This window comes from Streptomyces capparidis (assembly GCF_054782095.1).
Genome location: NZ_BAAGTD010000014.1, coordinates 1 through 112,869 on the forward strand (window position 1 = coordinate 1; position 112,869 = coordinate 112,869).

At 74.7% G+C, this 112,869-nt stretch carries 102 protein-coding genes, 3 tRNA genes and 1 pseudogene; 59 read left to right on the forward strand and 47 right to left on the reverse strand.

Translation table 11 applies throughout. The annotated features are described in order from the left end of the window. Positions 1-736 (forward strand): RDD family protein (locus ACYVO2_RS13640; RefSeq protein ID WP_461008014.1); only part of this gene is annotated, 736 nt, incomplete at its 5' end. Between the two features lie 67 nt (positions 737-803). Then, positions 804-1,472, forward strand: a complete 669-nt coding sequence (locus ACYVO2_RS13645; protein ID WP_461008015.1) for an RDD family protein — start codon at positions 804-806, stop codon at positions 1,470-1,472. A 40-nt stretch (positions 1,473-1,512) separates the two neighbouring features. On the opposite strand, the gene ACYVO2_RS13650 is transcribed toward ACYVO2_RS13645, so the two are convergent. Next, the gene (locus ACYVO2_RS13650) at positions 1,513-1,773 is read right to left on the reverse strand and encodes a hypothetical protein (RefSeq protein ID WP_461008016.1); all 261 of its coding nucleotides are present in this window, start codon (positions 1,771-1,773) and stop codon (positions 1,513-1,515) included. A 449-nt stretch (positions 1,774-2,222) separates the two neighbouring features. Between ACYVO2_RS13650 and ACYVO2_RS13655 the strand changes: the two genes are divergently transcribed. Beyond that, the gene (locus ACYVO2_RS13655) at positions 2,223-4,628 is read left to right on the forward strand and encodes an immune inhibitor A domain-containing protein (RefSeq protein ID WP_461008017.1); all 2,406 of its coding nucleotides are present in this window, start codon (positions 2,223-2,225) and stop codon (positions 4,626-4,628) included. A 194-nt stretch (positions 4,629-4,822) separates the two neighbouring features. After that, positions 4,823-5,203, forward strand: a complete 381-nt coding sequence (locus ACYVO2_RS13660; RefSeq protein WP_461008018.1) for a hypothetical protein — start codon at positions 4,823-4,825, stop codon at positions 5,201-5,203. Here ACYVO2_RS13660 and ACYVO2_RS13665 read toward each other — a convergent pair. Both ACYVO2_RS13665 and ACYVO2_RS13670 read right to left on the reverse strand, forming a co-directional pair. Then, positions 5,200-5,796: an isochorismatase family protein gene (locus ACYVO2_RS13665; RefSeq protein ID WP_461008019.1), complete on the reverse strand. Its 597-nt coding sequence runs from the start codon at positions 5,794-5,796 to the stop codon at positions 5,200-5,202. The two genes, ACYVO2_RS13660 and ACYVO2_RS13665, sit on opposite strands and share 4 nt — an antisense overlap. Before the next feature lie 238 nt (positions 5,797-6,034). Then, positions 6,035-7,405 carry a nicotinate phosphoribosyltransferase gene (locus tag ACYVO2_RS13670; RefSeq protein WP_461008020.1) on the reverse strand — a complete coding sequence of 457 codons (1,371 nt, stop codon included), beginning with the start codon at positions 7,403-7,405 and terminating at the stop codon, positions 6,035-6,037. A gap of 425 nt (positions 7,406-7,830) precedes the next feature. Here ACYVO2_RS13670 and clpS point away from each other — a divergent pair, with 425 nt between their 5' ends. The 8 genes from clpS (at position 7,831) to ACYVO2_RS13710 (ending at position 13,696) form a co-directional block, all read left to right on the forward strand. Further along, the gene (clpS, locus tag ACYVO2_RS13675; protein ID WP_461008021.1) at positions 7,831-8,142 is read left to right on the forward strand and encodes an ATP-dependent Clp protease adapter ClpS; all 312 of its coding nucleotides are present in this window, start codon (positions 7,831-7,833) and stop codon (positions 8,140-8,142) included. Position 8,143: 1 nt separating this feature from the next. Further along, a complete protein-coding gene (locus ACYVO2_RS13680; RefSeq protein ID WP_461008022.1) occupies positions 8,144-8,740 on the forward strand; it encodes a DUF2017 domain-containing protein in 597 nt (198 codons plus the stop codon). A gap of 291 nt (positions 8,741-9,031) precedes the next feature. Further along, on the forward strand, positions 9,032-10,492 hold the full coding sequence (locus ACYVO2_RS13685) for an amino acid permease (RefSeq protein ID WP_461008023.1): 1,461 nt from the start codon (positions 9,032-9,034) through the stop codon (positions 10,490-10,492). 97 nt (positions 10,493-10,589) lie between these two features. Continuing rightward, on the forward strand, positions 10,590-11,033 hold the full coding sequence (locus ACYVO2_RS13690; RefSeq protein WP_461008024.1) for a M67 family metallopeptidase: 444 nt from the start codon (positions 10,590-10,592) through the stop codon (positions 11,031-11,033). Between the two features lie 56 nt (positions 11,034-11,089). Continuing rightward, positions 11,090-11,191: a putative leader peptide gene (locus tag ACYVO2_RS13695; protein WP_461008025.1), complete on the forward strand. Its 102-nt coding sequence runs from the start codon at positions 11,090-11,092 to the stop codon at positions 11,189-11,191. 80 nt (positions 11,192-11,271) lie between these two features. Beyond that, positions 11,272-11,544 (forward strand): MoaD/ThiS family protein, encoded by a 273-nt coding sequence (locus tag ACYVO2_RS13700; protein WP_461008026.1) that lies wholly within the window; start codon positions 11,272-11,274, stop codon positions 11,542-11,544. A gap of 3 nt (positions 11,545-11,547) precedes the next feature. After that, on the forward strand, positions 11,548-12,498 hold the full coding sequence (locus ACYVO2_RS13705) for a PLP-dependent cysteine synthase family protein (protein WP_461008027.1): 951 nt from the start codon (positions 11,548-11,550) through the stop codon (positions 12,496-12,498). Positions 12,499-12,907: 409 nt separating this feature from the next. Then, positions 12,908-13,696 (forward strand): MBL fold metallo-hydrolase, encoded by a 789-nt coding sequence (locus tag ACYVO2_RS13710; protein WP_461008028.1) that lies wholly within the window; start codon positions 12,908-12,910, stop codon positions 13,694-13,696. On the opposite strand, the gene ACYVO2_RS13715 is transcribed toward ACYVO2_RS13710, so the two are convergent. After that, on the reverse strand, positions 13,683-14,912 hold the full coding sequence (locus ACYVO2_RS13715) for a PTS transporter subunit EIIC (RefSeq protein WP_461008029.1): 1,230 nt from the start codon (positions 14,910-14,912) through the stop codon (positions 13,683-13,685). The genes ACYVO2_RS13710 and ACYVO2_RS13715 overlap by 14 nt on opposite strands. Before the next feature lie 313 nt (positions 14,913-15,225). Between ACYVO2_RS13715 and ACYVO2_RS13720 the strand changes: the two genes are divergently transcribed. From ACYVO2_RS13720 to ACYVO2_RS13740, 5 genes are all read left to right on the forward strand, one after another. Beyond that, positions 15,226-15,459: a glucose PTS transporter subunit EIIB gene (locus ACYVO2_RS13720; RefSeq protein ID WP_461008030.1), complete on the forward strand. Its 234-nt coding sequence runs from the start codon at positions 15,226-15,228 to the stop codon at positions 15,457-15,459. 141 nt (positions 15,460-15,600) lie between these two features. Then, positions 15,601-16,359: a ribonuclease PH gene (rph, locus tag ACYVO2_RS13725; protein ID WP_461008031.1), complete on the forward strand. Its 759-nt coding sequence runs from the start codon at positions 15,601-15,603 to the stop codon at positions 16,357-16,359. 64 nt (positions 16,360-16,423) lie between these two features. After that, a complete protein-coding gene (locus tag ACYVO2_RS13730) occupies positions 16,424-16,831 on the forward strand; it encodes a hypothetical protein (protein WP_461008032.1) in 408 nt (135 codons plus the stop codon). Positions 16,832-16,913: 82 nt separating this feature from the next. Then, positions 16,914-17,513, forward strand: a complete 600-nt coding sequence (gene rdgB / locus ACYVO2_RS13735; RefSeq protein ID WP_461008033.1) for an RdgB/HAM1 family non-canonical purine NTP pyrophosphatase — start codon at positions 16,914-16,916, stop codon at positions 17,511-17,513. A 44-nt stretch (positions 17,514-17,557) separates the two neighbouring features. Further along, a tRNA-Leu gene (locus ACYVO2_RS13740) sits at positions 17,558-17,632 on the forward strand. 181 nt (positions 17,633-17,813) lie between these two features. On the opposite strand, the gene ACYVO2_RS13745 is transcribed toward ACYVO2_RS13740, so the two are convergent. The 3 genes from ACYVO2_RS13745 to ACYVO2_RS13755 are packed head-to-tail and all read right to left on the reverse strand — an operon-like array spanning position 17,814 to position 20,390. After that, entirely contained in the window at positions 17,814-18,779 is a 966-nt protein-coding gene (locus tag ACYVO2_RS13745) for an ABC transporter ATP-binding protein (protein WP_461008034.1), read from the reverse strand. Between the two features lie 5 nt (positions 18,780-18,784). Then, positions 18,785-19,597: an ABC transporter permease gene (locus ACYVO2_RS13750; protein ID WP_461008035.1), complete on the reverse strand. Its 813-nt coding sequence runs from the start codon at positions 19,595-19,597 to the stop codon at positions 18,785-18,787. Then, positions 19,590-20,390 (reverse strand): ABC transporter permease, encoded by an 801-nt coding sequence (locus tag ACYVO2_RS13755; protein ID WP_461008036.1) that lies wholly within the window; start codon positions 20,388-20,390, stop codon positions 19,590-19,592. The genes ACYVO2_RS13750 and ACYVO2_RS13755 overlap by 8 nt, the downstream gene beginning before the upstream one ends. Positions 20,391-20,798: 408 nt before the next feature. Between ACYVO2_RS13755 and ACYVO2_RS13760 the strand changes: the two genes are divergently transcribed. Then, positions 20,799-23,225, forward strand: coding sequence for a transglycosylase domain-containing protein (locus ACYVO2_RS13760; RefSeq protein ID WP_461008037.1), 2,427 nt, complete (start codon positions 20,799-20,801; stop codon positions 23,223-23,225). Positions 23,226-23,340: 115 nt separating this feature from the next. On the opposite strand, the gene ACYVO2_RS13765 is transcribed toward ACYVO2_RS13760, so the two are convergent. Both ACYVO2_RS13765 and ACYVO2_RS13770 read right to left on the reverse strand, forming a co-directional pair. Then, complete coding sequence (locus ACYVO2_RS13765) at positions 23,341-23,643, reverse strand: GroES family chaperonin (protein ID WP_461008140.1); 303 nt, start codon at positions 23,641-23,643, stop codon at positions 23,341-23,343. A 154-nt stretch (positions 23,644-23,797) separates the two neighbouring features. Further along, positions 23,798-24,127 carry a DUF3618 domain-containing protein gene (locus tag ACYVO2_RS13770; protein ID WP_461008038.1) on the reverse strand — a complete coding sequence of 110 codons (330 nt, stop codon included), beginning with the start codon at positions 24,125-24,127 and terminating at the stop codon, positions 23,798-23,800. A 112-nt stretch (positions 24,128-24,239) separates the two neighbouring features. Between ACYVO2_RS13770 and bcp the strand changes: the two genes are divergently transcribed. Beyond that, positions 24,240-24,707: a thioredoxin-dependent thiol peroxidase gene (bcp, locus tag ACYVO2_RS13775; RefSeq protein ID WP_461008039.1), complete on the forward strand. Its 468-nt coding sequence runs from the start codon at positions 24,240-24,242 to the stop codon at positions 24,705-24,707. 42 nt (positions 24,708-24,749) lie between these two features. Here bcp and ACYVO2_RS13780 read toward each other — a convergent pair whose 3' ends face one another. Beyond that, on the reverse strand, positions 24,750-26,024 hold the full coding sequence (locus ACYVO2_RS13780) for an SGNH/GDSL hydrolase family protein (protein WP_461008141.1): 1,275 nt from the start codon (positions 26,022-26,024) through the stop codon (positions 24,750-24,752). 368 nt (positions 26,025-26,392) lie between these two features. On the opposite strand from ACYVO2_RS13780, the gene ACYVO2_RS13785 reads away from it, so the two are divergent. Beyond that, positions 26,393-27,772, forward strand: coding sequence for a DUF445 domain-containing protein (locus ACYVO2_RS13785; RefSeq protein ID WP_461008040.1), 1,380 nt, complete (start codon positions 26,393-26,395; stop codon positions 27,770-27,772). Between the two features lie 190 nt (positions 27,773-27,962). On the opposite strand, the gene ACYVO2_RS13790 is transcribed toward ACYVO2_RS13785, so the two are convergent. The 3 genes from ACYVO2_RS13790 to ACYVO2_RS13800 form a co-directional block, all read right to left on the reverse strand. Continuing rightward, complete coding sequence (locus tag ACYVO2_RS13790; RefSeq protein WP_461008041.1) at positions 27,963-29,477, reverse strand: MFS transporter; 1,515 nt, start codon at positions 29,475-29,477, stop codon at positions 27,963-27,965. Positions 29,478-29,490: 13 nt separating this feature from the next. After that, positions 29,491-30,138, reverse strand: coding sequence for a TetR/AcrR family transcriptional regulator (locus ACYVO2_RS13795; RefSeq protein ID WP_461008042.1), 648 nt, complete (start codon positions 30,136-30,138; stop codon positions 29,491-29,493). A 125-nt stretch (positions 30,139-30,263) separates the two neighbouring features. Further along, a complete protein-coding gene (locus ACYVO2_RS13800) occupies positions 30,264-31,721 on the reverse strand; it encodes a S28 family serine protease (protein ID WP_461008043.1) in 1,458 nt (485 codons plus the stop codon). Between the two features lie 254 nt (positions 31,722-31,975). Here ACYVO2_RS13800 and ACYVO2_RS13805 point away from each other — a divergent pair, with 254 nt between their 5' ends. Then, entirely contained in the window at positions 31,976-32,971 is a 996-nt protein-coding gene (locus ACYVO2_RS13805; protein ID WP_461008044.1) for a winged helix-turn-helix domain-containing protein, read from the forward strand. 275 nt (positions 32,972-33,246) lie between these two features. Here the strand turns inward: ACYVO2_RS13805 and ACYVO2_RS13810 are convergent, their stop codons facing one another. After that, positions 33,247-34,146 carry a hypothetical protein gene (locus ACYVO2_RS13810; RefSeq protein ID WP_461008045.1) on the reverse strand — a complete coding sequence of 300 codons (900 nt, stop codon included), beginning with the start codon at positions 34,144-34,146 and terminating at the stop codon, positions 33,247-33,249. Between the two features lie 300 nt (positions 34,147-34,446). On the opposite strand from ACYVO2_RS13810, the gene ACYVO2_RS13815 reads away from it, so the two are divergent. Then, entirely contained in the window at positions 34,447-35,496 is a 1,050-nt protein-coding gene (locus tag ACYVO2_RS13815) for an ArsR family transcriptional regulator (RefSeq protein ID WP_461008046.1), read from the forward strand. Positions 35,497-35,632: 136 nt separating this feature from the next. Next, positions 35,633-36,487 (forward strand): fumarylacetoacetate hydrolase family protein, encoded by an 855-nt coding sequence (locus ACYVO2_RS13820; RefSeq protein WP_461008047.1) that lies wholly within the window; start codon positions 35,633-35,635, stop codon positions 36,485-36,487. A gap of 46 nt (positions 36,488-36,533) precedes the next feature. On the opposite strand, the gene ACYVO2_RS13825 is transcribed toward ACYVO2_RS13820, so the two are convergent. Further along, positions 36,534-37,598 carry a Gfo/Idh/MocA family oxidoreductase gene (locus ACYVO2_RS13825; protein ID WP_461008048.1) on the reverse strand — a complete coding sequence of 355 codons (1,065 nt, stop codon included), beginning with the start codon at positions 37,596-37,598 and terminating at the stop codon, positions 36,534-36,536. A 56-nt stretch (positions 37,599-37,654) separates the two neighbouring features. Here ACYVO2_RS13825 and ACYVO2_RS13830 point away from each other — a divergent pair, with 56 nt between their 5' ends. Further along, complete coding sequence (locus tag ACYVO2_RS13830; protein ID WP_461008049.1) at positions 37,655-38,818, forward strand: ROK family transcriptional regulator; 1,164 nt, start codon at positions 37,655-37,657, stop codon at positions 38,816-38,818. 36 nt (positions 38,819-38,854) lie between these two features. Next, positions 38,855-39,634 (forward strand): HAD-IIA family hydrolase, encoded by a 780-nt coding sequence (locus ACYVO2_RS13835; RefSeq protein ID WP_461008050.1) that lies wholly within the window; start codon positions 38,855-38,857, stop codon positions 39,632-39,634. Positions 39,635-39,688: 54 nt separating this feature from the next. Here ACYVO2_RS13835 and ACYVO2_RS13840 read toward each other — a convergent pair whose 3' ends face one another. Then, on the reverse strand, positions 39,689-40,033 hold the full coding sequence (locus tag ACYVO2_RS13840) for an STAS domain-containing protein (RefSeq protein WP_461008051.1): 345 nt from the start codon (positions 40,031-40,033) through the stop codon (positions 39,689-39,691). Positions 40,034-40,462: 429 nt separating this feature from the next. Here ACYVO2_RS13840 and ACYVO2_RS13845 point away from each other — a divergent pair, with 429 nt between their 5' ends. After that, positions 40,463-41,491 (forward strand): small ribosomal subunit Rsm22 family protein, encoded by a 1,029-nt coding sequence (locus ACYVO2_RS13845; RefSeq protein WP_461008052.1) that lies wholly within the window; start codon positions 40,463-40,465, stop codon positions 41,489-41,491. After that, on the forward strand, positions 41,488-42,282 hold the full coding sequence (locus tag ACYVO2_RS13850) for a helix-turn-helix domain-containing protein (protein ID WP_461008053.1): 795 nt from the start codon (positions 41,488-41,490) through the stop codon (positions 42,280-42,282). The genes ACYVO2_RS13845 and ACYVO2_RS13850 overlap by 4 nt, the downstream gene beginning before the upstream one ends. A 280-nt stretch (positions 42,283-42,562) precedes the next feature. Here the strand turns inward: ACYVO2_RS13850 and ACYVO2_RS13855 are convergent, their stop codons facing one another. The 3 genes from ACYVO2_RS13855 to ACYVO2_RS13865 form a co-directional block, all read right to left on the reverse strand. Next, the gene (locus tag ACYVO2_RS13855) at positions 42,563-42,799 is read right to left on the reverse strand and encodes a hypothetical protein (RefSeq protein ID WP_461008054.1); all 237 of its coding nucleotides are present in this window, start codon (positions 42,797-42,799) and stop codon (positions 42,563-42,565) included. 37 nt (positions 42,800-42,836) lie between these two features. Then, positions 42,837-43,412 carry a TerD family protein gene (locus ACYVO2_RS13860; RefSeq protein ID WP_461008055.1) on the reverse strand — a complete coding sequence of 192 codons (576 nt, stop codon included), beginning with the start codon at positions 43,410-43,412 and terminating at the stop codon, positions 42,837-42,839. A gap of 82 nt (positions 43,413-43,494) precedes the next feature. Next, positions 43,495-44,415: a LysR family transcriptional regulator gene (locus ACYVO2_RS13865; protein ID WP_461008056.1), complete on the reverse strand. Its 921-nt coding sequence runs from the start codon at positions 44,413-44,415 to the stop codon at positions 43,495-43,497. Positions 44,416-44,535: 120 nt separating this feature from the next. On the opposite strand from ACYVO2_RS13865, the gene ACYVO2_RS13870 reads away from it, so the two are divergent. After that, entirely contained in the window at positions 44,536-45,396 is an 861-nt protein-coding gene (locus ACYVO2_RS13870; protein ID WP_461008057.1) for a PhzF family phenazine biosynthesis isomerase, read from the forward strand. 25 nt (positions 45,397-45,421) lie between these two features. Here ACYVO2_RS13870 and ACYVO2_RS13875 read toward each other — a convergent pair whose 3' ends face one another. Then, entirely contained in the window at positions 45,422-45,820 is a 399-nt protein-coding gene (locus ACYVO2_RS13875) for an Imm7 family immunity protein (protein ID WP_461008058.1), read from the reverse strand. 30 nt (positions 45,821-45,850) lie between these two features. Then, complete coding sequence (locus tag ACYVO2_RS13880) at positions 45,851-47,149, reverse strand: Bcr/CflA family multidrug efflux MFS transporter (RefSeq protein ID WP_461008059.1); 1,299 nt, start codon at positions 47,147-47,149, stop codon at positions 45,851-45,853. A 421-nt stretch (positions 47,150-47,570) separates the two neighbouring features. On the opposite strand from ACYVO2_RS13880, the gene ACYVO2_RS13885 reads away from it, so the two are divergent. The 9 genes from ACYVO2_RS13885 to ACYVO2_RS13925 all read left to right on the forward strand — a co-directional run bounded on the left by ACYVO2_RS13885 (position 47,571) and on the right by ACYVO2_RS13925 (position 55,257). After that, positions 47,571-47,807 carry a zf-HC2 domain-containing protein gene (locus tag ACYVO2_RS13885; protein ID WP_461008060.1) on the forward strand — a complete coding sequence of 79 codons (237 nt, stop codon included), beginning with the start codon at positions 47,571-47,573 and terminating at the stop codon, positions 47,805-47,807. A gap of 343 nt (positions 47,808-48,150) precedes the next feature. Continuing rightward, positions 48,151-48,939, forward strand: a complete 789-nt coding sequence (locus tag ACYVO2_RS13890; protein WP_461008061.1) for a LytR/AlgR family response regulator transcription factor — start codon at positions 48,151-48,153, stop codon at positions 48,937-48,939. A 117-nt stretch (positions 48,940-49,056) separates the two neighbouring features. Continuing rightward, positions 49,057-49,365 (forward strand): hypothetical protein, encoded by a 309-nt coding sequence (locus ACYVO2_RS13895; RefSeq protein WP_461008062.1) that lies wholly within the window; start codon positions 49,057-49,059, stop codon positions 49,363-49,365. Positions 49,366-49,404: 39 nt separating this feature from the next. Next, complete coding sequence (locus ACYVO2_RS13900) at positions 49,405-49,794, forward strand: hypothetical protein (RefSeq protein WP_461008063.1); 390 nt, start codon at positions 49,405-49,407, stop codon at positions 49,792-49,794. 16 nt (positions 49,795-49,810) lie between these two features. Then, complete coding sequence (locus ACYVO2_RS13905) at positions 49,811-51,535, forward strand: sodium/solute symporter (protein ID WP_461008064.1); 1,725 nt, start codon at positions 49,811-49,813, stop codon at positions 51,533-51,535. Continuing rightward, positions 51,532-52,767 (forward strand): sensor histidine kinase, encoded by a 1,236-nt coding sequence (locus tag ACYVO2_RS13910; RefSeq protein WP_461008065.1) that lies wholly within the window; start codon positions 51,532-51,534, stop codon positions 52,765-52,767. Before ACYVO2_RS13905 ends, ACYVO2_RS13910 begins: the two co-directional genes overlap by 4 nt. A 276-nt stretch (positions 52,768-53,043) precedes the next feature. Further along, a complete protein-coding gene (locus ACYVO2_RS13915; protein ID WP_461008066.1) occupies positions 53,044-53,268 on the forward strand; it encodes a hypothetical protein in 225 nt (74 codons plus the stop codon). Between the two features lie 101 nt (positions 53,269-53,369). Next, the gene (locus tag ACYVO2_RS13920; RefSeq protein WP_461008067.1) at positions 53,370-54,059 is read left to right on the forward strand and encodes an alpha/beta fold hydrolase; all 690 of its coding nucleotides are present in this window, start codon (positions 53,370-53,372) and stop codon (positions 54,057-54,059) included. Between the two features lie 166 nt (positions 54,060-54,225). Further along, positions 54,226-55,257 (forward strand): lantibiotic dehydratase C-terminal domain-containing protein, encoded by a 1,032-nt coding sequence (locus ACYVO2_RS13925; protein WP_461008068.1) that lies wholly within the window; start codon positions 54,226-54,228, stop codon positions 55,255-55,257. Between the two features lie 28 nt (positions 55,258-55,285). Here the strand turns inward: ACYVO2_RS13925 and ACYVO2_RS13930 are convergent, their stop codons facing one another. From ACYVO2_RS13930 to ACYVO2_RS13940, 3 genes are all read right to left on the reverse strand, one after another. Then, on the reverse strand, positions 55,286-56,053 hold the full coding sequence (locus ACYVO2_RS13930) for an arylamine N-acetyltransferase family protein (RefSeq protein WP_461008069.1): 768 nt from the start codon (positions 56,051-56,053) through the stop codon (positions 55,286-55,288). 104 nt (positions 56,054-56,157) lie between these two features. Then, positions 56,158-56,844, reverse strand: a complete 687-nt coding sequence (locus tag ACYVO2_RS13935) for an antibiotic biosynthesis monooxygenase (RefSeq protein ID WP_461008142.1) — start codon at positions 56,842-56,844, stop codon at positions 56,158-56,160. A gap of 204 nt (positions 56,845-57,048) precedes the next feature. Then, positions 57,049-57,321, reverse strand: a complete 273-nt coding sequence (locus ACYVO2_RS13940) for a YciI family protein (protein ID WP_461008070.1) — start codon at positions 57,319-57,321, stop codon at positions 57,049-57,051. A gap of 151 nt (positions 57,322-57,472) precedes the next feature. Between ACYVO2_RS13940 and ACYVO2_RS13945 the strand changes: the two genes are divergently transcribed. Further along, a complete protein-coding gene (locus tag ACYVO2_RS13945) occupies positions 57,473-58,255 on the forward strand; it encodes a Crp/Fnr family transcriptional regulator (RefSeq protein ID WP_461008071.1) in 783 nt (260 codons plus the stop codon). A 43-nt stretch (positions 58,256-58,298) separates the two neighbouring features. Here the strand turns inward: ACYVO2_RS13945 and ACYVO2_RS13950 are convergent. Continuing rightward, positions 58,299-58,994: pseudogene (locus tag ACYVO2_RS13950) on the reverse strand (LysR family transcriptional regulator); the annotation flags it as partial. Positions 58,995-59,185: 191 nt separating this feature from the next. Here ACYVO2_RS13950 and ACYVO2_RS13955 point away from each other — a divergent pair. The 7 genes from ACYVO2_RS13955 (at position 59,186) to ACYVO2_RS13985 (ending at position 68,128) form a co-directional block, all read left to right on the forward strand. Next, a complete protein-coding gene (locus tag ACYVO2_RS13955; protein ID WP_461008072.1) occupies positions 59,186-60,652 on the forward strand; it encodes a sulfatase-like hydrolase/transferase in 1,467 nt (488 codons plus the stop codon). A 235-nt stretch (positions 60,653-60,887) separates the two neighbouring features. Further along, the gene (locus ACYVO2_RS13960; protein WP_461008143.1) at positions 60,888-62,432 is read left to right on the forward strand and encodes an acyl-CoA carboxylase subunit beta; all 1,545 of its coding nucleotides are present in this window, start codon (positions 60,888-60,890) and stop codon (positions 62,430-62,432) included. A gap of 8 nt (positions 62,433-62,440) precedes the next feature. Next, on the forward strand, positions 62,441-62,662 hold the full coding sequence (locus tag ACYVO2_RS13965; protein ID WP_461008073.1) for an acyl-CoA carboxylase epsilon subunit: 222 nt from the start codon (positions 62,441-62,443) through the stop codon (positions 62,660-62,662). 518 nt (positions 62,663-63,180) lie between these two features. Further along, positions 63,181-64,986 carry a fatty acyl-AMP ligase gene (locus ACYVO2_RS13970; RefSeq protein ID WP_461008074.1) on the forward strand — a complete coding sequence of 602 codons (1,806 nt, stop codon included), beginning with the start codon at positions 63,181-63,183 and terminating at the stop codon, positions 64,984-64,986. After that, complete coding sequence (locus tag ACYVO2_RS13975) at positions 64,983-66,827, forward strand: acyl-CoA dehydrogenase family protein (RefSeq protein WP_461008075.1); 1,845 nt, start codon at positions 64,983-64,985, stop codon at positions 66,825-66,827. The genes ACYVO2_RS13970 and ACYVO2_RS13975 overlap by 4 nt, the downstream gene beginning before the upstream one ends. A gap of 101 nt (positions 66,828-66,928) precedes the next feature. Then, positions 66,929-67,279: an acyl carrier protein gene (locus ACYVO2_RS13980; RefSeq protein ID WP_461008076.1), complete on the forward strand. Its 351-nt coding sequence runs from the start codon at positions 66,929-66,931 to the stop codon at positions 67,277-67,279. A 243-nt stretch (positions 67,280-67,522) separates the two neighbouring features. Continuing rightward, the gene (locus tag ACYVO2_RS13985) at positions 67,523-68,128 is read left to right on the forward strand and encodes a response regulator transcription factor (protein WP_461008077.1); all 606 of its coding nucleotides are present in this window, start codon (positions 67,523-67,525) and stop codon (positions 68,126-68,128) included. 30 nt (positions 68,129-68,158) lie between these two features. Here ACYVO2_RS13985 and ACYVO2_RS13990 read toward each other — a convergent pair whose 3' ends face one another. The 4 genes from ACYVO2_RS13990 to ACYVO2_RS14005 form a co-directional block, all read right to left on the reverse strand. Next, the gene (locus ACYVO2_RS13990; RefSeq protein WP_461008078.1) at positions 68,159-69,598 is read right to left on the reverse strand and encodes a sensor histidine kinase; all 1,440 of its coding nucleotides are present in this window, start codon (positions 69,596-69,598) and stop codon (positions 68,159-68,161) included. A 96-nt stretch (positions 69,599-69,694) separates the two neighbouring features. After that, on the reverse strand, positions 69,695-71,353 hold the full coding sequence (locus ACYVO2_RS13995) for a SagB/ThcOx family dehydrogenase (RefSeq protein WP_461008079.1): 1,659 nt from the start codon (positions 71,351-71,353) through the stop codon (positions 69,695-69,697). A gap of 77 nt (positions 71,354-71,430) precedes the next feature. Continuing rightward, a complete protein-coding gene (locus tag ACYVO2_RS14000) occupies positions 71,431-73,770 on the reverse strand; it encodes a TOMM precursor leader peptide-binding protein (protein WP_461008080.1) in 2,340 nt (779 codons plus the stop codon). Further along, on the reverse strand, positions 73,767-74,078 hold the full coding sequence (locus ACYVO2_RS14005; RefSeq protein WP_461008081.1) for a hypothetical protein: 312 nt from the start codon (positions 74,076-74,078) through the stop codon (positions 73,767-73,769). The genes ACYVO2_RS14000 and ACYVO2_RS14005 overlap by 4 nt, the downstream gene beginning before the upstream one ends. 302 nt (positions 74,079-74,380) lie before the next feature. Between ACYVO2_RS14005 and ACYVO2_RS14010 the strand changes: the two genes are divergently transcribed. Both ACYVO2_RS14010 and ACYVO2_RS14015 read left to right on the forward strand, forming a co-directional pair. Continuing rightward, entirely contained in the window at positions 74,381-75,208 is an 828-nt protein-coding gene (locus tag ACYVO2_RS14010) for an AfsR/SARP family transcriptional regulator (RefSeq protein ID WP_461008082.1), read from the forward strand. A 151-nt stretch (positions 75,209-75,359) separates the two neighbouring features. Then, positions 75,360-75,638: an acyl carrier protein gene (locus ACYVO2_RS14015; protein WP_461008083.1), complete on the forward strand. Its 279-nt coding sequence runs from the start codon at positions 75,360-75,362 to the stop codon at positions 75,636-75,638. Between the two features lie 684 nt (positions 75,639-76,322). On the opposite strand, the gene ACYVO2_RS14020 is transcribed toward ACYVO2_RS14015, so the two are convergent. Continuing rightward, positions 76,323-76,395 (reverse strand) — tRNA-Lys (locus tag ACYVO2_RS14020). 80 nt (positions 76,396-76,475) lie between these two features. Beyond that, a complete protein-coding gene (locus ACYVO2_RS14025; RefSeq protein ID WP_461008144.1) occupies positions 76,476-77,231 on the reverse strand; it encodes an IclR family transcriptional regulator in 756 nt (251 codons plus the stop codon). A 399-nt stretch (positions 77,232-77,630) separates the two neighbouring features. Between ACYVO2_RS14025 and ACYVO2_RS14030 the strand changes: the two genes are divergently transcribed. From ACYVO2_RS14030 to ACYVO2_RS14040, 3 genes are all read left to right on the forward strand, one after another. After that, positions 77,631-79,100 carry an NAD-dependent succinate-semialdehyde dehydrogenase gene (locus ACYVO2_RS14030; RefSeq protein ID WP_461008084.1) on the forward strand — a complete coding sequence of 490 codons (1,470 nt, stop codon included), beginning with the start codon at positions 77,631-77,633 and terminating at the stop codon, positions 79,098-79,100. A gap of 102 nt (positions 79,101-79,202) precedes the next feature. Beyond that, complete coding sequence (locus ACYVO2_RS14035; protein WP_461008085.1) at positions 79,203-79,808, forward strand: hypothetical protein; 606 nt, start codon at positions 79,203-79,205, stop codon at positions 79,806-79,808. Between the two features lie 203 nt (positions 79,809-80,011). Next, the gene (locus ACYVO2_RS14040) at positions 80,012-81,109 is read left to right on the forward strand and encodes an LLM class flavin-dependent oxidoreductase (RefSeq protein WP_461008086.1); all 1,098 of its coding nucleotides are present in this window, start codon (positions 80,012-80,014) and stop codon (positions 81,107-81,109) included. Between the two features lie 120 nt (positions 81,110-81,229). Here the strand turns inward: ACYVO2_RS14040 and ACYVO2_RS14045 are convergent, their stop codons facing one another. Together ACYVO2_RS14045 and ACYVO2_RS14050 are read right to left on the reverse strand one after the other, a co-directional pair. Then, the gene (locus ACYVO2_RS14045; RefSeq protein WP_461008087.1) at positions 81,230-82,486 is read right to left on the reverse strand and encodes a M6 family metalloprotease domain-containing protein; all 1,257 of its coding nucleotides are present in this window, start codon (positions 82,484-82,486) and stop codon (positions 81,230-81,232) included. A 67-nt stretch (positions 82,487-82,553) separates the two neighbouring features. Continuing rightward, on the reverse strand, positions 82,554-83,747 hold the full coding sequence (locus tag ACYVO2_RS14050) for a M6 family metalloprotease domain-containing protein (protein ID WP_461008088.1): 1,194 nt from the start codon (positions 83,745-83,747) through the stop codon (positions 82,554-82,556). Between the two features lie 454 nt (positions 83,748-84,201). Here ACYVO2_RS14050 and ACYVO2_RS14055 point away from each other — a divergent pair, with 454 nt between their 5' ends. Beyond that, positions 84,202-85,989 (forward strand): putative bifunctional diguanylate cyclase/phosphodiesterase, encoded by a 1,788-nt coding sequence (locus tag ACYVO2_RS14055; protein ID WP_461008089.1) that lies wholly within the window; start codon positions 84,202-84,204, stop codon positions 85,987-85,989. A 101-nt stretch (positions 85,990-86,090) separates the two neighbouring features. Here ACYVO2_RS14055 and ACYVO2_RS14060 read toward each other — a convergent pair whose 3' ends face one another. Then, complete coding sequence (locus ACYVO2_RS14060; RefSeq protein WP_461008090.1) at positions 86,091-87,104, reverse strand: acyltransferase domain-containing protein; 1,014 nt, start codon at positions 87,102-87,104, stop codon at positions 86,091-86,093. A 946-nt stretch (positions 87,105-88,050) separates the two neighbouring features. Between ACYVO2_RS14060 and ACYVO2_RS14065 the strand changes: the two genes are divergently transcribed. The 3 genes from ACYVO2_RS14065 to ACYVO2_RS14075 all read left to right on the forward strand — a co-directional run bounded on the left by ACYVO2_RS14065 (position 88,051) and on the right by ACYVO2_RS14075 (position 90,824). Next, a complete protein-coding gene (locus ACYVO2_RS14065) occupies positions 88,051-88,638 on the forward strand; it encodes a sigma-70 family RNA polymerase sigma factor (protein WP_461008091.1) in 588 nt (195 codons plus the stop codon). After that, a complete protein-coding gene (locus tag ACYVO2_RS14070) occupies positions 88,635-89,423 on the forward strand; it encodes a zf-HC2 domain-containing protein (protein WP_461008092.1) in 789 nt (262 codons plus the stop codon). The genes ACYVO2_RS14065 and ACYVO2_RS14070 overlap by 4 nt, the downstream gene beginning before the upstream one ends. Positions 89,424-89,669: 246 nt before the next feature. Then, a complete protein-coding gene (locus ACYVO2_RS14075) occupies positions 89,670-90,824 on the forward strand; it encodes a Gfo/Idh/MocA family protein (RefSeq protein ID WP_461008093.1) in 1,155 nt (384 codons plus the stop codon). 259 nt (positions 90,825-91,083) lie between these two features. Here ACYVO2_RS14075 and ACYVO2_RS14080 read toward each other — a convergent pair whose 3' ends face one another. After that, positions 91,084-92,610: an MFS transporter gene (locus tag ACYVO2_RS14080; RefSeq protein WP_461008094.1), complete on the reverse strand. Its 1,527-nt coding sequence runs from the start codon at positions 92,608-92,610 to the stop codon at positions 91,084-91,086. A gap of 892 nt (positions 92,611-93,502) precedes the next feature. Between ACYVO2_RS14080 and ACYVO2_RS14085 the strand changes: the two genes are divergently transcribed. Continuing rightward, positions 93,503-94,036: a hypothetical protein gene (locus ACYVO2_RS14085; protein WP_461008095.1), complete on the forward strand. Its 534-nt coding sequence runs from the start codon at positions 93,503-93,505 to the stop codon at positions 94,034-94,036. A gap of 102 nt (positions 94,037-94,138) precedes the next feature. On the opposite strand, the gene ACYVO2_RS14090 is transcribed toward ACYVO2_RS14085, so the two are convergent. The 6 genes from ACYVO2_RS14090 to ACYVO2_RS14115 form a co-directional block, all read right to left on the reverse strand. Beyond that, a tRNA-Lys gene (locus ACYVO2_RS14090) sits at positions 94,139-94,211 on the reverse strand. 74 nt (positions 94,212-94,285) lie between these two features. Next, on the reverse strand, positions 94,286-94,654 hold the full coding sequence (locus ACYVO2_RS14095; protein WP_461008096.1) for a hypothetical protein: 369 nt from the start codon (positions 94,652-94,654) through the stop codon (positions 94,286-94,288). A gap of 102 nt (positions 94,655-94,756) precedes the next feature. Then, positions 94,757-96,094: an AAA family ATPase gene (locus ACYVO2_RS14100; RefSeq protein ID WP_461008097.1), complete on the reverse strand. Its 1,338-nt coding sequence runs from the start codon at positions 96,092-96,094 to the stop codon at positions 94,757-94,759. Continuing rightward, the gene (locus ACYVO2_RS14105) at positions 96,091-97,620 is read right to left on the reverse strand and encodes a hypothetical protein (RefSeq protein WP_461008098.1); all 1,530 of its coding nucleotides are present in this window, start codon (positions 97,618-97,620) and stop codon (positions 96,091-96,093) included. The genes ACYVO2_RS14100 and ACYVO2_RS14105 overlap by 4 nt, the downstream gene beginning before the upstream one ends. Further along, positions 97,617-98,774, reverse strand: a complete 1,158-nt coding sequence (locus ACYVO2_RS14110) for a hypothetical protein (protein ID WP_461008099.1) — start codon at positions 98,772-98,774, stop codon at positions 97,617-97,619. Before ACYVO2_RS14110 ends, ACYVO2_RS14105 begins: the two co-directional genes overlap by 4 nt. A 130-nt stretch (positions 98,775-98,904) precedes the next feature. After that, positions 98,905-99,984: a phosphatase PAP2 family protein gene (locus ACYVO2_RS14115; protein WP_461008100.1), complete on the reverse strand. Its 1,080-nt coding sequence runs from the start codon at positions 99,982-99,984 to the stop codon at positions 98,905-98,907. A gap of 216 nt (positions 99,985-100,200) precedes the next feature. Here ACYVO2_RS14115 and ACYVO2_RS14120 point away from each other — a divergent pair, with 216 nt between their 5' ends. Next, positions 100,201-101,346: a TetR/AcrR family transcriptional regulator gene (locus ACYVO2_RS14120; protein WP_461008101.1), complete on the forward strand. Its 1,146-nt coding sequence runs from the start codon at positions 100,201-100,203 to the stop codon at positions 101,344-101,346. 3 nt (positions 101,347-101,349) lie between these two features. Beyond that, entirely contained in the window at positions 101,350-101,946 is a 597-nt protein-coding gene (locus ACYVO2_RS14125; protein ID WP_461008102.1) for a histidine phosphatase family protein, read from the forward strand. Here ACYVO2_RS14125 and ACYVO2_RS14130 read toward each other — a convergent pair. Next, a complete protein-coding gene (locus ACYVO2_RS14130) occupies positions 101,943-102,830 on the reverse strand; it encodes a spermidine synthase (protein WP_461008103.1) in 888 nt (295 codons plus the stop codon). The genes ACYVO2_RS14125 and ACYVO2_RS14130 overlap by 4 nt on opposite strands. A gap of 42 nt (positions 102,831-102,872) precedes the next feature. Further along, positions 102,873-103,184, reverse strand: a complete 312-nt coding sequence (locus tag ACYVO2_RS14135) for a hypothetical protein (protein WP_461008104.1) — start codon at positions 103,182-103,184, stop codon at positions 102,873-102,875. A gap of 355 nt (positions 103,185-103,539) precedes the next feature. Between ACYVO2_RS14135 and ACYVO2_RS14140 the strand changes: the two genes are divergently transcribed. Continuing rightward, positions 103,540-105,111 carry a tetratricopeptide repeat protein gene (locus ACYVO2_RS14140; RefSeq protein WP_461008105.1) on the forward strand — a complete coding sequence of 524 codons (1,572 nt, stop codon included), beginning with the start codon at positions 103,540-103,542 and terminating at the stop codon, positions 105,109-105,111. Between the two features lie 31 nt (positions 105,112-105,142). Here ACYVO2_RS14140 and ACYVO2_RS14145 read toward each other — a convergent pair whose 3' ends face one another. The 4 genes from ACYVO2_RS14145 to ACYVO2_RS14160 all read right to left on the reverse strand — a co-directional run bounded on the left by ACYVO2_RS14145 (position 105,143) and on the right by ACYVO2_RS14160 (position 110,014). Then, on the reverse strand, positions 105,143-106,579 hold the full coding sequence (locus ACYVO2_RS14145; RefSeq protein WP_461008106.1) for a GH1 family beta-glucosidase: 1,437 nt from the start codon (positions 106,577-106,579) through the stop codon (positions 105,143-105,145). A gap of 82 nt (positions 106,580-106,661) precedes the next feature. Beyond that, a complete protein-coding gene (locus tag ACYVO2_RS14150; protein WP_461008107.1) occupies positions 106,662-107,576 on the reverse strand; it encodes a carbohydrate ABC transporter permease in 915 nt (304 codons plus the stop codon). A gap of 19 nt (positions 107,577-107,595) precedes the next feature. After that, positions 107,596-108,558 carry a carbohydrate ABC transporter permease gene (locus tag ACYVO2_RS14155; protein WP_461008108.1) on the reverse strand — a complete coding sequence of 321 codons (963 nt, stop codon included), beginning with the start codon at positions 108,556-108,558 and terminating at the stop codon, positions 107,596-107,598. A 151-nt stretch (positions 108,559-108,709) separates the two neighbouring features. Further along, positions 108,710-110,014: an ABC transporter substrate-binding protein gene (locus ACYVO2_RS14160; protein WP_461008109.1), complete on the reverse strand. Its 1,305-nt coding sequence runs from the start codon at positions 110,012-110,014 to the stop codon at positions 108,710-108,712. 488 nt (positions 110,015-110,502) lie between these two features. On the opposite strand from ACYVO2_RS14160, the gene ACYVO2_RS14165 reads away from it, so the two are divergent. Beyond that, the gene (locus ACYVO2_RS14165) at positions 110,503-111,531 is read left to right on the forward strand and encodes a LacI family DNA-binding transcriptional regulator (RefSeq protein WP_461008110.1); all 1,029 of its coding nucleotides are present in this window, start codon (positions 110,503-110,505) and stop codon (positions 111,529-111,531) included. Positions 111,532-112,869 lie beyond the last annotated feature (1,338 nt).

A 112,869-nucleotide genomic window follows, 5' to 3' on the forward strand; every position in this document is an offset into this window, starting at 1 on the left:
CTCCCCGCCCGCCCCCGCGTCGCCCGCCCCCGCCGGGCCCGCCCCCGCCCCCGGCCCCGCCCCCGCCCCCGCCCCCGCCGCCGTGCCGTGGCCGCAGCGGGTGCAGCGCCTGGCGGAGCCGGCCGCCCCGTCCCTGCCGGTCCCGCCGGGGGAGACGGGCCATGTCGTCGGCACCACGTTCGGCGACAACGCCCTGGCCTGGCGCCCGCCGCCGAGCAACCCGTTCCTCGCCTCCGCCCAGGAGTCCCGCCCGTCCTCGCTGGGCCGCCGTCTGCTGGCCAGGATCGTGGACTCGGTGCTGCTCGGCGCGGTCATGGCCGGGGCGGCGGTGCCGCTGGTGCTGCCCGCAGTCGAGCACGTGCAGGACAAGATCGACGAGGCCAGGATGACCGGCGAGACCGTCCGGGTCTGGCTGATCGACGGCACCACCGGCGCCTACCTCGGCGCCTTCCTCGCCGCGGTGCTGCTCGCCGGGTTCCTGCTGGAGGCGCTGCCCACCGCCCGGTGGGGCCGCACGCTCGGCAAGAAGCTGGTGGGGGTGCGGGTGCTGGACATCGAGGGCCACGACACCCCCACGTTCGGGCAGGCGGTGCGCCGGTGGCTGACCTACCAGGTGCTCGGGCTGCTCGTGGTGGGCGTGCTCGGCGTGCTGTGGTGCCTGTTCGACCGGCCGTGGCGGCAGTGCTGGCACGACAAGGCGGCGCGGACGTTCGTGGGGGCGGACGGCCCGGGCTGACCGCCGCCGTCCCTCCAACGGGCCGCGCCCGGAGGCGGGCCGGAACCCGCGGTGTTTCCCTTCCTACATGAGCACCCAGCAGCCGCCGCCGGACGAGGGGCCGGGGCGGGACGAGGAAGCGGACCCCTTCCGCAAGCCCCCCGGTGAGCCCGGCCCCCAGCCGCCGCCCCCGCCGGAGTACGGGGGCGCCCACCCCCACCCCGAGTCCCCGCCGCACCCGCCTCCCCACGGCGGGGAGCCGGGCGGCGGCGTCCCCTACGACCACGGCGCCGCCGACCCCCGGCTGCGCGGGATGCCCCCGCTGGCCGGCAGTTGGCGCCGGCTGGGCGCCCGCGTCCTGGACAGCCTGCTCGTGGGTGTGCCCGTGGCGGTGGTGCTGTGGGCGGTCGGCCTGGTGGACTGGACGGACGAGAACAGGGACGGCTCGGCGGACTGGGGCGGCAGCCTGCTCGGGGTGCTGGTGTACCTCGTCTACGAGGCGGTGATGTACGCCAGGAGCGGGCAGACCGTCGGCAAGATGGCCCTGGGCATCCGGGTGGCGATGCTGGAGAACGGCTCGGTGCCCACCTCGCAGGCCGCCTGGGCCCGGGCGGCCGTCTACTCGCTGCCGAACGTCGTGCCGTGCTGCGGTTCGCTGTTCTGGCTGGTGAACGTGGTGTGGCACCTGGGGGACAAGCCGTACCGGCAGTGCCTGCACGACAAGGCGGCCAGAACCGTGGTGGTCTCCGCCAGGTGAGCCCCCGCCCGGTGCGCCCCGCGGCCGGCGGGGCGGGGCGCTAGCGGACGGAGGAGCTCTCGCTCAGACTCCGCTCGGCGCCCGCCGTGCGCACCAGTGGACGGCCGGGTTCGGGAGCGCGGCGGGTCCGCCTGACGGGAGTGCCCGCCAGGGTGACGCAGGTGCCGAGGGCCAGGCCCGCCAGGCAGACCAGGGTCACCGCGGCGGTGTGGGTGACCTCGGCCAGCAGCAGCACGGCGAGGGTGAACAGGACCACCGTGGCCGTGCCGCCGGCCATCCGAGCGGGGGTCGGACGCGTCATGGCGTGCTCCGTCCTTCAGAGCGAGGGGGAATGCGGTCATGGCCACATGGCTGCGCCGTTACCAAGACTCTACGGGGGGAGATGCCCTCATGGAACGCCCGGTAAGCGCCAACTGACGCACCGTGCGTCAGAAGGGGCGCACGGAAGCGTTCAGCGGTCGCATCATCAGGCAAACACACAACAAGACAGTGTGACTGTCACTCTGGATGGCGCGTATGTCGTCCCCTCGTACGCCACTCGCACCACGCTCGGGTGCTCCGGCCGACGTGCCCGGACGGGACCGGGGTGTCCGGTAGTCGCACACCGAGGACCGCTCACCGTACCGGAGTTGGTGTGTTCAAAACAAGGACTGTCTTTTCGTCCCCCGCTTCGATCGAATGGGCGCCCTGTGCCGAGCGGGCGGGGTCGGTGCCGCCCGGCGGTCCGTCGAAGCGGAGGACGTGGGGTCATTGAGCAGCCAACGCAAGATCAGACCCGTGGTGGCGGCGGCAGCCCTGGCGGCTGCCCTGGGGGCCGCCGCACTGCCCGGGACGGCGTTCGCCTCGGGCACCCCGTCGGGTGCGCCGAGCAGCGGCGCGCCGGCGGTGGAGCGGGCGCGGGACAGCGGCCCGGACAAGCACGCGCACAACCTGCCGGGACCGCTCACCGAGCGGGAGAACGCCAAGCGCCAGGAGGCCATCAAGCAACTGGTCTCCGGTGAGGCCGACATCAAGCAGCGCGGTGCCTCGAAGAGCCTGCGGCTCGGCAAGAACAAGTACGTCGAGCTGGACCGGGAGAAGACCGACAAGATCTTCACCATCCTGGTCGAGTTCGGCGACAAGGTGGACACCTCCACCATGCACGACCCCGACGGCTCCGGGCCGCAGCCGCCCGTCGTCAAGTACGGCGGCAGCCCGGGACCCGCGCACAACCAGATACCCGAGCCGGATCGGAGCAAGGACAACACCACGATCTGGCAGCCGGACTTCGACCGGAAGCACTACGAGGACCTGTACTTCGCCAAGGAGGGCGAGTCCTCGGTCGCCACGTACTACGAGAAGCAGTCCTCGGGCCGCTACTCCGTGGACGGAGTGGTCTCCGACTGGGTGAAGGTCGAGTACAACGAGGCCCGCTACGGCTCCAACTGGTGCGGCGGCAGCACCTGCCGCAACGCCTGGGACCTGGTGCGCGACGGCGCCAACCAGTGGGTCGCCGACCAGCGGGCCGCGGGCCGCACCGACGCCGAGATCCGGGCGGACCTCGCCGCGTACGACGAGTGGGACCGCTACGACTTCGACGGCGACGGCAACTTCAACGAGCGCGACGGCTACATCGACCACTTCCAGATCGTGCACGCCGGCGAGGACGAGTCGGCCGGCGGCGGCCAGCAGGGCACCGACGCGCTGTGGGCGCACCGCTGGTACGCCTACGTCACCGACGCGGGCCGCACCGGCCCCGAGGGCAACCGCCTCGGCGGCGCCGAGATCGGCGGCACCGGCCTGTGGGTGGGCGACTACACCCTCCAGCCGGAGAACGGCGGCCTCGGCGTGTTCGCCCACGAGTACGGCCACGACCTGGGCCTGCCCGACCACTACGACACCACGTACGTCGGCGAGAACTCCTCCGCCTTCTGGACGCTGATGTCCGGCGGCTCCTGGCTGAGCGACGGCACCACCGACATCGGCTCGATGCCGGGCGACATGTCCGCCTGGGACAAGCTCCAGCTCGGCTGGCTGGACTTCGAGACGGCCAAGGCGGCGACCGACTCCACCCACACCCTGGGCGTGGCCGAGTACAACACCGCCAACCCCCAGGCCCTGGTGGTCGAGCTGCCCAAGAAGCCCGTCACCACCACCATCGCCACGCCCGCCGAGGGCGCCAAGCAGTGGTGGAGCGGCCAGGGCGACAGCCTGCGCAACACCCTCACCCGCAGCGTGGACCTCACCGGCAAGTCCGACGCCGCGCTGCGGCTCAAGGGCTGGTACGAGATCGAGGACGGGTACGACTACCTCTACACCGAGGTGTCCACCGACGGCGGCGCCACCTGGACCGCGCTCGACGGCACGGCCGGCGGCCAGGCCCTGCCCCGCGACGGCGGCGGCACCCCGGCGCTGACCGGCGAGAGCCCGTACACCGACCTGGCGTTCCCGCTGAGCGCCTACGCGGGCCAGAAGATCGACCTGCGCTTCCGGTACCAGACCGACAGCAGCCTGACCCTGAAGGGCTTCGCCGCCGACGCCATCAGCGTGACGGCCGACGGCGCGGCGCTGTTCACCGACGGCGCCGAGACCGACGACGCCGGGTGGACCGCGAACGGCTTCTCCCGCATCGGCGAGGGCTTCACCAAGGAGTACGCGCAGTACTACATCGCGGAGAACCGGCAGTACGTCTCCTACGACCGGGTGCTGCGCACCGGCCCGTACAACGTCGGGGACGCCGCGAACAAGCCGGACTGGGTGGAGCGCTTCCCGTACCAGAACGGCCTGCTGATCTCGCTGTGGGACACCTCCCAGTCGGACAACGACGTCGGCAACCACCCGGGCGAGGGCCTGATCCTGCCGGTGGACGCCCACGGCGCCAAGCCGCTGAAGTGGAGCGACGGCACCTACATGCGCACCCGCATCCAGGCGTTCGACGCGACGTTCAGTTGGTACCCGACGGACGGGTTCACCCTGCACAGGAACGGCGTGCCGACCAAGGTGCGGCCGCAGGCCGGCGTGCCGGTGTTCGACGACCGCAAGGGCACGTACTGGTCGCCGGAGACCCCGTACGCGAGCGTGAAGGTGCCGGACACCAACACCAGGATCAGCATCGTCTCGGAGACGCCGTTCCACTCCCCGACGATGAAGATCAAGGTGAGCAAGTCCACCAAGTGAGCGACCGCGTCTCCTGATGCGGGACGGCCTCACGGCGGCCCCGCGGGCACTCGGCCCGCGGGGCCGCCGCGCGCCCGGCCGCGGTTCCCCCGATCCGGTGGCGTGGCCGCGCCGCCGGGGTGATCATGGCGTGGGAGGAACCGTCCCCGCGCCGCGGCCCCGCCAAGGGCGCGGCCGGCCCCGGAGGGAGCGCGATGGCGACGGGAGGAACCGGGGGAGGCTTCGTCCGGCTGCCCGACCGCACGGTGATCGTGGCGCTGCACCTGCCGCACCCCGCGGGCCCTTCCTGGCACCGGGAGGGCCCCGAGGGGGACCCGCCGCGGGTGCGGGTGCTGGTGCACGCCGCCAACCGCCAGCGCGCCCTGACCCGGCTGCGCAACCTCGGCTTCCGCTCGGTGCACCTGCGCGGCAACACCGCCCCGCCCACCCTGGACGAGGTCAGCGCGGTGCTGCACCACCCGCAGGGCCTGCTGTGGCGCCCCGCGGACGCGGCGGAGACGGTGCTGTGGCGCCCGGTGAGCGCCCTGTTCCGGCCGGCGGACCGCCCGGCGGGGCCGGAGGGGATCCGCCCTTAGAGGTCGTCCGCCAGCAGGGGGTGCCCGGACAGCTTCACGCCCGCGTCGCGCATCTCGGTGAGCGCCCGCTCGGTCGTCGGGCGGGCCACCCCGGCCGTCAGATCGAGCAGCACCTGGGTGGTGAAGCCCTCGCGGACCGCGTCGAGGGCGGTGGCGCGCACACAGTGGTCGGTGGCGATGCCCACGATGTCCACCTCGGCCACGCGCCGGTCGCGCAGCCAGTCGGCGAGCCGGACCCCGTTCTCGTCCAGGCCCTCGAAGCCGCTGTACGCCGCCGTGTAGGCGCCCTTGTCGAACACCGCCTCCACCGCGCCGGAGGTCACCGAGGGCGCGAAGTTCGGGTGGAAGCCGACCCCCTCGGTGCCCGCCACGCAGTGCGGGGGCCAGGAGTCCACGTAGTCGGGCCGGTCGGAGAAGTGCGGTCCCGGGTCTATGTGCCGGTCGCGCGTGGCGACGACGTGCGCGTAGCCCGCGGCCGACTCGGCCACCAGGTCGGTGATGGCGGCCGCCACCTCGGCCCCGCCGGCGACGGCGAGGCTGCCGCCTTCGCAGAAGTCGTTCTGGACGTCGATGACGATCAGTGCCCGGTGCATGGTGCGTCCTTACGTCGAGGGAGGAGGAGCGCGTGGAGCGCGCGGGGGCGCGGCGGACCGGCCGGCGGCGGGCCGTCGCGGGTGCCGGGCGAGGACGCTGCCCGCACGTCACCGAGGTTAGAGAGTGCAACGGGCGCACGGGAGGGGGCACTCGCGCAGCCGTACGGTGCTCGCGGGGCACCGCCCGAGCAGGACGGCACACCGCCGGAGCGCGGCGCTCCGGCGCGGCCCGGCGGGATCACGCCGTCTCCGTGGGGAGCACCGGCTCGCCGCGGGACAGCATCGTCGCCGACATGGGCAGGCCGGCGCGGGCCCGCACATGCCGCTCACGTGCCGCGTCCAGCGGCTCCCGGCCCACCGCCTCCCCGGCGAGCACCAGCGGCACCAGCAGTTGCCGGTCGGCCAGCTCCGGCGGGACGGGGCCGGTGCCGACGACCTCCGCCTCGGCCACCCCGTCCGCGTCCAGGCGCCTGGCCGCCCACTTGCGCCCCCCCGCGCTGCCCTTGGCGCCCATCGACTTCTTCGCGACGGGCTCGAGCGGCGCGTCCCGCCCCGGGGTCCTGGCCCGCGCCACCAGCTTGTACACCATCGACGCCGTCGGGTGGCCGCTGCCCGTCACCAACTGGGTGCCGACCCCGTAGGCGTCCACGGGGGCCGCGGCCAGCGAGGCGATCGCGTACTCGTCCAGGTCGCTGGTGACGATGATCCGGGTGTCCCGCGCCCCCAGGCCGTCCAACTGCTGGCGCACCCGGTGGGCGAGCAGCAGCAGGTCGCCCGAGTCGATCCGCACCGCGCCCAGACCGGTCCCGGCCACCTCCACGGCGGCGCGCACCGCCTCGGCCACGTCGTAGGTGTCCACCAGCAGCGTCGTGCCGTGGCCCAGCGTCTCCACCTGCGCGGTGAACGCCTCCCGCTCGCTGTCGTGCAGCAGGGTGAACGCGTGGGCGCTGGTCCCGATGGTCGGGATGCCGTACCTGAAGCCCGCGGCCAGGTTCGAGGTGCTGGCGAACCCGCCGACGTAGGCGGCCCGCGAGCAGGCCACCGCGGCCAGCTCGTGGGTGCGGCGGGCGCCCATCTCCATCAGCGGCCGCCCGCCCGCGGCGACGGCCATCCGGGAGGCGGCGGCGGCGATCGCCGAGTCGTGGTTGAGGATCGACAGGATCACCGTCTCCAGCAGCACCGCCTCCGCGAAGGTGCTCTCCACCCGCATGATCGGCGAGCCGGGGAAGTACACCTCGCCCTCGGGGTAGCCGAGGATGTCGCCGCGGAACCGGAAGTCCTCCAGCCAGCGGACGGTGTCCTCGTCCACGACGCGCTCGCTGGACAGGAACGACAGCACCGCGTCGTCGAACCGGAAGTTCTCCACCGCGTCCAGCACCCGCCCGGTGCCGCCCACCACCCCGTAGCGGCGGCCCTCGGGCAGGCGGCGGGTGAACACCTCGAAGACGGACCGCCGCTCGGCGGCGCCGCTGCGGAGGGCGGCCTGGAGCATGGTCAGCTCGTAGCGGTCGGTGAACAGCGCGGTGGACGGGACGAGCACCGGCAGCCCCAGCGCGGTGGCCGTCTCGCGTCCGCGGGTGTGGTTGAGTTCGAAGCCCTGGGAGTCCATGCGTTCGATGGTACTCGGAATACTCGTCACTCTGACGAAATGGGGGTGGGCCCGGCTCCGGGCGGGTCTCCCGGGGGTGGCACCTCCTCGCGAGTCCCCGGCCTCTCCCAACCGCCCGGCCCACCTCCTCGCAACCGCCCCGGCCTCTTCCCAGCCGCCAGGCTCACCTCCTCGCAAGCTCCCGGCCTCTACCCCCCGGCTTGCCTCCTCGCATACTTCCGCCCTCCTCGCAAACCCCCGCCCTCCTCGCAAGCCCTCGGCCTCCTCGCAAACCCACGCCCACCTCGAAACCCCCACCTCCGGTCAGGGCCCCTTACCCCTCACCCCCCGCCCCGAGGCCCCGACCATTCGGAAGACCACCTCCCCAACGCAACCAAACGCCTTCCGAGGAGCCCATTCACGGAGCAGGCGGAGCCCATGGCAGCATGGGCAGTGTGAGTGTCGCGCCCATGGAGACCGAGAGCACCGAGTCGCGGGAGGCACCGTTCGAGGCCCCCAGTCCGGATGTGCCCTGGGTGACGATCGTCCACAACGACCCGGTCAACCTCATGAGCTATGTGACGTACGTGTTCCAGACGTACTTCGGGTACCCCAAGCCCAAGGCGGAGAAGCTCATGCTCGACGTCCACCACAAGGGCCGCGCCGTGGTCTCCAGCGGCTCCCGCGAGGAGATGGAGCGCGACGTGCAGGCGATGCACGGCTACGGCCTGTGGGCGACCCTCCAGCAGGACCGCTGACGTGGCGGGGCACTTCCAGGCGGCGGCCGGCGGCGGCGCGGCGATCGCCCTCGACGAGGTGGAGATCTCGATCCTGCGCAGCCTCGCCGTGCAGTTGATGGAGCTGATCGGCCCCGGGCCGGTCGAGGAGGAGGGCGGCGACCCGCTGGCGGCGCTGCTCGCGGAGGGCCCGAGCAGCCCGCCGAAGGACCCGGCGCTGGCGCGGCTGTTCCCGGACGCCTACCGCGACCCGGAGCGGCCGGACGACCCGGAGGCGGACGCGGCGTCCGCGGAGTTCCGCCGGTTCACCGAGAACGACCTGCGGGCCCGCAAGCGCGACGACGCCCTGGCGGTGGTCCGCAGTCTGGACCGGCTGTCCGCGGCCGGCAGCGGCGGCGCGGTGCTGGTGCTGGACGCCGAGGAGTGCAGGCGCTGGCTGGGCGCCCTGAACGACCTGCGGCTGACCATCGGCACCCGGCTGGAGGTCACCGAGGAGGAGTCGGACGAGCTGTACCGGCTGCCGGACTCCGACCCGCGCAAGCCGATGGTGCTGGCGTACCTGTGGCTGGGCGGCCTCCAGGAGTCGCTCGTGGAGACCCTGCTCCCGCCGTCCCCCTGACCGCCGCCCCCGGCCGGCCGCCCCGGCGCCGCCTCCCGGCCCGCGCCGGACACCTCCCGTCCGGGTCCGCGACAGGTGATCTTCACACGGATTTGAGGTTGCTCTGAGTTACCGACGTGTCGGCGGACGTAGAGATTCCGTGTTCGTATAACGATCCAACCGAACCTTTGCTGCCTTTCGTCCCGTTTTGACGCGTCCGCATGGTGATCTGCGTGGCGCAGTTCACAACTACTTCGTCGCTCTCCGTGGTAGGAATCCCCGATCGGAACACAGGACGAAGGGCACTCACCCATGGACCAGCGGACCGAACGCGACGCCGCCCCTGAGGAGGGCTACCAGCGGGGTCTCGGCAGCCGTCAGATCCAGATGATCGCGATCGGCGGCGCCATCGGCACCGGGCTCTTCCTCGGCGCGGGCACGGCCATCTCCGAGGCCGGCCCCAGCCTGATCCTGATGTACGCCATCGCCGGCGTGATCATCTTCTTCATCATGCGGGCGCTCGGCGAGCTGCTGACGTACCGCCCCGTCTCCGGCTCGTTCGCCGACTACGCGCGCGAGTTCATCAGCCCGTTCTTCGGCTTCGTCACCGGCTGGACCTACTGGCTGATGTGGGTGGTCACCGGCATGGCCGAGGTCACCGCCGCCGCCACCTACATCCACTACTGGTGGCCCGACATCGACCAGTGGATCTCCGCCGCGATCTTCCTCGTGGTGCTCTTCGCCGCCAACCTGATCTCGGTGAAGCTCTTCGGCGAGGTCGAGTTCTGGTTCTCGATGATCAAGGTCACCGCGATCATCGGCATGATCCTCATCGGTCTCGGCGTGGTCATCCTCGGCGTGTCCGACGCGGGCGACACCGCCTCCTTCACCCACCTGTGGTCCGACGGCGGCATGTTCCCGACCGGCGTCGGCAAGTCGCTGATGACGCTCCAGATCGTGATGTTCGCCTACCTGGCCGTGGAGCTCGTCGGCGTCACCGCGGGCGAGGCGGAGAACCCGCGCGAGACGCTGCCCAGGGCGATCAACACCCTGCCGTGGCGCATCGGCATCTTCTACGTCGGCGCGCTGGTCGTGATCCTGTCCGTGGTGAGCTGGACGGAGTTCGAGCCCGGCGTGAGCCCGTTCGTGGCCGCGTTCGCCAAGATCGGCATCCCCGCGGGCGCCGGCATCGTGAACTTCGTGGTGCTCACCGCCGCCCTGTCGTCCTGCAACTCCGGCATGTACTCCACCGGCCGCATGCTGCGCGACCTGGCGCTCAACGGCCAGGGCCCGAAGCTGTTCACCCGCCTCAACTCCCGGCAGACCCCGGCCACCGGCATCCTGGTGTCGATGGCGCTGATGGGCATCGGCGTGTGGATCAACTACGTGGACCCCGAGGGCGCGTTCAAGTACATCACCGCCTTCGCCACCGTCGCCGGCGTGTGGACGTGGTCGATGATCCTGATCTCGCACATCCGCTACCGCGCCGCCGTGCGCGCCGGGCGGGCCGCCGAGGCCTGGTTCAAGGCCCCGGGCGCCCCGTGGACGAGCTGGTTCGCGCTGGCGTTCCTCGGCCTGGTCTTCGTCCTCATCGGCCTCGACGAGGACGCGCGCATCGCGCTGTACGGCGCCCCGGTGTGGTTCGCGGTGCTCGGCGCCGGCTTCCTGTACCTGCGCCGGCGCAACCCGGAGGCGTTCGCGCCCAAGGCCCATGTGCCGCCGTCCGACGGCGAGAGCGCGGACGCGGCGGCCGTGCCGCTCGCCAAGGGCTGAGCGCCCCGCCCGCCGGGCCGAGCGCGCCCGCCGAGCCGTCCACCCTGCGGACCGGCCCCCTGGGGCCGGTCCGCAGGGCCGTCTTATCCTGTTCCGCATGCTGACCATCACCCGGGCCCTGCACGACGCCATAGTCGCCCACGCGCGAGCGGACCACCCGGACGAGGCGTGCGGAGTGATCGCCGGACCCGCGGGCAGCGACCGGCCCGAGCGGCACATCCCCATGCTGAACGCCGCCCGCTCGCCCACCTTCTACGAGTTCGACTCCGCCGACCTGCTCAAGCTCTACCGCGAGCTGGACGACCGCGACGAGGAACCCGTCGTCATCTACCACTCGCACACCGCCACCGAGGCGTATCCCTCCCGCACCGACATCGCCTACGCCAACGAGCCCGGGGCCCACTACGTGCTGGTCTCCACGGCCGAGTGCGGCGGCCGTCGGGCCGTCGGCGAGGGGCCGTTCCAGTTCCGCTCGTTCCGCATCGTGGACGGCGTGGTCACGGAGGAGCCGGTGACCGTGGTGGACGCCTATCCGGCCTGACCACATCGCGAGACGGGGCTCCGGGAACCCCCCTCGGGAATCGATAACATGACCCCATGTGTTCCCCCGACGTGAGTGATGACAACGGCAGGGCCCCGCTGCTCGTGGCGCGCCTGCACGTCGACCTGTGCCGCCTCGCCAGCGCGATGTGTCGCTGAGGCCGGGCGCCGCGGCGCGGCGCGCGCACAGTCCTCCCGTTCCTTATGACGACTTCCTCACCTCCAGGAGCACCCAAGCCATGGCCATCGAGGTCCGCATCCCGACCATCCTGCGCACCTACACCGACGGCGCGAAGGCGGTGGAGGGCACCGGCAGCACGCTCTCCGAGCTCTTCGACGACCTCGAGACCCGCCACCCCGGCATCCGCGAGCGCCTGGTCGAGGGCGGGGAGCTGCGCCGCTTCGTCAACGTCTACCTCAACGACGAGGACGTCCGCTTCCTGGAGGGCATCTCCACCGGTCTGGCCGACGGCGACAACGTCACGATCCTCCCCGCGGTCGCGGGCGGCTGAGCGATGCGCTACGAATCGCCGCTCGCCGCGGTCGGCAACACCCCGCTGGTGCGGCTGACCAGCCTGTCCCCGTCCGCCGAGGTCGGCGTGTGGGCCAAGCTGGAGGACCGCAACCCCACCGGCTCGGTCAAGGACCGCCCGGCGCTGCGCATGATCGAGCGGGCCGAGCAGGAGGGGCGGCTCACCCCGGGCTGCACCATCTTGGAGCCGACCTCGGGCAACACCGGCATCTCGCTGGCCATGGCGGCCCGGCTCAAGGGTTACCGGATCGTCTGCGTGATGCCGGAGAACACCAGCGAGGAGCGGCGCGAGCTGCTGCGGATGTGGGGCGCCGAGATCATCTCCTCCCCGGCGGCGGGCGGCTCCAACACCGCGGTGCGGGTCGCCAAGCAACTGGCCGCGGAGCACCCGGACTGGGTCATGCTCTACCAGTACGGCAACCCGGCGAACGTCGAGGCGCACTACGCGGGCACCGGCCCGGAGATCCTCGCCGACCTGCCGACCGTCACCCACTTCGTGGCGGGCCTGGGCACCACGGGCACCCTGATGGGCGTGGGCCGCTACCTGCGCGAGCACGTCCCAGGCGTGGCGATCGTGGCCGCCGAGCCCCGCTACGACGACCTGGTGTACGGGCTGCGCAACCTGGACGAGGGCTTCGTGCCCGAGCTGTACGACGCCTCGGTGCTCACCAGCCGCTACTCGGTGGGCTCCGAGGACGCGGTGCGCCGCACCAGGGAGCTGCTCCGGCAGGAGGGCATCTTCGCCGGCGTCTCCACCGGAGCCGCCCTGCACGCGGCGCTGGGCGTGGCCCGCAAGGCCGAGCGGGCGGGGGAGCGCGCCGACATCGTCTTCGTCGTGGCGGACGGCGGATGGAAGTACCTGTCCACCGGGATCTACACCGCGGAGACCACCGAGGCGGCGGTCAAGGCGCTGCACGGGCAGTTGTGGGCGTGAGCCGGGCCCTGCCGAGGGGCTGACCCCCGCAGGACCGGTGCCGGTGGGGGCGGCCCTCCCGGGGCGAAGGGGCCGAAGCCCCTGCCCCCCACCGGATGCTCCGTCCCCCGGGTCTCCGTCCCCCGGGCCCCGTCCGGACTCCCGGAGCCCTTCTCTCCCCTCCCGCCCCGCCCCCCAGCAGGGCACCCGGGTGATTCGGCCCACAACGGCGACCCGGAACATCGGCGTCCGGCTTCCGGCGGCTTACCCTCGTCTGACATGGCGGCCCGCCCCCGCCGTCATCCGCCGACCCGGCGGCCGCGCACCCCCACCGCGGCACGGACCGGGCGCTCGGTGGCGCGCGGGCGCCCGGGTGCCACCGTCCGCGACCTGGCAAGGCCCCCCGGACCACCGCTGGAGGTTCCTGCACATGAAGCTCACCGTCGTCGGCTGCGCCGGGTCGTTTCCTGCCGTGGACTCGCCCTGCTCGAGCTATCTCGTCGAGGCCGACGGCTTCCGGCTGCTGATCGACATGGGCAACGGCGCCCTCGGCGAGCTCCAGCGCCACTGCGGGCTGTACGACCTGGACGCGGTGCTGCTCAGCCATCTGCACGCCGACCACTGCATCGACATGTGCGCCTACTGGGTGGTCCGCTACTACCGCCAGGAGGGCGGGCCCGCCGGGCGGCTGCCGGTGTACGGGCCGGAGGGCACCGAGGAGCGGCTGTGCAGCGCCTACGGCGACCTGCCGAAGGACACCGCGATGCGCGAGGTGTACGACTTCCGCACGCTGCGCCCCGGCACCTTCGACGTGGGCCCGTTCACGGTGCGGGCCGAGCGGGTCAGCCACCCGGTGGAGGCGTTCGGGTTCCGGGTCGAGCACGGCGGCGGCGCGCTGGCGTACTCCGGGGACACCGGGCCGTGCGACGCGCTGGTGGACCTGGCCCGCGACACCGACCTGTTCCTGTGCGAGGCGTCGTTCACCTTCGGCAAGGAGGACATCCCCGAGCTGCACCTCAACGGCAGGGAGGCGGGCGAGCTCGCGTCCCGCGCCGGGGCGTCCCGGCTGGTGCTCACCCACATCCCGCCGTGGACGGACGCGGGCCGCAACCTGGCGGACGCCCGGGAGGCCTTCGCGGGGCCCGCCGAGGTCGCCAGGTGCGGCGCCGTCTACGAGGTGGGCGGTCAGGACCGGCGGCGGTCCCTCACGCCCTGGTGATGTCCTCGATCTCCTCCTCGGGCTCCCGGCCCGGGGTGGGCAGGTCGAACTTGATGATCACGAAGCGGAACGTGACGTAGTACACGGCCGCGAAGACCAGGCCGATCGGGATGATCAGCCACTGCCTGCTGCCCAGGTGCCAGTTCACCAGGAAGTCGATCAGCCCGGCGGAGAAGCTGAACCCGGTGTGGACGTCCAGCGCCCAGGTCACCGCGAGCGACAGGCCGGTCAGCACCGCGTGCAGGGCGTAGAGCACCGGCGCGATGAACATGAACGCGAACTCGATCGGCTCGGTGACGCCCGTCACGAACGAGGTCAGCGCGAACGACATCATCATGCCGGTGACGGCCTTGCGGCGCTCGGGCCTGGCGCAGTGCGCGATGGCGAGCGCGGCGGCCGGGAGCGCGAACATCATGATCGGGAAGAAGCCGCTCATGAACATCCCGGCCTCGGGGTCGCCCGCCAGGAACCGGGTGAGGTCGCCCTTGACCACCTCGCCCGAGGCGTCGGTGAAGGAGCCCGCCTCGAACCAGGCGAAGGTGTTCACGAACTGGTGCATGCCGACGGGGATCAGGGCGCGGTTGACGGTGCCGAAGATGCCCGCGCCCACCGGGCCGAGCCCGATCAGGCCGTCGCTCGCGGAGGAGATGGCGTCGCCGACGGGCTCCCAGGCCAGGCCGAACAGCACGCCGAGCGCGGTGCCGATGAAGGCCATGAGGATGGGCACCAGGCGGCGGCCGTTGAAGAAGCCGAGCCACTCCACCAGCCGGGTGCGGTGGTAGCGCTGCCAGACCACGGCGGCGATCAGGCCGATGACGATGCCGCCGAGCACGCTCGGGTTCTGCGGCTCGCCCGCGTCGTCCGGGAAGACCTCGAGCACCTTGTGGAAGACCAGGTAGCCGGCGACGGCGGCGAGCGCGGTGGAGCCGTCGGCCTTCTTGGCGAAGCCGATGGCCACGCCGATGCAGAACAGCAGCGGCAGGGCGAACGAGCCGTCGAGCAGGGCGCCGCCCGCGCTCGCGCAGACCTCGGCCACCTTGTCCCAGCCCAGGCCGTCCTTGCCGAGCACCCCGTCCTGGCCGAGGCCCACCAGCAGGCCGGCCGCGGGCAGGACGGCGATGGGGAGCTGAAGGCTGCGGCCGATCTTCTGGAGTCCTTGGAGCAGGGCGGAGCCCCAGCGCTTGCCCGCGGGCGCGGGGGCGGTGGCCGTGGTCATGACGTTCCTCCTTGCGGGGACGCCGGGGGAGCCTGGAGCGGGGGGCCTGGGGACAGCGGCGTCCTGTGGTATCTGACGACCAGTGGTCTACACCACCTGGTTGCGAACCAGTTGTATAACACGGTCGCCGGTGCTTACGGAACCTCCGGCTCCGTGCGGGCCGCGCCCGGCCCGCCGGGCGGCCCCGCCGCGGTGCGCCCCCGGCCCGCCCGCGGTGCGCCCGGGGGCCGCGCCGGTTGCCCCGCGACGATATATTGGTGTAGACCAGTGCGACCGGATACGCCCGGGAACGTCCGGGAACAGGGAGTTGAGCATGGCCGGCAAGGCGGAGAAGATCGTTGCGGGGCTCGGCGGCATCGAGAACATCGTCGAGATCGAGGGCTGCATCACCCGGCTGCGCGTCGACGTGGCCGACGCCTCGCTGGTGGACGACGCCGCGCTGAAGGCCGCGGGCGCGCACGGCGTGGTGCGGATGGGCACCGCCATCCAGGTCGTCGTCGGCACCGAGGCCGACCCGATCGCGGCCGACATCGAAGACATGATGTGACCCTCGCGGGCCCCGGGGCGGCGCCCGCCGCCGCCCCGCCCGCACCGCGGCTCCGCGCCGTCCGCCGGGCGGGTTCACCGGACGGGTGAGAGCCGCCGTCCGGGGGGTGCCCGGGGCGCCGTTGCGGATAAGGTCGGCGGCATGCTTGCGAACCAGCCCGCACCGGCGGCCCGCGCCGACGGCCGCGCCCCCGACCAGCTCCGCCCCGTCACCGTCGAGCGGGCGTGGAGCAAGCACGCCGAGGGATCGGTGCTGATCTCCTTCGGCGACACCAAGGTCTTCTGCACCGCCAGCGTCACCGAGGGCGTGCCGCGCTGGCGCAAGGGCAGCGGCGAGGGCTGGGTCACCGCCGAGTACTCCATGCTGCCCCGCGCCACCAACACCCGCGGCGACCGCGAGGCCGTGCGCGGCCGGATCGGCGGGCGCACCCACGAGATCTCCCGGCTCATCGGGCGCTCCCTGCGCGCCGTCATCGACTACCGGGCGCTGGGCGAGAACACCGTCGTCCTGGACTGCGACGTCCTCCAGGCCGACGGCGGCACCCGCACGGCCGCGATCACCGGCGCCTACGTCGCGCTCGCCGACGCGGTGGCCTGGATGCGCGAGCGGAAGCTGGTCAAGGCGAAGGCGCAGCCGCTCACCGGCTCGGTCAGCGCGGTCAGCGTGGGCATCGTCGGCGGCGTCCCCCTGCTCGACCTCGCCTACGAGGAGGACGTGCGCGCCGAGACCGACATGAACGTGGTGTGCACCGGCGACGGGCGGTTCGTGGAGGTGCAGGGCACCGCCGAGGGCGAGCCCTTCGCCCGCGCCGAGCTGGACGCGCTGCTCGACCTCGCGGTCGCGGGATGCGCCGGCCTGGACGCGGTCCAGCGGGCCGCGCTGGAGTCCGGGAACGCGTAGCGGGCGCCGCCCGTTGGGTAAAGCGAAAGCAAAGCAGCCCTCGGGCAGACCCGAAAGGAGCGGAATGCGCAGAACCGCAAGGCCGCGTCCGCGCCGCACCGCGTCCCTCCTCGCCGCCACCGCGGCGGCGGCCGTCGTGCTGTCGTTCACCACGGCCTGCGAGGCCGTCGACAAGGCCCTCGACTGCGGCCAGCTCGCCGTGGACATCAGCGCCGACACCCAGCAGTTCACCGACGCCATGGCCAACGCGGACAGCGATCCGCAGGGCGCCATCGACGCGCTGAACGAGATCGACCGCGACCTCGACAAGCTCGGCGAGCGCACCGACAACGCCGATGTGCGCAAGGCGGTGGACAACCTTGCCACGCAGGTCACCGACACCAGGCAGGCCCTGGAGGACGGCCGGGTACCCTCGGCCACGCCGGTCGCCGACGCCACCGCGGAACTGGCCAAGGTCTGCGCCCCCGGCTGAGGCGGCGGGGGCCGGCCGGCCGCACGCGGGGCGCCCGGTGACCGGCTGCCCCGAACCGGCACCCACACCCCCGAGGAGACCCATGCGCCTGGTGCTCGCCACCCGCAACGTCCACAAGGTCGCCGAGCTGCGCGCCATCCTCGCCGACGCGGGGCTCGGCCACGAGCTCGTCGGCGCGGCCGAGTACCCCGACGTCCCCGACGTCCCCGAGACTGGTGTCACCTTCGCCGAGAACGCGCTGATCAAGGCGCGCGCCTTGGCGGAGGCCACCGGCCTGCCCGCCGTCGCCGACGACTCCGGGCTGTGCGTGGACGTGCTCGGCGGCGCCCCCGGGATCCTCTCCGCCCGCTGGAGCGGCCGCCACGGCGACGACCGGGCCAACCTGGAGCTGCTGCTGGCCCAGCTCGCCGACATCCCCGACGCCCACCGCGGCGCCCACTTCGCCTGCGCCGCCGCCCTGGCCCTGCCCGACGGCACCGAGCGGGTCGTGGAGGGCAGGCTGGAGGGCGTGCTGCGCCGCGAGCCCGCCGGCGCCGGCGGCTTCGGCTACGACCCGATCCTCCAGCCGCTGGGGGAGAGCCGCACCTGCGCCGAGCTCTCCCCCGAGGAGAAGAACGCCATCAGCCACCGGGGCAAGGCGTTCCGGGAGCTGGTGCCCGCGGTGCGGGAGCTGGTGGGCTGACGGCGCACTGCGGCGGGCGGCGCCCGCCGGGTAAGGTGGGCGCGGGGGCCGTAGCCCAACTGGCAGGAGGCAGCAGGTTTAGGTCCTGCGCAGTGCGAGTTCGAATCTCGTCGGCCCCACGGTTCCGCCTCCGGCGGGCGCGCGCCGTTCACGTGGCGGGGCTCCTCGCAAGGGTGTGGGGGTGGGTGGTCCTCCGGAGGCCAGGGGACTTCGCCTCCTGGACCCCCACCGGGGGCTGCGCCCCCGGACCCCGCCCCGGCCGCGTCCCTGCGTCCCGCCGGGGCTGCGCCCCGGCCCTGCTCAAGTCCGGCCCCGGCTCGCGTACAGCCGGGCGATCACCTCCTCGATCGCGGGCTCGCGGATCGACAGGTCCTCCAGCGGGTACTCCGCCGCGAGCGCGGCCACCAGCGGCGCGGCGCTGGCCGCGGCGGGGAACGCCAGCCACTGGCGGGGCCCCTCCACCCGCACCGTGCGGGTGCCCGGCAGCGCGATCGGCGGCAGCTCCCGCGCCAGGTCCACCACCAGGGTGCGCTCGCTGCCGCCGTCCAGGTGCAGCGCCTCCAGGCCCCCGTCGTGCACCAGGCGCCCGTGGTCGATCACCATCACCCGGGTGCAGAGCTGCTCCATGTCGGACATGTCGTGGGTGGTCAGCAGCACCGTGGTGCCGTGCTCGGCGTTGACCGTCCGCAGGAACTCCCGCACCTTCGCCTTGCTGACCACGTCGAGCCCGATCGTCGGCTCGTCCAGGTACAGCACCTCAGGGTCGTGCAGCAGCGCCGCCGCGATGTCGCCGCGCATCCGCTGGCCCAGCGAGAGCTGACGGACCGGCACGTCCAGCAGCGGCCCGAGGTCGAGCAGCTCCGTGCACCGGTCGAGGTTCTCCCGGTAGCGGGCGGGCGGGATCCGGTACATGCGCCGGATCAGGCCGTAGGAGTCCCGCAGCGGCAGGTCCCACCACAGCGTGGTGCGCTGCCCGAACACCACCCCGATCCGCCGGGCCAGCCGGTTGCGCTCCCGCGACGGGTCGAGGCCGGCCACCCGCAGCGTGCCCGAGGACGGCACCAGGATGCCCGTCAGCATCTTGATGGTGGTGGACTTGCCCGCGCCGTTCGGCCCGATGTACCCGACCATCTCCCCGCGCCGCACGGTGAAGCCGATGCCGTCCACCGCCCGCACCTGCGTCCGCTCCCGCCGCAGCCGGCCCGCCCGGCGGCGCACGGTGAACGTCTTGACCACGTCCCGCGCCACGATCAGCGGCTCGTCCATCCCTGTCAGCTCCCTGTGCTCCGGTAACCGCGCAGGCCCGCCCGCCAGGCCAGCCCCGCGAGCGCGCCCATGGCCAGCGCCACCGCGGGTGCGGCGTAGTCGAACGCCTCGGGCAGACCCAGCGGGTCGGGCCTGCCCAGCACGTGCAGCGCGGGCATCCAGTTGACGAAGGCGAGCGGGACGAGGAACGTCACCCCGCGCACCAGCTCCTTGGCGAACACCGTCGGCGGGTACTGCGTGAGGGTGTTGCCGCCGTACAGGAACGCGTTCTGCACCTCGGCCGCGTCCGACGCCAGGAACTGGAACGCCGCGCCGAGCACGAACACCGCCCCGAAGATCACCGCCCCGCAGAGCAGCATCGACGGCACCAGCAGCACCTTCTCCCAGGTCCACGCCACGTCCACCGCGGTGAGCGACCACACGAGCACCGCCCCCGCCTGGGTGATCCGCCCCACCCGCCGCAGCGCGAACCGGTCCGCCGCCATCTGCGCCAGCACCGGCACGGGCCGCACCAGCAGCACGTCGAACGACCCGTCCCGCACCCGCTGCCCGAGCCGGTCGGTGCTGCCGATCAGCAGGTCGGCGATGCCGAGCGCCACCCCGGAGGTGCCGTAGAGGAACGCCACCTCGGCGAGGTCGAAGCCGCCCAGGCGCGGGGTGTGCGAGAACATCAGCGCAATCGCCACGAAGTCCAGGCCCGAGCCCACGAACTGGCCGACGGTCAGCACGGCGAAGGAGGCGCGGTAGGTCATGGTGGAGCGGATCCACATCCCCACCAGCAGCGCGTAGGCGCGCACCCCCCAGACGAGATCACCCACCCTGCACCACCACCTTGCGGGTGGCGAACCGCGTCATCAGCCGCCCCGCCGCCAGCAGCGCCACCGCCCAGCCCGCCTGGAAAGCCAGCGCCCCGGCCAGGGCGCCGCCGGTGTGCCGCTCCAGGTAGACGTCCGCCGGCACCTGGAGCAGCGCCGCCCACGGCAGCAGCCGGGCGCACTCGCCGAGCCACCCGGGGAACAGCGTCAGCGGCAGCAGCATCCCGGAGAAGAAGATCCCGGCGAACGTGGCGAGCTGGGTGACGCCGGCCGAGTCCAGCAGCCAGAACGCGGACAGGCCCACCAGGAACCGCAGGCCGAAGCTGACCACCACGGCGAGCAGCACCGACAGCAGGAAGCACGCCACGGTCAGCCAGGACCCCGGTGCCACCAGCGGGAAGGCCAGCGCCCCCGCGGTGGCGGGCACCAGGCCCCGGCCGAGGAAGTGGAACGCCGCCCGCCCGAGGTCGCCCGCCAGCCACCACAACTGGAGGTCCGCGGGCCGGTACAGGTCGATGGCGATGTCCCCCGTCCTGATCCGCTCGGCGAGCTCCTGCTCGAAGCCGCCGCCGAGCAGCGCGCACGTCGCGAGCAGCGACTGGCCCAGCCACACGTAGGTGACCGCCTGCTCGGGGCCGTAGCCGCCGAGCGAGGGCCGCTCGTCCCACAGCGCCAGATAGGTGTACGACACCACGAACCCGAACACGGTGTTGGTGAAGACGCCCGCCGCCGTGGCCGCCCGGTAGGTCGCGTACCGCCGGAACTGGTGCCTGCCCACCGCGAGCCAGAGCCCCACGGCCGATCCCTCCCTTCCCCTCGCCCCGCCCCGTCCCCGCCGCGCGGCTCGGGGGCCGCCGCCCCTTCCCGGCCCCGCGCGCGGGCAGCCCGCGGCGGCGGACCGTCACGATCAAGGCCCGCCCACGTCACGGAGCTGTCACAAAGCGCAGGAGCCTAGTCGCCCGGTCCCCGCTGTGGCGAGGCGTTTTTCCCCGTCCCCGAGGGTGGGGCGTTTACCGGGGGTTCATCTCCGTATCGGGCACACTGGGCGGGTGGCCTGCATAAAGGCGCGGAGGTCCCGTCGCGGGGCCGCCCTCGCCTCCGGGGAAGAGCCCCGGCCGGTGTCACCCGGAAGAGTCGTGCGGCAGCCCGGGGCGGTCACACCGGAAGCACAACCTTCGGCCGCCGCCGAGGAGTCAGTACAGGTATGAGCGACGAGCCGAACAAGAGCAGCGGAGCCGGCCCGGAGGGCGGCGGCGGGGCCGGGCGCCCGAAGCGCACCGGCTGGCGCCGCGCGCTGCCGACTTGGCGCATGGTGCTGGTCGGCACGTTCTCCTTCCTCGCGCTGTGCATCGGCGCGTTCGCCGTGGGCTACATGATCGTGGACATACCGCCCGCCAACGCCGCCGCGAAGAAGCAGAGCACCATCTACCTCTACAGCGACGGCACCGAGATCGCCCGCACCGGTCAGGTCAACCGGGAGAACATCCCGCTCAGCGAGGTGCCGCGGCACGTCCAGCGGGCCGTGCTGGCCGCCGAGGACCGCGACTTCTACTCCGAGTCCGCGGTCAACCCGCTCGCCATGGGCCGCGCCGCGTGGAACACCGTGCGCGGCGGCGAGAAGCAGGGCGGCTCCACCATCACCCAGCAGTACGTGAAGAACTACTACCTCAACCAGAAGGCGACGGTCTCGCGGAAGACCAAGGAGTTCTTCATCGCCATCAAGCTGGACCGGGAGACCACCAAGGACGAGATCCTGGAGGGCTACCTCAACACCAGCTACTACGGCCGCGCCGCCTACGGCATCCAGGCCGCCTCGCACGCCTACTACAACAAGGACGCGAGCGAGCTGACCGTCGCCGAGGGCGCCTACCTGGCCGCGCTGCTGAACGCGCCCAGCCTCTACGACGTGGTCACCAACCCGGAGTACAAGGACCGCGCCGAGGCCCGCTGGGACTACGTCCTGGACGGCATGGTGAAGGAGGGCTGGCTGACCCGGGCCGAGCGGGACCGGCAGAAGTTCCCCACCCCGGACCCGGTCAAGCCGCCCACCAGCCTTGCCGGGCAGGACGGCTACCTGCTGGAGGCGGTCAAGCAGTACCTGAAGGACGAGGACATCCTCGACGCCCAGCAGCTCGACGCCGGCGGGTACCGCATCACCACCACCATCGACCGCAAGAAGCAGGAGGCGTTCGTCGAGGCGGTCGAGAAGCGACTGATGGACAAGCTCAGCGACCGGCGGAAGGTGGACCGCTATGTGCGGGCCGGCGGCGCCTCGGTGGAGCCGGGCACCGGCAAGGTGGTCGCCATGTACGGCGGCGTGGACTACCTCAAGCAGTACGTGAACAACGCCACCCGCCGCGACTACCAGGTCGGCTCGGTGTTCAAGCCCATCGTGCTCGCCTCGGCCTTCGACAACGACGCCACCACCGTCGGCGGGCAGCCCATCACCTCGAACACGGTCTACGACGGCGACAGCGAGCGCCCGGTGGTGGACCGCGACGGGCAGCCCGTCGTGCCGCTGTTCGCCCCGGAGAACGAGGACGACGTCAACTACGGCCCGGTCACCGTCGCCCAGGCCATGAACCGCTCGGTCAACACCGTGTACGGCCAGATGGCGCAGGACGTCGGCACCGAGAAGGTGAAGGACACCGCCGTCGCCCTCGGCGTGCCCGAGAAGGAGGCGAACCTCCAGACCGGCCCGGCGATGTCGCTCGGCACCGCGACCCCGAGCGCGCTGGACATGGCCGGGGTGTACGCCGCCTTCGCCAACCACGGCGAGCGGATCGACCCGTGGCTGGTGGCGAAGATAACCAAGGACGGCAAGGAGATCGACCTGCCGGAGCACAAGGAGAAGCGGGTCATCAGCCGCGAGGCCGCCGACCGCACCACCGAGGTGCTCCGCGGCGTGGTCAGCGGCCCGGGCGGCACCGGAGCCGCCGCCGCCGCGCTGGGCCGCCCGGCCGCGGGCAAGACCGGCACCGCGGAGGAGGACAAGGCCGCCTGGTTCGCCGCGTACACGCCGCAGTTGGCGACGGTGGTGAACGTGCTCGGCCAGGACCCCGACCCGCCGTACAGCCAGGAGCCGCTGTACTGGGCGGCCGGGCTGCCCCGGATCAACGGCGGCGGCTTCCCCGCCGAGATCTGGACCGCCTACATGACCGAGGCGCTGCGCGGCGAGCCCGTGAAGGACTTCGACCTGGAGACCGGCGGCGACCGGTACGTGCCGCCCCCGGTGAGCCAGGTGCCCGACCCCGCCGGCGGCGGCACCGGCGGCACCACGGGCGGCGGCGCGTCCTCCCCGCCGGACACCGGCGCGTCCGGCTCGCCCCCGCCCTCCGGCGGTGAGACGCCCGGCGGCGGGAGCGCCGACGGGGGCGCCGCGGACGGCGGGGCCGTGAACGGCGGAGGCGGCGCGGCGGACGGCGGCGGGAGTGCCGACGGAGGTGCCGCGGACGGGGGAGCCGTGAACGGCGGAGGCGGCGCGGCGGACGGAGGTGCCGCCGACGGAGGCGCCGCGGACGGCGGGGCCGTGGACGGAGGCGCGGCCGACGGGGGCGCGGCCGACGGCGGGGCCGTGGACGGGGGAGCCGCGGACGGCGGCGCGGCGGACGGCGGGCCGGGCGGAGGCTGACGGCGCGCCGGGGCGCGCCGGATCAGGGCGCGGCGGACGGGACGGCGGGAGCCCGCGGGCTCCCGCCCCCCCGCCCCGCGCCGTCCTGGGTGCGCGCCGCCCCGGGTGCGGGCCGCTACAGGTACAGGCCGGTCGAACCCTCGGCGCCCTGGAGCCGCTCCGCCGCCACCGCGTGCAGGTCGCGCTCGCGCATCAGGACGTAGTCGACGCCCCGCACCTCGACCTCGGCGCGGTCCTCCGGGTCGAACAGCACCCGGTCGCCGGGCTCGACCGTCCGCACGTTCTGGCCGACGGCCACCACTTCGGCCCAGGCCAGCCGCTTGCCCACGGCCGCGGTCGCGGGGATCAGGATGCCGCCCGTGGAACGGCGCTCACCCTCGGGTATGTCCGTGCGCACCAGCACCCGGTCGTGCAGCATGCGGATGGGCAGCTTGTCGCCGCCGAGGCCCTCCCGGCCGGTGCGGCGCGTGGCGGTGTCATGCGTGGTCTCAGAGCTCACGCCACGACGTTACCCGGCCGCGGGCGGGTACGGGACGCGTGGGTACCCCGGACAGCGGGAAGCCCCGCCCCCCTCAGCGCCGCCGTCGGTTCCTGGACGCCGACATCAGTGCCACCAGCGCCACGGTCGCCACGGCCACCGGGACGATCCGCTCCATGCGGGGCGATCCGTCCTCGGTGAACAACTGGCCGCGCACATCGGTGACGGCGCGGTTCACCGCGACGTAGGCGCGGCCCGCGGTGCGGTCCACGGCCGAGGTGAGCCGTGCCCTGGCGCCGTCCTTGATCGTCTGCGGGTTCACCCGCGCGGCGATCTCGTCGAGGGTCAGTGCCAGCTCCTTGCGCCTGCGTTCGATGTCCGCCTCGATCTGAGCGGGTGTCCTGGTCTCCCCGTCCTGAGTCATGCGGACCAGTCTGTCACCTGCCGCCCCGCCGCCCGCGCGCCGCCTCCCCGTGTCACCGCCGCCCCGTAAGCTCGTGGCGCACCCGTAGCGCGCAACCACAAGGAGCACCCCCATGAGCGAACGGCTCGCGCCCGGCGACACCGCGCCCGCGTTCACTCTTCCCGACGCCGACGGCAAGCAGGTCTCGCTCGCCGACTACGCGGGCCGGAAGGTGATCGTGTACTTCTACCCGGCGGCGCTCACCCCGGGCTGCACCAAGCAGGCGTGCGACTTCACCGACAACCTCGACCTGCTCGCCGAGGCGGGCTACGACGTGGTCGGGATCTCCCCGGACAAGCCGGAGAAGCTCGCGAGGTTCCGGGAGGCCGAGAGCCTGCGGGTGACGCTGGTCGGCGACCCGTCCAAGGAGGTCATGGCCGCGTACGGCGCCTTCGGCGAGAAGACGATGTACGGCAGGACGGTCACCGGCGTGATCCGCTCCACGTTCGTGGTGGACGAGGGCGGGAGGATCGAGCGGGCGCTGTACAACGTCCGGGCGACGGGGCACGTGGCGAAGCTGATCAAGGACCTGGGCGTCTGACGGCCTGGCGGCCCGGAGCGGGGCGGCCCGGAGCGGGGCGGCTCACAGCGCGGCGGGCGCCGGGGTGCGCAGGGCGTCCAGGTCGAAGGCGGCGGCCATGGCGCGGTACCCCGCGTCGCTCGGGTGGATGTGGTCGCCCGAGTCGTACAGCGGGTGCAGCCGCGCCGGCCGGCCGGGGTCCCGCAGCGCCCGGTCGAAGTCGGCCACGGCGTCGAACACCCCGCCCGCGCGGATCTCGGCGTTGACCGCCTGCCGCACCGCCTCGGCGCCCGGGCCCCAGCCGCGGTGCCCGCGGAACGGCATCAGGGTGGCGCCGACCACCCGCAGCCCGCGCGCCCGCGCCCGCTCGGTGATCCGCCGCAGCCCCTCGGTGATGCGGCGCGGGTCGGTCTGCCGGGGCTCCTTGAGGATGTCGTTGATCCCGAGCACCACCACCAGCGCCGAGGCGTCCCGCCGGGACAGCACGTCGCGCTCCAGGCGCCGCAGCCCGCTCACGCCGTTGGCGGGGGAGCGGGCAGGGGCGTCGAGCAGCACCCGGTTGCCGCTGATGCCCTGGTTGAGCACGCCGAGGCGGGGCGCGCCGCGGGTGGTGAGCAGCCGGGTGGCCAGGAAGTCCGTCCACCGGTAGTTGGCGCTGGGGGCGGAGGTCGTGCCGTCGGTGATGGAGTCGCCGAGGACCACCACCGAGCCCTCCGCCTGCGCGCTCCACACGTCCACCCCGGACAGGTACCGCCAGTACGGGGTGCGTTCGGTGAACGCGGCGCCGCGCGGGTCGGCCGCGTGGTCGCCCGCGGCCAGATAGGAGGTCTGGCGGGCGAACGGGTGGTAGGTGACGGCGCCGGACGGCTCGGCCGCGTACGTGGTGACCAGCAGGTCGGAGGCGGCCGGCACGCGCAGCGCCACCGGGTCGCTGACCACGGCGCCGCCGGGCGGCACGGTCACCCCGGGCCGCTGCCCGAACCGCAGCTCGCGCAGCGTGCCGTCGGCCGCGGCGGGGCTGCTGGGGGCGGCGGCCACCGCCACGGTGGCGCGGGTCAGCCGCAGCGGCCGGTCCCCGAAGGCGTTGGACAGGCGCACCCGGGCGGCGCTGCCGCCGACGCTGACGTGCACCACGTTGCGGATCGTCACCCCGGGCAGGCCCCGCGGCACGCCGGGCTCCGCGGCGGCGGGGGACGCCGACCAGGTGCCCACCCACCGCCCCGCCGAGGCGGGCTCGGCCGCGGCACCGGCGCCCGGGGCGGCGGCCGTGGGCGCCGGGTCGGTGCGGTCGATGTCGACGAACCCCACCGCCACGAGCACGGCGGCCAGCACGAGCAGCGACGCGAGCGCCCGCCCGTCGCCCCGCCCGCCACCCCGGCGCCTGCCTCGGACCGGCCGGTCCGGTCCGGGGCCGGTCCGCGAGGGCGGGCCCGTCACGGGGGCGAGGGGGCGGAGCGGGCCGCCCCGCCGCCCGAGTGGCCGGGCCGGGTCGGCTGGTCTTCTCCGGGGTCGGTCGTCGATGGTCGGCCTGCCACGGGGTCGAGGGGGGTCGGGGCGGTGCCGGGGTGGCCCCGGGCGGATCCGGCCCGGCCGTGCGGCGTGACGGGCCCTCCCCATGATCCCACGCCCCCCGCGGCCCGGCCACGGCACCGCGGACCGCCGCGGGGTGCGGCCCCGTGGCCCGCCCGCGCCGGGAACGAGGCACCATGAGTCGGGTGGAGCCCCTCAACGAGATCCAGTCCGAGCGTCCGGCCCCGCCCGGCCAGGCGCCGCCCGACGGTGACCGCCCGCGCCTCGCCGCCCGTCCCCGCGGGCCCGGGCGGACGGCGGACGCCGGTGCCTCCGACGAGGCCAAGCGGCGCGGGGTGCGCCGGATGAAGCTGATCGCCACGGGGCTGCTGCTCCTGGCGACCGTGGTGTACGCCCTGGCGCGCTGGGCCGAGGAGTCCGGCGCCGGGGCGTGGGCCGGCTATGTGGCGGCGGCGGCCGAGGCCGGGATGGTGGGCGCGCTGGCGGACTGGTTCGCGGTGACCGCCCTGTTCCGGCGCCCCCTGGGCCTGCCGATCCCGCACACCGCGATCATCCCCACCAAGAAGGACGCCTTCGGCCGCAGCCTCGGCGACTTCGTCGGGGAGAACTTCCTGTCCGAGGACGTCATCCGCACCCGGCTGCGGGCGGTCGGCGTCGGCAGCCGGCTGGGCGCCTGGCTGGCCGAGCCCGCGCACGCCGAGCGGGTGACCCGCGAGCTCGCCGCGGCGCTGCGCGGCACGCTGGCCGTGCTGCGGGACTCCGATGTGCAGGCGGTGGTCGGGGAGGCGGTGACCCGGCGGGCGGGCGCGCAGCCGGTGGCGCCGGCGCTGGGCCGGATGCTGGAGAAGGTGGTGTCCGACGGCGGCCACCGCAGGCTCGTCGACCTGGTGTGCGTGCGGGCGCACGACTGGCTGGTCACCCACCGCTTCTCGGTGATGGAGGCGGTCACCGAGGGCGCGCCGGGGTGGACGCCGCGGTTCGTGGACCGGCGGGTCGGCGAGCGCGTCTACAAGGAGCTGCTGCGCTTCGTCACCGAGATGCGGGACTGGCCGGAGCACCCGGCGCGCGGGGCCGTGGACCGGTTCCTCACCGACTTTGCCGGTGAGCTGCGGGACGACCCGGACACCATGGCCCGGGTGGAGCAGCTCAAGTCCGACGTGCTGGCCCGCGACGAGGTGCAGGAGCTGATCCGCTCGGCGTGGAACGCGGTGCGGGCCATGGTGGTGGCGGCGGCCGAGGACCCGGACAGCCAGTTGCGCAGGCGGGCGCGCTCGGCGCTGCTCTCGCTCGGGGTGCGGCTGCGGGACGACCCGCGGATGCGGGCGAAGGTGGACGGCTGGCTGGAGGACGCGGCGACATACGTGGTGGCCACCTACCGGGACGAGATCACCGCGCTGATCACGGACACGGTGGCGAGCTGGGACGCGGAGCAGACCTCCCGCAAGATCGAGGCGAACGTGGGCCGGGACCTCCAGTTCATCCGCATCAACGGCACGGTGGTGGGCGCGCTGGCCGGTCTGCTGATCCACACGGTGTCGCACACGCTGGGCGGCTGACCCGGGCCGGCGGCCGGCCTTCCGACGGCGGCCCGTCCCCGGTGCCCGCCGCCCTGGACGCCCGCCGTCCCGGATCCCGCCGTCCCCGGTGCCCGCCGTCCCCGGAGACGAAGAAGCCCGGGCCCCGGCCGCGAACGGCCGGGGCCCGGACCTACGACGATGCGGGCTGTCTCCGTGTCTCCGCTTTCCCTCAGTGCATGACCACCGGGACGGGCGCGTCCTCCGCGCCCTCGCCCGAGCCGCCCTTGGCCAGGGTGGCCGCGTCCGGCCGGCCCGCGTTGATCATGAAGAAGCCGATCAGCGTGGACACCACCAGGATGGCGACGGCCCACCAGATGGCGACGGAGTAACCGTGCACCGAGCCCTGGTTGAACAGGGCCTGCGGCGAGATCCCGTCGTCGCCGTGCGACTTCAGGTACGCGGTGGTGGCGCTGGCCGCGATGGTGTTCAGCAGCGCCGTGCCGATCGCGCCGCCGACCTGCTGCGAGGTGTTGACCATCGCGGAGGCGACACCGGCGTCACGGGGCTCCACCCCGTACGTGGACAGGCTCATGGCCGGCATGAACGAGGTGCCCATGCCCAGGCCGAGCAGCACCTGCGCCGGGAAGATCAGCCCCCAGAAGGAGCTGTCCACCTCGAGCTGGGTGAGCATCAGCATGCCCACCGCCGAGAGGGCGAAGCCGGGACCCATCAGCATCCGGGCGGGGACCCGGGTCATCAGCCGGGCACCGATCTGGGTGGAGCCGATGATCATGCCGATGACCATGGGCATGAACGCGAAGCCGGTCTTGATCGGCGAGTACTCCTTGACGCCCTGGAGGTAGAACGTCAGGAACAGGAACAGGCCGAACATGCCGATGATGGCCAGGCCGAGCGAGAGGTAGACACCGGCGCGGTTGCGGTCGGTGAGCACGCGCAGCGGCAGCAGCGGCGCCTTGACCTTGGACTCGACGTACACGAACGCCGCGAGCAGCACCGCCGAGGCGACGAACATGCCGATGGTGATACCGGCGCCCCAGCCGTCGGACTCCGCCTTGGTGAAGCCGTACACCAGGGCGACCAGGCCCGTGGTGGCCAGCACCACGCCCGGGATGTCCACGGGGTCGGTGTTGCGGTGCTCGGCCCGGTCGCTGATCACGGCCATCGCGCCCAGGGCGGCGATGATGGAGATCGGGATGTTCACGAAGAACGTCCAGCGCCAGTCCAGGTACTCGGTGAGCACGCCGCCGAGCAGCAGGCCGACCGCGGCGCCGCCGCCGGCGATGGCGCCGAACACGCCGAACGCCTTGGCCCGCTCGGTCGGGTCGGTGAAGGTGACCGCGAGCAGCGACAGCGCGGCGGGGGCGAGCAGGGCGCCGAACAGGCCCTGGAGGCCGCGGGCGCCGAGCATCATGGCCTCGTTCGCCGCGGCGCCGCCGAGCGCGGACGCGAGCGCGAAGCCGATCAGGCCGGTGATGAAGGTGCGCTTGCGCCCCCACATGTCGGCCACCCGGCCGCCGGCGAGGAGGAGACCGCCGAAGGCCAGCGCGTAGGCGGTGATGACCCACTGGCGGTTGCCGTCGGAGATGTTCAGGTCCTCCTGGAGGGAGGGCAGGGCGATGTTCACGATGGTCGCGTCGAGGACGACCATCAACTGGGCGAGCGCGATGAATATGAGCGCGGTCCAGCGCCTGGGGTCCGCGCCCGCGGAGGTGGTGGAACTCATGCGGAGTGTGCTCTCAATCGTCGGAATGCCGCCCGCAGGCCCTGCGGAGGTCGGCGAGCGTGAAAGTGGTCCCGGACAGCTCCGAGCGCCCGGGAGCGCGCAGCCCGTCCAGCAGGATGTCGAGGTGCCGGTGCACGAAGCTCTCGACGGCGACACAGGTCGTGCCGGGCAGTGGCCGGGTGAGCTGGGTGAGCGCGACCGTCAGGTCGCCCACGCCCACGTCGGCACGCATCATTCCGGAGGACTGCGCCAAGGTCATCAGGTTTTCCACGGCGGCCATCAGGCGCTGCCTCGCCTCCTCGAACTCCGCGTCGTCCTCGGCGGCGTAACCCGCGAGCGACGGCAGAACGGCTCCGAGGCGGCGGTCGGCCGCGCGGTGGGCGAAGCGCCGCACGGCGGCGAACGCGTCCGGCTCCTCGGCGAGCGCCCGGTCCGCCTCTTCGGCGAGCGCGCGCATCACCTCGGATCCGACCTGGACGATCAACTGCCGGCGGTCGGCGAACCTGCGGTAGACGGTGGCGTTGCCGACTCCCGCCCGGCGGGCGATCTCGTCCAGCGAAACCTCGGGCCCGTGTTCCACGAGGGCGTCGCACGCGGCAGCGATGATGCGCTCCCGGTTGCGGCAGGCGTCCGCCCGCAGGCGAGGTTTCGTCGTCTTCACGTCAGGTGCAAACGGGGAGTCGTTCCCCGGTTATTTCACCCGTGGGTGTGACCCTGATCACACGCACGTTCGGCTCCCCCGGGCCGTGCCCGGAGGAGCCGAAGGAGGACGGTGCGGCGGGAACGCTACCGCGGGCGCCGCTCCAGCGCCTCGTTGTACCCGTCGAGCCCGGCGACGCGGGCGGTGCGGGCGCTCGCCGGGGTCTGCGGCTCCCCGGCCCAGCGCCGCAGATGGGCGGTGGCCTCGGCGCGATCGGGGGCGGTCAGCCGGGAGATGTTCGCGCCGTGGTTGGCGCCGGGCGCGGTGTAGGTGTGCACGTCCTCGCTGCCGCGGCCCGCGCGGAACGGCTCGGCGCGCCACGGGTCGTCGGAGCCGTACACGAACAGCAGCTCGCTGCCGCGCAGTCGCACCCACCGGTCCACGTCCGGCATCACCCACGGCTGGAACCGCATCGGGATCTCCCGCGGCACGTAGCTGCGCGGCTGGTAGATCCCCGGGTAGCGCAGCAGTCCGCGCAGGTGCGGGGTGGCGAACGACGGCGAGCCGAGCTGGGTGCCGGCCTGGTAGAAGTACGGCGTGTACGGGGCCAGGCCCTGGTCGGTGTAGAAGGCGAACCCGGACACCTCGTCGATGAACGAGTACAGCGCGTCGGTGGAGGCCGTGGGCGCGGGCACCTCGCCGCACGCCTCCTCGCCGCTGTACTGGCGGAACGCCCACACCAGGTCGAGCACCACGTTCTCGTACGCCCGGTCCGCGCCGCCGACCACCCGGAAGGTGGCGCCCTGCGCGTCCGCCCACCGCTGGTAGCGCGCCACGATCTCCTCGCGCCGCACCAGGGCCTCGCGCTGCACCGCGTTCAGCGCGTCGCGGCAGCGCTCGGTGCCGACCTCGGCGAAGAACCGGGTGTACGCCGAGTCCTCCCGGTCCACCACGTCGTTCGGCGCCACGTACGCCACCGTGCCGTCCACGTCGTGCGGGTAGAACCGGCGGTGGTACACCGACGTCATGCCGCCCTTGCTGGCCCCCGTGGAGATCCACTTCCCCCGGTAGATGTCCTTCAGCGCCCGCACCAGGCGGTGGTGGTCGGTGGCCGCCTGCCAGATGGTCAGCTTGGACCAGTCGGCGGGCTCCTGGGGCCGGGACGGGGTGAAGAACCGCTGCTCGGTGGAGATCTGGTTGCCGTCCACCAGTTGCGCGGGCTCGGAGCGGAACGCGGTGGTGCGCACGTTGTAGCCGCTGGTGTGCAGCACCATCGGCCGGTCCTCGGACTTGTGCAGCAGGGTCAGCCGCTGCTCGAAGGTGCCCTCCCAGGGCCGGGCGTGGTCCACCGGCTGCCGGTACGCCAGCAGGAAGAAGCGGTGGCCGGGGGCGGGCTCGGACTCCTGGAGCACCCGCATCCCGGGCACGGCCTCCAGCCTGGCCCTGACGTCCTGCCGGGCCTCGTCGGAGCCCGCGCCCGCGGTGGCGGCGCGCGCCGCGTCGGGCTCCGCGAGCGCCGGGGACGCGGCCCCGGCCGTGAGCGTGCCCGTGACCAGGACCAGGGACGCCAGCCATCCGGCGAGGCAGCGCTTGGAGACCCCCACCACAGCCCTCCCACCAAGGGTGAGTCGCCGGCGCGCCGGTCGCGCGCCGCGCACAGGGCAGTGACGGTAGGGGACGGGTGGCGGGCGGCGCCAGAGCGCGCTCCGGCGCACCGTCAGCGGCGGCGGCCCTCGTCTCCTCCCCCGATCGGAGGCGAGGGATCCGCCGCCCGGGGTCAGCCTGCGCGACCGGCTCTCTAGCCGTCGTCCTGTTTCGGTGTGGCCCGAAAAAGGGTGTCCGAGGAAGAATTCCGAGCGTGGTGTACCGGATCCACTTCACCGCCGAGGACTTGGCGCGCACCCGCGTGGCCCGCTCACCCTGGCCGCTGTGGGAGTTGGCGCTCGCCGTCCGCGGCCTTCAGTCGCGCGACAACCCCGCCCGTATGGGCCACTGGCGGCGCGAGGTGCTGGGCGACCTCCCGCCGCAGGCCCGCGCCCTGTTCGAGCTGATACCGCCGAACGGCGAGGCCCCGCGGTTCCTCACGCCGGCCGTCCCGGGCAGCGTCGCCGAGGTGGTCGAGCAGGTGCGCTCCACCCCGGCCCGGCGCGTCCGCGCCGAACTGGCGGAGCTCGCCGCCAAGGGCCGGCTGCCCTCCTGGGCGCACCGGCTCGCCGACGACCGCCAAGCCCTGTCCGCGCTCGCCGACACCCTCGCCCAGGTGCACGCCAGGGCCATCGCCCCGTACTGCGCCCAGGTGCGGGCCGAGCTGGACTCCGACCACGCGCTGCGGGCCAGGGAGCTGGTGGACGGCGGCGTGGAGCGGCTGCTCGCCGGGCTCTTCCCCGGCCGGGTCCGCTGGCGGCCGCCCGTGCTGGAGCTCGCCCTGGCCGGCGGCGCCGAGGGCAACCTGTACCTCAGGGGCCAGGGCCTCCTGCTCAAGCCGTCCGCGTTCCTCTACGCCGGCCCCGTGGTGGACGCCGAGCGGGAGCCGCAGCCCGTGGTGGGCTACCCCGCCAGGTACGAGGAGTCGCTGCCGCTGGGCGCCGGGGCCCTCACCGCCCGCCCGGAGCGCCCGGCGAACGCCCTGGTGTCGCTGCTGGGCCGCACCCGGGCCACGGTGCTCAGCACGGTGGCGGAGCGGCCCGGCTGCACCACCACCGAGCTGGCCGCGATCGCCGGCATCGCCCTGGCCAGCGCCAGCGAGCACGCCGCGGTGCTGCGGCAGGCCGGGCTGATCATCACCCAGCGGCACCGCAACACCGCCCTGCACTCGCCGACGGTGACCGGGATGGCGCTGCTGAACAACGGGTGACGGCGGGCACGCGCGAAGGCGCGCCCCGGCGGCGCGGCGGGTTCGCCTCGCCCGGGCGGGGCGCCGGTGCCGACGCCCGGCGGCCCGGCGGCCAGGGGCCGCCGGGCCGGTGGAAGGGCGGGTGGGTGCCGGGGCGGTGGGTCCGGCGCGTCGTGCCCGGTGCGCCCGGCGCGCTGCCCGGTGCGGCGGGCGCTGGTGGCGGGCGTCGCCGTGGCGCGCCGGTGGTGCCGCCGCCCCGGCCGGCCGCCCGGGGGCCGGGCGGCCGGGGCCCGGTGTCAGTCCTCGCCGAGGACGGCCCGGGCCCGCGGCACGGCGGCCTCACGCAGCCGTGCCAGATCGGTGAACTCCTGCCGGAAGCGGGCCCGTACCGCCGCCCGGTGCTCCCGGTCCAGCGCCCGCGCGGTGCGGGCCAGCGGGGTGGAGGTGGCGCAGGCGGCCTCGGCCACGGCGGTGCGCGCCTCCTCGGCCCGCGCCTTGGCCGCGGTCAGGCCGCGCGTGCCGCGGTCGAGCCTCCGGCGCAGCTCCCCCGGCCCGGAAAGGCCGGGAAATCCGCGGTCGCGCATACAGGCGGACCAGCGGGCCTCCGCCCGGGTATAGCGAGCATCCCCGGTCACCTTTTCCCGAACGAATCCATCCAGGTTTTGTGTGATTTTCTCGGCCCGATACCAGCGGGGCAGATCCCGGTACAGCGCGGCCCGCGCACGCGCCGCACATCCCCGGTCGCTCGCGCTGATCCGCACGCCCCCGGCGAGCCGCACCGACAATTGCCGGCCGGTTCCCTCGAGGGCCCGCTTCCAGGCGTGCCGCCGCTCCGGGGAAAGCCCCGCGGGATACGCGGCACCGGGTGTCGCGCCGCCCTTTCCGGCCGGGCGCCGCGCCCGGTCCGACCCGTAGCCGTGGGCGCGCGCCCAGGCCACGTCGTCCACGACGAACGGGAACTGCCGCGCCCGCGGTTCCCGCTCCGCCCGCCGCTCCTGGTAGCGGAAGCCCGCCCGCTCCATGCACCGCCGGATCAGCCGCTCCTCCGCCCGCTTCAGCAGCGCCGCCCGCTCGTCGCCGCCCGCCCGCGCCGAGGCGGCCGCGCCGCCGGGCACCGCGGCCCGCCGCTGCGCCCGCTCCTCCACCGGGCCGTTCAGCGCCGACACCACCGAGGTGACGAGCATGATGACGGCCACGGCATATCCCGCAAAGAAACCCTGAGGTTTCACCGTTCCCCCGTTTGTTCCCCCGTTGAGCACTTCTCCCCGTGCGCCGCCGCCACCCGTCACCGTCGTCGTCGCCGTTCGGGCGGCGGCGGCACGGAATCCACTGTGCGACCCGCGGCTCCGCCGCGCCACACCTTTCGACGCAGCTCGAATACCTGTGGCGGTTGAAATCCGGAAGCCCGGCGCCCGATCCTGGACGACGACGGGGGTCGGTGCGGAAACGCGGCGCCACGGGGCGCCCGCCGGCGCCCGCACGGGGGGAATTCCGCGATGCCGCTGCGCATTCATTTCAGCGACGACGACTTCGCCAACAGCAGGGTGGCCCAGGCGCCCGACCCCATGTGGGAGGTGCTGCTGAGCCTGCACATGCTCCAGACCCGGGACGCGCCGCGCACCTTCGGCCTGTGGCGGGCCAGGACCAGGGAGCAGTTGCCGCCCTCGGCCCGGGCGCTGCTCGACCTCGCCCCGCCGCGCGGCTACTCGCCGGACTTCCTCACCCCGGCCGGGGCCGCGGGCGGGCTGGACCTCGGGATCGGCGCGCTGCTGTCCACCGCGCGCACCCGGCTGCGGGCCGACCTGGCGGAGCTGGCCGCCGAGCGGCGCCTGCCCGGCTGGACCCGCGCCCTCGCCGACGGCGACCCGGCCACCCTGCGCGGGCTCGCCGCCGCGGTGCGCGCCTACCACCGGGTGGCGCTGGCCCCGTACTGGCCGCGCGTCACCGAGCGGTTCGCCGCCGGGCTCGCCGCCCGCACCCGCGCCGCGCGGCAGGGCACCTGGGCGGAGCTGATGACGGACCTGCCGCCCGGCATGGTGTGGCGGGCCCCGGTGCTCACCCTCACCGGCCTGCCCGCCGACCGGGACCTGCACCTGCGCGGGCGGGGGCTGCTCCTGCTGCCGTCGTTCTTCTGCTGGCACCGCCCGACGGTGCTGCGGGACCCGGGCCTGCCCCCCGTGGTCGTCCACCCCCTGCTGCGCCCCGGGCCCCGGGCCGGGTCGGACGCGGCGCCGCCCGGCCCGCTGCTGCCGGCCGGGCCCGCCCCGTCCCGGGCCGGCCCGGCACCCGCCGCGGGGGCCGGCCGTGGCCTGGCCGCGCTGCTCGGCCGCACCCGCGCCGTCGCGCTGGAGGCCGTGGCGCTGGGGCGCCGCACCACGACGGAGCTGGCCGACGCGGTCGGTGTCTCGGCCGCGACGGCGAGCCACCACGCGGCCGTGCTGCGCGGGGCGGGCCTGCTGTCCACCCGGCGGGACGGCGGGGCCGTGCGGCACACCCTCACCCCGCTGGGCCTCGACCTGCTGGACGGCGGGCGCCACCTGGGCTGACGCCGCGCCCGCGCGGTGACGGCCGCTCCTCGGGACGGGTCTTGCGCACGGTGGGGCGGGAGCACAGCATGGGGTGGCCCGCCGGGCCCGCCCGGCGTCGGCGCGACCTTTTCCCTACCACCACCGAGGTGTTGCGTTGAAGCTGCTGCGAGTCGGTGCGGCCGGAGCCGAGCGCCCGGCACTGCTGGACGCCGACGGGGTCCTGCGGGACCTGTCCGGTGTGGTGCCCGACATCGGGCCCGCGCTGCTCGCCGAGCCCGGCGGCCTGGACCGGATCCGCGCCGCCGCGTCGGCCGGGCTGCCCGCGCTGGACCGGGCCGGGCTGCGCGTGGGGCCGCCCCTCGCCCGCCCCGGCAAGATCGTGTGCATCGGGCTCAACTACCACGACCACGCGCGGGAGACCGGGGCGGAGATCCCCGCGGAGCCGATCCTGTTCCTCAAGGCCCCGGACACTGTGGTCGGCCCGGACGACACCGTGCTGGTGCCGCGCGGCAGCGCCAAGACCGACTGGGAGGTGGAGCTCGCGGTCGTCATCGGCCGCACCGCCCGCCACCTGGACAGCGCGGAGGAGGCGCTCGGGCACGTGGCCGGGTACGCGGTCGCGCACGATGTCTCCGAGCGGGCCTTCCAGTTGGAGCGGGGCGGCCAGTGGGACAAGGGCAAGAACTGCGAGACGTTCAACCCGCTCGGCCCCTGGCTGGTCACCGCCGACGAGGTGCCGGACCCGCAGGCGCTGTCGCTGCGGCTGTGGGTGAACGGGGAGCTGAAGCAGGACGGCACCACCGCGGAGATGATCTTCCCGGTGGGGGAGCTGGTGCGGTACCTGAGCTGGTTCATGACGCTGTACCCCGGCGACGTCGTCAACACCGGCACCCCGGCGGGCGTCGCCCTGGGCCACCCCGACCCCAAGCCGTTCCTGCGGGCGGGTGACGTGGTGGAGCTGGAGATCGAGGGCCTGGGCCGTCAACGCCAGGAGTTCGCCCAGGCATAGGACCGGGCTCCGCGGGGCGCCCCCGGCCCGGGGGCGCCCCGCGGGGTCAGAGTTCCACGGTGCGGTGCTCCGCCGCCGAGCGGCGGGCCGCCTCCAGCACCCGCAGGGCGGTGACCGCCTCCACCGCCTGCACCGGCGGCGGCGTTCCCTCGCGCAGGGCCGCCGCGACGCCCGCGTAGTACGCCGGGTAGTCGCCGGGCAGCGTCGGCACCGGGCGGGTGTCGTCCCCCGCGCCCAGCGTCCCCCACAGCTCCTCGGGCTCGGTGCCCCAGGTCTCGTCCCGCGACGACACCGGGCGGGCGCCGTCCCGCAGCGCGGCCTCCTGCGGGTCGAGCCCGTGCTTGACGTAGCCCGCCCTGGTGCCCAGCACCCGGAAGCGGGGCCCGAGCCGCGCGGTCACCGCGCCCATCCACAGGTGGGAGCGGACCCCGGAGTCGTGCAGCAGCGCCACGAACACGTCGTCGTCCGCGCCCGCGCCGGGCCGCCGCACGTCCACCTCGGCGTACACCGTGGCCACCGGCCCGAACAGGGTGAGCGCCTGGTCCACCAGGTGGCTGCCCAGGTCGTACAGCAGCCCGCCGACCTCCGCCGGGTCGCCGGACTCGCGCCACCCGCCCTTGAGGTCGGGCCGCCACCGCTCGAACCGGGACTCGAACCGGAGCACCTCGCCGAGCTCCCCGTCCTCGATCAGCCTCCGGACGGTGCGGAAGTCGCCGTCCCAGCGCCGGTTCTGGAAGACGCTCAGCAGCAGGCCCCGCTCGGCGGCGAGGTCCGCCAGCGCCAGGCCCTCGGCGGCGCCGCCCGCCAGCGGCTTGTCCACCACCACGGCCGCCCCGGCCTCGAGGGCGGCGCGGGCCAGGGGGACGTGGGTGCGGTTGGGGGAGGCGACGACGACCAGGTCGGGGCGGTCGGCCAGCAGCTCGTCGAACGTGGCCACCACCCGGGCGCCCGGGTGGGCGGCCTTCGCCTGCTCCTGGCGTCCGGGGTTGGCGGTGACGATCGTGGACAGGGCGAGCCCGTCCGTCGCCTCGATCAGCGGAGCGTGGAAGACGGAGCCGGCGAGGCCGTAGCCCGCGAGCCCGACGCGCAGGGGAGTGGCGTTGCTGCTCATGCCGGGAACTTAAGCAACGCTGTTGCCAAAGCGCAAGGCGGCCCCACAATGAACGCGTGACGACGCCACCCGCCGCGACCCGCTCCACACCCACGGGCCCCGGGGCCACCCTGCCCGCCGTCCGCTCCCACAACGACGCCCTGGTGCTGCGCCTGCTGCGCTCCGCCGAGGCCGCCCGCGCCGGAGGGCTCAGCCGGGTCGAGCTCGCCGCGCGCACCGGCCTCACCCCGCAGGCCGTCAGCAAGATCGTGGGACGCCTGCGGGACGAGGGCGTGGTGGACGAGGCCGGACGCGGCGCCTCCACCGGGGGCAAGCCCCGCACCCTGCTCCGCCCGGTACGCGGGGTGCGCTACGCGGTCGGCGTGCACATGGACCGGGACGAGCTGACCGTGCTGCTCGCCGACCTCGCCGACCCGGTGGGCCGCACGGTGCGGGAGGCCGTCGTCCCGTTCGACCTCACCGCCCCGCGGCGGCGGGTCCTGGACACCGTCGCCGGGCAGGTGCGGGCCGTGGCCGGGGACGCCGCGGGACGGGTGCTCGGCGTGGGCGTGGCCTGCCCGGGGCCGCTGGACGAGCCCGCGGGGACGCTGCGCCGGGTCACCTACGCCGCCGGGTGGGACGGCTTCCCGCTGCGGGACGCGCTGGCCCGCGGGACCGGGCTGCCCGTGGTGCTGGAGAAGGACACCAACGCGGCCGTGCTCTCCGTGCTCGGCCCCGCCGGCGGCGACACCCTGGCCTACCTGCACCTCGGGACGGGCCTGGGCGCCGGGCTCGTCCTCGGCGGCGCCCTGTACCGCGGGGCGCGGCACAACGCGGGGGAGTTCGGGCACCAGGCCGTCCAGCTCGACGGCCCCCTGTGCGGGTGCGGCAGCCGGGGCTGCCTGGAGGCGCTGTGCCTGGCCGCGCTGGACGCGGGCGACGTCCAGGGCGCGGCCCACCTGGTGGGCGTGGGGGCGGCGAACCTGCTGCGGCTGCTGGACATCGACCGGGTGGTGCTGGGCGGGCGGGCGGTGCTGGCCGAGCCCGGCCTGTACCTGCGCGAGGTGGCGGCGGTGCTGGCGGAGCGGGTCCCGGACCCGGAGTGGCAGCGGGTCGAGGTGGGGCTGGCGCCCGGCGGGCCGCGGACGGTGGCGCTGGGCGCGGCCGAACTCGTCACCGCGGTGCCGCCCCGTCCGTTCCCGGGGCGTCACCATGCCGTCGGAACGCGCGCTTACTCTTGAGATCATCTGATGAACGCCATGGGATGGAGCGAGCCAGTGGTGGAACGCAAGCCGATCGAGTCGTGGCTCACCGACATGGACGGTGTCCTGATCCACGAGGGCATCCCGATCCCGGGGGCCGACGAGTTCATCAAGCGGCTCCGCGGCTCGGGCATGCCGTTCCTCGTCCTGACCAACAACTCCATGTACACCCCGCGCGACCTGCACGCCCGCCTCAACCGGATGGGCCTGGACGTGCCGGTGGAGTCGATCTGGACCTCCGCCCTGGCCACCGCCCGCTTCCTGGACGGCCAGCGCCCCGGCGGCACCGCGTACGCCATCGGCGAGGCGGGCCTGACCACGGCGCTGCACGACATCGGGTACGTCCTCACCGACACCGACCCCGACTACGTGGTCCTCGGCGAGACCCGCACCTACAGCTTCGAGGCGCTGACCAAGGCCATCCGCCTCATCCGCGACGGCGCCCGCTTCATCGCCACCAACCCCGACGAGACCGGCCCGTCCACCGAGGGCCCGCTCCCGGCGACCGGCTCCGTGGCCGCGCTGATCACCAAGGCCACCGGCAAGGCGCCGTACTTCGTGGGCAAGCCGAACCCGCTGATGATGCGGGAGGGCCTGAACAAGATCCACGCCCACTCGGAGACCAGCGCCATGATCGGCGACCGCATGGACACCGACGTCCTCGCGGGCATGGAGGCCGGCATGGAGACCGTCCTCGTCCTGACGGGCCTGACCCGCCCCCAGGAGGTGGAGAACTACCCGTACCGCCCCACGAGGGTGGTCAACTCGATCGCGGACCTGCTGGACGTCGTGTAGGCGCCCTGGGCGCAGCCCGCCGCGGGGGCCGGGGCGCGGCCCCGGCCGCCCGCGTCACCGGACCTCGGCGAGATCCTCCATGATCGTGAAGTGTGCGGCGAGCTGGGTGATCCGCAGCGTCCGCAGCGTGCGCGGGTCGTCGCACACCAGCCGCACCCGCCCGTACCGCTCCCGGGCCCGGTTCTGGGTCCTGACCAGGGCGGACAGGCCGCTGCAATCCAGGAACGTCACCCGGCGCAGGTCCAGCACCACATCGGGGCGGTCGCCGCCGGTCAACGAGTCCAGGTACGCGATCAGCCGTGGCGCGGACAGCGCGTCCATCTCGCCCTCGACCTCGACCACGACGGTGTCACCGACTAACCGTTCGCGTATCCACGGGTACAACCGGTGCTGGGACATTCGTTACCTCGACGGCGGGAAGAACGACGGTGGTGCGGTCAGCCATGCGGCTACCCCCACCGTCTCCCGGCACACGGGCCGGACGCAATCAGCGCGCCGACCGGGGGGCGCATGGAACTCACATTCGGGCGCGCACCGTCCCACGCGCGCCTCGGCCGGGCGTGCGCGCCCCCAGGGCCCCGGCCGGCGGAGGCGGCGGCGCAGCTCGGGAGGGGCCGGGAGGTCTTGGATAAGGTGGGCGGGGCCGCGCGCGGAGTGCGGGAGCCGCGGGAGCGACCGCCGCACCCCTGCACCGCGTCCCGCCCGCCGTACCTCGCACACCGCATCCCGCACGCGCACCGCGCCCCGCGCACCGCGTCGGGAGAGAGCGCCGAAAGGGGCTGCCTTGCCCTCCGACAACCTGGCAGGAGCCGTCGCCGGGGAGTTCGAGTGAACCTGCCCGGTGACCTCGACCGCGCCCTGCGCGGCGTTCTCGCCGATGTGCCGCCCCGGCAGCTCTCCCACGCCGTGGACACCCTCATCGACACCTACCGCCGGGGGGTGGACAGCGCCGCGCCCCTGCTGCGGCGGAGGGCGGACGTCATCGCCTACGCCGCCTACCGCATGCCCGCCACCTACGCCGCCGTGCGGGCCGCCCTCGGGGAGTTCGCGGCGCTGGCCCCGTCCTTCGCGCCCCGCTCCCACCTGGACCTCGGCGGCGGGACGGGCGCCGCGGCCTGGGCGGTGGCGGACGTCTGGCCCGCCGTCCGGGACGTCACCGTCCTCGATTGGTCCGAGCCCGCTCTCGGACTCGGCCGCGAGCTGGCCCGGGGATCGGCCCTGCTGGGCCACGCCGACTGGCGCGGGCAGGAGATCGGCGCCGCGCTCCCCGAGGCCCCGGACCTGGTCACCCTCTCCTACGTCCTCAACGAGCTCTCCGACGAGGACCGCCGCCGGGTGGTCGCCGACGTGCTGCGGCGCGACCCCGCCGTCGTCGCCGTCGTCGAGCCCGGCACCCCCGCCGGGTACGGCAGGGTCATCGAGGCGCGGGACCAGCTCGTCGAGGCGGGGCTGACCGTCGCCGCCCCCTGCCCGCACAGCCTGCGCTGCCCCATGGAACCCGGCCGGGACTGGTGCCACTTCGCCGTGCGGCTCCAGCGCTCCGCCCTGCACCGGCAGGTGAAGGGCGGGTCCCTGGGTTTCGAGGACGAGAAGTTCTCCTACGTCATCGCCTCCCGCGAGCCCGTCCGCCCCGCCGCCTCCCGGGTCGTCAGGCACCCCCTCCAGCGCAAGGGCATGGTCACCCTCCAGCTCTGCGCCCGCGAGGAGGGCCTTCGCCGCGCCGTCGTCACCAAGAAGCGCCACGGCGACCTGTACCGCGCGGCCCGCGACACCTCGTGGGGCGACCCCTGGCCGCCGCCCGGCGAGGGGAGCGGCCCGGCCGCGCCGGAGCGGGCCCCGGTACCGTCGCCACTGTGACGACGACACTTGCCCAGGTCGGGCCCATGCTGCGGGAGTGGCGCAAGCGGCGCGGGATCAGCCAACTGGAGCTGGCGCTGCGGGCCGACTCCTCCGCGCGGCACATCAGCTTCCTCGAGACCGGCCGGGCGCGGCCCAGCCAGGCCATGGTGCTGCGGCTCGCCGAGCACCTGGAGGTGCCGATCAGGGAGCGCAACGCGATCCTGGTCGCGGCCGGGTACGCGCCGCTGTACGGGGAGACCTCGCTGGAGGACCCGGCGATGCGCGGCCTGCGCGACGGCGTGCGGCGCCTGCTGGAGGCGCACGACCCCTACCCGGCCATGGCCGTGGACGGCGGCTACGACGTGGTGGCGGCGAACCGGGCGATGGGCGTGCTCCTCGAAGGGGTGCCCGAGCACCTGCTGCGCCCGCCGCTGAACGCGCTGCGCGTCGCCCTCCACCCGGAGGGGCTGGCCCCGCGCATCAGGAACCTCAAGCAGTGGCGGGAGCACCTGCTGGACCGCCTGGACCGGCACATCGCGGTGCACGGGGCCGAGGTGCTGCGCCGACTGCGCGACGAGGTGGCGGCGCTGCCCGAGCCGCCGGGCCACCAGGACGTGGGCGTGGAGTTCGGGGAGACCCCGTTCGCCCTGCCGCTGCGGCTGCTGCACCGGGGCCGTGAGCTGACCTTCATCGGCGCGGTGTCCACCTTCAACAGCCCCTGGGACGTGACGGTCTCCGAACTGGCCATGGAGACCTTCCTGCCGGCCGACCCGGAGACGGCCGAGGTGGTTCGGGGGTGGACCGGCTGAGGGGGAATGGCCGCGGGCGCCGCCGGGGCGGCAGATCTGTACCCCCGTAACAGGTCTGCGCGCCGTTGGTTGCCCGGTCGGCGCCCGCGTCCATGCCTCAAAGTCTGCGCAGGAGGCGGGGAAGAGTCTTTAGCAGTGAGCGCAGAACCCTTGATGCAGGGCGACAGCGGCGACGCCGGGCCGGGGACGGCGCGCGCACCCGGCGGACACGCGGGCGGGCCGCCCCTCCGCTGCCGGAGGGACGGCCCGCCTTTCGTGGCCCGCTGCCGGGCCGGGGTCGTCAGCGCTGGTGCAGGAACGAGTCGCCGTGCACGCGGACGTAGTCGTCCAGGACGCGCTTGGCCTCGTCCACGGCCTGCTGCGAGCCTTGGCCACGCTGCGCGGCGTAGTACGCCTCGCCGAGCTTGCGGACGAGTTCCTGGCCGGCCCGCTTCTCCTGGAACTCGTCGACCTTGTGCTTGCTCTCGCTCATCGCGCGCTGGGCGGATTCCTTCGCGCGGTCCAAGAAGCCTGCCATGTCCTGAACTCCCTTGCTTGCCTTGGGTGGCTCCGGGTCAGCCGTTGACGCCGAAGTCCTGGGCGATCCCCGCGAGCCCGGAGGCGTAGCCCTGGCCCACGGCGCGGAACTTCCACTCCGCGCCGTTGCGGTACAGCTCGCCGAAGATCATCGCCGTCTCGGTGGAGGCGTCCTCGGTGAGGTCGTACCGGGCGAGCTCCGTGCCGCCGGCCTGGTTCACCACGCGGATGAACGCGTTGCGGACCTGGCCGAAGCTCTGGCCGCGGGTCTCCGCCTCGTAGATGGAGACCGGGAAGACGATCTTGGAGACCTCGGCCGGCACGCCGGCCAGGTTGACCTTGATCTGCTCGTCGTCGCCCTCGCCCTCGCCGGTGAGGTTGTCACCGGTGTGCTCGACCGAGCCGTCCGGGCTCTTGAGGTTGTTGAAGAACACGAAGTGCTGCGGGGAGACGACCTTGCCGTCCTCCTTGAGCAGCAGCGCCGACGCGTCGAGGTCGAAGTCCGCGCCGGTCGTCGTGCGCACGTCCCAGCCGAGGCCCACGGTCACGTCGGTGAGGCCGGGAGCTTCCTTGGTCAGCGAGACATTGCCGCCCTTGGTGAGGCTGACACCCATGATTTAGCCTGCTCATTCCCGGTGCCGGGCGCGCACCGAAGCTGCGGTCACTTGACTTTTTCTTTGCCCGCTCTGCCAACGATCATCCCACCCACCAGGTTCCCGGAATCTCGGCCGAGTGAGGGAAACCGCGCAACAACTCCTCCGCGACGGCCCGCGCCGCCCGGGAGACCCAGCGCCTGCGGTGCCTCGCCAGCAGCACCGGGACGTCCGGCACCGGCGGTCCCGCCACCACCGCGAGCCGCCCGGTGCGCAACTGCTCCTCGACGGTGGCCCGCGGCAGCAGGGTGAGCCCGAGCCCGGCCGCCACGCAGGAGCGGGCCGCCTCGATGCTGCCGAACCTGGTCAGCCGGGGCGGGCCCGCGGGCAGCGCGAGCAGCGTCCCGGCGAGCCGGTCGCTGTAGGAGCAGCCCTGCTCGTGCAGGAAGAAGCTCTCCCGGGCCAGGTCCGCCCAGTCGGCGACGGCGCCGGGCGCGGCCAGGGGGTGGCCGGGCGCGGCCACGAACACCAGGGGCTCGTGCGCGATCTCGGTCACCGCGATGTCCGGCAGGTCCGCCTCCGGCTCCAGCAGCAGCGCCAGGTCCGCCCGGCCCGCGCGCAGCGCGTCCACGGCCGCGGCGGTGGAGGCGGGGTGCAGGGACACGTCCACCTCGGGCTCCTCGCGGCGCAGCGCGGCGACGACCGCGGGCAGCCGGGCCGAGCACAGCGACTCGCCCGCGGCCAGCACCACCCGGCCGGCGACGGCGCCGCCGGGGGCCGCCGCCTCGCGCAGCGCGGCCACCGCAGTGAGCACCTCCTCGGCGCGCTCCAGCAGTCGCCGTCCCTCCTCGGTGGGCGCGGCGCCGGTGGGCAGGCGGTCGAAGAGGCGGGTGCCCAGGTCGCGCTCCAGGGTCCGGATGTGCGTGGTGACGGTGGACTGGGCCAGGTGCAGCTCCGTGGCGGTGGCGGTGAAGCTGCCGGTCCTGGCCAGCGCGGCGAAGGTGTGCAGCAGACGGGTGTCCATCGGCCTTCCGGGGGAGTGGGGTGGAGCGGGGGTATAGGGGGAGAGATATCGGGGATCCCGATGGAGCGTATGGCAATTCATCGTTGGACGCGATGGCCGCGCCGGGGCGATGCTTGGGCCATGACCGCACCGATCTCCACCGCGTCCGTCCCCGTCCAGCGCTACGCCGCCTTCACCGCCGATCCCTCCGGGGGCAACCCCGCCGGGGTGGTGCTCGACGCCGCCGGGCTCGGCGACGACGTGATGCAGGCCGTCGCCGCCGAGGTCGGGTACTCCGAGACCGCGTTCCTCGCACCCGCGGGCGCCCGCCACCGGGTGCGCTACTTCAGCCCCCTGGCCGAGGTGGACTTCTGCGGGCACGCCACGGTGGCCGCCGCGGTGGCCCTCGCCGAGCGGGACGGCCCGGGCGAGCTGGTGCTGGACACCAACGCGGGCGAGGTGCGGGTGCTCACCGAGCGGGACGCCGCGGGCGCGGTCACCGCCACGCTGACCAGCGTCCCGGCCCGCTCCCGCCCCGCCGGGGAGGCCGAGCTCGACGCCGCCCTGCGCGCCCTGCGCTGGGACCGCGCCGACCTCGACCCGTCGCTGCCCGCGCACGTGGCGTTCGCCGGCAACGACCACCTGGTGCTGGCCGCCGCCACCCGGGAGCGCCTGGCCCGGCTCGACTACGACTTCGACGGCCTCGCCGAGCTGATGCGGCGGCAGCGGTGGACCACCGTGCACCTGGTGTGGCGGGAGGCCGACGACCTGTTCCACGCCCGGGACCCCTTCCCCGTCGGCGGGGTGGCCGAGGACCCGGCGACCGGCGCGGCCGCCGCGGCGTTCGGCGCCTACCTGCGGCAGCTCGGCCTGGTGCCGCCGTCCGGGTCGCTCACCGTGCGCCAGGGCGAGGACATGGGCCGCCCCAGCGAGCTGCGGGTGGCCGTGGACGCCGCCGACCCGCGGGTCCGGGTCACCGGGCGGGCCGTCCCCATCACCTGACGGACGGCACGACGTCGGACACCGCTCAGCCGTCGAACGGGTCCTCCAGGACCGGCACGCACGGCGACAGCAGGGGCTCGGTGTGCTCGGTGACCCGGCCGCGGACCAGCCGCAGCACCCGCACCTCGTTGCCGTGCCCGGGGTCCTCGTCGTCGCGGATGTGCAGCAGCCCGTAGGAGCCGGGGGCGAGCGCGCCGATTCCGGCGAAGAGGTCCAGCACCTCCTCGCCCGAGCCGCGGTGGTTGCTGTTGCCGCCGAGGTGGACGAACACCTCCCCGTTCATCCACCGCAGGTCCAGCAGGTAGGGGCTGGCGATGTCCTCGATCCGCCGCCGGATCTCCTCGACGATCTCCGCGAGCCGGGAGTCGTCGTCATCGTCGGCCGCGGTCTCCCGCACGGTGACCCAGCCGTGGTACTCGAACACGCGGCGAGCCCAACCCTTCTCGGATCCCCGTCACACCGCCTCCTCCTGTGCCGCCCGCCACGGCCGGCACAGGACGAGGAACAGGACGATCGACACCGCCGCGGACGCCGCGATCACCACCACCATCGGCATCGCGGTGTCCTCGCCGGCCACGCCCACCAGCGGCGGTGTGAGGGCGCCGACGACGAACTGCGTGGTGCCGAGCAGCGCCGAGGCGGTGCCCGCCGCGTGCGGGGTGAGCACCAGCGCCTGCGCCGTGGTGTTGGGCAGCGCGACGCCCATCGCGGACACCATCACGAACAGTGTCGCCGCCACCGGCGCCAGGCCCACCTCCCCGAACACCCCGCCGACCAGCGCCAGCAGCGTCAGCGCCGCCACCGCCACCACGGCCAGGCCCGCGGCCAGCACCCGGTCCATCGGCACCCGCCCGACCAGCACCTTGCCGTGGATCTGCCCCATCGTCACCAGGCCCACCGAGTTCAGGCCGAACAGCAGGCTGAACGTCTGCGGGGACGCCCCGTACACGTCCTGCACCACGAACGAGGACCCGGAGACGTAGGCGAACAGCGCCGCGAACGCGAACGAGCCGGTGAGCACGTACCCGGCGAACCGGGCGTGCCCGGCGAGGCCGCGGATGGTGCGCAGCGTGTGCCCGAACCCGCCGCTGTGCCGCCGCTCCTTCGGCAGCGTCTCCTCCAGCCACAGCGCCACCACCACGGTGAGCGCCGCGCCGAGCCCGGCCAGCACCAGGAAGATGCCGCGCCAGGCGGTGAACCGCAGCATCTGGCCGCCGAGCACCGGCGCCAGGATCGGCGCCACCCCGGATATCAGCATCAGGTTGGACAGGAAGCGCGCCACGGCGAGACCCGAGCACAGGTCCCGCACCACGGCCCTGGCGATCACTATGCCGGCCGCCCCGGCGAGCCCCTGCACCAGCCGGAAGGCGATCAGCGTGGGCACGTCGGGCGCCAGCGCGCAGGCGGCCGTGGCCAGCACGTACACCACCATCCCGACCAGCAGCGGGCGGCGGCGGCCCAGCGCGTCGCTCAGCGGCCCCACCACGAGCTGGCCCACCGCCATGCCGACCAGGCAGGCGGTGAGGGTGAGCTGCACCCGGGCGGCGCTGCTGTGCAGGGAGTCGCCGATCTCCGGCAGGGCGGGCAGGTACATGTCCAGCGACAGCGGGGTGAGCGCGGTGAGCGTGCCGAGGATCAGCACCATGACCAGGCCGGGGCGGTGCGCGGTGCGCACCGCGGGCGCGGCGGGGGGAGCCGCCGGGGTCGCGGGTTCGGGGGCGGGGTGGGCGGCGGGCGGTCGGGGATCCGGCATCGGACGGCGTCCTCCTGGGGTGCGGGCTGGGACGTGGCGGGGCGGTGGCGGGCGGCGGGTTCGGGGACGGGGCGCGGGCGGGACCCGCCGCCGCGGGGCGCCCGGGGCGCGGGGCGGGCGGGGACGGGCGGACCCGCCGGGCCGGCACGTGGGTAAGGGGCGCCACCCGGCCTCGTTGCCATACGCGTGCCCCGCTCCTTACTAGCGCCCGCCGCCGGTCGCGGTAAAGGTGCCAGGGGGGCGCTCGGCGAGGGCTTCAGGCGCCGTTCACCGCGCGTTGGACGCCGGTAAGGCCGCGCCGGGGCGCACGGGCACCGGGCGCGCCCCCCGAAGGGCGGCCGGTCCGGGCTCACACGGCTTGCCGGGGCGTTCCGCCGGTGCGCAGAATGAAGGCCATCGGTACAGGAGAACGGGGGTTCCCATGACCGAGCCCAGGCCACAGCCGGCGTCCGAGTGCTCCCACGTGGGCATGCTGCTCGGATCATACGTGCTCGGCGCGCTGACCCCCGAGGAGAACCGGCGTGTGGCCGCCCACCTCCAGCGGTGCTACGCCTGCGGGGCGGACTACCTGGAGATCGCCGAGGCACCGACGCTGCTCGCGGTGGTCGGCGACTCGGACCTGCTGGACGCCGGCCCGGACGACGACGGCCCGGACTGACCGCCGCCCGGACTGACGGCCGGACTGACCGCCGCCCGCACCGACCGCCGCCCGCACCGACGGCGGCCCCGATCGACCGTGGCCCGGACCGCCGACGCCCCGCCCGGCCGCCCGCCCCGAGGTTTCTCCCGCGCGCCCTGAACACCCCGCCCCCCGCGTCCGTACTCCTGGGCAGCCGCGGGTTCCCCCCACCCCCGCGGCGACCCGAGGCCTCCCGGCTCGGGGCAAGCGCGGCCGTTCCGTCCGTCGTGTCCCCCCTCGTCGGACGGGGCGGCCGCCCGCGCGTGCCCCTCCGGCCCCCGCGGCCTTCGCCCCCGCCCGCCGGGCCGCCTAGACTCGCCGCATGCTGCGTGTTCTTGCGGTGGACGACGAGGAACCCGCGCTCGAGGAGCTGCTGTACCTGCTGCGCGCCGACCCGCGGGTCGGCCGGGCCGACGGGGCCCTGGACGCCACCGAGGCGCTGCGGCGGATCAGCCGCGCGCTGGACGGCGGGCCCGGCGGCGAGGACGCCGTGGACGTCGTCTTCCTCGACATCCACATGGCCGGGCTCAACGGCTTGGACCTGGCCCGCCTGCTCGGCGGCTTCGCCGACCCGCCGCTGATCGTGTTCGTCACCGCGCACGAGGACTTCGCGGTCCGCGCCTTCGACCTGAAGGCCGTCGACTACGTGCTCAAGCCCGTCCGCAGGGAGCGGCTGGCCGAGGCGGTGCGCCGCGTCGCCGAGCTGGCCGCGGCCCGCAGGCCCGCCCCGCCCCCGCAGGGCCAGGAGCGGGAGGAGCCCGCCGACGCCGCGCCCGACCACATCCCGGTCGAGCTCGCCGGCGTCACCCGCTTCGTGCAGCCCGAGGAGATCACCTACGCCGAGGCGCAGGGCGACTACGCGCGGCTGCACACGGTGGACGGCGCCAGCCACCTGGTGCGCATTCCGCTGTCCGCGCTGGAGGAGCGGTGGCGCGCCAAGGGGTTCGTGCGCATCCACCGCCGCCACCTGGTGGCGCTGCGCCGGGTGGACGAGCTGCGCCTGGACGCGGGCACCACCAGCGTGCGCGTGGGCGGCGCGGTGCTCGCGGTCAGCCGCCGCCACGCCAGGGAGCTGCGGGACCTGCTGGTGCGGCAGGCCAGGGACCGCTGACCGCTGAGCCGTTCGTCGCGGGCGCGGGCGACCGTACGACGCCCGCTGCGCACCGTACGGCGATCCGGTGGCCGCGCGGGCACGGAGCGTGCGCCGCCCGCTCCTACGCTGGTGCGCATGCCCGACACCGAGCACGAGACGGAGCACGAGGCGGGCGCCGCGCTCGACGCCCTGCTCGCGCGGATGCGGGGCCTGCCCGCCGCGCCGCCGCGGGACCCGGAGGAGCTCGCGGAGCTGCTCAACCGCCTCAAGGCCGCCGCCGCGCGGTGGGCGGACCTGCTGTACGAGGTGCACCGCTCGGCGCGGCACCTGGCCGGGCCCAGGGCGGCCGCGGCCACCGAGATCGCGTTCCGCAGGGCGGAGGAGTCCTACACGGAGCTGGAGATCGCCCATCGGGACTTGGCGGGCGGGGGCGGGCCCGGTTAGCGTGACGGCCCCTGCTCCGCCGCCCGCACGGGAGGGAAGGTGCCCGATCGCCCCGCTCGCCCCGCGCCCCGGCGCGTGGTCGTCACCGGTGAGCCCCGGCGGCGCCACCGGCCGGCCGGCCCGGTGCGGGCGCGCTCGGAGATCGACGAGCAGACGGCGGTGGGCACGGCGTACGTCCGCGGGCTCATGCGCAGCCAGTTGCGGGCGGGCCTGACCGCCTTCGTGGTACTCGCGGCGGTGTTCGGGGCGCTGCCGCTGCTGTTCGCCGCGCTGCCCGCCGACCCGGGCCGGTGGCCGTCCCGGCCCGCCCTGGTGTGGCTGGTGCTGGGGGTGGCCGCCTACCCCGCGCTGCTCGCGGTGGGCCACTGGTACGTGCGCCGCGCCGAGCGCAACGAGCGGGACTTCGCGGATCTGACCGAGGGCCCGTGACCGGCGGAGCTGGGCGGTGAACCAGGCGTACTCGGTGACCGCGGTGGTGGCCGTCGTGCTCGCCACCGTGGTCGTGGGCGGCTTCGGCCTGCGGATCTCCCGCACCACGTCCGACTTCTACGTGGCGTCCCGCAGCGTGCCGCCCCGGCTGAACGCGGCGGCGATCAGCGGCGAGTACCTGTCGGCCGCGTCCTTCCTCGGGGTGGCGGGCCTGGTGCTGGCCCAGGGCCCGCAGATGCTGTGGTACCCGGTCGGCTACGCCGCGGGCTATGTGGTGCTGCTGCTGTTCGTGGCCGCGCCGCTGCGCCGGTCGGGCGCCTACACCCTGCCGGACTTCGCCGAGGACCGCCTGGAGTCCAAGGCGGCGCGCCGGGTCGCGAGCTGCTTCGTCGTCGGCGTCGGCTGGCTGTACCTGCTGCCGCAGCTCCAGGGCGCGGGGCTCACCCTGAAGGTGCTCACCGGGGCGCCGCGCTGGACCGGCGGGGTGCTGGTGGCGGTGGTGGTGACCGCGGCCGTGGCGGCGGGCGGCATGCGCAGCATCACCTTCGTGCAGGCGTTCCAGTACGCGCTGAAGCTGACGGCGCTGCTGGTCCCCGCGGTGTTCCTGGTGCTCGCCTGGTACGGGGACGGGGCGCCGGGGCGCACCTTCGACGAGCCCGCCACCTTCCGGGAGCGGACCACCGTGCGCGTCGAGGACACCGTGCGGCTGCGGATCGGCGAGCCGCTGCCCGTCACCGTCACCGGCACCGTCGGGGACGTGGCCCGCGACGGCGAGCGGGTGGTGCTGCCGCCGGGCGAGCACGTCTTCGAACGCGGCACCGTGCTGCGCTTCCCCGAGGACGCGGCCGTGCCCGAGCCCGCGGGGGACGCCTACCGGTCCGGCGCGTCGAGCTGGTCCCGGCCGCTGGCGGGCAGCCGCGACGAGCACCCGCTGTACGCCACCTACGGGCTGATCATCGCCACGTTCCTGGGCACCATGGGCCTGCCGCACGTGGTGGTGCGCTTCTACACCAGTCCCAACGGGCACGCGGCGCGGCGCACCACCCTGGTGGTGCTGGCCATGGTCGGCGCCTTCTACCTGCTGCCACCGGTGTACGGCGCGCTGGGGCGGCTCTACGCCCCGGAGCTGATCATGACGGGGCGCACGGACGTGGCCGTGCTGGTGCTGCCGGGGCGGCTGATCGGCGGCCTCGGCGGGAACCTGCTGGAGGCGCTGCTGGTCGGCGGCGCGTTCGCGGCGTTCCTCTCCACCGCGTCCGGGCTCGCCCTGTCGGTGGCCGGGGTGCTCACCCAGGACCTGCTGCCCTCGCTGGGCGTGAAGCACTTCCGGCTGGCGACGCTGCTGGCCATGGCGGTGCCCACGGCGGCGAACCTGGCGGTCAGCGACCTGCCGGTGGCGGACGCGGTGGGGCTCGCGTTCGCGGTGTCCGCGTCCTCGTTCTGCCCGCTGCTGGTGCTCGGCATCTGGTGGCGGCGGCTGACGGCGGCGGGCGCGGTGGCCGGGGTGCTCGTCGGCGGCGGGGCGGCGCTGACCGCGGTCGCCGCGACCATGGCCGGGCTCGCCGACCGGGGCTGGCCCGGCGCGCTGCTGGCGTGGCCCGCGGTGTGGTCGGTGCCGCTCGGGTTCCTCACCATGGTCGGGGTGTCCCTGGCCACGGCGAGCCGGATCCCGCCCGGCACCGGCGCCACCATGGCCCGCCTCCACCTGCCGGAGCGCCCCGCCGAGGGGGTGGGACGGTGACGGGACCGGCGCTTTTCGGTCTGCTCGCCGCGGCCGTGGCCCTGCTCGCCGCGGGCGCGGCGCTCGGCTCGGTCGCCGCCCGCCGCCGGGGCGCGGGCGGGCGCGACCTGGGCACGCCCGTGGAGCGCGCCACCTTCCAGACCCTGCACACCGCGTCCCTGGCCGCGCCCCCGCTGCGGGCCGGGCTGACCGAGGACACCGCCCGCAAGGCCGCCCGCCGCCTGCGCTCCCTGCTGGGCACGCCCGCGCTCAGCCTGACCGACCGCACGGCCGTGCTCACCTGGGACGGCGTGGGCGAGCACCACCGCGACGGGCTGCTCGAGCAGGCCCGGCAGGTGCTGGACACCGGCCGCACCCAGGCGTTCCCGGTGTCCTGCGACGTGGAGGGCTGCGGCGTCCGCTGGGCCGTGCTCGCCCCGCTGACCGGCGACAACGGGGTGCTGGGCACGCTCGCCGCGTTCGGCTCCCGGGAGTCGGCGGTGCTGGTGCGGGCGGCGGGGGAGGTGGCCCGCTGGGTGTCGGTGCAGTTGGAGCTGGCCGAGCTCGACCGCTCCCGCACCCGGCTGATCGAGGCCGAGATCCGGGCCCTGCGCGCCCAGATCTCCCCGCACTTCATCTACAACTCGCTGGCCGCCATCGCCTCGTTCACCCGCACCGACCCGGAGCGGGCCCGCGACCTGCTGCTGGAGTTCGCCGACTTCACCCGCTACTCCTTCCGCAGGCACGGGGAGTTCACCACGCTGGTGGACGAGCTGCACTCCATCGAGCAGTACCTGAACCTGGTGCGGGCCAGGTTCGGCGACCGCCTGTCGCTCAGCCTCCAGATCGCCCCGGAGGTGCTGCCGGTCGCCCTGCCCTACCTGTGCCTCCAGCCGCTGGTGGAGAACGCGGTCAAGCACGGCCTTGAGGGCGCGGTCACCCGCAGCCGCATCACCATCCTGGCGCAGGACGCGGGCGCCGAGGCGGTGGTGGTCATCGAGGACGACGGCGTGGGCATGGACCCCGAGCGGCTGCGCGCCATCCTGCGCGGCGAGGGCGGCCCGTCCTCCGGCATCGGCCTGTGGAACGTGGACGAGCGGCTGCGCCAGGTGTACGGGGACGAGTACGGGCTGGTCATCGAGACCAACGTCGGCGCCGGAATGAAGATCACCGCCCGCTTCCCCAAGTACCGGGCGGGCGTGCACCCCGACCCGCCCGGCACCCGCCCCCGGGACGGGCGCACCCCGCCGTGACGCCGGGGGCGCTCGGGACGTGCGCCCCCGGTGCCCCGACCGCTGGTCCGCCCGGAACGACCGCCCGTCGCACGACCCCGGCCGCTCACCGATGCGCCCCCGGTGTGCCCTTCTTCGGCCAGGATGCGCGCTCGTATGGTTACCCCCGGTAGGAACAGGGCACTGTGGGCTGTGGGTGACGTCCGCACGAGCCGGGCGCCCCGCGCACCACACCCTGGCAACTCCTGGCAATTCCTGGCAGTTCCTGGCACACAGGCACGGAATCGGGGGATTTCGGTGAGGGCGATCAGCGAACGGGCGGTGACGGCGGCACGCGGCGAGGTGCTCCGGGCGCTCGCCGAGCTGGACGCGCTCGACCGGGACGTGGTCAGGCAGCTCCATGTGCTGCGCCGCACCCCCGCCCAGGCCGCCGCCGCGCTGGACATGCCGGTCGAGGAAGTGCACCGCCGCGCCTCCCGTGCCGTCGGGCGGCTGTGCGCCCGCTACCGCCAGTACGTCTGAACGCCCCACGCGCCCCCGCGCCCCCGTCCCCCCGCCGAACCCCTTCCGCCCTGCGCGCAACGGGGCTGACCCGTCACCGCCGAGCGGGTTACCGTCCCCGCATGGGAGACCTCCTCACGACGCGCACGGGCGGGATCACGCTGGCCTACCGCGAGTCCGGCGACCCCGCCGCCCCGCCCCTGGTGCTCCTCCCCGGCCTCGGCCTCGACAGCTCGGACTGGGACGGGGTGGCCCCCGCCCTCGCCGCCCGCCACCGCGTCCTGGCCCTGGACCCGCGCGGCCACGGCGCGAGCGAGTGGCCGGGCGCCTACTCGCTGCCGCTGCTCCGCGACGACCTGCACGGCTTCCTCGACGCCCTGGGCCTGGCGCGGGTCACCCTGGTCGGGCACTCGATGGGCGGCGCCACGGCCCACCTGTTCGCTCAGGCGCACCCCGGCCGGGTGGAGCGCCTGGTGCTGGAGGACGTGCCCGCGCCGCGGCCCCGCGAGCCGCGCACCCCGGTCCGCCCCGAGGGGCCGCTGCCCTTCGACTGGGCGGCCGTCACCGCCCTGGTGAAGGAGATCGACGAACCGGACCCGGCGTGGCTGGCCGGGCTGCCCCGGATCACCGCGCCCACCCTGCTGGTCGCCGGTGGGCCGGGCAGCCATGTGCCGCAGGAGGGGATCGCGGAGATGAGCCGGCTGATCCCGGACTGCCGGATGGTGACGATCGAGGCGGGCCACGAGGTGCACGCGGCCCGGCCAGCGGAGTTCCTGGACGCGGTGCTGCCCTTCCTGACCTGCGGGCCCTGACCCGGCCGCCGCCCGCGGCCGTCCCCGGCGGGCTGCCGTCCCGGCCGGTGCCCGGGCCGTGCCGGGGCTGCCCCGCCGCGGCTCAAGTCAGGCTCGTGCGAGCCATGTCACGTTTCACTCGGACACAGCGCGGAACGGGGCATGGCGTCAAGGCGGGTGAAGCGACATGGCCACGCGAGGCCTCGGGGCTGGGGAATGGCAGGCCATCCACATCTTCTACGCGGCCGACCCGCGACCGCTGCTGGCCAGGTGCGTCGGCCCGCTGGTCGACGGCCTGCTGGTGGAGGGCCTGGTCACGAGCTGGTTCTTCGTCAACTACTGGCTGGAGGGCCCGCACCTGCGGCTGCGGCTGAAGTCCCGGTCCAGCGAGGACGCCGCCGCGGTCCGCGGGCGCGCCGAGACGGCGGTCGGCGCGTTCCTCGAGGGCAGGCCCGCGCTGTACGAGGTGAAGCCGGAGCTGGTGGACTTCTACACCACCGTCTTCCTGCTGGAGTACGCCCCCCAGGACCGCGAGCGGCTGCTCGGCCCGGACGGGAGCATGCGCCTGCGCCCCACGAACACCTACAGCTTCGAGCCGTATGTGCCGGACCGCGGGCGGTACGGCGGCCCGGCCGGGACCGCGCTCGCCGAGTGGCACTTCCGGCACTCCAGTGAACTGGCCGTGGCGCTGGCCCGCGAGCCCTCCCCGCGGCGCAGCACCCTGCTGGGGGTGGCCGGGCAGCTCATGACGGTGATGCTGACCGCCTTCCTGCACGAGGAGCGGCTGATCGCGGACTTCCTCGCCCGCTACCACGAGTCCTGGCTGCGCCTGTTCGCCCTGGCCGACGCGGCGCCCCCGGTCGGCCGCGAGCACGGCCAGGACGCCGCGGGCGCCGAGGTGGCCCGCGGCGTGGCCGGGGTCCGCCGGGCGCTCCACGGCCGGGGCGGCCTGTCCGAGCCGCTGCGGCGCTGGGCCGAGCACTGCGCCGAACTGCGGGAGCGCACCACGGAGCTGGCCCGCGCCGGGAAGCTGGCCGTCCCGCCGTGGCACCCGGGGCCCGAGCCGGTGGACCCGGCCACCGCCGTGGAGCCGTTCCTGGGCTGGTACCTGCGCCTGACCAACAACCGCCTTCAGGTGTCCATGCGCGACGAGCCGTACCTGGCGGGCCTGCTGGAGCGCTCCATGCGCGATTCGTCCGCGCTGGAGGCGTGGGCCTGACCCCGGCGGGCGGTACCCCGCCGGGCCGTCACGGCACCCGGTCGAGCACCACCCCGAAGTGCGTCCGGTACGCGGCCAGCAGCTCGGCGTCGCCGGGCAGCGGCTCCTCGTGCCGCTCGCCCGCGACGGTGCGGATCAGGGTCCGGCCGCTGATGGTGACCCGGCCGTCCCCGGTGAGCCGGGAGCACACGGGCTTGGCGGTGAAGTGGGAGTCGGGCGAGGTGCGCTGCCACCAGCAGGTCGGCAGGAAGTCGGCGAGCGCGCGGGGGCGCCGCTCCACGCGGTACGTCGGGCGGCCGTCGCGCAGCACGTCCAGGTCGCCCTCCGCGGTCTCCTCGACGCGGAACACCCCCGCCGGGTCGGGCTGGTCCACGCCCGGGGCGAGCCGCAGCGGGTGGTGGCTGTGGTCGCCGAAGCCCACGTCCACCAGCCACGGGCCCGAGGCGTCGCCGGGCGGCGTCACCACCAGCGCGAGGTGCTCGAAGGGCGCGCCGAACCCGTCCGGGCCGTGCACCCGGGCGGAGACCCGCTCCACCCGGTGGCCCAGGCCGGTGAGCAGCGCGGCGAACAGCCCGTTGAGCTCGTAGCAGAAGCCGCCGCGGCGCCGGCGCACCACCTTGTCCAGCAGGGCCCGCTCCGCCAGGGAGATGTCCTCGCCCAGGTGGATGGACAGGTTCTCGAACGGCACGGCGCGCAGGTGGCGCGACTGGAGCTCGCGCAGCGCCGCGGCGTCGGCCCGCGCCGGGCGGCGCGCGCCGATCCGGGCCAGATAGGCGTCCTGTGCCGCGTCGTCCACGTCGCTCCTCCACCGCTTCGCCGGGGGGCGGCCGCCGCGTCCGTCCCGTCGTCTCGGGTCAACCGCGGGCGGGCGCGTGCCATTCCGGCCGCCCGCGCTCCCGTTCAGGGGCGGGTGCCGCTCCACGCCAGGTGGTAGCGGCCCATGGTGGTGCGCCGGACGCCGGGGAAGTCGCGGACGCGGCGCCACTGGCGGGTGGGGGAGCCGATGCCGAAGCCGGTCGCCGCGAGGGCGTCGGCGTGGGCCCGCTCGCTCGTCCACTCGGCGTAGTTCACGATCTCGGTGCCGTCCGTGGACAGGTGGAAGTGCGCGGAGAGCAGGCCGGGCGGCGGCGACGGGTCGGTCTCCAGGGCCTCGCACACCGCGTTCGCCCACTCCCGCTGCCGCCGCGGGTCCGGCCCCTTCAGCTCGGCCACGACCAGCACCACGCAGCCGACCGCGCCCGCCGCCGCGGAATCGTCCGCGGCGGCGGGCACGAAGGCGCGGTGCCTGCGGGTGCGGTGCAGCGCCAGGCGGCGCAGGCCCGGCACCGCCTCGTCGATCTCGGCGACCCGCTCGGGGCGCTGGGCCGCGGCGAACGCCTCGTAGGCGTCGTCGTCCACCCACTGGGAGTGGTGCATCAGGGTGTCGCCGTCGGTGCCCGTGTAGACGTGGTAGCCGAGCAGGCCGGGGGTGGGCCAGGGCCGCCCCTCCCAGGCGGCGGCCACGGCCTCCACGGCGGCCCGCTGGCGCTGCGGCGTGCCCAGGCTCCACCGGCTGAAGAAGGGTGCGCCGACCCCCGGCCGGGTCATGTCGGGCAGGGTGGCGCCGGGCAGGGCGGATGCGCTCACGGTGGCTCCTCGGTCGGGTCCGGTCGGGTCCGGTCCGGTCCGGTCGGGTCGGTCGTGTCCGGCCGGGCCTGCGGGCCCTGCGGCCTGCGCGGCCCCCGGACCCGGAACCATCCTGAAACCTCAAGCGCGATCGAGGTCAACCACCGCGGCGCGCCCCCGCCCGGTTCAGTCCCGCCCGGGCCCGAACACCGGCGTCCACGCGCGGATCGCCGTCACCTCGACCCCCGGCGTGCGGTAGTACGCGTCCTCGGCGAGTATCCGGTCCACCTCCTCGCGGTCGCAGTCGAGCACCAGCAGGGCCCCGGTGTCGTCCGCCCACGGACCCGCGATCACCACCTTGCCCTCCTTGTGCAGGCGCGCGACGAACTCCCGGTGCGCCGGGCGCGCGGCGAGGCGCTCGTCGCTCGGCTCGGAGAAGGACAGTTCGACCACCAGCATGCTCGGATCCCTTCGAGTGCCGCCCGGCGACCGCCGCCGGACCCCACGGAACCTACGCCGTCGCGCGCGCTCCTTCCGTATCGGGTGATACACAGACGGGGCCAGGGGGCCCGAGGCGGTGCCCCGCGCGGACGGCGGACGGGAGGCGGACATGGACGCGACCGCGGTGGACGACGGGTGGCGCCGGCTGGCGGACGTGCCCCTGCTGGCCTCGCTGCCGCCCGACCGGCTGCGCCGGCTGTGGGAGCAGTCCGTGCCGCGCCGCTACGCGCCCGGCGACGTCCTGCGCACCGCGGGGCAGCCGGCCGGGCACCTGCTGGTGCTGCTCGAGGGCCGGGTCGCGGCCACCGGGACCACCCCGGGCGGGCAGCGCGTCGGCTTCGGGCAGTGGGACGGCCCCTGCGCGCTGGACAAGGTGGCGCTGCTGGACGGCGGCGGCCACACCGTGACGCTGACCGCCCGCACCCCGTGCGCGGTGCGCGGCCTGCGGCGGGAGCGGTTCCTCCAGCTCGTCGAGGACACCGCGTCGGTGCGCGCCCACGTCCTGGCGATGCTCGCCGCCCAGGCCAGACGGCAGCAGCGGCGGTTGGCCGAGGCCGTCACCCTGCCCACCGAGGTCCGCCTCGCCGCCTGGCTGCTGGAGCGGGCCGCGGCCACCGGGTGCCCGCGCGTCCCCGGCACCCAGGAGGAGATCGCCGAGGCGCTCGGCGTCACCCGGGTCACGGTCAACCGCGCCCTCGCCCGCCTCCAGGGCGAGGGCCTGCTGCGGGTCCACCGCGGCGGCGTGCGGATCCTCGCCCCCGAGCCGCTGGCCCTGCGCGCCGAGGCCCTCCCCGGGCCGGACACCGCGCGGCGGCCCCCGCCCGCCGCCCCGGCCACGACGCCGCGCCGCCCGGCGCGCGCCCGGTCCGCGCCGCCGTCGCCAGGCGGGTGAAGTTGTCCGCGACCGCCGAGCGGCGCCCGCGGGGCCGGGCCAGGGCCAGGTCCACCACCTTCGTGGCCGGGCTCAGCGGCCGGAACACCACCTCCGGCCGGGCCGGCGCCGCCACCGAGCCCGGCACCACCGCGACCCCGCACCCGGCGGCCACCATGCCCACGATGGTCTGCATCTGCACCGCCCGCTGCCCCGGCCGGGGCGCGAACCCGGCGTCCCGGCACAGCGCGGTGATCCGGTCGTGGAGGCCGGGCCCCGCCTCCCGCGGGAAGAGCACGAACGGCTCCCCCGCCAGCGCCCGCAGCAGCCCCACGTCCAGGGTGCCGTCGCACAGCCGCTCCTCCTGACGCGCCGTCGGCAGCTCCACCAACTCCACCTCGACCGCCGGGTAGCGGGCCCGGAAGGCGCGCAGCACCGGCGGCAGCACGGACAGCACGGCCGAGCCGACGAGGCCCACCGCCAGCGAACCGGTCTCGCCGTGGCCCGCCGCCCGGGCGCGCACCCCCGCCCGCTCCACGGCGGCCAGCGCGGCGCGGGCCTCGGCGACGAACGCCTCCCCGGCCGCGGTCAGCCGCACATTGCGGGTGTGCCGCTCGAACAGCGCCACGCCCGGCTCCTCCTCCAGCGCCCTGACGGCCTGGCTGAGCGGCGGCTGGGCCATGCCCGGCCGGGCCGCGGCCCGGCCGAAGTGGAGGTGGTCGGCGACCGCCACGGCGGCGCGCAGGTGTCGCAGCTCCATGGGCCGCACGGTACGGGCACTGATACCGGCCGCCTCTCAGTGGCGCCGGTTCACCGGATGGATCGGCCGGGGGCCGGGGCCGCGGGGCGGCCTGGGGCCCGTCGGACGGCCCCCCCGTCCCACCTTCCCGTTCGAAGGGAGCCACCCATGGGAACCAGCCCTCCCCGCCCCGCGCGACCCGCCGCGCCGCCGTGAAGCCGGCCGGCGCGGGCGCCGCGGCCGCGTTCGCCTCCCGGCCCGGCGCGGCCCTCGCCGGAGGCCCGCCCCGCCCCCGCCGCGTCGTGCTGTTCCACATCGACGCCCTGCGCCACCGGGCGCCCGAGCGGCTCGGCCTCACCCGGGTGCGGCGGCTCGCGCGCGTCGGCACCCGGGTGCGGGAGGCGCTGATCGTCGCGCCGTGGCACCCGACCGTCAGCGGCTTCTGGGAGCTGAGCACCACCTCGCCGCCCAACCCCACCACCCTCGCCGGCTCGCTGTTCCTGCGCCCGTGGACGGAGCAGCCCCACCTCCGGCACCGCTTCCCCGGCTTCACCGCCCACATCGCCAACAGCACCGCCTACCGGTCGCTGAACCCCGGCTTCACCCACACCCGCCTGGACCGCGGGGCCACCGATGAGGACAACGTGCGCCTGGCGCTGCGCCTGGTGCGCGACCACGACGACCTGTCCTTCACGCGCCTGGTGCTCCAGGACGCCAACGCCGTCAGCCAGCGGGTCGCCGACGCCGCCGACGGCGAGCCGTGGGCCCGCGACATCTACGGCCCCGGCTCGCCGTACCCCGCGGTGGTCCGCGAGGCCGACCGCCTCCTCGGCGAGTTCCTCAACGGCCTGGAGCGGCTCGGCGAACTCCACGACACCCTGGTGGTGCTGCTCTCCGACGGCCAGGCCAGGACCGGCTGGCACCCGGTGCAGCAGGAGGACAGCCGCCGCGTCCCGCTGGTGTTCGCCGGGCCGGGCGTGGCGGCGGGCCGCACCGTGCCCTACGCCGAGAGCACCGACATCGCCCCGACCGTGGCGCCCGAGGTGCCCAGGCGGCCGGCCAGGCTGAACCGTCAGATCGTCACCCACCCGCGGCTCCAGGCGTGGCTGCGGCTGCACGCCGGCGACCACCCGCTGCTGGACACCGCGCTGATCCGCGCGGAGAGCTCGTACTTCACCGAGTCCCAGTTCTGGGGCCTGGACCGGGTGGACGAGTGGCCCGCGGCGGGCTCGGTGGACACCATGCTGCGGGACAACGACTACGCCCTGCGCTACCTCCACGACGCCCTCGCCGCCTCGGGCGCCCCGGCGTTCCCGGAGCGGTGGGGACTCGGGTGCGCCGGGCAGGGCGGCGGGGGCGGGGTGGTGCGGGGCGGGGGCGCCGCCGTGGCCGGGGGCGGAGGGGGACGGGTGCGCGGCGGGTGCCGGTCCGGGCCTCGCAGCCGTACTCCCGCCGTCTTCCGGGCGGTCCCGACCCGTGTGCCGCCCCGCCCCGTGCCCGCCGCGGGCGCCGACCGCATGCATCACAATCGGCTCGTCGTCTTTGTAGGGTTTCCCCAAAAGGGCGGGGTCCGTTTTCTGGGGAACAGTGGGGATTTAGGGGGGCGTTTCGCTCCGTCTTCCCGGGCCCGACGTCGCACCTCCTCACTCTCTGGAAATCCCCGTGTGATCCACGTTTGAGAAGATGGGGCCCGCTCGGGCTCGCGGGGGGTGACGCGGACGCCGCGGTCTGCGTGCTTGAGCTGTTCGCGAGCAGTTCTGCCTACGGTCTTCGCCGTCAGGACCACGGACCGAGTGGAGGTCTGGAATGACGATCGTCAGTGAGACGGTTCTCGGTGCGGCGCCGCGCGACGGCGCCCGGCCTGACACGGCGAAGAGCGCCGGGCCGCCGAAGCCGTCCGCCGCGCCCGCGGGCATGCGCGCCGCGGTGGCCGACCTGGAGGCCAAGCGGGCGCAGGCGTACGCCGGGCCGAGCGAGCGCGCCACCGAGGCGCAGCGCGCCAAGGGCAAGCTGACCGCCCGTGAGCGGGTGGAGCTGCTGCTCGACGAGGGCTCGTTCACCGAGATCGAGACGCTGCGGCGGCACCGCGCCACCGGCTTCGGCCTGGAGGACAAGAAGCCGTACACCGACGGCGTGATCACCGGCTGGGGCACCGTGCACGGCCGGAAGGTGTTCGTCTACGCCCATGACTTCCGCATCTTCGGCGGTGCCCTCGGCGAGGCGCACGCGCAGAAGATCCACAAGATCATGGACCTGGCCCGGCAGGCCGGCGCCCCGCTGGTCAGCCTCAACGACGGCGCGGGCGCCCGGATCCAGGAGGGCGTGACCGCCCTCGCCGGGTACGGCGGGATCTTCCAGCGCAACACGCTCGCCTCCGGGGTGATCCCGCAGATCAGCGTGATGCTCGGGCCCTGCGCCGGCGGCGCGGCCTACTCCCCGGCGCTGACGGACTTCGTCTTCATGGTGCGCGGCACCTCCCAGATGTTCATCACCGGCCCGGACGTGGTGCAGGCGGTCACCGGCGAGAAGGTCACCCAGGACGAGCTCGGCGGCGCGGACGTGCACGCCACCAAGTCCGGTGTGGCCACGTTCGCCTACGACAACGAGCTGGAGTGCCTGGAGGAGGTCCGCTACCTGCTCTCCCTGCTGCCCTCCAACAACCGGGAGCTGCCGCCGGTGGTGCCCTGCGCCGACCCGGCGGACCGCCGCAACGAGCGCCTGCTGGACATCGTCCCCACCGACCCGGTGCGCTCCTACGACATGCGGGACGTGATCGAGGACATCGTCGACGACGGCGAGTTCTTCGAGTGCCACCCGCAGTGGGCGACCAACGTCATCTGCGCGCTGTCCCGGCTCGACGGCCACGTGGTGGGCATCATCGCCAACCAGGCGTCCTCCCTCGCCGGGGTGCTGGACATCGAGGCGTCGGAGAAGGCCGCCCGGTTCGTGCAGTTCTGCGACTCCTTCAACATCCCGCTGGTGACCCTGGTGGACGTCCCCGGCTTCCTGCCGGGCGTGGACCAGGAGCACGGCGGCATCATCCGCCACGGCGCCAAGCTGCTGTACGCGTACTGCAACGCCACCGTTCCGCGGATCCAGCTCATCCTGCGCAAGGCGTACGGCGGCGCGTACATCGTCATGGACTCCCGCTCCATCGGCGCGGACCTGTCCTTCGCCTGGCCCGCCAACGAGATCGCGGTGATGGGCGCCGAGGGCGCCGCGAACGTCATCTTCCGCCGGGAGATCGCCGCGTCCGAGGACCCGGAGACCACCCGGGCGGAGCTGGTGGCGCAGTACAAGCAGGAGCTGATGCACCCGTACTACGCGGCCGAGCGCGGCCTCGTGGACGACGTCATCGACCCGGCCAGGACCCGCGAGATCCTGATCAGGTCGCTGGAGATGCTGCGGGACAAGGACGGCACGCTGCCCTCCCGCAAGCACGGCAACCCCCCGATGTGACGGCGGCGATGACGACGGAACGCGAGGACGGCGAGGGGCAGCCGGTGCTGCGGGTGGTGCGCGGCGCCCCGGACGCGACGGAGCTGGCGGCGGTCGCGGCGGTGCTGGCCATGGTGGCCGGGCGCGGCGGCGGCGGAGAGGAGGACGGCGGGCACACCGCGCGCCGCCCCGCCCGCTGGCGCCGCGAGGACCGCAACCGCACCCCGGTGTCCTGGGCCTCGGGTAGCTGAGGCCCGGGGCGGCCGACCGGGCCGGCCGGACGGAACGCCCGGCGGGCGGTGCCCGCGGGGCGTCCTCGGCGACCCCTGAAGGTCCTTCCCAGGTCCTTCGAAGGCCCGTTGCGGGACCTTCACGCCACTTGGCCGAAGGGGCCACCCCCACTCGGGGGCGGTCCGCCCGCGACAGGCGGCCGCGGCACCGAGGCGGCCGCGAGACCGCTCAACCGGAGTCTTCGGAACGGAAGCCTCCGCCTCCAGACCCCTCCATACCCCACCCACCTGCCGGGACGCAGGTGACTTGCCGGACAGTGAAATACCGCGAGGCGAGGCCCTCATTGCTGAGAGCGCCGTCGAGTGCCTCCGGAGGGCCGGTCAACTGGGCATATGCCCGCGAGCTTGGCCCAGCCACGCTCTAGTTCAGGTTGAGCCCCGGAGCGGAGTCTCGTTGTTGCACTGCTGTGCTGTGAGCGCACGAACACCGCGCGAAGGGCCACGGCACCGGTGAACGGGAATCCAACTAGGGGGCGGCTTTGGCCGAGTACCGGAATCTCACCGAACTCGTTCGGGCGCACGCGGCTCACGGGGCCGGCAGGGACGCGCTCGTCCTGCTCCACGAGGACGCCGGCCGGATGCGCGGCGAGCGGGTCACCTACGCGCTGCTCGACGCCGAGGCCCGCCGCCTCGCGGGCTGGCTCCAGCAGCGCGGTGCCGCGGGCAAGCCCGTGCTGGTCGTCCACGGCTCCGGCAGGCTGTTCGCCACGAGCTTCCTCGCCTGCCTCTACGCGGGGGCCATCGCCGTCCCCGCCCCGCCGCCCGGCACCGTCAGGCACAACACCGAGCGCCTGGTCGGGATCGTCAAGGACACCTCGGCGGACACGGTCCTCACCGACGCGGAGAGCGCTCCCGGCGTGTCACTGCTGCTGGCCCAGAACGGCTACGGACGCGTCGCCTGCCTGGCCACGGACGCCTTCCGGGAGGAGGCCCCGCCGTGGCGCGAGCCGGGCACCGGGCCGGGCGACGTCGCGCTGCTCCAGTACACCTCGGGCTCGACCAGCGACCCCAAGGGGGTGGTGGTCACCCACGCCAACCTGCTCGCCAACCTGGAGGTCATCGCCAAGGCGCTGGGCGGCGCCAGCGAGACCGTGACGGGCAGTTGGCTGCCGTTCCACCACGACATGGGCCTGATCGGGCACCTGCTGTTCCCGCTGTCGGTGGGCGGCACCGCGGTGCTGATGCCGCCGGAGATGTTCGTGCGCCGCCCGGTGCGCTGGCTCCAGGCGATCACCGAGTACGGCATCACCGCGGGCGGCGGCCCCGACTTCGCGTACGACCTGTGCGTGCGCCGGGTCACCGACGAGCAGATGGAAGGGCTCGACCTGTCGCGCTGGGAGAGCGCGTGCAACGGGTCGGAGCCGGTGCGCGCCGAGACGCTGCGCGCCTTCGCCCGCAGATTCGCCCCGGTGGGGCTGCGCCCCGGGGCGCTGTGGCCCTGCTACGGGCTGGCGGAGGCCACGCTGATGGTCACCGGCGGCACCCCCGGCGGGCCCGCCCGCACCGTCGCGGTGGCGGCCAGGGCGCTGGAGGAGGGCCGGTTCGAGGAGGCGGCCGCCCCGGACGGCGCGGACCGGGCCGAGGTGCGGGAGCTGGTCGGCTGCGGGACCGTCAACAGCGGCCTGGAGCTGCGGATCGTGGACCCGGAGAGCCTGCGGGTGCTGCCCGAGGGCCGGATCGGCGAGATCTGGGTGCGCGGCGAGAGCGTCGCGCGCGGCTACTGGAACCGGCCGCTGGAGACCGCCGAGACCTTCGCCCGCGCCACCGCGGGCGGCGAGAAGGGCTTCCTGCGCACCGGGGACCTGGGCACGCTGGTGGACGGCGAGCTGTTCGTCACCGGGCGGCTGAAGGACATCATGATCGTGGCGGGCCGCAACCTGTACCCGCAGGACATGGAGCGGGTGGCGCAGCAGGTCAACTCGCGGTTCGGCTTCTGCACCGCCTTCAGCGTGCCGGCGGGCCCGGCCGGGGAGGAGCGGGAGCAGGCCGTGCTCATCCAGGAGGTGCGCACCAGCGGCTCCTACGACCTGGACCTGGCGGACCTGGCCGGCCGGGTGCGGGACACCGTGGCCCGCGAGTTCGAGATCGCCGTGGCCGGGGTGCTGCTGGTGCGGCCGGGCACGGTGCGCCGCACCACCAGCGGCAAGGTGCAGCGCCCGGTGATGCGCGACCTGTTCCTGCGCGGCCGGGTCGAGCCGCTGCACGCCATGCTCTCGCCCGATGTGGACGGCCTGGTCGGCGCGGGCGGGGCGGGGCGGCCGGGCGCCCCGGGAGAACGGCCGTGACGGCGGCGCTGCGCGGCGGGGAGGGCACGGCCGCCGGGACGCGGGAGCCGGGGTCGGCCGAGCGGCTGGAACGTTTCCTCGGCGACCCGGAGGCGTCGGGGCCGGGCGCGGACGCCGCCCGCGGCTGGGGCGCCGACCCGGTCGGGGCCCGCGCCTGGCTGGACGGCTGGGGGCTGCACCGCCACTACGTGCCCGCCGCGCTCGGCGGCGAACTGACCAGCTACCAGGAGCTGCTCGGCCTGCTGCGCACCGTGGCCCGGCGCGACCTGACCGCCGCCGTGGCGCACGGCGGCACGTTCCTGGGCACGGTGTGCGCCTGGATCGGCGGCGGCCCGTGGCTGGCCCGCGCGCTGGCCGAACTGGTGCTCGAGGGCGAGCCCGTCGCGCTCGGCCTCACCGGGCAGCGGCCCGGCGGCCCCGGCGGCGGCGCGCCCGGCGGCACCCCCCTCGCCGCGGCCGGCGCCGCCGCGGGACTCACCGCCCGCCCCACCGACCACGGCTACCTGCTCGACGGCGAGCAGTGGCTGCTCGGCGGCGGGGCGGACACCCGGCTGCTGTGCCTGCTGGCGAGCACCGCGCCCGGCGGCGGGCCGCGCGGCCTGACGCTGCTGCTGGCCGACACCCGCGCCCTGCGCCCCGGCTCGTTCCGCCGCCTGCCCCCCGTGCCCACCCTGGGCGTGCGCGGGGCCGGGCCCGCCGGAGTGGTCTTCGACGGCGCCGAGGTGCCGTTCTCCGCCCGGATCGGCGCGCCGGGCCAGGGCGTGGAGATCCTGCTCAAGGCCGCGCAACTGGTGCGGGTGCTCACCCCGGCGCTGTCGCTGGGCGCCGCCGACCACGCGCTGCGCCTCGCCCTGCGCGCCGCCCGGGAGCGCGGCGCCCTGTCCGAGGGGCCGCACGGCGAAGGGCTCCGGCACTCGGCGGAGCTGCGGGTGCTCGGCGAGGCGTACGCCGACCTGCTGGCCATGGAGGCGCTGAGCGCGGTGGCGGCCCGCGGGGTGCACCTGGCGCCCGCGGAGCTCGGCCCGACCTCGGCGGCCGTGCGCCACCTGGTGCCCGCCATGACCGAGGAGGTGCTGGCCCAACTGCGGGAGGTCGCCGCCCCGCGCGCGCTGCCCTTCGGCGGCGGGCCGTCCGGCGCGTTCGCCCGCCTGGAGCGCGACCACCGCGCGGCCGAGGCGCTGGACGGGAGCGCCGCCGCCGGCCTGCCCGGCGTCGCCGCCCAGTTGCGCGGCCCGTACCCGGCCGGCCCCGGCGACGCCGCCGTCCTGCCCGTGCCCGGTGAGATGTTCGACATCGCCGCGCCCCCGCCCGCCGCCCGCCTGGACCTGCTGTGCCTTCCGGTGCGGCGCGGCAGCGGCCTGCTCGCCGCGCTGCCCGGCTCCGCGCTGGCGCTGCGCCGGGCGGCCGACCACGAGCCCGCCCTGGCCGGGGCCGCCCACCACGCGGAGGGGATCGCCGCCGCGGCCGCCGCCCTGCACCGCGAGGACGGGCAGTGGCCGTGCGTGTGGCCGGCCCCCGCGGGGCCGGTCCCGCCCGAGGTGCGCGACCGGGCCCGCCGCTGCGGGCTGCTGCTGACCGCGTCCGCCTGCCTGGGGGTGTGGCGGCACAGCGAGGCGGTGCGCGGAAGCTGGCCGGACGGGCTGTGGCTGCACGCCGCGCTGGCCCGGCTGCGGGTGCGGCTGCGGCCGTGGAACAGGCCGTTCCAGGTGGTCCCGGCCCCGCCGGGCGGGGCCGCGGGGGAGGAGGACGTCTTCGAGCGCATGGGGCGGCAACTGGCGCACCGGTACCGGTCGGGCGAGACTTTCACCCTGCTGCCGTGTCCCACGGGGACGGCCCGCTGAGACCGGGCGGCCGCCCCGGGATTCGCGCCGACCGCCGCCCACCGGCCCCTACTCCCACGTAAGGTCACGTCAATCGCCGCCCACGCGAAGGAGCACCGCAGATGACGAACCCCGCTCCGAAGGTGACCCTCCCCGTCGTGCGCCAGTGGCTGGCCGAGCGGCTGGCCGAACGGCTCCGGGTGGAACCCGGGGACATCGGCCACGCCGTACCGCTCCAGCAGTACGCGCTGGACTCCCTGGCCGCGTTCACCCTGCGCGGCGCCATAGAGGACGAGTTCGGCATCACCCTGGACCTGGCCGCGACCCGCTACTACCCGACCCTGGAAGCGCTGGCCGAGCACCTGACCGAGCAGATCAACGGCCACCCGACCCCGCCGCCCGCCCAGCGGTCCGCGCCCCGGGCCACATCGCGCCCCAAGGACCGCCGCACCGCGCCGCACGGGCAGGGGTGACCGCTCCGGAGCCCGGGTGGAGCGGCGCTCGAGTCGCGCCACCGTACCGCCCGGGCTCCGCTCGTGCCGCACTGGGTGCGCGCCTGTGCGTACATGCGTGCGAACAGGGTCTTTCCGCTGGGATTGTGTTCTACGATTCGCCGTAACCACGAGCGCCGACCGTAGTGGCTCGGCTACCGGGGAGCCGCTCTACCAGGACCGCCAGTCCGGATACGTAAGAGCCGCATGTGACGGGGGAGCACGGTGATCAGAATCCTACTGGCCGAGGACATGAACATGGTGCGGGGCGCGCTCGTCGCCCTGCTGGAGCTCGAACCCGACATCGAGGTGGCCGCCGAGGTCGAGACGGGGGACGACATCCTCCCATCGGCGCTCAAGGTCCGCCCCGACGTCGCCGTACTCGACATCGACCTGCCCGGCATCGACGGCATCACCGCCGCCGGAGCGCTGCGCCGCGAACTGCCGCAGTGCCGGGTGCTCATCCTCACCAGCCTGGGCCGACCAGGTAACCTGCGGCGGGCCATGGACGCGCAGGTGTCCGGGTTCATCCTCAAGGACGCCCCGCCGGACCGGCTGGCCGGGGCGATCCGCGGGGTCGCCGCGGGGCAGCGGGTGGTGGACCCGCAACTGGCCATCGCCGCCTGGGACGCGGTGGAGAACCCGCTCACCTCCCGCGAGGTGGAGGTGCTGCGCTTGGCGGCGGGCGGCGCCGAGGCCGTCGAGATCGCGGCCCGGCTGTTCCTCTCCCCCGGCACGGTGCGCAACTACCTCACCGCGATCGTCGCCAAGCTGAACGCGCGCAACCGCGTGGACGCCATCCGCATGGCCCAGGAGTCCGGCTGGGTCTGACCGGCCCCGCGCACGGGACGGCGGCGCCGCTCACGCCGCCGTGCCGTCGGCGCCGCACCCGCGGGGCGCGCCGCCCTGGCCGTCCCGCTCGCCGCCCGGGCCCGCCGCGGCGCCCTGGTCCGGCCGCGGGCCCTTCGCCCCGGCCGCCCCGCCGTCCCGGCCCCGGCCCGCCTCCCGGGGGCCCGGCCGCCCGTCCCGGCCCGCGCCGTCCTCGTCCTCCCCGTGCTCGCCGCTACGCGGATCGAGCGGCACCCACGCCTCCAGGTGGAACCGCCCGTCCGTGCCCACCCCCGCCTCCAGGCCGCCGCCGAGGACCTCCACGCGCTGCGCCAGGTTCTCGATGCCGGTGCCCTTGCGCCCCGGCGAGTCGCCCAGCGGCGGGCGCACCCCGTCGTTGACCACGGTCAGCCGGGCGGCGCCGTCGAGCACCAGCGCCTTGATCTCGCAGCGCTGGGCCTTGCTGTGCCGCAGCAGGTTGGTCACGCCCTCGCGCAGCACGGTGGCCAGCACCGTGTTCACCGCGCCGCTCATCTCGTCGGTGTCCACGTCGATCCGCACGTCGATGTCGGCGGCCGACAGGATGGAGCGCGCCGAGGTGCACTCCGCCCCGAGTGACATCTCCCGGTAGGCGCTGGACACCGCGCGCACGTCCGCCAGCGCCTGCCGGGACAGCACCAGCACCGACTCCAGCTCCTGCTTGGCGCGGGCGGTGTGCCGGTCCGCCAGCCGGTACACCAGCTCGCTCTTGAGCGTGATCGCCGACAGGCTGTAGCCCAGCAGGTCGTGCAGGTCCCTGGCGAAGCGCAGCCGCTCCTGCGTCACCGCCAGCCTGGCCAGCTCGGCGCGGGTGTCGTACAGCTCCTTGACCAGGTCGGCCAGGCGGGTCAGGCCGAACACGGCGAGCCCGAGCGCCGGGGTGCTCACCGCGTAGTAGGCGGTGTCGAACCAGGACGCCCCCACCGACCGGTGGACGGCAGGGACGGTGAGGCACACCGCGGCGAACACCGTCCAGGCGAAGCGGCGGGGCAGCACTAGCAGGGTGGACGCGGCGAGGAAGTAGGGCGCGCCCACCCAGCCGTTGCGCGCCCACAGGAACGGCGTGTAGACCAGCAGGGCCTGCACCAGCAGCGCCGTGGGCCCGCGCCTGGTGCGCTTCAGGGTGCGGTGCCAGGCCAGGTGCCCGAACTGGAGCACGGTCAGGGTGAACAGCGTGGCGAGGCTGGCGAGCATGACGTGCTGGCTGGGCCGCCGGTCCAGCAGGTTGAACACGGCGGCTATGGGCGAGGCGACGATGATCACCGACACGATCGCGAGGGCGAAGCGGGGGGCGATCTGCGGGCGCGGGCTGACCCGGGCCCCGCTCGGGTCGTCGTCGGAGGTGGTCCAGGACCGGTCCGCGTCGTCATGTCCGACGCGTTCTCCGAGTGGCGGGCGGCGTCTGCCCCTCGTGAAACGACTGATGCCCGACATGGATCTCCTCGCGAATGATAAGCAAGCAGCCAGTGATCGCGGACGGGTGGCTGTCTGGAGCCTACGCGGCGCGGCCCGGCCGCGAACCTGAACGTGTCATTCCTCGTCGCCCGGTGGGGCGTCGGGGCAGCGAGCGGCCCAGTCGGCGTCGTTGACCGGGTGGGTCACCAGGTCGGGCATGCCCAGATGGGTCGGCGCGGCGCCCGGCCCCGCGTCGTCCTCCGGCTCCCTCGGGCCCAGGATGAACTCCCCGACGCTCGACTCCGCGCGCCAGTCCAGGCCGAAGGCCCGCGCTGCGGTCTCGGCGTCGCCGCCGCCCAGCGCGCACGGGGCCAGGCCCATCGCGGTGGCCACCAGGTACAGGGTCTGCTGGAGCACCCCCACCTCCTTGAGGATCGCGGCGTACCACATCCCGCGGTACTTCCACGACACCCGGCTGAACCGCGAGGTGAGCGTGATCAGGGCCGGCGGCGGCGAGTTCAGGCCCGCCCCGGTCTGCGCCGCGTACAGCAGCTCCCTGATGTCGTTCTCGTCCCGGTTGACCAGCACCAGCGCGTGCCCGCTCGGGTCGTAGTAGTAGATGCCGCGCCCGGCGCCCGGCGCGGGGCGGCCGATCGTCACGTAGATCTCCAGCGAGTACGCGGCCCCGCCGCTCGGGTACGGGCGCGAGGTGGCGATCATGCGCCCCGAGCTGTCGGAGGACGTGGAGAACACCGCCCGCACCCGCGCCGACCGGTACAGCAGCTCGCCGAGCTGCTCCACCGTCACCGGGTCGTCCCCGTAGGCCCGGATGGAGCGGCGCCGCTCCAGGGCGGCGGTCAGGGGCATGTCGCCCTCCAGCAGCCGCTCCAGGGACGGCCGGGGCAGGGGGACGCGCGGCCCGTCCGGCACCGGCTTGAGCAGCGGCTCGGGGGAGACCATGCCGAGGAACGGGTAGGTCGCGCCGTACGGCTCGTCGTGGCGGCCCCGGCGGCTGCGCGAGTGGAACAGCATGTCCCGGCCCGACCAGGTCACCAGCGCCGGGTCGGAGTCCTCGGTGAAGACCGGGGCGGGCCCGCCCCGCACCGTCGCGCGGTCCGCCGCGGCGCCGGGCTCGCCCGCGGGCTCGGCCAGCACCACCATCCCGGCCCCCACCAGGTACCGGATCACGTCCGTCGCGACCTCCTCCGGCATCCCTAAGGCCTTGGCGACGTCCTCCGCGGTGCCCGGCCGCACCAGCGCCGCCACCAGGCAGGCCGCGTCCGGGCGGTGCAGCACCACCCGGTGCAGGGACAGCGCGGACTCCAGCACCAGCTCGCCGTCCTCCGGGCGGAGGCTGGCGAAGCGGGACAGCCGGGCCGGGCCGGTCAGCTCGCGCGGCGGGGCGAACATCGCGCGGCGGGTCATCGGCACCACCGACATCAGCGGCGGGTCGGTGGACTCCACCGCCAGCGAGCGCACCACCAGGTACTGGAGCTGGTTCAGCAGCATGTGGAGCTGGGCCAGTTCACCGCGGACGGAGCACGGCCCCGCGCCCGGCGCGGAGGCGTCCTTCAGCCGCCCGGAGACGGCGTTGTCCAGGGACACCGGGCCGAAGGTCATGCGGCGCAGCGCCTCGCGCGCCATCGGCCCCAGGTTCCTCAGCCGCACCCCGCCCCATGGGGTGCGCATCAGCGCCTGGTCGGCGTCCAGTTCCAGATCGACGTCCTCGCGCAGCGACCACAGCTCGACCTGTCGCACGCGAGGGTCACCGGTGAAGCAGGGCTCGGTGGCCACGGGTGCTCCTTGCGTCGGTTGCCGCGCGGGCCGGAGCGACGCGCGGACGGCTCGGGGGTGTGCCGTCATCAGACGGGTCAGACGAACATGGGGACGGGGTTCAGCTCCTCGTACGACAGCGGTGCCCGGAGCCGTCCCAGCCTCACGGGCACGTCGTACAGCCTGCCCGGCGCGAAGCGCGCGCGGAAGTGCCGCAACCCGGGAACGACCACCTTCACCACCGGCAGGCCGATGTCGGGCCTGGTCTGGTCCAGCACCAGCAGCTCCATGCCGTGGGAGCGGACCAGGGACTCGATCGCCGCGATGTCGTCCGCCAGGTCGGCGCGCGGCTCGTACCGGTGGTGGCCCCGGGCGCGCAGCGGCGCCCGCGGGTCGGGGAGCAGGTAGGGGTGCTCCTCGACGGTGGCCGCGGTCCACCAGCGCACCAGCTCGGCGCTGCGGGTCGCGTAGCCGGTGCCGTCCGGCTTGGCGTCGACGACGAAGGGCAGCATCTGGTTCACCTCGGTGAGCGCCCGCCGCAGCGCGACGGCCGGGTCGAAGTGGGTGCCGAAGCCGAACACGATGTCCTGCGGGCCGCCGCCGGTCCGCCGGGAGAACGCGGCCGTGGTGGGGATGCCCAGGTCGGAGGTGAGGTCCAGGGCCCACACCGCGCGACCCAGCCCGTCGTGCAGGGCCGCGGTCCGCGCCACCCACGGGTCGTCGAAGGAGCGCAGGTCCACCCCGGGCAGGGGGGTGCGGTTGTACCACCACAGCGCCGCCGCGTCCCGCTCCACCAGCTCCAGGAACCCGTGCACCAGGGCGTCCTCCAGGCTGGCGCCGGACGCGCTGCCGTTGGAGTCCGCGAACGCGAAACGGCGCCCCGACGAGGCCGGGGCGCGGTAGTACAGCAGCGAGGTGGGCAGCAGTCTCTGCCGCCGCTCGGTGAGGGACCACAGGGGCGTCCAGTCGATGGCGGCGCCCTCGTCGAACGGCTCCACGACGTGGTGCATCGCGCTGTGGCCCGCGTTCCAGCGGCGGCGGTCGAGGAACTGCCGCTCGTGGTAGAGCTGGCAGGCGTCCGGGTGCACGGCGCGGTCGGCGAGCTCCCGGTAGGAGCCGCGCACGCGCGGCTCGTCGCCCTGGAAGTGGCCGCTGTGCCGCTCCAGCGCCTCGCACAGCGCGCTGACCCGGGCGTGCGTCTCGGTGACGCCCTTGCCGCCGTTCTCGCCGCGCAGCCCGGCGCTCAGCTCGCCGAGGCTGCCGTGGCCCAGGGAGACGTTGGGCCCGGACCGGAAGACGTTGAGACCGGCGGGGCCCCGCCGGTCCCGCTCGATCGCCTTGACCACGCCGGTGACCGGGCTGACCAGGTGGCCGTAGTCGGCGAGCACCTGCTCGGGCGGGGCCGCCCGGTGGTCGCCGCCCTCGACGGACGCCTTGGGCCGGGGGGCGGGCACGACCGGGCGGGCGACGCGCCGTGCCACCAGCGTCGGGTCGCCGCACTCCGGGCACTGGGGGCGGGCCCGCAGCGGGTGGGGACGCCCCTGGAGGGAGAGGGTGTCCAGCACCCAGACGGCCTCGTGGGCGGGCGAGGGATGGCCGGCGAGCCACTTGACGGCCTCCAGGGCGGCCAGCCGTGCGCCGACGCCGTCCAGGGCGGGCACCGCGCCGGCGGGGCGCGGCACCGGGCCGCTGCGGCCCAGGGCGCGCTGCACCCGGTCCTCGGCCTGCCGGTGGCCGCGCAGCCGGTGCGCCAGGCAGTGCCAGCACGGGCCGCCGCGGCGGAGTACCGGGCCCGCCCACAGCTCGGCGCCGACGGGGCGCGCGGGCAGCCAGGGGCGACGTTCGGCGCGCTGGGCGGCGTCGATCTCGGCGAGCTCGGGGCGGAGGTAGTCGTCGCAGAGCACCACCGTCAGGTCGGCCGCGTCCCGCTCGCCCACCAGGCGCACACCCGACGCCGCGAGCGCGGACTCGGCCTCCGCGGTGTCGACGCCGCCGACCGCGGTCACCCGGGCGGTCGCCGCGGTGGTGCGGGCGTGCGCCGCCGCGCCGTCCAGGCCCGCGAGGCCCCAGTAGACCTCGGCCGCCTCGGCACGTGGGCAGGGCGCCGCGTCGGGGGTCACGCGCCGCAGCAGTCCGGCGCGCGTCAGCCGCCCGACCAGCTCCTCCACCTCGCGCCGCACGGAGTCGTCCGCGCCGCCGGGACCGGGGTCCTCACCGCCCGCCCCGCCGGCGGCGCGCAGGGCGCGGACGAGGCCGTCCACGTCCCGCGTGCCGTCGAGCAGGGGTACCAGCTCCTCCAGCCGCGCCCCTGCCACCGCGAGGGCGCCGCGCTCGGAGAAGAGGTAGGCGGCCTCTCCGGGGACCACCTCGGCGCGCAGATGGGGTCTGAAGCCCAGCAGCCCGCCCCCGGAGGGACCGTCCTCGTCGCGTACTCTCACGCGTGGCTTCCGGACACCGGCTCAGGACCCCCCGCCTCGGGAGTGCTGAAGCAGAACCCCGCCTCAGGGGTGCTGAAGCAGAAGCCCGCCTCGGGAGTGCTGAAGCAGAAGCCCGCCTCGGGGGTGCTGAAGCAGAACGCCTCTCCCTTGGCGTGCTCGGTGAGCGGAGCGCCCCACCAGGGGTCCAGCTCCTCGATGACCAGCTCGGGCAGCTCGCCTGCCGCGGAGTCCGGTGCGACGGCGGAGAGCTCGCGCTCCTCGCCGATTGAGGCACCGGCCGCGCTCGCCACCACGGTCGTGTCGTGCATTGGTTGCTTCCCCCATTCACAGCAAGCGCCGCCCTGGCGGCGGCGACTGTTGCTGAGGAGTCTGCGGTGGCGTCAGCCTTGGTCACCAGTGGCCATGTCATGGTCAAAGCCTGAAATCTTCATGGTGGGCGTCGGAGAAGCTCAGGAAGAGTCTCGTGATGCTCTCACTGGCCCCCGTTTCGCCCGTCATGACATGTTGCATCCACGGTCGGTCAAGCCCGACCGGTCCGGCGTTGCAGGGGGCCTCAACCGTTTCTCCTGTTACACCGTCGGACTAACCCAAGCCGGGGGACCAAAAGACCATGGAGATACGAGTACTCGGACCGCTCACGGCCCAGGAGAACGGCGTCTCGATCGTGCCGAGCGCGGGCAAGCCGCGCCAGGTGCTGGCGCTGCTGGCCATCCGTGCGAACGAGGTCATGCCCGTCCTTTCTCTGATGGAGGAGCTGTGGGGCGCGGAACCGCCGCGCAGCGCCCCGACAACGTTGCAGACGTACATCCTCCAGCTCCGTCGGCGGATCGCCGACCTGCTGGAGAAGTGCAATCCCGGCAGCGGCCAGCAGGCCAAGGACGTCCTGGTCACCCGGCACGGCGGGTACCTGCTCGACGTCCCGCCGGGCTCCGTGGACGCGCACGAGTTCGACCGCCTCGCCACCGCCGGCGGCCAGGCGCTCGAGGCCGGCGACGACGAGGCGGCGGTGCGGCTGCTTCGCCAGGCGCAGGACCTGTGGCGCGGTCCAGCCCTGGTCGACGTCCCTGTGGGAGCCCGGCTCGAGCTGGAGGTCACCCGGCTGGAGGAGGACAGGCTCGGCGTCCTGGAGCGGAGGATCGGCGCGGAGATGCGCCTGGGCCGCCACCACGAGCTGCTCAGTGAACTGGCGGTGCTCGCCGCGCAGCACCCGCTGCACGAGGACCTCCAGGCACAGTACATGATCGCGCTGTACCGGTCCGGCAGGCCCTGGCGGGCGCTGGACGTCTACACGAGGCTGCGCGACACCCTCGTCGGGGAGCTCGGGCTCGAGCCCTCCCCCCGGCTCCAGCGCCTCCAGCGGGCGGTCCTCGCCTGCGACCCGGCGCTGGACGAGCGCGGAGGCCGCGGGGGCCGGATCCCCGAGCGCTTCGCGGTGTGACCCGGCTGTAGCACTCCCCGCGGGCCGGTCAAGGCTCCGGTGACGATCGACGCGACTTCGAGTGGGGCTTGAGGTACCGAACTCAAGATGCCCACGCACCGCCGCGTCACGTTCACCGGAGCCTTTCCGGCGTTTCCGTAAGGAGCAGACCATGGAGACCTTGGACCCCGACACAGGGGAGAGCGTCTTCCGCGACTGGCTGATCGACCGCCTGAGCCTGCACCTGCGGTGCGACCGGAGCCGGATAGCCGTCGACGTGCCATTCACCGAGTACGGCCTGGACTCGGTGGCCGCCATCGGCCTCACAGGTGAGATCGAGGACGAGTTCGGCATCGTCCTGGAGCCCACCGCGGCCTGGGACCACCCCACGGTCGCGGGCCTCGCGGCCCTGCTGACCACCAGGACCGGAGCCTCCGCGGGAGCCGCGTAGCGGCGACCGCCCCGCCACCGCCGGACGATCCGTCCGGCGGTGGCTTCGTCGTGTCCGCGGGCCCGTGCGGGCCACCCCCGCGAGGTGCCGCCCGGCCGGGTGTCGAGCCGCTCACGAACCGCTCGCGAGCGGTTCGTGAGATGCACAGGGGTGTGCCTGGGGACGACGGGACGAGGACCGCGCCCGCCCGACCGGGACGCGTCCTCGCCGCCGAGCCGACGGGAGCCCGCCGTGTGCCGCCTCGCACCCCCGCCCACCGCCGGCCGACGCCCCCCTCGGCCCTCGCCGCCCCCCTTACCGGCGGCCCGCCGGGCCCCGGCCCGCCCGCTCAGGGCCCCGCCGCCCCGCTCCCGGCCGCCTCGCCGGGCGTGACGATCTCGCGATCTGCCCGAAAACCTCCCGAAAACTGCACAGAAAACCGCGTCCGGCGGCCTGCCTGGCATATGACGGACTCATGGCACGAACCGGTGTCCGTTCACGATGCATGCATGATGCCGCCATCTTGACGTCCCCGCGTTCAGCCGCTCCACGGGGACCGCGCGCCCACCGCGGAGGGACCCGCACCGGCAAGCCGGACCTGCACCGGCAAGCCGGACCGGGACAGCAGGCGGGCCGGGACGAGCAAGGCGGACCCGGACAGCAAGAAGGCCGCCCTCCCGAAGGGAGAGCGGCCTTCTTCTCAGGTGCGCCGCCAGGGACTCGAACCCCGAACCCGCTGGTTAAGAGCCAGCTGCTCTGCCAGTTGAGCTAGCGGCGCTCGCTGACGGACGAAATACTACCCGAACCCGGGGGGTGCTCCGCGCCAAGATCGCCGAGCGGGTCCCGCCGTGGCCGGGCTCACAGGGCGAGCGAGAGCATCAGCGGCGCCGCCCGCTGGTTCAGCAGCTCCGCGGCCTGACGCAGCCGGAAGGTCTGGCCGACCGGCATCGACAGCGCCAGGCACCCCGCGGCCGAGCCCGCCGTCACCGGGACGGCGGCGCACACCGTGCCGGGCGCGTACTCCTGGAGGTCCAGCACCGGGGCGGTGGCCGGGTGCTTCTCCAGCCGGTTCAGCAGCAGCCGCTCATCGGTGATCGTGTGCGAGGTGAGCCGCGCGGTGCGGTGCCGGGACAGGTGCTCGCGGCGGCCGTCGTGGTCGAGCTGCGCGAGCAGGCACTTGCCGATGGCGCTGGCGTGCCCGGCCGCCCGGAAGTCCACCCACTCGCTGACCCGGGGCGCCAGCGGGCTGTCGGCGCAGTCGACGATGACGATCTCGCCGTTGTCGTAGCGGCTGAAGTACACCGCGGCGGACACCTCGTCGCGCAGCGAGCCGAGGCCCGCGTGCAGCCGCTCGCCGAGCTCGCGGCGGCGGTCGGAGCCGCCGAGCCGCAGCATGGCCTCGCCCAGCACATAGCCGCCGCCGTTCAGGCGCCGCAGGTAGTTCTCCCGCAGCAGCATCCCGATGAGGTGGGCGACGGTGCCGCCGGGCAGGCTCAGCTCGCGGGCGAGCTGGTCGGCGGAGACGCCGTGCTCGTGCCGGTCCACGGTCTCCAGCAGGCGCAGCGCGTTGTGGACCGCGCCCGCCGGTGCGACCTGTCCGTGCTCCAGCGCCACGGTGTCCCCCTCGCAGGTGTGACCGTTCGCGTCGTTGCCGTCGCAACCGGTCACCGACGGTGCTGACGTTCTTCCGGGCCCGGCGTCTGGGCCGGATACCACCATAGCCCCAACGCGCGGGCGCGAGGTGGCCGTTGCGCAAGCCCGCGGCGGCCCGGATCCGGGCCGCGGCCCGGGGCGGTCCCGGGGCCGCCGTGTCACCCGTGCCGCCGGTTCCGCCGGGGCGGACGGGTGCACGCGGTGACCCGTTCCGGCCACGGCGGCGCGGCGGCCACGGCGGCGCGGCCCGGACGGGGGAGATTCGCCGTACCGGGCGCGGGCCGGGGTGTGGCCGGCCCGCGGCGGGGGACCCGGACGAGGCGGCCGGGCAGGGCACTGGGAAGGAAGGCGGGCAGCGACGTGGCTGACGACAAGTACGAGAAGTGCGTGGTCGAGCAGGTGCCCAAGCAGTTGCTCATCGGCGGGCAGTGGCGTCCCGCGGCCGAGGGCGGGGAGTTCGAGGTGGAGGACCCGTCGGTGGCCTCGCCGCTGTGCGCCGTCGCCGATGCCCGGCCGGAGGACGCCTTCGCCGCGCTGGACGCGGCCGCCGCCGCCCAGCCCGCCTGGGCGGCCACCGCGCCCCGCGAGCGCGGGGAGGTGCTGCGCCGCGCCTACGAGATCCTGATCGACCGGCAGGACGACCTGGCGCTGCTGATGACGCTGGAGATGGGCAAGCCCGTCACCGAGTCGCGGGCGGAGATCCGCTACGCGGCGGAGTTCTTCCGCTGGTTCTCCGAGGAGGCGGTGCGCGTCGGCGGCGACTGGCAGCGGGCCCCGGACGGCGGCGGGCGCCTGCTGGTGATGCGGCAGCCGGTCGGGCCGTGCGTGCTGATCACCCCGTGGAACTTCCCCATGGCCATGGGCACCCGCAAGATCGGCCCGGCCGTCGCCGCGGGCTGCACCATGATCGTCAAACCGGCGCACCAGACGCCGCTGAGCATGCTGGCCCTGGGCCGGATCCTCGGCGAGGCCGGGCTGCCCGACGGCGTGCTGAACATCCTCACCACCACCCGGGCGGGGGAGGTCGTGGCGCCGCTGCTGGACGACGGGCGGGTCCGCAAGGTCTCCTTCACCGGCTCCACCGAGGTCGGCCGCACCCTGCTGGAGCAGAGCGCCCGGCAGGTGCTGCGCACCTCCATGGAGCTGGGCGGCAACGCCCCGTTGATCGTCTGCGCCGACGCCGACCTGGACCGGGCCGTGGACGGCGCGGTGACCGCGAAGCTGCGCAACTCCGGCGAGGCGTGCACCGCCGCCAACCGCATGTACGCCCACCGCTCGCTGGCGGAGGAGTTCACCGACCGCCTCGCCGCGAGGCTGGCCGCCTGCAAGGTGGCCCGCGGCACCGAGCACGACGCGGAGGTCGGGCCGCTCATCGACGGCGCCGCGCTGGAGAAGGTCGCGTCGCTGGTGGACGACGCGGTCGCGGCGGGCGCGCGGGCCGTGCTGCCCGGCGGCCACATCGAGCACAGCCCCGGCTACTTCTACGCGCCGACGGTGCTCGCCGACGTGCCGCCGGAGGCCCGGCTGCTGAAGGAGGAGGTGTTCGGGCCCGTCGCGCCGGTGGTGCCGTTCGACACCGACGAGGAGGCGCTGGCGCTGGCCAACGACACCGAGTACGGCCTGGTGTCCTATGTCTTCACCCGGGACCTGCGCCGCGCGGTGGCCTACGCCGAGGGCCTTCAGGCGGGCATGGTCGGGCTCAACAAGGGCCTGGTCTCCACCCCGGCCGCCCCGTTCGGCGGGGTCAAGCACTCGGGCCTGGGCCGGGAGGGCGGCCGGGTCGGCATCGAGGAGTTCCTGGAGGTGAAGTACGTGGCGGTGGACGTGTGAGGCCACGCCCGGCGGCGGCCCGCGGGAACCGCCGCGGGCCCGGGGCCGTCCCCTCCGGGCGAGTGCGATCGACGTGACGTGGACGGGGGAGCGGTGCGGGGAGTGCGTGGTCTGGTGGCCGTGGCCGTGGCCGGGCTCGTGGTGGCGGGGTGCGGCGGGGACGGCGGCGGCGAAGGAGACGACCCCGCGCCGACCGGCAGCCCGTCGCCGAGCGTGTCGGCCACCGGGTACGAGGTCCGGCGGATCGACCGGCCGCAGATGTCCCTCGGGGTGAGCGTGGGGGCCGGGGAGCGGCTGACCACGTCGCCGGACACCGCGGGCGACGGGTGCCCGGCCACCTGGAGCGCCCTGGAGTCGGACGGCGAGAGCGCGGTCGTCCTCACCGTGTATGGCCCCGACTGCCGGCACGACGGCACCGCCAAGCCCGGCAACGGGCGGCACGGCGCGTACCGGTCCGCCGAGGACGTCCCCGCCGACCGGCGCGCGGGCGCCGAGCGGGTGCGGACCCCGCTCGGCGAGGCGCTGGTGTTCACCCAGCCGTACTTCGAGTGCACGCAGAGCTGCGAGGAGTGGGAGGAGCCGGTCGCCGTGATCGACCTCACCCGGCCGGCCGACCCCGGCTTCCCCACCCTGGTGGTCAGGTCCGACAAGGGCGTCATCGGCCAGGACGAGCTGACGGAGTTCGTGCGCCACCGTTTGGAGCCGTGAGCCCTGAGCCGTGAGCACCGGGCCCTGAGCACCGCGCCCTGAGCACCGGGCCGGGCCCGCGGCCCCGGGACCGGCGCCCGGCGCCCGGCGTCCGGACGGCGGCGCGGCCACCGGTTCCTGGGGCCGCCGCCGGCGAGGAATATCCGGAGAGGTGGTCCGGTTGTGCGCGGGGACGAACCCCGACCCGCGAAGGAGCGCGCGCCGTGACCACCCACCGCCCCGACCCGATCCGCGGTGCCGCCCGAGGCTCGGCTCCGGTGCCGCTCTCCGTGCTCGACCTCGCCACCGTCGGCACCGGCCAGACCGCGGGCGACGCCCTCGCCACCAGCACCGAGCTGGCCTGCCGCGCGGAGCGCTGGGGCTACCACCGGCTGTGGGTGGCCGAGCACCACTCGATGCCCGGGGTCGGCAGCTCGGCCCCCGCGGTGCTGCTCGCCCACCTCGCCGCCGCGACCCGCACCATCCGGCTGGGGTCCGGCGGGGTGATGCTGCCCAACCACGCGCCGCTGGTGATCGCCGAGCAGTTCGGCCTGCTGGAGGCGCTGCACCCGGGGCGGATCGACCTCGGCCTCGGCCGGGCCCCCGGCACGGACCCGGCGACCGCCGCCGCGCTGCGCCGCACCGAGGGCAGGTCCGCGGCGGAGGGCGCCGACGACTTCCCGCAGCAGCTCGCCGAGCTGACCGCGTTCCTCGACGACTCCTTCCCCGACGGCCACCCGCTGGCCCGCGTCCACGCCGTGCCGGGGCCCGTGCAGGGCAAGGTGCCCGGCGGGGTGCCGGGCACCGGCCGCCCGCCGGTGTGGCTGCTGGGCTCCAGCGGCTTCAGCGCCCGGCTGGCGGGCGCGCTCGGTCTGCCGTTCTCCTTCGCGCACCACTTCTCGGCGCAGAACACCCTGCCCGCGCTGGAGCTGTACCGGGAGAGCTTCCGGCCCTCCCGGGTGCTGGACGAGCCGTACGCGATGGTGGCCGCGTCCGTGGTCGCCGCGGACACCGGGGCGGAGGCGCTGCGGCTGGCCCGCTCCGGCGCCCTGGCCATGCTGCGGCTGCGCGGCGGCCGCCCCGGCCTGGTCCCCTCCCCGGAGGAGGCGGAGGCGTACCCGTACACCCCGCTGGAGGAGGAGTTCACCGCCCACTGGCTGCGCAACGTCATCCACGGCGACGGTCCCGGAGTGCGCGAGGGCATTGACGAGCTGGTCAAGCTCACCCAGGCGGACGAGCTGATGATCGTTTCGAATGTGCACGGGCACGAGGCGCGGCTGCGGTCGTACGAGATCGTGGCCGGGGTGTACGGGACGGGGTGACCGCTCGGCCCGCCGAGCTCGCTCCGCGGTGGAGGGCCGCGTCGTCGCGGGCGCGCCGCCCGGGTGCACCGCGACGGTGCCGCCGCCCGCCTGGACGCACGCGGTCGGCCGGGCGGGCCGTCAGCCCTTCGTCACCCGGACGGTGTACCGGCCCTGCGCGTCCTTGGCCACCACCCGCACCAGCGTGCCCGTCGGCTCGTGGTGGTAGCTCTGGCCCACGGCGAACGGGGCGTCGTTGTGGGAGTTGAAGGAGGTGCTGCTGGACCGGCAGGCGTCCGTCGCCGGGTTGGCGTCCAGAACGCGGACCGGGCCCTGCCCGGAGGGCACGTCCGTGCGCAGCCAGTACAGCAGGACGCCCTCGCTGCACCCGCCGCTGTCGTTGCCCTGCCTGCTCCTGACCTCCAGGGCGAACGCCCCGGTCCTGCGGGCCGGGATGACCACCAGCTTCCTGCCGCCCGGCACCTCCACCGGCGACAGGACGTGCTCGGTGGTGCCGCGCCGCGTCACGCAGCCCACCTGCCCGGGCTCCAGCCAGCCCAGCTTCCACTTGTGCCAGGCCAGGAAGTCGCTGTGCAGGCCCCAGTCCAGGGACATCATGTCCCACTGGCCCGCCCACCGGTCGGTGCGCCGGAAGTCGTGCCCGGCGTACAGGTCGGGCAGGCCGAAGATGTGCCCGTTCTCGTGGTTGAGCACCCGGTGCCCCGCGGCGTCGTGGCTGTACAGGACGGACACCTTGTCCAGGCGGGCGCCGTCGTCGGTGACGGCGGCGGTGGCGCCGGTCCAGGTGACCGACAGCACGCTCTGCGCGGCGGGCGGGCCCGCGTTCGGGGTGACCAGGACGTTGACCAGGTCGTAGCGGCTGAAGTCCACCTCGCGGTCGGCGACCTTCAGCAGGTCGCGCATCATCCGCTCGTGCACCCGCCACCCGTAGCCGCGCTCGATCCCGTACTCCCGGAACCCGCGCGGCATCCGGTAGTACTTCATGACCGGGTGGGGCTCGTATCGCAGCTTGCCGTACGAGCTGGTGGTGAACCACTGCTGGGCGGCGGGGAAGAACTCGGCGTACCGGCGCTCGGCGCCCTCCTGCGCGGGCGCGTCGGGGAAGTCGACGAACAGCACCAGCGCCCGGACCCGGCCGGTGGCGCGGGCGTAGACGGAGTGGTCCACCGGGAAGCCCTCCGACATGGTCACCCCGGGCACGGCAGGCAGCGCGCACGGGCCGGGCAGCGACGGGTCGGCGGGGCCCGGCGCGGGCGGCAGGGCGGAGGCGGCGGGGGCCGCGGTGGTCATCGCCACGGCGAAGGTGACGGCGGCGGTCTTGGCCCGCCGGACGAGGGCGGGTATGGGGCCAGCGGCGGGACGGGTCGGCTGCTCCACTCGGCCTCCCTGGGTAGTCGGGGACACCTGCCGTGCGTGCGGGTCGCGGGGCGGGCGCCGCGCCCGGTCATTCGGTCCTGACGGCCTCCACCGTGTGGGTGCCGTCCTCCTCCCGCCCCGTCACCCTGACCACCACGCCGTTCCTGTCGTCGCGGAACTCCTCCCCGACGGCGAACGGGGCGTCGGCGAGCGGCGGGTGGACGGCGGTGTCCTGGCAGGCGGAGGTGGCGGGGTGGGCGTCCATCACCCGGATGGGCCCGGCGCCCGACCGGACGTCGGAGCGGACCCGGTACACCAGGACCCCCTCGGCGCAGGAGCGGGTGTCGTTGCCCGCGCGGGCCCGCACCTCCACGGCGTACACGGTGGTGTCGTCCAGCCGGACGACGAGGAGCTTGGCGCCGCCGGGCACCTCGACGGGCGCCAGGCGCGCGGTGGCCCGGCCGGGTTCGGGCAGGCACACGACCTGCTCGGGCTCCAGCCAGCCGAGCTTCCACTTGTGCCAGGCGAACGGGTCGGGGGACAGGCCCTTCTGGTCGCCCATCAGGTCCCAGTCGCCGACCTCGCTGTTCCAGTCGCCGTGCGGGTCGCCGGCGGCGGGCCGCCGGTACAGGTCGGGCAGGTCGAAGACGTGGGCGCTCTCGTGCGCGAACACGTGCGGGTCCGGGGGGTGCGCCTCGAAGATCGTGCCGATGTGGGAGAGCCGCACGCCGTCGGCGACGATCGGCCGGGCCAGGTTGACGACCTTGGTGGCGTCGGGGTCCACGCCCGGGGCGTCCGGGTCGGCGACGAAGAAGACGGCGTCGAACTCGCGGAAGTCCACGTGGGGGTCGGCCGCGTCCACCGCGTCGGCGAGGAAGCGCCTGCGGGGCTCGGCGTCCCAGTCGCGTTCGATCCGGTAGTCGGTGGACGCGTCGGGCATCGGGACGAACCCCGGGACGGGCACGAGGTTGAAGTCGAACCTTCCGTAGGAGGCGGTGTCGAAGAAGCCCTGGGTGTCGGGGATGTGGTCGGCGGCTATCTGGTCGGTGGTCAGCACCGGCCGCGAGTCGGGGAAGCTCAGGAACACCAGGGCCGCGTCCACCCGGCCGACGGGACGGGTGTAGGAGCGGTTCCAGGTGTCCAGGCCCTCCGAGTGGTGGGCCCTGGTCCGCACCGACGCGCACCGGCTCTCCGGCCCGTCCGGCGAGGCGGGGCCGGCCGTGGCGAGGGAAAGGGTCAGGGCCGCGACGATGGCCGTGGCGCCGCAGAGGTGGCTCCGCATAGGGACCATGCTGGGCGGAATGTCGGACCGCGACCCCTTTTGTTACGCCGCTCGGGCACACCTCGCAGGTCCCTTGGGCGTGTCTCGGGTACGACTCGAGTTCTGCGTGAGTCCGGCACGAGCCGGGGGTGCGGCCGGGGCGCGCCCGCCCGCGGGCACGGCGTGCGCGCCGCCGCGGGAGCGGGTGCCGCGGGCCCGGGGGCGCCCCCACCTGCGTCTGTCATGCGCCCGTCACGGATGGGTCACCCGCGCGTCACCGAGCGCGCTGTGCGCGCAGCGTGAATACTCCGTCAGCGCTCCGAACAAACGATCAACTGACTACCGTCAGTGATCATCGGAGAAGGTCGTTCGAACGAGTGCCCTCCAGGGAATCACCGTGAACGGCGCTGGTGGAGCCCGCCCGGGCCCTCTATGATCGCCACATTTCCAGTGCGGCACCCGGACGACTTGCGAGATGACTGCCAAGCGGGAGCGAGCTGTGGACGGGCCAGTGGGCAGTTCGAGTGACGGGCACCTCCTCACGACGGCGATCACGGAGCGTCATGAGCTCTCCGCGAAACAGTTGCGCGACGCCTTGGCGGCGGCCGGGATCGCCATGGGCCTGGTCGACCGGGAGGGCTGCGTCCGCGATCCCACGCCGGCGCTGCGCGCCCTCGGCGAGGGCGACGGCGGGCGGCTCGGCCCCGCCGCCGACGGCGACCCGCGCACCAGCGCCCGCTACCACGAACTGCTCCGCGGCGAGCGGCGGCGGCTGCGCTACACCCGCGGCATCCGCCACCCCGACGGCCGCACCGTCTGGGCCCGGGTGACCCTCACCCCGCTGGACACCGCGGACGGCGGCCCCGCCTGGTCCCTGCTGACCGCGGAGGACATCACCGACCGGCGCGACCTCCAGCGGCGCCTGCGCCATCTGCGCACCCACGACCCGCTGACCCGGCTGCCCAACCGCGAGATGTTCCTCGACCGCCTCGCCGCGGTGCTGGGCGACGACGAGGCCGACCACCGGGTCGGCCTGTGCTACCTGGACATCGACGGCTTCCGCGCCGTCAACGACACCCTCGGCCACCACGTCGGCGACCTGCTGCTCACCGCCGTGGCCGAGCGCCTCACCGACTGCGCGCGGCCGGACGGGCACCTGGTGGCCCGGCTCGGCGGGGACGAGTTCGCCGTGCTCCTCGCGGGCTCCCGCGGCACCGCCCAGGCCACCGCGCTCGCCACCGCGGTGCTGGACGCGCTCGGCCGCCCGTTCGACATCGAGGGGCAGCGGCTGACGGTCTCGGCGAGCGTCGGCGTGGTGGAGCGCCCGGTGCGCGGCGCCACCACCACGGCCCTGATGCAGGCCGCGGACACCACCCTGTACTGGGCCAAGGCCGACGGCAAGGCCCGCTGGGCGCTGTTCGACCCCGAGCGCAACGCCCACCGCATGACCCGGCTCGCCCTGTCCAGCAACCTGCGTCCCGCCGTGGACCGGGACGAGTTCACCATCGAGTACCAGCCGCTGGTCGGACTCGGCGACGGAGTGCTGCGCGGCGTGGAGGCGCTGGTGCGCTGGGAGCACCCGGAGCTGGGGCGGCTCTCCCCGGGCCGGTTCATCCCCCTGGCGGAGGAGAACGGCGCCATCGTCCAGCTCGGCCGGTGGGTGCTGGAGCGGTCCTGCCACCAGGCGCGCCGCTGGCACCTGGCGCACGGGGAGGCCGCGCCGTTCGTCAGCGTCAACGTGGCCGTCCGCCAGATGTGGGACTCCGACCTCGTCGCCGATGTGGCCGCGATCCTGGAGCGCACCGGACTGCCGCCGCAACTGCTCCAGTTGGAGCTGACCGAGAGCGCGGTGATGGGCTCGGCCGGGCGGCCCCTCCAAGCCCTCAACGACCTGTCGGACATGGGGGTGCGCATCGCCATCGACGACTTCGGCACCGGCTACTCCAACCTCGCCTACCTCAGCCGCCTGCCGGTGCGGGCGCTGAAGCTCGACGGGCTCTTCGTGCGGGGCTTCGGCGCCGACCAGCCGCCCAACCCCGCGGACGAGACCATCGTGACCGCCCTGGTGCGGCTGGCGCACCAGTTGGGCCTGACGGTGACCGCCGAGTGCGTGGAGAGCGCGGAGCAGGCCGAGCGCCTGCACGCGATCGGGTGCGACACCGCGCAGGGCTGGTTCTACGCGGGCCCCGCCTCGCCGGAGCGCATCGGCTCCATGCTCAGGGGCGAACCGCTGGTGCCCGCGCGCGCGGGCGGAGGGGGATAGGCGCCGGGCCGGGTCTCGGCCCACCGCGCCGGCTCGCGGCTCTCCGCGCCCGTTGACGCGCCGGGGCGCGTCGCGGGAGAGCCGCTCACGTGCCGGGCCGTCTACACGGCCTGCGGCTGGTACAGCCCGTCCTCCACCGGCACCTCGGACAGCCGCCCGAGCGCCGTGGCCGCCGCCATCCGCAGTTCGGCGGGGCCGGAGTCCTCGCCGAGCACCGGGTTGGCGCACACCCGAAGGCTCTCGGCCGCCCCGAGGCGGCGGATCAGCCGGGACAGGGCGGGACGCGGCCCGATCTCCACCAGGCGGGAGTAGCCGTCGCGCAGCAGCGCCGCGGCGGCGTCGGAGAAGCGGACGGTGGCGCTGACGTGCTCCGTCCAGTAAGGGCCGCTCAACGGCTCGCCGACCAGGCGGCGGCCCGCGACCGTGGAGTAGAACGCCAGCTTCGGCACCCGGCCGTGGGCGCGGATCGCCACCCGGGCGAAGCGCGTCACCATCGGCTCCATCATCGGCGAGTGGAACCCGTGGGACACCTGCACGGGCACGGTGCGCACGCCCCGCTCCCGCAGCGACCCGCCGATCCGGTCCAGCGCGGCGAGGTCGCCGGACAGGACGGTCTCGCCCGGCCCGTTGATGCCCCCGATGCCGACCATGCGCTCGGAGTCCACCAGACCCTGCACCTCGGCCCGCCCGGCGAGCACCTTCAGCATCCCGCCGCCCGTCGGCAGCGCCTGCATGAACGCGCCCCGGACGGCGACCAGGCGGGCCGCGTCCGGCAGCGGGAGGGCCCCCGCCACGCAGGCGGCGGCGTACTCGCCGTTGCTGTACCCGAGCACCGCGCGCGGCTGCACGCCCTCGGACTGGACGGTCTTCGCCAGCGCGTACTGGACGGCGAACAGCATCGGTTGGGTGAAGCCGGTCAGATGCACCCGCAGGTCGGCGTCGAGCAGCAGCGCCGAGACGTCCTCGTGGGTGTAGGGCAGAAGCGCCTCCGACGCCTCGTCGAGATAGCGCCGGTAGACCGGCGACTCCCGGTACAGCCTGGCGGTCATGCCCGGGTACTGGGCGCCCTGTCCGGTGAACAGGAACGCCACTCCCGGGTCCGCGGCCCGGTTCACCGGGCACTCCCTCGGGCGGCGGGGACTCCGCCGCCGACGCGCGCCCCGGCACGGTGCCGTGCCGGGCGCTCCGGCGGCCGGCCGTCGCGGAACTCGCGTCCCCGACGTCCGGAACCTGGTGGGGCCATCTACTGCTCCTTCAACGTTCGCTGCGGCCCGGTGAGGCCGCTTCGGCGGCTCTGCCGCGAACGTCCCGGCGGCGGGAGGGGAAGGGCGCCCCGGCCCGTGCCCGGCCCGGCCGGTTTCGTTCAGCGGCTTGTCGAAAGGTACGCGAAGAGGGGGAGTGAGACGGGTGGGTTCCCACATGTGGTGCGCTCATCTGTCACATGTGGAGTTGTTCCACACGAGACTGCGACCGGGCGCTCAAGCACGACTGGAGACAGCCCCTCCGCACGCCCCCGGGTGAGGGGGGCGCGCACCACCCGTCGGAGCGCACGACGGCGCTCCCGGCGCGCGACGGCGCCGACCCCACCACCCCCGCGCCCGGACCCGCCGTCACCCCAGGGCCCCCGCCCGGATTCCGGCCCGCCCCGCGCACCGCGCCGCCGCGCCCCGTCGGGGAAAACCGTGCTTTGTCACGGCAAGCCGTCCGCAACCGCCATGTGCGCCCTTTTCCCGCGCCGCGGGCACAACGCCCAATACGCCCCCGCATACGCCGCGCAATGCGGCGAAAAATTCTCCGGCGGCCGTTGAGTGCCAGGTGTTCACCCGGCCGTAGAGAAGGTTGTGGCGCCACGGGGGCGCCCGCCGAAGGCTCGTGCAGCCAGGTCCAACCTGCCCGCATTCAAGAGGAGTTAGTCCGTGCCAAGGACCTTGCATGAGCAGTCGGCCGAGGAATCGGCTTCTGACGAGGCGAGCGAAGATGGCCACACTTACCCTCACTGACCAGGCATTCCGCGTGGGGGACCGGGAATTGTCCAGGGAATGTGTCGACCGGGAGGTTCGGGTGCGCAAGGATGCGGCCGTGGCCAACGACCGACCTTCGAGAAGCCGGGGCAGGCGACACGGCGCCCATTCCGGCACCGCGCCCGACGAGGAAATGATGCGCGCCCTGTACCGCGAGCACGCGGGCCCTCTGCTCGCCTATGTGCTGCGGCTGGTCGCGGGGGACCGGCACCGGGCCGAGGACATCGTCCAGGAGACGCTGCTGCGCGCCTGGAAGAACGCCGACCAGTTGAGCAATGCGACCGGGTCCATCCGCCCCTGGCTGGTGACCGTCGCCCGCCGTATCGTCATCGACAGCCACCGCAGCCGGCAGGCGCGCCCGCAGGAAGTCGACGCCTCTCCGCTGGAACTCATGCCCGCGGAGGACGAACTCGACAGGGCCCTGTGGCTCATGACGATATCCGACGCGCTCGACGACCTGACCGACGCTCACCGGGAGGTGCTCGTCGCCACCTACCTCAAGGGGCGTACCGTGAACGAGGCGGCAGCGGCGCTCGGCATTCCCGCCGGTACCGTGAGGTCTCGTATCTTCTACGCGCTGCGCTCCCTGAAGCTCGCTCTACAGGAACGAGGGGTGACGACGGCATGAGCGCGCCGGAGCAGGAGCAGCACGTCGACGTCGGCGCGTTCGTACTGGGGGTGCTGGACCCGGAGGACTCGGCCCGCTTCGAGGCCCATCTGGGGATGTGCCCGCGCTGCGCCGCGGAGTTCGACGACCTGATCGGCCTGGAGCCGATCCTCGCGGACTTCGCCGCCTCGGCGCCCAACGCGGAGTCCCTGTCCGTCAAGCCGTCCTCGGGGATGCTCGACCGCCTGGTCGGCGAGATCTCGGTGACCAGGAAGCGCCGGCGCCGGCGCGGGCTCTACCTGGTGGCCGCGGCCGCCGCGCTGATCGTGGGCGGGCCGGTGGCCGCCGCCGTGGTGACGGCGTCGGTGTCCGGCGGCGAGAAGACCGTGGCCGTGGACCTGGAGAGGCCCGCCAAGTACTTCTTCGACCACGTCCCGGCCGCGAACAAGGTCAGCGGCACCGACCCCGCCACCGCCGTCAACGCGACGATCGGCGTGGAGACGAAGAGCTGGGGCACCCATGTCGTCCTCGAACTCGGCAACGTCAGGGGCCCGCTGAAGTGCGACCTGGTCGCCGTCGGGAAGAACGGCGAGCGGGAGGTCGTCACCACCTGGGCCGTGCCCAAGTGGGGCTACGGCATCAAGGACAGCACCAACGCGGTGGCCAGGGAGCCGCTGTACATGCACGGCGGCACCGCCATGGAGCCCACCGCCATCGACCACTTCGAGATCAGCACCCTGGACGGCGAGCAGCGGCTGATCCGGATGAAGGCGCCGGACGGGATCGAGCACGCCACCTCGGCCTGACGGGCCGACCGGGACGGATCCGCCGGCCGCCGGCGGGGGCAACCCCAGGGGCCGGACGGGAGTCTCTCCCGTCGGGCCCCTTCCTCGCGCTCCGGCGCGACGGCCCGTCATGCGCCCGGCGGCCACCGGGCATTGACGCCCGCCATTCGGAACCGTAGCGTCCGGGAACATCGCAATTTCGGTACATCGTTCGAATCTTTCGAAGACCCGGCGCGGCGAGACCGCAGCCAGGCACAGGAGACTCCGATGAAGCCTCTGCGCACCGCGGTCGTCGGCACCGGCGCCATCGCCGCCGTCCACGCGGCCGACCTGGCCCGGCTCGGCGGCGGCCGGCCGTTCGCCGCCGCCGTCGACACCGACCCGGTCCGCCTCGCGGCCTTCTGCGACCGGTGGGAGGTGCCCGGCCGCTACGGCGACCTGGCCACCATGCTCGCGGCCGAACGCCCCGACCTCGTCCACCTGTGCACCCCGCCCGGGCTGCACCGGGAGCAGGCCCTGGCCTGCCTGGCCGCGGGCGCGCACGTGCTGTGCGAGAAACCGCCGGTGCTCAGCCTCGCCGACATGGACGCGATCGCCGAGGCCGAGGCCTCGGCCGCCGACGGCGCCCGCTTCGCCACCGTCTTCCAGCACCGCTTCGGCTCCGCCGCCGTCAACCTGCGCGCCCTGCTGGCCACAGGCTCCCTCGGGCGGCCGCTCGTCGCCGTGTGCAACACCCTGTGGTACCGGCCGGACGAGTACTTCGCCGCCCCGTGGCGCGGCACCTGGGAGAGCGAGGGCGGCGGGCCCACCATGGGCCACGGCATCCACCAGTTCGACCTGCTGCTTTCCGTGCTCGGCGACTGGAGCGAGGTCATGGCGGTCGCCGCCCGCCGGGCCAGGCCAACCGCCACCGAGGACCTGTCCTGCGCGATCGCCACGTTCGCCGACGGCACCGTCGCCACCATCGTCAACTCGCTGCTGTCCCCCCGGGAGACCAGTTACCTGCGGTTCGACTTCGAGTACGCCACCGTCGAGGTGGAGCACCTGTACGGCTACGGCGACGACAGTTGGCGGATCACCCCGGCGCCCGGCCACGAGGACACGGTGCGCACCGCCTGGTCGGCGGGGCTCGACGGGCGGCCGTCGGGGCACGGCAGCCAGTTCGCCGCCGTGCGCGCCGCGCTGGCCGAGGGGCTGCCGCCGCCGGTCACGACCCAGGAGACCAGGGCCACCATGGAGTTCGTCGCGGCCACCTACGCCTCGGCGTTCGGGCACCGGCCGGTGCGGCGCGGCGAGATCGGCCCCGGCAGCCCCTTCTACGACCGGATGAACGGCGACGGCGCCCCGTGGGCCGCCGCCACCGGCTCCGTGCCCCGCCAGGGCACCGGCCGCGAGCCCCGGCCGGAGGGCACCCGGGCGTGACGGGGAGGGGCGGGTTCCGGCCGCGTCCGGGTCCGCCCCGCGGCGCGCCGCCGGGGGCCGGCGGCGCGCCGCGGACCGACAGGGCACTGCGGGTTAAGCACGTGGCGCGCACGGTCAAAGCGGCGCCCCCGGCCGCCGACTAACGTCTGATTCCGTCCGGTGCGGACGGAGGACGGGCCCCCGGCAGGACGACTGCACACAGCCCCGGCCTCCGCCGCACCGGCGCCATGTCCGGCCGCACCGGCGCCATGTCCCGGCGTCAGCCGAGGTGGACGGGCGCCGTGCCCTCGGCGTGCTGCTGCCTCCCGGCGGTGACGGCGGTCACCGCGACGGCCAGGCCGGCGAGGAACAGCACCGCGGCGGCGGCGAACGCCATCGTGTAGCCGTGGGTGAGCGCCTCCCCGGCCCTCGCCACCAGCGCGGCGTCCCCGGTGGCCAGGCCCCGGTACAGCGCGGAGGCCGCGTCGGGCAGCTTGCCGTCGGCCGCGGACGTGGAGATCGTCGACATGACCGCGAGGCCCAGGGCCCCGCCGACCTGCTGAGCGGTGTTCAGCAGCGCCGAGGCGATCCCGCTGTCCTCGTGCCTGACCCCGCTGACCGCGCCGAGCGTCATCGGCACGAAGCTCATGCCCAGGCCGAGGGCGGTGACGAACATCGCCGGCATCAGGTGCCCGGTGTACGACGAGTCCGGCTCCAGCGCGGAGAACCAGAACATGCCCGCCGCCGCCACCAGCAGCCCCGGAGCGGCGATCACCCGCGGCGCGAGGCGGGCGACCAGCTTGGAGCTGACGCCCGCGGCGACGCCCATGCCGACGCTGAACGGCAGATAGGCGAAGCCGGTCCGCACCGCGCTGTACTCCAGGATGAGCTGCATGTGCAGCGTCAGGAAGTAGAAGGTGGCGAACATGCCCGCGCCGATGAACAGCATCGTGGCGTAGGAGCCCGACCTGGTGCGGTCCCGGAACAGGCGCAGCGGCATCATCGGGTGCCCGGTGCGCGCCTGGATCACCAGGAACGCGGGCAGCAGCACGGCCGCCGCGGCGAACGACGCCAGGGTGAGGCCGTCGGTCCAGCCGTGCTCGCCGCCGCGGGTGATGCCGTGGACCAGGGCCAGCAGGCCGCCGGTGCCGCAGACGGCGCCGGGTATGTCCAGGCGGCCGGGGTGGCGGTCGGCCTCCACCAGCGTCCTGGTCCCGGCGAGCACCACCAGGCCCACGGGGATGTTGACGAAGAACACCCACCGCCAGTCCAGCACGTCGGTGAGCGCGCCGCCGAGCAGCAGGCCGACCGTGGCCCCGATGCCGCCCATGGCCGCGTACACGCCCATGGCCGCGTTGCGCGGCCGGCCCGCGGGGAACGTCGTGGTGATCAGGGCCAGGGCGCTGGGCGCGGCGAGCGCGGCGCCGACGCCCTGGAGCACGCGGGCGCCGATGAGCAGTCGCTCGTTCGGGGCCAGCCCGCCCAGCAGGGAGGCGAGGGTGAACACGGCGATCCCGGCCTGGAACATCCGCCTGCGCCCGAACAGGTCGCCGGCCCGGCCGCCGAGCAGCAGCAGCCCGCCGAACGCCAGGGCGTAGGCGTTGACGATCCACGCCAGGTTCGCGTCGGACACCTCCAGGTCGGTACGGATGCTGGGCAGGGCGATGTTCGTGATCGTGGCGTCGAGCACCACCATCAACTGGGCCGCGGCGATGACGAACAGGGCCAGGCCGAGACGGCCGCCCCCGGGCGGCGCGTCGGAGGTCCCCTTCGGCGCGGGGGCGGAAGAGGTGCGGTCAGCGGGCATGGAAAGGCTCCAGGCAGTGGGAGGACGACGCTCTCCCCGGATTCGGAAACAGGCATGGAAGAGCCGGTCGCCAGTTCCGGGGAGAAACCGGGAGGTGAAGGGATTCCGGCGGTCCGGGATCCCCGAGTGCAGGCCGGTGCGGACATGCCGCACGGCATCGGGACGGCTCGGGGCCGGAGCGACTCTAACATTCGCCCCGCGGCCTTCCGGGGCCCGGACGGAGAAATGTGATGTGGTTCTTCTCGCCCTTGACAAATCCCCGCGCCTGCTACCTCCGGCTCTGTTCACGGGAATCCCCGTAATGGATTTCCGTGAATTTTGCTTGCGTTTTCTCCGAGGTTGTGTGCACTGGGCCGGAGCGACCTCGGAGTGCCACTTGCCGGCCCCGGCTGCCCACAACCCGGCGGTTTTTGTCAAGTGCGAGGGGCCCGCGCGAACCCGCCCGGTGCGGTGCGCCCGGGGCCGGGAAAAGCGGGATTCGCGGCCCCTCGGATTTCCCCCGGAAGCGGGGCGTGGAATCCGCCCGCGGCCCCGGATCGCGCCCGGTCGCGCGGAAGCGGAATGGCGCGGGGCCGGCTTTCCCCGCCGGTGCGCGGCTCCGGTGGACAGAGTGCGATCGAACGCCGGTCGAATACCCCTCGTGCCGCCGTCCTCGGGCGGTCGGCTCTTCCTCGGTGCCGCGGTGCCTCCGCACCCTGCCCCTCACCGGCGCCGCCGCCGAACCGTGCCGCACGCCGCCGACCCGCACGCCGCGGAAGGGCCGGGCCGCGCCCGCGCCGGCGCGCTCCCCCCGCGGGCGGACGCCCCGCACGCCCGTACGCCCTCGGGCTGACGCCTCCATGGCCCCAGGGGCCGACGATCAACGGGCCCGCGCGCCCCTACCGTTCCCCCCATGACACTCAGCAGCGCGGGTCCCGCCGCGCCGGGGCGGGCCGCATGGGCCCACGCCGCCTGCGCCTGGATGGCCGTCTCCTTCGTGTGGCACGCCTGGATGGCCGTGGACTACCGCGACACCATGGGCGGCGAGGACGGCGGCATGTCGGTCGCGGTCTTCCTCGTCTACGACGGCGCCGTCACCGCCGCCTCGCTCGCCGGGGCCCTGCTGGCCCTGGCCACGGTGCGGCCGTGGGGCGCCCGCCTGCCCCTGTGGGCGGTGCGGCCCCCGCTGTGGTTCGGCTGCGCCCTGCTCACCCTGCGCGGGGTGCCGGGCGCGGTCGAGGCCGTCACCACGGCGAGCGGACTGACCCCCAAGGGGCTGCTCGGCCGGGCCGAGGAGCTCGCCGACCGCGGCTCCCCGGAGTTCTGGCAGAGCCTGGCGATCAACAGCTACTTCTTCCTCGGGGCGGCACTGCTCGTGCCCGCCGTCGTCGTCTTCGAGCGCCGCCTGCGCGTGCGCGGCACGGCACCCGCCCCGCGCACCGGCTGACTCGGCCCGCCGCGAGCCCCGGGCAGGAGGCCTCCCGGACGGTGCGCCCCGGAAAAGCCCGAGCGCCCCGACCGGTCAACCGGTCGAGGCGCTCGTGTCGTGTGCGCCGCCAGGGACTCGAACCCCGAACCCGCGGATTAAGAGTCCGCTGCTCTGCCAGTTGAGCTAGCGGCGCTCGCTGACGTGGAGAGACTAGCACCCCGTCGGCGTCGACCAGAAATTGATATCAACGGACCGACGGGCGCCGGATCAGGGGGTCTCGCGCTCGTTTCGCAGCAGGTCCCGGCCGAACTCGATCATCTTCTTGGCGTAGTCGGGCGTCCAGTCCGCCCGCTCCGCGATGCCCTCCACGGACACCTGGTCGAAGCGGCCCGGGTCGGCCAACTGGGCGGCGGCAACCGCCTGGAACTCGGTGGCCCGCTCCGCCGCCGCGCGGAACGCCAGGGCCAGTTCGGTGGAGCGGTCCAGCAGCTCCCGCGGGTCCTCCAGGGACTCCAGGTCGAAGAAGTGCTCCGGGCCGCTGTCCGGCGCGCCGGGCTCGAACAGCAGCGGCGCAGGGCGCAGGCGGCGCTTCCGCTCGCGCTGCTCCTCCTGCTCGGACGGATGCGGCTGTGGCATGGGATGTGACCTCCGTGACGTTTCTCGTCCATTGTCCCGCCGTGCGCAAGTGCACCTCTGGGGAGCGGCTGGAGACGCCCGCCGCATTCCCGGCGGGCCCCCTCAGGGCCGGTGCGGCACCCGGTGCTCCGACAGGTGCGCCAGCACCGCGTGGTTGGCCTCCCACCCGTCCGGGAAGCGCACGGTGACGCCGAGCCGCACGGGCTCCGTCGAGGGGTGCTCGTCCAGCAGCTCGGTGATGCCCGCCCGGGAGACCACCACGCAGGCGTGGCGGTGCCGGGAGGCGAGCACGCACAGGCGGCCCGTCTCCAGGTGGAACTCGGTGGCGTCGCCGCGGCCGGACAGCGGGTGCAGCACCACGGTCACGTCGTACTCCTGGCCCTGGAGGCGGTTGGCCGTGTCCACCGTGACCCCGCTCACCCCGGCCGCGGCCAGGGCCGCGCGCACCGCGGCCGCCTGGTCGCGGTGCGCGGTGCCCACCGCGACCCGCTCCGCGGTCAGGGGCGCCGTGCCCTGCTCGGAGACCGCCACCCCGCCCCGGTCCAGCAGCCGCCGGACCACCTGGGCCACGGCCGCGACCGCCTCCGGGTCGGTGCGCACCGTGCGCCGCCGCGGCAGCTCCAGCAGCCCCCACCCGGACTCGGCCGCGATGTCCAGCACCCGGTCGGGCGCGGAGCCGTCCCCGGGCACGCCGAACACCAGTTGCCGGTCGCCGTGCCCCGTCCCGGCGCGGAACGGCGTGTACGGGTAGAACGCGGCCGACACCAGCGGCGCCGCGGTGGCGGGCAGCCGCCAGGACACCGGCAGCCGGTGCTGGGGCAGCCCCGGGTTGTGCGCCAGCAGGGTGACCACCGCGGACGCCGACGGGTCGTAGGACAGGCCCGCCCACTGCTCGGCGCCGACCACCGTGAACGGGTCGAGCTGCCCGGGGTCGCCCACGAACAGCGCCCGCTCGAACAGCCCGGCCACCTTCAGCAGCGCGTCGGAGCGCATCTGGTACGCCTCGTCCACGATCGCGTGCCGCCACGGCTCGACGTCCTTCACGTACGCCCACTTGGCGGCGGTGGCCACGACCACCTTCTGCCCGGCCAGCTCGCCCACCGAGGAGGACGCCGTGACCGAGGGCAGCGCGGCCACCGCGGGGTCCGGCGGGCCCTCGGCCCCGTGCAGCCGGCCCACCGGCAGCTCCGGGTCCTTGGCGGCGATCCTCCTGACCAGGTCGTCCACCTGGCTGTTGGTCTGCGCGACGATCATCAGTCGCTCGCCGGACGCGGCCAGCTCCCGGGCGGCCCGCACCACCAGGGTGGACTTGCCCGCGCCCGGCGGCGAGTCCACCACGACGCCGCGCGCGGTCCCGCGCAGGGTGTCGCGCAGGATCTCCTCGGTGACACTGGCGGCGTCCGCCGAAGGATCGGCGGCGCCGCGTTCGGCAGCGATCACAGCAAGTCCTCGTCGGTCAGCGGGTCGGAAACCGCGGCCACCGGGTCGCCGGGCGGGCCGCCGTGCGTCCACGGGGTCAGCTCCGGCGGCGGCAGCGGGGCCGCGGGCCGCGGGTCGTGCTCGAACGCGGTGAAGCACAGCCGGTCCCCGACGGCGGGGACGCTGCCCTCGGCGGGCACCTTGCCCCGGCCCATCTGGTTCAGCAGCCGGACCTGGACCACCCCCGGCTCCACCAGGACGACCTCGGCCTCCTGAGCCTTCCCCGCCAGCGCCCGGAACACCCGCGTCCCCGGCTCGACGTGCGGGCGGTCCCCGGTGCGCACGGTGACCAGCGGCCGGGGCCGGGGCGAGCGGCCCTCGCCGTACGCCATCTCCACCTCGGCGGCCTCGCCCGCGAACGCCTCGCCCGCCAGTTGCCGCTCCGCCATGGCCAGCGGGTCGTCCAGCGCCTCGTGCGCCTCCAGGCGCAACTGCTCCAGCTCCCGCCGCACCAGCTTGGCCGCCGCCGTCACCGCGTCGTCCCGCCGCGGCTGCGGGGGCTCGCCGGCGCGCAGCCGGTCCCGGTGACCGGTGTAGGACCAGCGGTCGCTCTCCCACCGCTGCGCGACCCGCTCGCCCGGCGGCAGCCCGCGCAGCAGGTCCACGCCCCGCCACAGCAGGTCCCAGGTGGGCCGCAACTGGCTCTCCACCAACTCCCGCACCTCGCGCTCCGCGCCCGGTGTCCCCGCGTCGTACCGGGCCATCGCCGGGGCGAGCAGCCGGTTGTCGAACTCCGGGTCGGTGGCCGGGCCCGCGGGCGGGCAGTGCAGCAGCCCGCGGGCGTCCCGCGCGGTCTCCGCCCACCGGGCCGCGTCCGCCCCGTGGGTGCCCTCCGGCGGGTCGATCCAGGCCAGCAGCGCGCCCAGGTGCTGGTCCTCCAGGGCGCTCTGCCCGGTCGCCCAGTGCCGGGCGAGCAGCTCCGTCATCGCCAGCAGCAGCGACGAGCCCGGCGTCAGCGCCCGCTCCGCGTAGTGGGTCAGCCACCGGCCGAGCAGCGGCACCCGCGACGGGACGGGGTACGGCTCCGCCGGGTCCTCCTCGGCGGTGCGCCGGAACCGGGTGGAGCGGCCGAGCAGCCGCGCATACGCCACCCCGGCGGCGTTGGGGACGAGCAGTTGCGGGGCGTCCAGGCAGACCTCGCGCCGCACCTCGACCCGCTCGCCCGTCTCCGGGTCCTTCTCCTTGCGGACCTCCACGTCCACCTCGTCCGCGCCGTCCTCCAGGTGGGGCAGCATCGTCTCGGCGAGCTCCGCGAGGAACGCGAACCGCAGATCGCGGTCGCGCGGCTGCGGCACCACCAGCAGCCGCGGCGCGTCCCGGTCCGTGCCGACGAGCGCGCCCAGCGGGGCGCCGGTCTCACCGGCCGTGGTCAGCGGCACGAACGCCATGGGCCGCTCCGCGAGGTGCCGGTGCCTGACGGTGGCCCGCGGGCGCGCCCGGCCCGCCCGCGCCGCCTCCAGGCGGGCCAGCGTGGCGATCAGGCTCACGGGCCACCGCCGGCCAGCGCCTCGGCGCGCAACCGCGCCGCGCGCCGCAACTGCTCGCCCACCGCGTCTCCTGGGTCCCCTGGCTGCCCTGGCTGCCCGGGGTCCCCGTCCGGATCGCCGCCGGGGCCCTCGGCGGCGGCCAGCACCTCCTCGACCGTCTCCAGCGCGCCCAGCTCGGCGCGCGCCCCGCGGCCCAGCACCTCCACCGCGCCGCGCTCGCGGGCCCGCTCCCGGCAGTGGAACGCCAGCTCGCACGCCGCGAGGCAGTCGGGCGCGTACGCGGCGGGCACCGCGTCCACCGCGGCGGACAGCTCGGCCGGCGGGCGGGTCGCCGTCCTGCCGTCGTCGGTCAGGCACAGGTCGAACGTGGTGCCGTCCGGCAGGGTCGCGGCGATCTCCTCCACCCGGGTGAGGCGGCCGAGCTGGCGGGCGGTGACCGCGAGCTGCCTGCGCACGTCCACCGGCGCGCACGTCGGCTGGTTGCTGAAGTCGCGCGGGCACACCAGCAGCACCGTGTGGTCGGCCTCGCCTGTCCCCAGGCGCCCGGCCAGCTCCCGCAGCGCGAGCACGTACACGGCCGCCTGCCGCGCCGCGGCGCCCACCTTCGCCGGGTCGGCGGCGCCGTCCAGGATCGGGAACGACTTGATCTCCAGGACCGTCCACCGGCCGCCCGGGCGCACCAGGACCGCGTCCGGCTCCAGGTACACCGCGGAGCCGGCGACCGGCAGGCGCAGCAGCGGGTGGTCGAGCAGCGCCCAGCCGTCGCCGCGGGTGGCCTCCTCCAGCGCCTGCCGGGTGCGCTCGGCCCGCCCGGCGGGCCCGGCCGCGGTCAGGTCGGGCACCGGTATCCGCGGCGGTGGCTCCACGCCGAGCCAGTCGCCGGCGAGCCGCAGCAGCGCGGCGCCCCCGTCGGCCTTGGCCCGCGCCTCGAAGGCGTTGCCGCGCACGATCGCGAACTGGGACTGGCCGAACGGCGCGGGTCTGCCGAGGTGCCGGGCCAGCGCGCCCTTGTCGACGCCGGCGGCGTCCAGCAGGGCGCGGCGGCGGCAACCGGGGTTGGCGGCGAGCGCGGCCAGGGTCCGCGCGTCCATCGGCCGGGGCGGCACGGGCCCGCGCAGGGCCGCGAGCCGTTCGTCCAGAGTGCTGGTGCTCACGCGCGGCAGTCTCGCATCCGGGTCCGACAACGGGTGAATGCGGCGGGGGCGGGCGGCTCCCGCACGCGGGGGAGAAGCGGCGGCCCCGGCGCGCGGGAACGCGCACCGGGGCCGCCGGAAGCGGTGCGGACTAGGGCCCGCCGACCGCCGAGTCGTGCTCGGGCTCCAGGCCGCCGCGCCGGGCGCCGCCGGGCGGCGGGCCGGTGTCCGGTTCGATCCTGGCCGTCTGCTGGACGATCAGCGGGGTCCCGTCGAGCGAGCCGTGCCGGGCGGGCGCCGCCAGCGGCTCGCCCGCCCCGGCCCTCGCGGGAGCGGTCTTGCCGGGGGCGGTCTTGCCGGGAGCCGGCTGCGCGGAGGTGCCCGCGCCCGCGCGCTCCGCCGACCGCACGGCCAGCCACGCCTCCACCGAGCCGCGCCAGCGGCCCGTCAGCCGCAGCGAGGGCCGCACCAGCAGCGCCCCGGCCAGCATCACCAGCGCTCCGCCGACCGCGTCGAGGAGGTAGTGGTTGGCCGTGGCCATCACCACGAACACCGTCAGCAGCGGGTAGGCGACGCCGAGCGTCCGCAGCGCCCGCGAGCGCCCGTAGCGCCACATCAGCACACCGCACCACAGCGACCAGCCCACGTGCAGGCTCGGCATGGCCGCGTACTGGTTCGTCATGCCGCCCAGGCCCCGCGGCGCGCTCGCCTCGCTGCCCCACCAGCCGAACGAGGCGTACTGGGCCATCGTGTCCACGAACCCGTAGGAGTCGGGCAGCAGCCTCGGCGGCGCGGTGGGCAGCAGGACGAAGCCGAACAGGCCGAGCACGGTGGAGATCGCCAGCCAGGTGCGGGCGGCCCGGTAGCGGCCGGGATACCGCTTCCAGATCCACACCAGCACGGCCGGGGTCACCACGTAGTGCAGCGTCGCGTAGGCGAAGTCGCACACGACGCCCAGCGCGGTGACCCGGGTGAGCACCTCGTTGAGCACGAGCTCGATGTCGATGTGGAGCACCCGCTCGACGTGCAGGATCTGCCGACCGTGGTCGAGCGCCGTCTCCACGTCGCCCCTGGCGAGCATCCGTCCGGCGGAGTACGCGGCGTACAGGACGACGACCAGCAGAAGTTCGGTCCACCACCGGGGGCGGCGGGCGGGCGGGAGGGCGGACAGCTCGTGCGCCGCGGTCGGTGTGCTCCCGTCGGACCTCTGACGAGGCACGGCTATGGACACGGCAACAAGTCTCCAGATCAGTCGGGTTCGTGGATCTACCGTACGCCGTACGCTAGGAGGTACGCCTGTCGACACCGGAGATTCCGGCCAAGTGTTTCATTGTTCCGCCGCTTCCTCGCCACATTTCCGTACACCTGTCCGTCCTCTGCCTCTGCGAGCCTCTGGAACGCCAGTGCCGCCTCCGTCCCCCCACCCCACGACCGCACGGTGTGCGCCATGACCCGTCCGCGACCTTCCCCGTCCGGGCCCTCCGGCGGCAGACCCCCGCGCGCCCGAGCCCCGCGCAACACGCTCAGCCGCGACCTCATCCTCGACTCCGCTCTGCGCCTGCTCGACGGCAAGGGCATCGACGCCTTCACCATGCGCGCCCTCGCCGACGAGCTCGGCGTGGGCGCCATGGCCCTGTACACCTACTTCCGCGGCAAGGACGAACTGTTCGACGCCGCCACGGAACGACTGCTGGACCGTCTCTCCTTGCCCGTCACCGGGCAGGAGAGTCTCTTTGGGGACCCTGCCCCGCGGGGGGACCCGGGCTTGCCCGTCACCGGGCAGGAGAGTCTCTTTGGCGACCCTGCCCCGCGTGGGAAGCCGGGCTTGCCCGTCACCGGGCAGGAGGGTCTCCTCGGTGACCCCGCCCGGCAGGGGGAGTCGGGCTTGCCCCCCGTTGGGCGGGAAAGTCTCTTTGGTCCTCCTCCTCCGCAGCGGGAACCGGTCCCGTCCGTTGCCGGGCGGGAGGAGATCTTCCCGCCCGCCGCCGGGCAGGAAGGCCCAGTACCACCCGCCGCGGGCCAGGAAACCCTCCCCTTGGGGGACGCCGGTTCGCAGGCGCGGGTTGCTTCCGGCGCCGGGGCGGAGGAACCCCGTGCGTCGTCCCGGCAGGAGGGTAGCCCGCGCGAGCAGCTCCGCCAGGCATGCCTCGCGGTGTACCGGCTGCTCGCCGACCACCCCTCCGTGCTCGACCTGCTCGTCGGCGCCAGGGACCGGCGCGGCGCCCTGCGCATCGGCGCCGGCCACCTGGGGGAACTGCTGCGCCGCTCCGGCCTCGACGGGGCGGACGCCCTCCGCGCGCAGACCGCCCTCACCCAGTACACCCTCGGCGTGGCGCTGTGGGCGGAGCGGGCGCACGAGCGCGCCCACGAGGGCGAGCCGCGGCCGTGCGCCGCCGAGACGGCCCAGCGCGCCCCGTCCTGCGCGGCGGCCGCGTTCGAGTACGGCCTGGACGCGCTGCTCGACGGCCTCCTCGGCCCCCACGGCGGCGCCGCCCGCGGCGCCGGGCGGCCCGCCACCGCGGCCGGGGAGCGCGTCGGGGACGATGGGGAGGAGGAGACACCCGCCTCCCTGCTCCAGGACTCCGGAAGGTGACGCATGCCCCCGCGCGTTGTGCTGGTCCGCCACGGCGAGACCGAGTGGTCCCGCTCCGGCCGCCACACCGGCCGCACCGACATCCCCCTCACCGCGGAGGGCGAGCGCGCCGCGCGGCTGCTCGGCGAGCGCCTGAAGGGCGCGCCGTGGCACGGCCTGCCCGACGTCGAGGTGCGGACGAGCCCGCTCGCGCGCGCCGCCGCGACCTGCGCCGCGGCCGGGTTCGGCGAGCGGGCGAAGGAGTGGGACGCGCTCGTGGAGTGGGACTACGGCGCCTATGAGGGACGCACCTCCCCCCACATCCGCGAGGAGCGGCCCGGCTGGGTGATCTGGCGCGACGGCGTGCCGGGCGGCGAGGCGCTCGCCGACGTCGCGGCCCGCGCGGACACCGTGGCGGCCTGGGCCAAGGAGGGCGAGCGGGACGTGGTGCTGTTCTCGCACGGGCACTTCCTGCGCACCCTCGCGGTGCGCTGGCTCGGCCTTCCCCCCTCGGCCGCGTCCGCGTTCGCCCTGACCCCGGCCTCCCTGTCGGTGCTCGGCTGGGCGTACGGGGAGCCCGCGATCGAGCGCTGGAACGACACCGCGCACATGGAGGGCTAGCCGCCTTCCCCGGAGGGCGGGCCCGCCTCCCCGGCGTCGCGCAGCACCGGCGCGCCCGCGGCGAACCGGTCGAGCTCCGCGCCGTGCACCACCCGCCCCGGGAACGGGTCCGCCGCCACCAGACGGGTCAGCTCCGCCGCGGGCAGGGGCGCGGCCGACGCCAGCAGGACGGCGTTGCCCCGGCGGCGGCCCCGCAGCACCGCGGGGTCGGCGGCCAGGCACACCTCGGGCAGCACGGCGCGCACCGTCGCCACCTGGGAGCGCAGGAACGCCGTCCCGGGGCCGTCCACCACGTTGGCCGCGTAGACGCCCGCGGGCGCCAGGGTCCGCGCCGCCTCCGCGACGAACTCCGCCGTGGTCAGGTGCCGGGGTATCCGCGCGTCCGCGTACACGTCGGCCACCACCAGGTCCGCCCAGTCGTCCGGGGTCGCGGCGAGCCCGGCGCGGGCGTCGCGGGCGCGCACCTTCAACTGCCAGGTGCGCGGCCACGGCAGCGCCTCGCGGACGAACTCCACCAGCGGGCCGTCCACCTCCAGCACCTGCTGGCGCGAGCGCGGCCGGGTGGCGGCGACGTAGCGCGGCAGGGTCAGCCCGCCGCCGCCCAGGTGGACGGCCCGCACCGGGCGGCCCGGGGGAGCGGCCAGGTCCGCGGCGTGGCCGAGCCGCCGCAGGTACTCCACGTCCAGGCGGGCGGGGTCGTCCAGGTCCACATGGGACTGCGGGGCGCCGTCCAGGTACAGCGTCCAGGCGCGGGGGCGGTCCGGGTCGGGCACCAGCTCGGCGGTGCCGGACGCCACGGCGGCCGTCACCGGCTCGGGGGCGCGCCGCCCCCGCCTGCCCTCCCGGGGGCCGTCCTGCCCGCCGCGCCGTGTCCTGCCCGCCATCCGGCCAGTATCCCGCGCCGCGGCGGCGCCCCGCGTCCGCGCTCAGAGCCGGTCGGCCGCCTCCAGCGTGACCGCCGCCTCCCCGAGCGCCTTCCGCAGCAGCCTGGGGTCGGTGAACGGCGCCGCGGCGTGCGGGGGGAGCAGCCAGCCGGTGTCGGACAGGGGGGGCTCGCCGGGGCGCGCCGTGTGCGGGAGGGCGGAGGTGCAGGCGCTGCCCGGCACGTCCCAGTGCTCGGCCGTGCCGCCGGGGACGAGGAAGCCGAGGGTGCGGCCGTAGGAGTCGTGCAGCACCGGGCCCACCGTGGTGCGCAGCCGCAGGATGTCCACCGCCTCGATGCCCTGCCGGGCGGGCACGGTGACCACCTCGAGGGGCCGGTGCCCCGCCGGTGCCGGGGGTGCTCCGGCCTCCGCCGGTGCGCCCGGCCTCGCCGTCCTCGGGTGCGACGCGCTGGTACTCAAGAGAACCGTCCTCCCTGCTGATCAGGTCGCTGGACTCGCGGAACCCCCGTGCCTCCCCGTGTCCAACGCGCCGGGACGGCCCCGGCCACGGCCCGGTGGCCGTAAGACGCGTGGCATTTCATGGCAGATGGGAACCGCGCCGCCCGTTTTGCGGCCAAACCCTGAGTGGTGTCCTGATCACACCGGGTACGGTCGTCGCGCAAGCCGAAGGCGGCCCGCCAGCCCCGCGACCGTCAGGGGGAACGAAGCCATGGCGCCCTCTTCAGAAGACCGGACAGAACCCGACCGGTCCCCGGCCGACCGGCCCCACCACGGCCGGGAACCGCACTCCCGCTCCCGACCCGCCCAGGAGCGGCAGCCCGCCCGCCCGAGCCCCAACACCGCCTTCCGCGCCCTGCGCGGCAGCCTCTCCCCGGGCGAGTTCGCCTCCGCGGTCCGCCGGGCCGCGCGGGAGATCGGCGAGCAGGTCTCGTGCGACGCCCGCTACATCGGACGCGTGGAGTCCGGGGAGATCCAGTGCCCCAACTACGCCTACGAACGGGTCTTCCGGCACATGTTCCCCGGCGCCACCCTGCGCGACCTGGGCTTCGCCCCGCGTGAAGTGGTGCGCGGCAGACGGGCCTCCGCCGAGCTGCGGGCCGTCGCCGACCCCGCGCCCGGCGCGCCGCCCGGCCCCGGCGCCGACCCCGGGCAGGGCACGGAGCCCGGCACCCGCGAGGAGACCGGCCCGCTGCGGCCCTGGCTGCTGCGGGAGGCCGACGAGGAGGCCGACGACCCCGGCGACCTGCCCGGCCCCCGCGGCGCCGACGACCTCGACGAGGCCGCCGACCTGCTGCGCGCCGCCCTGCTGCGGCCGAGCGCCGCCGGATACGCCGTCGGCCAGGTGGTGCGCCGCATCCGGCTGCTCGACGACGGCCACGGCTCCGACGCCTTCTACGGCCGCGCCCTCGACTCCCTGCACACCGCCCGCCGCCTGCTCGACGAGTACCCCAGGCCGCGCCGCGGCACCGACCGGCTCCTCGCCGACACCGGCGAACTGGCCCTGTCCGTCGGCTGGCTGGCCCACGACTCGCTGCGCCCGGCGCGGGCCCGCACCCACTACGCCGAGGCCCTCGGCATCGCCCGCGCGGTGGGCGACCGGGCGCTGGAGGCGCACGCCTTCTGCGTCAGCGCGTTCCTCGCCCGCGACCTCGGGCGGCCCCGCGAGGCCCTGTACACGGCCAGGGCCGGACGGCACGCCGCCCGCCACCTGGCGTCCCCCCGGCTGCTGTCCCTGCTCGCCCTGCGCGAGGCCGGCGGGCTGGCCGGGCTCGGCGACCGGCCCGGCTGCGAGCGGGCCATGGCGGTCGCGGAGCGGCTGTTCGCCAAGGGGCCGCGCGACGCCGACCCGGAGTGGATGTCCTTCTTCGGCGAGGCGGAACTGGCCGGGCTCCAGGCCCAGTGCTGGTCCGCGCTCGGCCGCTTCGACCGCGCCGTGGAGGGCGCGCGCCGCGCGGTGGACCTCCAGGACCCGCACTTCACGCGCAACATCACCCTGTACACCGCGGAGCTGGCGCACGACCTCACCGGCCGCGGCGAGGTCACCGAGGCCGCCCACCACGGGCACCGGGTGCTGGAGCTGCTGGAGCGCCGGGTGGACTCCTCGCGGGTGCGGGCCATGCTGGCCACCACCGTGCGGGCGCTGCGGGCCCACCACGACGACCCCGAGGTGGCGGCGTTCCTCGAGGCGTACGACGCCCCTCCGCCCGCCCGCCTGCCCGTCCCCCACCCCGCGGGCGGCCCGTGCACGAGTTGGCCGACCGTCCACGGGGTCGTGCCGTGAACGGTCGGCCGGGGTGCGGGGCCGTCCGTGGTCAGCCCAGCGGCGGCAGCTCGCCGGTGCGCACCACGTCCGAGTACCAGCGCGCGCTGGCCTTCGGGATCCGCTTCTGCGTGGCGTAGTCCACGTAGACCATGCCGAACCGCTTGGCGTACCCGTAGGCCCACTCGAAGTTGTCCATCAGCGACCACTGGAAGTAGCCGCGCACGTCCACGCCCGCCTCGATGGCCTGGTGGACCGCGGAAAGGTGGCCGTGCAGGTAGGCGACCCGCTCCGGGTCGAGCACCTCGCCCGAGGGGTTGACGTAGTCGTCGAACGCCGCCCCGTTCTCGGTGATCATCAGGGGCAGTCCGGGGCGCTCCCGGTGCAGCCGGGTCAGCAGGTCGTACAGGCCGGTCGGGTCGATGGCCCAGCCCATGGCGGTCTGCTCGCCGGGCGGGCGGTGGAAGAACACGCGGTCGGCGCCCGGCCACGCCGAGTGGGCGCTGGGCTTGTGGCCGTCCGAGGCGTGGCCCGGCGCGGGCGGAGTCAGGGACACCACGGTCGGCGTGTAGTAGTTGACGCCGAGCACGTCGAGCGAGGCGGAGGTGGCGGCGAGGTCGCCGTCGTGCACGAACGACCAGTCGGTCAGGCCGACGGTGTCGTCGAGGAGGTCGGCCGGGTAGGCGCCGTCGAAGATCGGGCCGGTGAACACCCGGTTGGCCAGGGCGTCGATCTGCCGGACCGCGTCGTGGTCCTCGGCGGTGTCGTTCAGCGGACGCACGTGGTGCAGGTTCAGGGTGATCGCCAACTGCGCGGTCCTGGGCAGCACCGAGCGCAGCGCGGCCACCGCCCGGCCGTGGCCGAGGTTCAGGTGGTGGGCGGCGCGCAGGGCGGCCACCGGGTCGGTGCGGCCCGGGGCGTGCACCCCGGAGCCGTAGCCGAGGAAGGCGCTGCACCACGGCTCGTTGAGCGTGGTCCACGTTCCCACCCGGTCGCCCAGCGCCTCGGCGACCAGCAGCGCGTACTCGCCGAACCGCTCGGCGGTCTCCCGCGCCGGCCAGCCGCCCGCCTCCTCCAGCTCCTGCGGCAGGTCCCAGTGGTACAGCGTCACCACCGGGGTGATGCCCTTGTCCAGCAGCTCGTCCGTCAGCCGGCGGTAGAAGTCGAGCCCGGACTGGACCGCGGGCCCGCGCCCGGTCGGCTGCACCCGCGGCCAGGACACCGAGAACCGGTAGGCGCCCAGGCCCAGGTCCGCCATCATCGCGACGTCGTCCCGGAAGCGGTGGTAGTGGTCGGTGGCGATGTCGCCGTTGTCGGCGTTGCGGACCTTCCCCGGCGTGCGGCAGAACGTGTCCCAGATGGAGGGGGTGCGCCCGCCTTCTGCCGCCGCGCCCTCCACCTGGTACGCGGCGGTGGCCGCGCCCCAGAGGAATCCCGAGGGGAAACGGCGGGTGCCCGCCGGGGCGGACTGGGTCTGGATCGCGGTCATACGGAGCGCTCCCATCAAAAGGTGTGCGGATGTCGGGACGGGGTGCGGGTGCCGTCCGAGGAAGGGGGGTCGCGGCGGGCCCTCAGCCCTTGACCGCCCCCTGCATGATGCCGTTGACGATCTGCTTGCCGAGCAGCAGGAACAGCAGCAGCAGCGGCAGGGTGCCGATCAGGGCGCCCGCCATGATGACCGAGCGGTCGGGGACGTAGCCCTGTCCCAGTTGGCTGAGCGAGACCTGCACGGTCGGGTTGTCGGCGTTCAGCACGATCATCGGCCAGAACAGGTCGTTCCAGGACTGCACGAAGGTCAGCATGCCCAGAACGGCCATGGCGGGCCTGGCGGCGGGCAGCACCACGTGCCAGAAGATGCGCAGCGAGTGCGCTCCGTCCACGCGTGCGGCCTCGATCAGCTCGGTCGGCAGCGCCTCGATGAGGTACTGCCGCATGAAGAACACCCCGAAGGCGCTCACCAGGGTCGGCATGATGACGGCGGGGAGCTCGTTGCTCCACCCCAGATCGCCCATGAGCATGAACAGCGGGACGACGCCCAACTGCGGCGGGACCATCATGGTGCCGATGACGAGGAGCAGCAGCAGGTTGCTGCCCTTGAACCGCATCTTGGCGAAGGCGAACCCGGCCAGCGTGGCGAACAGCACGGTGGCGAAGGCCACCGTCCCGGCCACGATGAACGTGTTCAGCAGGGCCGTCTCCATGTGGACCTGGGTCCACGCCTCTTCCAGGTTCTTCGCCAGGTTCGAACCGGGGATGAACGGCGGCGGGGACTCGGTGATCCGGCCGTTGGACGTGGAGGCCGCGACGACCGTCCAGTACAGCGGGAACAGCGAGACCAGCGCCGCGAAGATCAGCACGGCGTAGGTCAGCGGCCCGCCGTGCATCTGGCGGCCCGCGCCGGGGCGCAGCTTGACGCGCCGGGACGATTTCGGGGTCTTCGGCGTGTCGGCCGCGGAGGCCAGCGGGGGCACGGTGTCTGTGGTCATGGCAAGGCTCCCGGTGGCGTCAGGCCCGGCGCATGTAGCGCGTGATGACTGCGTTGACGGCGGCGATGATCAGCAGGATCAGGAACATCAGCCAGGCGACGGCGGCGGCGTTGCCGAAGTGGAACAGCGACCAGCCCTCCTGGTACACCAGCACGCCCAGCGTCTGGTACTGCCCGTCGGTGCCGCCGCGGGCGCCGGCCGAGCCGCCGAACAGCAGCGGCTCACCGAAGAGCTGGGTGGCGCCGATGGTGGAGACCACGATCGTGAACAGGATCGTGGGCCGCAGCGACGGGACGGTCACATGGCGGAACTGCTGCCAGCGGGAGGCGCCGTCGATGGATGCCGCCTCGTACCGGTCCTGGGGGATGGCCTGCATCGCGGCGAGGTAGATCAGCGCGTTGTAGCCGGTCCAGCGCCAGGTCACGATGGTGGAGATGGCGATCTGCGAGGTCCACTTGCCGGATTCCCAGTCGATCGGGTTCACCCCGAAGATGTCCAGGAACCAGTTGATCATGCCGAAGTCGCGCCCGAAGATCAGCGCGAACACCAGGGTGGCCGCGGCCACCGAGGTGGCGTACGGCGTGAGGATCGCGACCCGCCACAGGGTGGAGCCGCGCAGTTTGTAGTTGAGCAGGTGGGCCAGGCCCAGCGCCATGCAGAGCTGCGGGACGGTGGAGATCACGCCGATGGTGAACGTGTTCGTCAGCGCGTTCCAGAACTTGTCGTCCCCGAGCAGTTCGGTGTAGTTGCCGAACCCGACCCAGTCGCGCTGGTCGGGGGTCTGGAGCTCCACCTCGTGCAGGGAGATCCAGCCCGTGTAGATCAGCGGGTACAGGCCGAAGGCCCCGAAGACGAGGAAGAACGGCGCCACGTACACGTACGGGGCGGCCTTGAAGTCCAGCCAGTGCCGCAACGACCGCCGCTGTCGCGGCGGCTTGGGCGCCGGGGCGGGAGCCGGCTTGTCGATGACGGTGGTGGCCACGTCGGGCGTCCTTCCAGGGGGAAGGGCGCGTCCTGCCCGCACCCGCGGTGAGCCTCCGCCGCCTCCCACCCGGTCAGGGACGGGCGGGAAGCGGCGGAGGGGTTCTCAACGTAGGCGGTGCGGCGGGCGGGGCCGCGCCGATGGCGTCAGGTCAGCCCAGGACGTCGTCGTCGATGGTGTCGACCGTGGTCTTCCAGGCGGAGTCGGGGCTCTTGCCCTGCTGCTCGACGAGCTGGATGCCGTTGGAGATGTTGTCCTTGATCGCGGCGTCCTTCGGGCCGAGGGTCGCCACCGGGATGCTCTTGGCGGAGTCGGAGAAGATCTTGCCGGACGGGGCGCCGCCGAAGTACTCGAGCGTGGCGCCGGTGACCGCGGCCGACTCGACCGCCTTGGCGGTGGACGGGAACAGGCCGAGCTTCGCGAACAGCTTCTCCTGCTGCTCGGGCGCGGTCAGCCAGGCGGCGAGCTTCTGCGCCTCCTCCTGGTGCTTGCTGGTGGTCGGGACGGCCAGGAACGAGCCACCCCAGTTGGCGCCGCCGGGAGGAGCGGCGATGTCCCACTTGCCCTTGTTGGCCTCACCGGACTTGTCGCTGATGTGCGCGGTCATCCACGCCGGGCAGACCACGCTGGCGAAGCGGGAGTTGGAGAAGCCCTGGTCCCAGGAGGTGTCGAACTGCCGCAGCTTGGCGGTCAGGCCGTCCTTGGCGGCCGAGGTGGCCACCTTCCAGGCCTCCGTCACGACCGGGTTGTCCTTGTAGATGACCTCGCCGTTCTCGTCGTAGTACTGCTTTTCGGACGAGGAGACCATCGCGTTGTACAGACCGCTGGCGGTGTCCATGAAGGCCACCTTGTCGTCCGGGTACTCCTCCTTGAACTTCTTCCCGGCCTCGACGTAGCCCTCCCAGCCGTTCGCCCACAGCTTGGCCACCTCGTCGCGCTCGGTGGGCAGCCCGGCCTTCTCGAACATGTCCTTGCGGTAGCAGATGGCCATGGGGCCGACGTCGGTGCCCAGGCCGATCACCTTGCCGTCGTCGCCCTTGGCCTGCGCCCACTTCCAGGGCAGCCAGCGGTCCTCGGACACGCCGGCGACCTTGGACATGTCGGTGAACTTGGCGGCCTGGGTGGAGAGCACCTCGCGGATCCGGCCGACCTCGATGCCCTGGATGTCGGCGAGGCCGGAGTTGGCGGCGAGGCGGGTCTGGAGGGTGCGGTAGTAGTTCTGCTCGTCGGCGGTCGAGGTCGCCTTGATCTTGATGTTGGGGTTGAGCTTCTCGTACTCCTTGAACAGCCCCGCCTCCTCGAAGCCCATCACGCCGTACAGGCCGAGGTTGAGCGTGATCTTGCCGTCGCCGTCGCTCCCGTCGCCGTCGTCCCCGCACGCGGTGGCGAGGGTGGCGAGCAGGGCGGCCGAGACCAGGGCTGCGGTCTTCCGGGTGTGCTTGCGGGCGGTGCGCATTCCATCACTCCTTGCGCCACCGCGCGACCGGCCTGGCCCCGGCCGCGCGGTGGCGGGCGGGGTGGACGTCGCGCGAGGGATGCGGATGCGGGCGGTTGCGGGACTGTTCCGTGGTTGTGGTGAAGCGTGCTGCTCGTCTCCCACTTCCGAGTGGTGCCGTCCGTTCGTGCCGCTGCCGGCCGCTGTGGCGGTCGAGGGCGCCGCGGTGCTTCACCGCCCGCCCGGTCGGTGGCGGGCGGGGCGCAGCGGTCGGTTCGCCACGGGAATGACGGGTCGGCCGTGCTGGTGCGCGGAAGATGTGGAAGAGTGTGCGGCAATAGTGGGAGCGCTCCCATTACTGCTGGAGAAAGCCTCTTAGAGCTTCCTCCCGCTGTCAAGACTTGAAGACGCGCCCGTTTCCGGAATGTGAACCATCGGAAGCGCACAAGCGCACAATAGGCCGTACGCCTTAACGTGGCGGCACGTCGAGGGGGAGAGAGGTAACAGGCATGAGTCAGGCGGGTGCCAGGGGTCGCCGACCCACGTTGGAGGCCGTGGCGGCGCTCGCCGGAGTCGGCCGCGGAACGGTCTCGCGGGTCATCAACGGGTCGCCCAAGGTGAGTGAACGCGCCAGGGTCGCCGTGGAGACCGCCATCGCCGAACTGGGCTACGTGCCCAACCGCGCCGCCCGGTCGCTGGTCACGAGCAGGACGGACTCCATCGCGCTGGTCATCCCCGAGCCGGAGACCAGGCTGTTCGCCGAACCCTACTTCTCGGACATCATCCGCGGGGTCAGCGGCGAGCTCGCCGACACCGACATGCAGCTCCTGCTCACCATGGTCCGCACCAGCCACGAGCGGGACCGGCTCGGCCAGTACCTGGCGGCGCACCGCGTGGACGGCGTCCTCATGGTGTCCGTGCACGAGGACGACCCGCTGCCCGACCTGCTCAACCGCATCGAGATGCCCGCCGTGCTCTCCGGCCGCCGCTCCGACCTGGAGTCGGTGAGCTACGTGGACGCCGACAACACCGGCGGCGCCAGGTCCGCCGTCCGCCACCTGCTGCGGCGCGGCTGCCGCACGGTCGCCACGATCACCGGGCCGCTGGACATGCACGTGGCGCGCTCCCGCCTCGACGGCTGGTGCCAGGCCCTGGAGGAAGGCGGCCTGGCCTGCGACGACGACCTGGCCGCGGCCGGCGACTTCACCGAGGACAGCGGCCGCCGGGCGATGCGGACCCTGCTGGAGCGCCGCCCCGACATCGACGCGGTGTTCGCCGCGTCCGACGTGATGGCGTCCGGCGCGCTCCAGGTGCTGCGCGAGACGGGCCGGTCGGTGCCCGGCGACGTGGCGCTGGTGGGCTTCGAGGACTCGGTGGTCGCCCGGCACACCGACCCCCCGCTGACCAGCGTCAGGCAGCCCACCGAGGAGATGGGCCGCACCATGGCGCGGCTCCTCCTGGACGAGATCGCCGAACCCGGCCGGCTGCGGCGCCAGGTGGTCCTGCCGACGGAGCTGGTGCCGCGGGGGTCGGCGTAGGGGCGGGGGCTTTCCGGGCCGGGGGCTGGTGAGTGGGTTCCGCGGCGCGGTTGCGAACGTCCGCGCGGGCTGCCCGTCGCGGCGGCCCGGACGCACTCAGGCTGCCGGCCCCCGCGAAGAGGGACGGGCGGTTCGCCAGTGGGCCCTCGGGCGGCCGCGCTCCCGCTGGGACGACAGCGCGTCACGGTGCCGCCCTTGGGGCGGTGACCTGCGCGGATGCGGACGCCGACGTTCCTCGCCGCAGGGCGGCTCCGTTGCTGCGGCTCGACACCACCGTGGCGCTTCGCGCGCCGACAGGCCCCGGGTTCGGGGCCTTCTCGCTTTCAGGGCCACGGCGTTCCGACGGGCGGTGGGCGGCCGCTGCGTCGGGCTGTGGGGGCGGCCGCGACCTGTCACGGTCCGACGTTCCTGCTCAGAGGCGTTCGGATGGGGCGCTTCCCTGCGGGGAGTAGGAGCTGCGAGGGCCGATCCGGGCGGGGCGGGCTTCCTTCGGCGCGACGTCCGCAGCAGCCCGCCGCCGCAGGCCCCGCACCACCGGCCGGCACGGCGGCCGGACGCGGGGGACACGCGCGAAGCCCAGGTCACGCCCTCTCCCGGGCAGGCCCCCGTCCCGGAGGGCCTGAGCCGGCCCGCCCCCGCGGCTTCCGGTCGTCCCCCATTCCCTGGCCGCCGTGCCCGCATCACCGCGGCGCGGGGTGTGGGAGCTGGGCGGTCGAGCCCCGGCCGAAGGTGCCTCCGGGGCCGTTCCCCCGGCGGTGAACGGGGCCCCGACGCCGGCTTTCCCCGCCCACCCGGCCCTGAGCGGCATGGCGGACGGTGCCGCGACCCACGTTTGCCGACCCGCGGCTCCCGCCGAGCCGCCGTCCGGGCCGTGAACGGCCGAACACCATGCCGCCCGGCCCCCTTCATCCTCTCCCCTCGTCTCCGGGCCCTCTGACATGCCATTCCGCCCCGCACGGCGGCGTTTCGGCGGCCCTCTCCGGGGCCGGACGGCGAAGAGCCCCAGAGCGACCGCCGCACTCCGTCCCCATCCGGCGGAATCGCGCATTCCGCCTGTAGCGCCACTTGATGACGGCTGGAATTGTGCGGTCCGAGGCCGCCTGAGCCCTCGTCGGCAGACTCCGCTTTCGTGACATCCGGCCCCCCGCGGGCGCCCGGCAACCCCGTCCGGCGAGCCCCGTCGCCCTCTTTCCTGAGCCCTCTCCCGGCGCCCGAACGCTTCCGTTTCCGGGCCCCATTCCCGTTTCCGCTGCCCGGTCGCGGACCCCTCGCTCTGACGTGTTCGACAGTGCTCTCGTTCATTTTTTGGACAAACCCACGCTTTGAGCGATTGACGTC

Coding starts and splice junctions, on each gene's coding strand:
- ACYVO2_RS13730 (WP_461008032.1), top strand. CDS start 16,424: ATGCGCAGAACCGCAAGGCCGCGTCCGCGCCGCACCGCGTCCCTCCTC.
- bcp (WP_461008039.1), top strand. CDS start 24,240: ATGAGCGAACGGCTCGCGCCCGGCGACACCGCGCCCGCGTTCACTCTT.
- ACYVO2_RS13885 (WP_461008060.1), top strand. CDS start 47,571: ATGACCGAGCCCAGGCCACAGCCGGCGTCCGAGTGCTCCCACGTGGGC.
- ACYVO2_RS14120 (WP_461008101.1), top strand. CDS start 100,201: ATGACCCGTCCGCGACCTTCCCCGTCCGGGCCCTCCGGCGGCAGACCC.
- ACYVO2_RS14075 (WP_461008093.1), top strand. CDS start 89,670: ATGAAGCCTCTGCGCACCGCGGTCGTCGGCACCGGCGCCATCGCCGCC.
- clpS (WP_461008021.1), top strand. CDS start 7,831: ATGGGCAGTGTGAGTGTCGCGCCCATGGAGACCGAGAGCACCGAGTCG.
- ACYVO2_RS14055 (WP_461008089.1), top strand. CDS start 84,202: ATGACTGCCAAGCGGGAGCGAGCTGTGGACGGGCCAGTGGGCAGTTCG.
- ACYVO2_RS14095 (WP_461008096.1), bottom strand. CDS start 94,654: ATGCCACAGCCGCATCCGTCCGAGCAGGAGGAGCAGCGCGAGCGGAAG.
- ACYVO2_RS13870 (WP_461008057.1), top strand. CDS start 44,536: ATGACCGCACCGATCTCCACCGCGTCCGTCCCCGTCCAGCGCTACGCC.
- ACYVO2_RS14145 (WP_461008106.1), bottom strand. CDS start 106,579: ATGACCGCGATCCAGACCCAGTCCGCCCCGGCGGGCACCCGCCGTTTC.
- rdgB (WP_461008033.1), top strand. CDS start 16,914: ATGCGCCTGGTGCTCGCCACCCGCAACGTCCACAAGGTCGCCGAGCTG.
- ACYVO2_RS14005 (WP_461008081.1), bottom strand. CDS start 74,078: ATGCACGACACGACCGTGGTGGCGAGCGCGGCCGGTGCCTCAATCGGC.
- ACYVO2_RS13785 (WP_461008040.1), top strand. CDS start 26,393: ATGAGTCGGGTGGAGCCCCTCAACGAGATCCAGTCCGAGCGTCCGGCC.
- ACYVO2_RS13695 (WP_461008025.1), top strand. CDS start 11,090: ATGTGTTCCCCCGACGTGAGTGATGACAACGGCAGGGCCCCGCTGCTC.
- ACYVO2_RS13990 (WP_461008078.1), bottom strand. CDS start 69,598: ATGTCGGGCATCAGTCGTTTCACGAGGGGCAGACGCCGCCCGCCACTC.
- ACYVO2_RS13840 (WP_461008051.1), bottom strand. CDS start 40,033: ATGTCCCAGCACCGGTTGTACCCGTGGATACGCGAACGGTTAGTCGGT.
- ACYVO2_RS13790 (WP_461008041.1), bottom strand. CDS start 29,477: ATGAGTTCCACCACCTCCGCGGGCGCGGACCCCAGGCGCTGGACCGCG.
- ACYVO2_RS13670 (WP_461008020.1), bottom strand. CDS start 7,405: ATGGACTCCCAGGGCTTCGAACTCAACCACACCCGCGGACGCGAGACG.
- ACYVO2_RS13980 (WP_461008076.1), top strand. CDS start 66,929: ATGACGAACCCCGCTCCGAAGGTGACCCTCCCCGTCGTGCGCCAGTGG.
- ACYVO2_RS14125 (WP_461008102.1), top strand. CDS start 101,350: ATGCCCCCGCGCGTTGTGCTGGTCCGCCACGGCGAGACCGAGTGGTCC.
- ACYVO2_RS14070 (WP_461008092.1), top strand. CDS start 88,635: ATGAGCGCGCCGGAGCAGGAGCAGCACGTCGACGTCGGCGCGTTCGTA.
- ACYVO2_RS13965 (WP_461008073.1), top strand. CDS start 62,441: ATGACGACGGAACGCGAGGACGGCGAGGGGCAGCCGGTGCTGCGGGTG.
- ACYVO2_RS14050 (WP_461008088.1), bottom strand. CDS start 83,747: ATGCGGAGCCACCTCTGCGGCGCCACGGCCATCGTCGCGGCCCTGACC.
- ACYVO2_RS13920 (WP_461008067.1), top strand. CDS start 53,370: ATGGGAGACCTCCTCACGACGCGCACGGGCGGGATCACGCTGGCCTAC.
- ACYVO2_RS13855 (WP_461008054.1), bottom strand. CDS start 42,799: ATGGCAGGCTTCTTGGACCGCGCGAAGGAATCCGCCCAGCGCGCGATG.
- ACYVO2_RS13860 (WP_461008055.1), bottom strand. CDS start 43,412: ATGGGTGTCAGCCTCACCAAGGGCGGCAATGTCTCGCTGACCAAGGAA.
- ACYVO2_RS13770 (WP_461008038.1), bottom strand. CDS start 24,127: ATGACTCAGGACGGGGAGACCAGGACACCCGCTCAGATCGAGGCGGAC.
- ACYVO2_RS14015 (WP_461008083.1), top strand. CDS start 75,360: ATGGAGACCTTGGACCCCGACACAGGGGAGAGCGTCTTCCGCGACTGG.
- ACYVO2_RS13705 (WP_461008027.1), top strand. CDS start 11,548: ATGCGCTACGAATCGCCGCTCGCCGCGGTCGGCAACACCCCGCTGGTG.
- ACYVO2_RS14010 (WP_461008082.1), top strand. CDS start 74,381: ATGGAGATACGAGTACTCGGACCGCTCACGGCCCAGGAGAACGGCGTC.
- ACYVO2_RS14160 (WP_461008109.1), bottom strand. CDS start 110,014: ATGCGCACCGCCCGCAAGCACACCCGGAAGACCGCAGCCCTGGTCTCG.
- ACYVO2_RS13935 (WP_461008142.1), bottom strand. CDS start 56,844: ATGACCCGGCCGGGGGTCGGCGCACCCTTCTTCAGCCGGTGGAGCCTG.
- ACYVO2_RS13700 (WP_461008026.1), top strand. CDS start 11,272: ATGGCCATCGAGGTCCGCATCCCGACCATCCTGCGCACCTACACCGAC.
- ACYVO2_RS13645 (WP_461008015.1), top strand. CDS start 804: ATGAGCACCCAGCAGCCGCCGCCGGACGAGGGGCCGGGGCGGGACGAG.
- ACYVO2_RS13815 (WP_461008046.1), top strand. CDS start 34,447: ATGCCGCTGCGCATTCATTTCAGCGACGACGACTTCGCCAACAGCAGG.
- ACYVO2_RS13715 (WP_461008029.1), bottom strand. CDS start 14,912: ATGACCACGGCCACCGCCCCCGCGCCCGCGGGCAAGCGCTGGGGCTCC.
- ACYVO2_RS13685 (WP_461008023.1), top strand. CDS start 9,032: ATGGACCAGCGGACCGAACGCGACGCCGCCCCTGAGGAGGGCTACCAG.
- ACYVO2_RS14140 (WP_461008105.1), top strand. CDS start 103,540: ATGGCGCCCTCTTCAGAAGACCGGACAGAACCCGACCGGTCCCCGGCC.
- ACYVO2_RS13690 (WP_461008024.1), top strand. CDS start 10,590: ATGCTGACCATCACCCGGGCCCTGCACGACGCCATAGTCGCCCACGCG.
- ACYVO2_RS13720 (WP_461008030.1), top strand. CDS start 15,226: ATGGCCGGCAAGGCGGAGAAGATCGTTGCGGGGCTCGGCGGCATCGAG.
- ACYVO2_RS14165 (WP_461008110.1), top strand. CDS start 110,503: ATGAGTCAGGCGGGTGCCAGGGGTCGCCGACCCACGTTGGAGGCCGTG.
- ACYVO2_RS13925 (WP_461008068.1), top strand. CDS start 54,226: ATGGCCACGCGAGGCCTCGGGGCTGGGGAATGGCAGGCCATCCACATC.
- ACYVO2_RS14130 (WP_461008103.1), bottom strand. CDS start 102,830: ATGGCGGGCAGGACACGGCGCGGCGGGCAGGACGGCCCCCGGGAGGGC.
- ACYVO2_RS13710 (WP_461008028.1), top strand. CDS start 12,908: ATGAAGCTCACCGTCGTCGGCTGCGCCGGGTCGTTTCCTGCCGTGGAC.
- ACYVO2_RS13960 (WP_461008143.1), top strand. CDS start 60,888: ATGCGCGCCGCGGTGGCCGACCTGGAGGCCAAGCGGGCGCAGGCGTAC.
- ACYVO2_RS13945 (WP_461008071.1), top strand. CDS start 57,473: ATGGACGCGACCGCGGTGGACGACGGGTGGCGCCGGCTGGCGGACGTG.
- ACYVO2_RS14150 (WP_461008107.1), bottom strand. CDS start 107,576: ATGACCACAGACACCGTGCCCCCGCTGGCCTCCGCGGCCGACACGCCG.
- ACYVO2_RS14080 (WP_461008094.1), bottom strand. CDS start 92,610: ATGCCCGCTGACCGCACCTCTTCCGCCCCCGCGCCGAAGGGGACCTCC.
- ACYVO2_RS13745 (WP_461008034.1), bottom strand. CDS start 18,779: ATGGACGAGCCGCTGATCGTGGCGCGGGACGTGGTCAAGACGTTCACC.
- ACYVO2_RS13880 (WP_461008059.1), bottom strand. CDS start 47,149: ATGCCGGATCCCCGACCGCCCGCCGCCCACCCCGCCCCCGAACCCGCG.
- ACYVO2_RS13660 (WP_461008018.1), top strand. CDS start 4,823: ATGGCGACGGGAGGAACCGGGGGAGGCTTCGTCCGGCTGCCCGACCGC.
- ACYVO2_RS13665 (WP_461008019.1), bottom strand. CDS start 5,796: ATGCACCGGGCACTGATCGTCATCGACGTCCAGAACGACTTCTGCGAA.
- ACYVO2_RS13760 (WP_461008037.1), top strand. CDS start 20,799: ATGAGCGACGAGCCGAACAAGAGCAGCGGAGCCGGCCCGGAGGGCGGC.
- ACYVO2_RS13895 (WP_461008062.1), top strand. CDS start 49,057: ATGCCCGACACCGAGCACGAGACGGAGCACGAGGCGGGCGCCGCGCTC.
- ACYVO2_RS14085 (WP_461008095.1), top strand. CDS start 93,503: ATGACACTCAGCAGCGCGGGTCCCGCCGCGCCGGGGCGGGCCGCATGG.
- ACYVO2_RS13765 (WP_461008140.1), bottom strand. CDS start 23,643: ATGCTGCACGACCGGGTGCTGGTGCGCACGGACATACCCGAGGGTGAG.
- ACYVO2_RS13890 (WP_461008061.1), top strand. CDS start 48,151: ATGCTGCGTGTTCTTGCGGTGGACGACGAGGAACCCGCGCTCGAGGAG.
- rph (WP_461008031.1), top strand. CDS start 15,601: ATGCTTGCGAACCAGCCCGCACCGGCGGCCCGCGCCGACGGCCGCGCC.
- ACYVO2_RS13825 (WP_461008048.1), bottom strand. CDS start 37,598: ATGAGCAGCAACGCCACTCCCCTGCGCGTCGGGCTCGCGGGCTACGGC.
- ACYVO2_RS13940 (WP_461008070.1), bottom strand. CDS start 57,321: ATGCTGGTGGTCGAACTGTCCTTCTCCGAGCCGAGCGACGAGCGCCTC.
- ACYVO2_RS13650 (WP_461008016.1), bottom strand. CDS start 1,773: ATGACGCGTCCGACCCCCGCTCGGATGGCCGGCGGCACGGCCACGGTG.
- ACYVO2_RS13865 (WP_461008056.1), bottom strand. CDS start 44,415: ATGGACACCCGTCTGCTGCACACCTTCGCCGCGCTGGCCAGGACCGGC.